The 96,073-nt window shown below is 40.2% G+C and carries 83 protein-coding genes, 1 pseudogene and 1 riboswitch; of the genes and pseudogenes, 44 read left to right on the top strand and 40 right to left on the bottom strand.

What is annotated here, in order from left to right; all coding sequences use genetic code 11:
* On the bottom strand, positions 1–2,507 hold a 2,507-nt coding region (locus B879_RS04915; RefSeq protein ID WP_051012660.1), incomplete at its 3' end, for a SusC/RagA family TonB-linked outer membrane protein.
* 447 nt (positions 2,508–2,954) lie between these two features.
* Here B879_RS04915 and B879_RS04910 point away from each other — a divergent pair.
* Complete coding sequence (locus tag B879_RS04910; protein WP_009184044.1) at positions 2,955–3,677, top strand: response regulator transcription factor; 723 nt, start codon at positions 2,955–2,957, stop codon at positions 3,675–3,677.
* 13 nt (positions 3,678–3,690) lie between these two features.
* Here the strand turns inward: B879_RS04910 and B879_RS04905 are convergent, their stop codons facing one another.
* From B879_RS04905 to B879_RS04880, 6 genes are all read right to left on the bottom strand, one after another.
* On the bottom strand, positions 3,691–3,906 hold the full coding sequence (locus B879_RS04905) for a helix-turn-helix domain-containing protein (RefSeq protein ID WP_009184043.1): 216 nt from the start codon (positions 3,904–3,906) through the stop codon (positions 3,691–3,693).
* A 3-nt stretch (positions 3,907–3,909) separates the two neighbouring features.
* Positions 3,910–4,470, bottom strand: a complete 561-nt coding sequence (locus tag B879_RS04900; protein ID WP_009184042.1) for a DUF2975 domain-containing protein — start codon at positions 4,468–4,470, stop codon at positions 3,910–3,912.
* Positions 4,471–4,552: 82 nt separating this feature from the next.
* Positions 4,553–5,602, bottom strand: a complete 1,050-nt coding sequence (locus B879_RS04895) for a hypothetical protein (RefSeq protein ID WP_009184041.1) — start codon at positions 5,600–5,602, stop codon at positions 4,553–4,555.
* A 278-nt stretch (positions 5,603–5,880) separates the two neighbouring features.
* Complete coding sequence (locus B879_RS04890; RefSeq protein WP_009184040.1) at positions 5,881–6,189, bottom strand: nucleotidyltransferase domain-containing protein; 309 nt, start codon at positions 6,187–6,189, stop codon at positions 5,881–5,883.
* Between the two features lie 12 nt (positions 6,190–6,201).
* Complete coding sequence (locus tag B879_RS04885; protein WP_009184039.1) at positions 6,202–6,660, bottom strand: nucleotidyltransferase substrate binding protein; 459 nt, start codon at positions 6,658–6,660, stop codon at positions 6,202–6,204.
* An 81-nt stretch (positions 6,661–6,741) separates the two neighbouring features.
* Positions 6,742–9,372 (bottom strand): valine--tRNA ligase, encoded by a 2,631-nt coding sequence (locus B879_RS04880; RefSeq protein ID WP_009184038.1) that lies wholly within the window; start codon positions 9,370–9,372, stop codon positions 6,742–6,744.
* Between the two features lie 299 nt (positions 9,373–9,671).
* Between B879_RS04880 and fahA the strand changes: the two genes are divergently transcribed.
* The gene (gene fahA / locus B879_RS04875) at positions 9,672–10,919 is read left to right on the top strand and encodes a fumarylacetoacetase (RefSeq protein WP_009184037.1); all 1,248 of its coding nucleotides are present in this window, start codon (positions 9,672–9,674) and stop codon (positions 10,917–10,919) included.
* Positions 10,920–11,099: 180 nt separating this feature from the next.
* On the top strand, positions 11,100–11,639 hold the full coding sequence (locus tag B879_RS04870) for a hypothetical protein (RefSeq protein WP_009184036.1): 540 nt from the start codon (positions 11,100–11,102) through the stop codon (positions 11,637–11,639).
* Here B879_RS04870 and B879_RS04865 read toward each other — a convergent pair whose 3' ends face one another.
* The 5 genes from B879_RS04865 to B879_RS04840 all read right to left on the bottom strand — a co-directional run bounded on the left by B879_RS04865 (position 11,640) and on the right by B879_RS04840 (position 17,912).
* Positions 11,640–12,770, bottom strand: a complete 1,131-nt coding sequence (locus B879_RS04865) for a nitrilase-related carbon-nitrogen hydrolase (protein ID WP_009184035.1) — start codon at positions 12,768–12,770, stop codon at positions 11,640–11,642.
* Between the two features lie 8 nt (positions 12,771–12,778).
* On the bottom strand, positions 12,779–14,125 hold the full coding sequence (locus B879_RS04860) for a flavin monoamine oxidase family protein (protein ID WP_009184034.1): 1,347 nt from the start codon (positions 14,123–14,125) through the stop codon (positions 12,779–12,781).
* A 5-nt stretch (positions 14,126–14,130) separates the two neighbouring features.
* The gene (locus B879_RS04855; protein ID WP_009184033.1) at positions 14,131–16,467 is read right to left on the bottom strand and encodes a glycoside hydrolase family 95 protein; all 2,337 of its coding nucleotides are present in this window, start codon (positions 16,465–16,467) and stop codon (positions 14,131–14,133) included.
* A 102-nt stretch (positions 16,468–16,569) separates the two neighbouring features.
* Positions 16,570–16,932, bottom strand: a complete 363-nt coding sequence (locus B879_RS23135; protein ID WP_157231529.1) for a BT1926 family outer membrane beta-barrel protein — start codon at positions 16,930–16,932, stop codon at positions 16,570–16,572.
* Positions 16,933–17,333: 401 nt separating this feature from the next.
* Entirely contained in the window at positions 17,334–17,912 is a 579-nt protein-coding gene (locus B879_RS04840; protein ID WP_009184030.1) for a TlpA family protein disulfide reductase, read from the bottom strand.
* A 316-nt stretch (positions 17,913–18,228) separates the two neighbouring features.
* Between B879_RS04840 and B879_RS04835 the strand changes: the two genes are divergently transcribed.
* The 5 genes from B879_RS04835 (at position 18,229) to B879_RS04815 (ending at position 24,692) form a co-directional block, all read left to right on the top strand.
* On the top strand, positions 18,229–18,846 hold the full coding sequence (locus tag B879_RS04835) for an outer membrane beta-barrel protein (protein WP_040400273.1): 618 nt from the start codon (positions 18,229–18,231) through the stop codon (positions 18,844–18,846).
* A 61-nt stretch (positions 18,847–18,907) separates the two neighbouring features.
* Positions 18,908–19,525: a hypothetical protein gene (locus B879_RS04830; RefSeq protein ID WP_009184028.1), complete on the top strand. Its 618-nt coding sequence runs from the start codon at positions 18,908–18,910 to the stop codon at positions 19,523–19,525.
* 116 nt (positions 19,526–19,641) lie between these two features.
* Positions 19,642–19,893 (top strand): hypothetical protein, encoded by a 252-nt coding sequence (locus B879_RS04825; protein ID WP_009184027.1) that lies wholly within the window; start codon positions 19,642–19,644, stop codon positions 19,891–19,893.
* A 158-nt stretch (positions 19,894–20,051) separates the two neighbouring features.
* Complete coding sequence (locus B879_RS04820) at positions 20,052–22,301, top strand: Tex family protein (RefSeq protein WP_009184026.1); 2,250 nt, start codon at positions 20,052–20,054, stop codon at positions 22,299–22,301.
* Positions 22,302–22,604: 303 nt separating this feature from the next.
* Positions 22,605–24,692 carry a S9 family peptidase gene (locus tag B879_RS04815; RefSeq protein WP_157231532.1) on the top strand — a complete coding sequence of 696 codons (2,088 nt, stop codon included), beginning with the start codon at positions 22,605–22,607 and terminating at the stop codon, positions 24,690–24,692.
* A gap of 1 nt (position 24,693) precedes the next feature.
* Here B879_RS04815 and B879_RS21730 read toward each other — a convergent pair whose 3' ends face one another.
* A complete protein-coding gene (locus tag B879_RS21730) occupies positions 24,694–25,686 on the bottom strand; it encodes an SDR family oxidoreductase (RefSeq protein ID WP_009184024.1) in 993 nt (330 codons plus the stop codon).
* A 162-nt stretch (positions 25,687–25,848) separates the two neighbouring features.
* Between B879_RS21730 and B879_RS04805 the strand changes: the two genes are divergently transcribed.
* Together B879_RS04805 and B879_RS04800 are read left to right on the top strand one after the other, a co-directional pair.
* On the top strand, positions 25,849–26,631 hold the full coding sequence (locus B879_RS04805; protein WP_009184023.1) for an SDR family NAD(P)-dependent oxidoreductase: 783 nt from the start codon (positions 25,849–25,851) through the stop codon (positions 26,629–26,631).
* A gap of 102 nt (positions 26,632–26,733) precedes the next feature.
* Complete coding sequence (locus B879_RS04800; RefSeq protein ID WP_009184022.1) at positions 26,734–27,480, top strand: hypothetical protein; 747 nt, start codon at positions 26,734–26,736, stop codon at positions 27,478–27,480.
* Position 27,481: 1 nt separating this feature from the next.
* On the opposite strand, the gene B879_RS04795 is transcribed toward B879_RS04800, so the two are convergent.
* The 15 genes from B879_RS04795 to B879_RS04725 all read right to left on the bottom strand — a co-directional run bounded on the left by B879_RS04795 (position 27,482) and on the right by B879_RS04725 (position 44,463).
* Positions 27,482–28,216 carry an SIS domain-containing protein gene (locus B879_RS04795; protein WP_009184021.1) on the bottom strand — a complete coding sequence of 245 codons (735 nt, stop codon included), beginning with the start codon at positions 28,214–28,216 and terminating at the stop codon, positions 27,482–27,484.
* A gap of 1 nt (position 28,217) precedes the next feature.
* Positions 28,218–30,359, bottom strand: coding sequence for a c-type cytochrome domain-containing protein (locus B879_RS04790; RefSeq protein ID WP_009184020.1), 2,142 nt, complete (start codon positions 30,357–30,359; stop codon positions 28,218–28,220).
* Positions 30,360–30,370: 11 nt separating this feature from the next.
* Entirely contained in the window at positions 30,371–31,822 is a 1,452-nt protein-coding gene (locus B879_RS04785) for a DUF1501 domain-containing protein (protein WP_009184019.1), read from the bottom strand.
* 7 nt (positions 31,823–31,829) lie between these two features.
* Entirely contained in the window at positions 31,830–34,139 is a 2,310-nt protein-coding gene (locus B879_RS04780) for a PSD1 and planctomycete cytochrome C domain-containing protein (protein ID WP_009184018.1), read from the bottom strand.
* 209 nt (positions 34,140–34,348) lie between these two features.
* Positions 34,349–35,695: an acetyl-CoA carboxylase biotin carboxylase subunit gene (accC, locus tag B879_RS04775; RefSeq protein ID WP_009184017.1), complete on the bottom strand. Its 1,347-nt coding sequence runs from the start codon at positions 35,693–35,695 to the stop codon at positions 34,349–34,351.
* A 26-nt stretch (positions 35,696–35,721) separates the two neighbouring features.
* A complete protein-coding gene (gene accB, locus B879_RS04770; protein ID WP_009184016.1) occupies positions 35,722–36,195 on the bottom strand; it encodes an acetyl-CoA carboxylase biotin carboxyl carrier protein in 474 nt (157 codons plus the stop codon).
* Between the two features lie 102 nt (positions 36,196–36,297).
* On the bottom strand, positions 36,298–36,861 hold the full coding sequence (efp, locus tag B879_RS04765; RefSeq protein ID WP_009184015.1) for an elongation factor P: 564 nt from the start codon (positions 36,859–36,861) through the stop codon (positions 36,298–36,300).
* 24 nt (positions 36,862–36,885) lie between these two features.
* Positions 36,886–37,884, bottom strand: a complete 999-nt coding sequence (locus tag B879_RS04760) for a beta-ketoacyl-ACP synthase III (RefSeq protein ID WP_009184014.1) — start codon at positions 37,882–37,884, stop codon at positions 36,886–36,888.
* A gap of 468 nt (positions 37,885–38,352) precedes the next feature.
* The gene (gene rpmF, locus B879_RS04755) at positions 38,353–38,544 is read right to left on the bottom strand and encodes a 50S ribosomal protein L32 (protein WP_009184013.1); all 192 of its coding nucleotides are present in this window, start codon (positions 38,542–38,544) and stop codon (positions 38,353–38,355) included.
* Positions 38,545–38,561: 17 nt separating this feature from the next.
* Positions 38,562–39,128 carry a YceD family protein gene (locus tag B879_RS04750; protein ID WP_009184012.1) on the bottom strand — a complete coding sequence of 189 codons (567 nt, stop codon included), beginning with the start codon at positions 39,126–39,128 and terminating at the stop codon, positions 38,562–38,564.
* 130 nt (positions 39,129–39,258) lie between these two features.
* Entirely contained in the window at positions 39,259–40,065 is an 807-nt protein-coding gene (gene proC / locus B879_RS04745) for a pyrroline-5-carboxylate reductase (protein WP_009184011.1), read from the bottom strand.
* Between the two features lie 59 nt (positions 40,066–40,124).
* Positions 40,125–41,468, bottom strand: coding sequence for a DUF5723 family protein (locus B879_RS04740; RefSeq protein WP_009184010.1), 1,344 nt, complete (start codon positions 41,466–41,468; stop codon positions 40,125–40,127).
* Between the two features lie 153 nt (positions 41,469–41,621).
* The gene (locus tag B879_RS04735; protein WP_009184009.1) at positions 41,622–43,022 is read right to left on the bottom strand and encodes an NAD(P)(+) transhydrogenase (Re/Si-specific) subunit beta; all 1,401 of its coding nucleotides are present in this window, start codon (positions 43,020–43,022) and stop codon (positions 41,622–41,624) included.
* A complete protein-coding gene (locus tag B879_RS04730; RefSeq protein WP_009184008.1) occupies positions 43,019–43,336 on the bottom strand; it encodes an NAD(P) transhydrogenase subunit alpha part 2 in 318 nt (105 codons plus the stop codon). The genes B879_RS04735 and B879_RS04730 overlap by 4 nt, the downstream gene beginning before the upstream one ends.
* 2 nt (positions 43,337–43,338) lie before the next feature.
* A complete protein-coding gene (locus B879_RS04725) occupies positions 43,339–44,463 on the bottom strand; it encodes an NAD(P) transhydrogenase subunit alpha (RefSeq protein WP_009184007.1) in 1,125 nt (374 codons plus the stop codon).
* Between the two features lie 177 nt (positions 44,464–44,640).
* On the opposite strand from B879_RS04725, the gene B879_RS04720 reads away from it, so the two are divergent.
* Positions 44,641–45,426: a polysaccharide deacetylase family protein gene (locus B879_RS04720; protein ID WP_040400258.1), complete on the top strand. Its 786-nt coding sequence runs from the start codon at positions 44,641–44,643 to the stop codon at positions 45,424–45,426.
* 2 nt (positions 45,427–45,428) lie between these two features.
* Here B879_RS04720 and B879_RS04715 read toward each other — a convergent pair whose 3' ends face one another.
* The gene (locus B879_RS04715; protein ID WP_009184005.1) at positions 45,429–45,659 is read right to left on the bottom strand and encodes a hypothetical protein; all 231 of its coding nucleotides are present in this window, start codon (positions 45,657–45,659) and stop codon (positions 45,429–45,431) included.
* 403 nt (positions 45,660–46,062) lie between these two features.
* Between B879_RS04715 and B879_RS04710 the strand changes: the two genes are divergently transcribed.
* The 17 genes from B879_RS04710 (at position 46,063) to B879_RS04630 (ending at position 62,260) form a co-directional block, all read left to right on the top strand.
* A complete protein-coding gene (locus B879_RS04710; protein WP_009184004.1) occupies positions 46,063–47,469 on the top strand; it encodes an anthranilate synthase component I family protein in 1,407 nt (468 codons plus the stop codon).
* A gap of 42 nt (positions 47,470–47,511) precedes the next feature.
* Positions 47,512–48,102, top strand: coding sequence for an anthranilate synthase component II (locus B879_RS04705; RefSeq protein WP_009184003.1), 591 nt, complete (start codon positions 47,512–47,514; stop codon positions 48,100–48,102).
* Positions 48,099–49,112, top strand: a complete 1,014-nt coding sequence (gene trpD / locus B879_RS04700) for an anthranilate phosphoribosyltransferase (protein ID WP_009184002.1) — start codon at positions 48,099–48,101, stop codon at positions 49,110–49,112. Before B879_RS04705 ends, trpD begins: the two co-directional genes overlap by 4 nt.
* A 1-nt stretch (position 49,113) precedes the next feature.
* Positions 49,114–49,935 (top strand): indole-3-glycerol phosphate synthase TrpC, encoded by an 822-nt coding sequence (gene trpC, locus B879_RS04695; RefSeq protein ID WP_009184001.1) that lies wholly within the window; start codon positions 49,114–49,116, stop codon positions 49,933–49,935.
* Complete coding sequence (locus B879_RS04690) at positions 49,932–50,558, top strand: phosphoribosylanthranilate isomerase (RefSeq protein ID WP_040400256.1); 627 nt, start codon at positions 49,932–49,934, stop codon at positions 50,556–50,558. Before trpC ends, B879_RS04690 begins: the two co-directional genes overlap by 4 nt.
* Before the next feature lie 51 nt (positions 50,559–50,609).
* Positions 50,610–51,788, top strand: a complete 1,179-nt coding sequence (gene trpB / locus B879_RS04685) for a tryptophan synthase subunit beta (protein ID WP_040400270.1) — start codon at positions 50,610–50,612, stop codon at positions 51,786–51,788.
* A gap of 87 nt (positions 51,789–51,875) precedes the next feature.
* On the top strand, positions 51,876–52,649 hold the full coding sequence (trpA, locus tag B879_RS04680; protein WP_009183998.1) for a tryptophan synthase subunit alpha: 774 nt from the start codon (positions 51,876–51,878) through the stop codon (positions 52,647–52,649).
* Between the two features lie 3 nt (positions 52,650–52,652).
* A complete protein-coding gene (gene aroF, locus B879_RS04675; protein WP_009183997.1) occupies positions 52,653–53,672 on the top strand; it encodes a 3-deoxy-7-phosphoheptulonate synthase in 1,020 nt (339 codons plus the stop codon).
* A gap of 183 nt (positions 53,673–53,855) precedes the next feature.
* Complete coding sequence (locus B879_RS04670; RefSeq protein ID WP_009183995.1) at positions 53,856–54,638, top strand: phenylalanine 4-monooxygenase; 783 nt, start codon at positions 53,856–53,858, stop codon at positions 54,636–54,638.
* Between the two features lie 152 nt (positions 54,639–54,790).
* Positions 54,791–55,387 (top strand): imidazole glycerol phosphate synthase subunit HisH, encoded by a 597-nt coding sequence (hisH, locus tag B879_RS04665; RefSeq protein WP_009183994.1) that lies wholly within the window; start codon positions 54,791–54,793, stop codon positions 55,385–55,387.
* Between the two features lie 19 nt (positions 55,388–55,406).
* Positions 55,407–56,126 carry a 1-(5-phosphoribosyl)-5-[(5-phosphoribosylamino)methylideneamino]imidazole-4-carboxamide isomerase gene (gene hisA, locus B879_RS04660; protein ID WP_009183993.1) on the top strand — a complete coding sequence of 240 codons (720 nt, stop codon included), beginning with the start codon at positions 55,407–55,409 and terminating at the stop codon, positions 56,124–56,126.
* A 98-nt stretch (positions 56,127–56,224) separates the two neighbouring features.
* Positions 56,225–56,980, top strand: coding sequence for an imidazole glycerol phosphate synthase subunit HisF (hisF, locus tag B879_RS04655; protein WP_009183992.1), 756 nt, complete (start codon positions 56,225–56,227; stop codon positions 56,978–56,980).
* Positions 56,981–57,068: 88 nt separating this feature from the next.
* Positions 57,069–57,677, top strand: coding sequence for a bifunctional phosphoribosyl-AMP cyclohydrolase/phosphoribosyl-ATP diphosphatase HisIE (hisIE, locus tag B879_RS04650; RefSeq protein ID WP_009183991.1), 609 nt, complete (start codon positions 57,069–57,071; stop codon positions 57,675–57,677).
* Between the two features lie 2 nt (positions 57,678–57,679).
* The gene (locus tag B879_RS04645) at positions 57,680–58,093 is read left to right on the top strand and encodes an OsmC family protein (protein WP_009183990.1); all 414 of its coding nucleotides are present in this window, start codon (positions 57,680–57,682) and stop codon (positions 58,091–58,093) included.
* On the top strand, positions 58,093–58,332 hold the full coding sequence (locus B879_RS04640) for a hypothetical protein (protein ID WP_009183989.1): 240 nt from the start codon (positions 58,093–58,095) through the stop codon (positions 58,330–58,332). Before B879_RS04645 ends, B879_RS04640 begins: the two co-directional genes overlap by 1 nt.
* Before the next feature lie 23 nt (positions 58,333–58,355).
* Entirely contained in the window at positions 58,356–59,357 is a 1,002-nt protein-coding gene (locus B879_RS04635) for a PDC sensor domain-containing protein (RefSeq protein ID WP_009183988.1), read from the top strand.
* Positions 59,357–62,260: a PAS domain-containing hybrid sensor histidine kinase/response regulator gene (locus tag B879_RS04630; RefSeq protein WP_009183987.1), complete on the top strand. Its 2,904-nt coding sequence runs from the start codon at positions 59,357–59,359 to the stop codon at positions 62,258–62,260. The genes B879_RS04635 and B879_RS04630 overlap by 1 nt, the downstream gene beginning before the upstream one ends.
* Positions 62,261–62,270: 10 nt before the next feature.
* Here B879_RS04630 and B879_RS04625 read toward each other — a convergent pair whose 3' ends face one another.
* The 6 genes from B879_RS04625 to fmt form a co-directional block, all read right to left on the bottom strand.
* The gene (locus B879_RS04625) at positions 62,271–63,578 is read right to left on the bottom strand and encodes a dihydrolipoamide acetyltransferase family protein (RefSeq protein WP_009183986.1); all 1,308 of its coding nucleotides are present in this window, start codon (positions 63,576–63,578) and stop codon (positions 62,271–62,273) included.
* Positions 63,579–63,661: 83 nt separating this feature from the next.
* On the bottom strand, positions 63,662–64,927 hold the full coding sequence (locus B879_RS04620) for a competence/damage-inducible protein A (protein ID WP_009183985.1): 1,266 nt from the start codon (positions 64,925–64,927) through the stop codon (positions 63,662–63,664).
* 39 nt (positions 64,928–64,966) lie between these two features.
* On the bottom strand, positions 64,967–65,752 hold the full coding sequence (locus B879_RS04615) for an SDR family oxidoreductase (protein WP_009183984.1): 786 nt from the start codon (positions 65,750–65,752) through the stop codon (positions 64,967–64,969).
* A complete protein-coding gene (locus tag B879_RS04610; protein WP_009183983.1) occupies positions 65,749–66,249 on the bottom strand; it encodes a dihydrofolate reductase in 501 nt (166 codons plus the stop codon). The genes B879_RS04615 and B879_RS04610 overlap by 4 nt, the downstream gene beginning before the upstream one ends.
* Before the next feature lie 121 nt (positions 66,250–66,370).
* The gene (locus B879_RS04605) at positions 66,371–67,300 is read right to left on the bottom strand and encodes a DUF4412 domain-containing protein (protein ID WP_009183982.1); all 930 of its coding nucleotides are present in this window, start codon (positions 67,298–67,300) and stop codon (positions 66,371–66,373) included.
* A 101-nt stretch (positions 67,301–67,401) separates the two neighbouring features.
* Positions 67,402–68,325 carry a methionyl-tRNA formyltransferase gene (gene fmt, locus B879_RS04600; RefSeq protein ID WP_009183981.1) on the bottom strand — a complete coding sequence of 308 codons (924 nt, stop codon included), beginning with the start codon at positions 68,323–68,325 and terminating at the stop codon, positions 67,402–67,404.
* 164 nt (positions 68,326–68,489) lie between these two features.
* On the opposite strand from fmt, the gene B879_RS04595 reads away from it, so the two are divergent.
* From B879_RS04595 to B879_RS04570, 6 genes are all read left to right on the top strand, one after another.
* Positions 68,490–68,846, top strand: coding sequence for a hypothetical protein (locus B879_RS04595; RefSeq protein ID WP_009183980.1), 357 nt, complete (start codon positions 68,490–68,492; stop codon positions 68,844–68,846).
* Between the two features lie 225 nt (positions 68,847–69,071).
* Positions 69,072–69,806, top strand: a complete 735-nt coding sequence (locus B879_RS04590; RefSeq protein ID WP_009183979.1) for a hypothetical protein — start codon at positions 69,072–69,074, stop codon at positions 69,804–69,806.
* Positions 69,807–69,948: 142 nt separating this feature from the next.
* On the top strand, positions 69,949–70,311 hold the full coding sequence (locus tag B879_RS04585; protein ID WP_202949586.1) for a hypothetical protein: 363 nt from the start codon (positions 69,949–69,951) through the stop codon (positions 70,309–70,311).
* 143 nt (positions 70,312–70,454) lie between these two features.
* Positions 70,455–71,567 (top strand): efflux RND transporter periplasmic adaptor subunit, encoded by a 1,113-nt coding sequence (locus B879_RS04580; protein ID WP_009183977.1) that lies wholly within the window; start codon positions 70,455–70,457, stop codon positions 71,565–71,567.
* 3 nt (positions 71,568–71,570) lie between these two features.
* Positions 71,571–74,726 (top strand): efflux RND transporter permease subunit, encoded by a 3,156-nt coding sequence (locus tag B879_RS04575; RefSeq protein ID WP_009183976.1) that lies wholly within the window; start codon positions 71,571–71,573, stop codon positions 74,724–74,726.
* Entirely contained in the window at positions 74,723–76,180 is a 1,458-nt protein-coding gene (locus B879_RS04570; RefSeq protein ID WP_009183975.1) for a TolC family protein, read from the top strand. The genes B879_RS04575 and B879_RS04570 overlap by 4 nt, the downstream gene beginning before the upstream one ends.
* Before the next feature lie 338 nt (positions 76,181–76,518).
* Here the strand turns inward: B879_RS04570 and B879_RS04565 are convergent, their stop codons facing one another.
* On the bottom strand, positions 76,519–78,684 hold the full coding sequence (locus tag B879_RS04565; protein WP_009183974.1) for a S9 family peptidase: 2,166 nt from the start codon (positions 78,682–78,684) through the stop codon (positions 76,519–76,521).
* Positions 78,685–78,796: 112 nt separating this feature from the next.
* Between B879_RS04565 and B879_RS04560 the strand changes: the two genes are divergently transcribed.
* Complete coding sequence (locus tag B879_RS04560; protein ID WP_009183973.1) at positions 78,797–83,122, top strand: PAS domain S-box protein; 4,326 nt, start codon at positions 78,797–78,799, stop codon at positions 83,120–83,122.
* 61 nt (positions 83,123–83,183) lie between these two features.
* Entirely contained in the window at positions 83,184–84,491 is a 1,308-nt protein-coding gene (locus tag B879_RS04555; RefSeq protein ID WP_040400267.1) for a hypothetical protein, read from the top strand.
* An 8-nt stretch (positions 84,492–84,499) separates the two neighbouring features.
* On the opposite strand, the gene B879_RS04550 is transcribed toward B879_RS04555, so the two are convergent.
* Positions 84,500–85,054 carry a RidA family protein gene (locus B879_RS04550; RefSeq protein ID WP_009183971.1) on the bottom strand — a complete coding sequence of 185 codons (555 nt, stop codon included), beginning with the start codon at positions 85,052–85,054 and terminating at the stop codon, positions 84,500–84,502.
* A 169-nt stretch (positions 85,055–85,223) separates the two neighbouring features.
* Positions 85,224–85,323, top strand: a riboswitch (SAM riboswitch).
* Between the two features lie 55 nt (positions 85,324–85,378).
* Here B879_RS04550 and B879_RS04545 point away from each other — a divergent pair.
* From B879_RS04545 to B879_RS04525, 6 genes and pseudogenes are all read left to right on the top strand, one after another.
* Positions 85,379–86,425, top strand: coding sequence for a homocysteine S-methyltransferase family protein (locus B879_RS04545; RefSeq protein ID WP_040400266.1), 1,047 nt, complete (start codon positions 85,379–85,381; stop codon positions 86,423–86,425).
* The gene (metH, locus tag B879_RS04540; RefSeq protein WP_009183969.1) at positions 86,418–89,120 is read left to right on the top strand and encodes a methionine synthase; all 2,703 of its coding nucleotides are present in this window, start codon (positions 86,418–86,420) and stop codon (positions 89,118–89,120) included. The genes B879_RS04545 and metH overlap by 8 nt, the downstream gene beginning before the upstream one ends.
* 9 nt (positions 89,121–89,129) lie before the next feature.
* A complete protein-coding gene (metF, locus tag B879_RS04535) occupies positions 89,130–90,083 on the top strand; it encodes a methylenetetrahydrofolate reductase [NAD(P)H] (RefSeq protein ID WP_009183968.1) in 954 nt (317 codons plus the stop codon).
* Between the two features lie 450 nt (positions 90,084–90,533).
* Positions 90,534–90,623 (top strand): annotated as a pseudogene (locus B879_RS23560) (REP-associated tyrosine transposase); the annotation flags it as partial.
* A 6-nt stretch (positions 90,624–90,629) separates the two neighbouring features.
* Positions 90,630–90,950, top strand: coding sequence for a hypothetical protein (locus tag B879_RS04530; protein ID WP_238542081.1), 321 nt, complete (start codon positions 90,630–90,632; stop codon positions 90,948–90,950).
* Positions 90,951–91,369: 419 nt separating this feature from the next.
* Positions 91,370–91,843, top strand: a complete 474-nt coding sequence (locus tag B879_RS04525) for a hypothetical protein (RefSeq protein ID WP_202949585.1) — start codon at positions 91,370–91,372, stop codon at positions 91,841–91,843.
* A 14-nt stretch (positions 91,844–91,857) separates the two neighbouring features.
* Here B879_RS04525 and B879_RS04520 read toward each other — a convergent pair whose 3' ends face one another.
* The 3 genes from B879_RS04520 to B879_RS04515 form a co-directional block, all read right to left on the bottom strand.
* On the bottom strand, positions 91,858–92,847 hold the full coding sequence (locus tag B879_RS04520; RefSeq protein ID WP_009183964.1) for a glycosyltransferase: 990 nt from the start codon (positions 92,845–92,847) through the stop codon (positions 91,858–91,860).
* Positions 92,823–93,143, bottom strand: coding sequence for a hypothetical protein (locus B879_RS23495; RefSeq protein WP_009183963.1), 321 nt, complete (start codon positions 93,141–93,143; stop codon positions 92,823–92,825). The genes B879_RS04520 and B879_RS23495 overlap by 25 nt, the downstream gene beginning before the upstream one ends.
* Before the next feature lie 66 nt (positions 93,144–93,209).
* Positions 93,210–94,196, bottom strand: a complete 987-nt coding sequence (locus B879_RS04515; protein ID WP_009183962.1) for an aldo/keto reductase — start codon at positions 94,194–94,196, stop codon at positions 93,210–93,212.
* Between the two features lie 75 nt (positions 94,197–94,271).
* On the opposite strand from B879_RS04515, the gene B879_RS04510 reads away from it, so the two are divergent.
* Both B879_RS04510 and B879_RS04505 read left to right on the top strand, forming a co-directional pair.
* Positions 94,272–94,661, top strand: a complete 390-nt coding sequence (locus tag B879_RS04510) for a Dabb family protein (RefSeq protein ID WP_009183961.1) — start codon at positions 94,272–94,274, stop codon at positions 94,659–94,661.
* Between the two features lie 50 nt (positions 94,662–94,711).
* A complete protein-coding gene (locus B879_RS04505) occupies positions 94,712–96,049 on the top strand; it encodes a S41 family peptidase (RefSeq protein ID WP_040400265.1) in 1,338 nt (445 codons plus the stop codon).
* Positions 96,050–96,073: the final 24 nt, after the last annotated feature.

The following is a 96,073-nucleotide window of genomic DNA, read 5'->3' as shown; positions in this document are numbered from 1 at the left end:
CCCACCCGAAGGATGCCCCCATTAGCTATGATGGTACCGGATGGATCTTCGATGTCCCTCAATCTTTCTACAAATCCTGAGATATTAGCTGCAATTTCCCATTTTAAATTGCTTTTTAATATAGGAATACCTGTCAAAGCAGCCTCCCAACCATTTTTCACAGTAATAATATCATTGACATTTCTTCGGTCAAAACCGGTGGAAGGTGCCATGTCTCTGGTGAAGATTTGTGGACCATTTACTGTAGAAAAATAGGTAAGGTCTAGTCCCAATCTGTTGTCCATGAAAAACACATCCAAACCAGTTTCATAAGCAGTTACTGTGAATGGCTGAAGTGCACTATTGGCCAAAGTGGAGGTAAAGGATGCACCCGGTCTGTTGTTATAAGGCAATGAAATGGAATAAGTGTTTTGGTTGGCGTAGGTAGGTCCATCATAAGTAGTAAACCAATCATTGTCAAACCACTGTCCACCAAAACCTAAGGCGATATTGGCTGGTCCTACAAATGGACTTACCAAACCTCCTTGTACCTGTGCATAAGAACCCCTCACTTTTAAGAAGGAAATTGCTCTTGGCATGGTGATATAATCAGAGATTACAGTACTTAAGGAGGCAGATGGATAGAAATAGGCCTGGTCTCCCACAGGTAAAGTGGACAATTTATCCCAATGGCCAGTAAGGTTCAAAGTGACAAAGTTCTTGTAGCTGACGTCCACACTCGAGTAAGCAGCCAAAACGACCATGTTGGATCTAAAGGAATACCCAACCAATGGGTTTTCGGAGTTGGAAAAAGAATATATTCCGGGTACAATCAGGTTATTGGTGCTGATAAAACTGGAGTTGTAGCTGAAATTTCTAACATTACCACCTACCAGCACATCAAATTCAAAATCACCGACTTTCTTATCATAAGTGATCAATAAATCCGTCTTATATTCCAATAGTGATCTTCTGTCCTCTGTATAGTTTCCTGCCCTATCAGGAACGGAATAATGCTCAGCAGAATAAGGCAATTTTTCAGTTCTCAAAGCTGACCAGTTGGTCATGTTTGATCTCAATTGGAACCTGAGGTCCTTATTGGCCTGATAAGAAAGGGCTAAGAATCCATAGGTGTCTGTTTTTTGGTGTTCTCTTAACCACTCATAAGCCATGAACCATGGGTTATTGGTCCTTCCGTATTCCCTGTTTACTTGCTGAATACCTTCAATTCCAGGAGGTGCCCAGTAATCCCTAAGGTCATTGATGTCAAAATGGGCGCTACCATATGCCGCGAAGGTGTACATGTAGGAGTTTGGCCCATACATCACTTCAGGGATATTCGGTGCATTTTGAAGATTGACGTTGACATTGCCTTCCAATCTTAATTTATCCGTGAAATTGTAGCCAGCGGACATGTTGAGGTTATTCGTTGTCAACTGCGTATTTGGCCAAATGGAAGTTTGAAAGCCATTGGTATAAGACAACCTGAAATCTGATCTTTCGTCATTGAAACCCAAGGCCACATTATTCGAAGTTAAGATCCCTGCTCTGGTAAATTCTTCAAAGTTGTTGATTCCTTTTGCCAACCATGGGGTTCCCTGTCTGATACCTGTTTCTGGATCCACTGGGCTGTCCCATTGAGGAATGGGTTGACCCTCAAACCTTGGTCCCCAAAGCGGTGCTCTTCTGAAACTTCCATCTCTGTCAAAAGGATCATTTCCGAAAGCATACCTGAAAGAATTACCTAGCCCATATTCTATCTGTGTCCTTGGTCTGGTAAGGAATCCAGATTGTAGTTGAGTGGAAGAGTTCAACGTCAAAGAATATCCCCTCTCTTTCCCACTGCCTCTTTTTGTTGTAATTTGTATCGCTCCATTTTGTCCCCTAAAGCCATAAAGTGCTGCAGCATTAGGACCTTTCAAGACAGTAATGCTTTCAATATCATCTGGATTGATATTCCAAGTATCGGTATTGATGGGTACGCCGTCCACTACAAATAGAATGTCAGAATTACCTCTCAATAAGATGTTTGGTGCAGCCAACATTTCAGTGGAAGGCCCAATCGTCAATCCAGCTACTCTACCAGCTAAAGCATTCATTGGGCTTGGCTCCCTTGCTTTGATCAAGCGGTCGCCTGAAATGGTTTGGGTAGAGTAGCCCAAGCTTGCCTTTTCTTTGCTGACCCCAAAAGCCGTAATGACTACCTCAGAAAGTCCTTGTATGGATTCTTTAAGAGAAACATCAATCGTGGATCGGTTATTGATCGCTATTTCTCTTGTTTCAAACCCAATGTAGGAAACTACCAAGATAGGCTCATTGATAGTGCCTGGAACTGGGATGGAATAATTACCATCGATATCCGTAATGGTTCCAATAGAGGTTCCCTTAATGATAAGACTAACTCCAATAAGGGTTTCTCCTCCTTCATCCGTAATCTTTCCGCGCACGATACTTTCTTGCGCAACTGTTGCAAAGCTGAACAGAAACAGTAGAATGACTGTCAGCAGCAGGTGGTTGATGTGTTTCATTTGGTTTGTGTTTTTTAAACGATGCACAAACCTATTTTCCAATTATTAAGATTAGGTTGGAGAAATGTTAGGATTGATGAATGGTGTGTTACAGTTTCTTTAATCCTTCTTTAATCCAATGTTATTAAAATGAGTTGATTTTAATCTAAAAGTTTTTTGCCTTAAGATTTTGGGTTCACCTATTACCAATTCGAATGCTGACATCTAGAAATACGGAAAAAAACAGCTTTGAAATCAGGCCTTATTAAAATAGTAAGAATTCATATTTTATTTAACCCAAACAATATACCCTGAGTTAGGAATGTTTGGTTTTGTCTAAAATGCTTATCAAACCTTAATCATTTTCTAATCTTACTTACAAATTCAATTAACATAGGCGAAGTACTTTTATAGGGGATTATTGAATGCATCAATTCATAAGTCTAAACAATCTCTCATCAACAACCTATGAAGTATTTTAAAGTAGTCATCATAGATGATCAACAAGAAAACCTGAAACTTTTGAAGTCCAATTTTGAAAAAGAAAAAGCAAAAGTTGAAGTGTTCCAAGCAGGGGAGGAAGCACTAATTCATTTGAAGAAAGAAAAGGCCGACTTGGTTATTTGTGATTGGCTATTGGATGATATGGATGGGCTTGAACTTTGTAGACTCCTGAAAAAAAATGATGATTTGGAAAAAATACCATTTATCATGCTTTCAAATAGGAATCTTGAGATTGATGTAGTCACTGCCTTGGAAGTGGGTGCAGATGATTATATGGTGAAACCTGTTCGGGTAAGGGAGTTGATGGTCCGGGCAAAAAAAATGGTGGCTAAAAACAAGGTTCCTACAGATAATTTTTTTCTTGAAAGGCATGGAAGTAAAACAGAAAAGGCCAATTTGATTTCTTATAAGAATATTTTGTTGGATAGACAGAAATATCAATTGAGAATTGATCAACAAGAAGTACAGATGACCCTTACCGAATTTAAACTGCTGGAATTATTCTTACAGCAAAAAGGAATAGTTTTAAGTAGGGGAAAGATCATGGACCTGATTTATGGTTCAGATTATGGAGTAACCGAAAGGGCGGTGGATGTTTTGGTAGTTAGTTTAAGGAAAAAAATTCCAATCCTAAAGAAGGATTTGGAATCCATAAGGGGAGTGGGGTATAGGTTGAGGGGTGAATAATTTTTTTTAAAGTTTAGGTATCCTCAGAATCAACAAACTCAAGTATATCCCCCGGCTGACAATCGAGGGCCTTACAGATGGCTTCCAAGGTACTGAAGCGGACTGCCTTTGCTTTGCCGGTTTTAAGAATGGAGAGGTTGGAAAGTGTTATGTCCACTTTTTCAGAAAGCTCATTCAGTGACATTTTCCGCTTGGCCATCATTACATCCAAGTTGACAATTATGGGCATGGCTCAAATAGTTAATTCGTTTTCAGACTGTAATTCCACTCCTCTCTTGAAGACCTTGGCAATGGCATAAATCAGGGCTCCCAACAGAAGGTATTCAAAGGCCCCACCGGTATAAGCACCCATGGATGGGATGTCAAATCCCCGCTTGATCAACCACTTCAAAGATGCAGTAGTGATGATGATCAATATTCCAGTTTGGATGGCGACCGAGGCGATTTCTGAAATCAGATCGGACACTTTCTTACTGAATGGATGATTGAGATTAATGGTGAGAAATATCCGGATCATCAGATAAAACATATACGCTTTCAAGCAAGCAATACCTATCAAAAGTGAAACTAAGCCTATATAATACCAGATTTCCTGATTCATCAATCCGTATAAATTCAATCCTTCAAATAGGTCCTGGGCTACCGTAGGTTTGAATAAACTGTATATTGAAGTAAACAGCAAAGCGCCTGCTTTGATACAAAGTCCGATAAAGATGGACCAAATCACCACGGTAATAAGCATTAAACCGGGCTGGGATTCCCATTTTTCTTTCCACTGTTCTGCGAGTTTCATAACATATACATTTATCGTTTTTCAAATATCAGTAAAAAATTATTGAAAAACAATAATTATATATTGATAAAAGAAATTTATTTTAACTGCCTGGCTCAACCAAAACTTCAAAATCATCAAAGCTGGCTGCTCCTTTCGTTCCGGGCATCATCACAGCAAATGGAATCATAAAGATGGTTTTTCGGGTGAAGTTGGTAAGTGTGAGTTCAATCAATTCATTTTCTAATTTTCCGTTGATCGGATTCATTTCAGTACTAAGAAAATGAGACTCTACAATAGTTGCCCCCGTTTGTCCTATCTCGGTTTCATACATACGAAGGGCGATGGCTACACCGGGACCTTCCAGATTTTCAGAATTGATTTTTGTCCTGAGTTTTACAGTAGCCCCTTCAGGGATATTTGGAACCTCAATCTGTATAAAAGCATATCCTGTATTTTGGCCGTTTCCTTCAGAAAAAATTTGGAAAAAAGGATTTCCAGTCTCTTCATTGATACCACCGGTAATTCCAAAATTGCCATTGTCATTTGAAAATCGCCACATAGAATTTAGGAAGCCATATTTTAAAAATACAGGATCTGATTCAAAGTCCTGTACAAAATCGATACATTGTTCATTGGCAGCAAGCCGGTCAAATAGCTCATCCAAGTAATAAGCTCTTTTTTCGGGTTCATTTTCGCTGTAAATATAATAAGGGATAAAAATATTTGTCATTAAAGAAAGGGGCCTGCCATCACATTTCAAAGCATTGTCATGAGGTAGGTTTAAAAATGCATGCCCCATTTCATGAAAAAATAAGTTTTCCCTTTGAATATCTGTTTTATTTACCCAATCACAATTTGTAGATTTTGAAATTAGGACCGTTCTTCTGTCGGTTTGAGGATGCCTGATAAAACCGTATCCACAATAGACCTCATCAGAAATTCGGATTTCATCTACATATTCTATGTCTAAACCTGAGAAGTTAAAATTAAACCCTCTCAGTTTGGCTTCAACTTCAAATCTATCCAAGAAAATCTTTAAATCGGGGAATTCTTCTTGCTGAGACATTGGATTTGGATCTTCATTGGTTTCACAGGCAAGGAACCCTAGAATAAGAAAAGAGGCTAGAATAAACTGAGAATAATATTTCATAGTAAAAAGGTTTTAAATTAGGATATATTGTCTTTACGGTAATAATAATCCATTAGTTTTAAAATAATGAAATATTATGCAAAAAAAAACACCCGTTCCAAAATTAAATTTTGGAACGGGTGTTTAGCCTTTTAAAGTGTTCTTAATTGAAGATTACACCAATTCTGATATTGCTTTTTCTATCTTATGGATTTAAGGATTATAAACTAACCATTTTTTGCAACTGTCAATGTAAGTAAGAATTCCTGATTGGTTTCAATCAAAAGGAGGTATCAAACCTAATTGATAGATCTTTCATAAAAAACTTTTCCTTTCCTAAGGATGTGATCTAAAAAACCAGGATTACTTATCTGATGAAAAATGGAAAGATCGATTTTGTAAGGAAGCAATAGATCGTCCAAATCATCTTCTATTTGATGAAGAATGGTAAGGTCTAAATCTTGCCCCAATAGGGCTAGGTCAATATCAGAACCCGGTCTATAATTGCCAATGGCTCTGGATCCATAAAGTACAGCTTTATTTACTTGGGAGTATGCCTTAAGGACATTTTGAATGGCATGAATTGTATGTTCCGAAAGTCCAAACATTAGCTAATGGTATCAATTATTGCACTTGACTTCCTGCATTTTATCCCTGAACTGAATGAATTCTTGAATATACTGGTTCATAATTTTAAAAAAGATTTCATCAGCAGTTTCCTCATTGTAAGTATGGGAAGTTTTACTCCGGCTTTTGATCATGTCCATCCATATTTCCCCATTCTCAATCAATCCCGCAGAAAAAGCTTCTCTTGAGGCATCTTTTGAGCCAAAAATATTTGTATTTCCAGCATGGATCAAAAAATCTTTCATGACATTCCAAGCCAGCTCATGGGTGTATTCAAACCTTTGGATCAACCCTTCTTTCAAAATGTCATCCAGAAATTGATCATCAGCAATATTCCCTTCTTTATCTATGGGATAATCTTCTTGAATCCTACTGACTGCTTCCTCCAGTTTATCCAAAGCTTTATTGAAATTACTAAAGCGCTGTACCCATCGAATATCTTTTGATTTCATTAATTCAATTTTTAGCTCACCATCAATTTAGCAAATTCAATAAACAACTTTGACATTTCTTGATTTTAACATTTGGGATAATCATCCAAGCTTGGCCAAAGCCTCTTCCAAGGTTTTGATCTTCGCCTCGGCATCTGCCTGCTTTTTCTTCTCGTTTTCTACTACAGCTGCCGGAGCTCCTGCTACGAAACGCTCATTGCTGAGTTTCTTCATTACAGAATTCAGGAAGCCTTTGGCGTATTCCAGTTCTTTGAGCAGGTTTTCTCTTTCTTTTTCTACATCAATCTGCTCGCCCATTGGGATAAAGCACTCATCAGCTTTTACCACAAAGCTTGTCGCATTGTCCACTTTCTCCCCAAAGTTTAATTCAGAAAGGTTGGCCAACTTCTTCAATACTGTCTCGAAGCTGCTGTACAATTCCGGTTTTTTGGTATTTACCGTCAAAGCAAAGGCTTCTTTTGGGGAAATGCCTTTGGAAGAGCGGATATTTCTGATTTGAGACACCACCTCAAAAACTTGACTGGCTTCCGCAATGGGTTTGGCGTCAAAGGCTTTTGCTTTTGGCCATGCTGCCACGATCAATGCTTCATTCGCAGATCTTTCCTTAATCTGATGCCAGAGTTCTTCGGTAAGGAATGGCATAAAAGGATGAAGGATTTTCAGGATATCCTCAAAGAAGACTATGGTTTTTTCATAGGTAGCTTTATCGATTGGATGCTGATAGGCGGGTTTGATCATTTCCAGGTACCAGGAGCAGAAGTCATCCCACACCAGTTTGTAGGTAGTCATCAGGGCATCGGAAATCCTGAATTTCTGGAAGTGCTCTTCGATTTCAGTAAGGGCTTCGTTGAATCTGTTTTCAAACCAGTGAATGGCAGCAGCATTTTCAGCTCCGGAAGCTGTTTCGTCTATTTCCCAACCTTTGACCAATCGGAAAGCGTTCCAGATTTTATTGGAGAAGTTCCTTCCCTGCTCTACCAATTTTTCATCAAAAGGTAGGTCATTGCCGGCAGGGGAGGAGAAGAGCATGCCTGTTCTTACCCCATCAGCGCCATAATTGGTGATTAATTCCAGCGGATCGGGAGAGTTTCCGAGGGATTTGGACATCTTCCTGCCTAGTTTATCCCTAACGATACCCGTCAGGTATACATTTTTGAAGGGCTTGTCGCCCATGTATTCATAACCTGCAATGATCATTCTCGCCACCCAGAAAAAAAGGATTTCCGGGGCAGTTACCAAATCATTGGTAGGATAGTAGTATTTTAGGTCTTCATTGGGTTTACCTGTTGTGAACACATCAGTATCAAAAACAGAGATAGGCCACAACCAGGAAGAGAACCAGGTATCCAGTACATCCTCATCCTGTCTGAGGTCTTCCAAAGTATAGGCAGTCTTGAATTTTTCGTTGGCCAATGCCAAGGCTTCTTCTTTGGTTTTTGCAACTACAAACTCTCCATTTGGAAGGTAGAAGGCCGGAATCTGATGGCCCCACCACAACTGACGGGAGATGCACCAGTCGCGCACATTTTCCATCCAAGAACGGTACATGTTTTTGAACTTCGGTGGATGGAGTTGGATGATGTCCTCCATGACCGAACTCAAAGCTGGCTTGGTGATTTCCTCCATTTTTAGGAACCATTGAAGAGAAAGTTTAGGTTCCACCACAGCATCCGTCCTTTCAGAGTGGCCAACATTGGATTTGTAATCTTCAATTTTCTCCAATTGACCGGATTCCTCTAGGAGTTTGCCGATTTTCTTCCTGGCAATAAATCTATCCTCACCTACGAGAATCTGAGCCTTTTCATTCAGGGTTCCATTGTCATTGAGGATGTCTATGACTTCGAGTTTGTGTTTGATTCCCAATTCATAGTCATTGACATCATGGGCAGGCGTAACTTTCAAACAGCCCGTACCAAATTCCATGTCCACATACTCATCTTCGATGATTGGAATGGCTCTATTGATCAATGGGATAATGGCTTTTTTGCCTTTCAGGTGGGTAAACCTAGGATCATTGGGATTGATACAGATGGCCACGTCCGCCATGATGGTTTCAGGGCGTGTGGTAGCAATGGTCAGGAAATCTTCAGAATCTTCAATTTTATATTTGATGTAATACAGCTTTGACTGTATTTCCTTCATGATCACCTCATCGTCCGAAAGAGCAGTCTTCCCTTGTGGGTCCCAGTTGACCATCCTGATACCACGGTAGATTTTCCCTTTATTATATAGGTCCACAAAAACGGAAATCACCCCATCGCTGAGGTCCTGGTCCATGGTGAATTTGGTTCGGTCCCAATCACAGGAAGCACCCAGTTTTTTCAATTGTTCCAGGATGATGCCCCCGTATTTCTCTTTCCATTCCCAGGCATATTTCAAAAATTCTTCTCTGCTCAGGGATTTTTTGTCAATACCTCTTTCTTTCAGCATGGCCACGACTTTGGCTTCCGTGGCAATGGAGGCATGGTCTGTGCCAGGGACCCAGCAGGCATTTTTGCCTTCCATACGGGCCTTTCTGATCAAAACATCCTGAATGGTATTGTTGAGCATATGCCCCATATGCAGCACCCCGGTTACATTTGGTGGAGGGATGACGATGGTGTAGGGATCCTTGTTATGATCAACTTGAGAGGAGAAAAATTTGTGCTCCGTCCAGTATTGGTACCACTTGGCCTCTGCGGCTTCAGGATTGTATTTGGTAGCTAATGACATCTTTAGAAGAGGTTTTTTTAAAACTCAAGGCGCAAAATTAAGAGAAAAATGCTTTTGAACCACAATACTGACAAAAGCATACTACAGAACTACAAACTATTCCAATTTCCTTTTCGGAAATCACCCTTATAAAATACTGGTATAATGGTGCTTGTTGTCATGCCTGTGTAAAATAAGACGCCATTGGACTCAACTTCAAGTCATGGATAAAATGGCTAGCGGTTTTTACTTAAAATGGTAAACCTTATCTTTGCACATTCATCAAACTTTTAAGTATGAGTAACCCAAATATAACACCCATGGCTTCCTGGGTACCGGTAGCCAAAGATTCTGATTTTACCATTTATAATTTGCCTTTTGGAGTTTTTCAAAACAAGAGGCTTTCTCCTAGGGTAGGAATGGCCATAGGGGATAAAATCGTGGACCTTTCTGTATTACATGAGGAAGGGTTTTTCTCAGAGCTATCCCATTTGCCCCATGACATCTTTTTAAGAGATGCTTTGAATGACTTTATTGGACTAGGTAAGCCGGTTACAAGAAAAGTACGTGAGATTGTTCAGAACTTATTAAAGGAGGAAAATGACCAGCTCCGAGAGCATACCTGTAGAGGCAAGGCTATGGTTAACCGTAACGAGGCGCAGATGATGTTGCCTGTTAAGGTGGGGGATTATACAGATTTTTACAGCAGCATGGAACATGCCACCAATGTGGGAACCATGTTCCGTGATCCTAATAATGCACTATTGCCTAATTGGAAGCATCTCCCCGTAGGTTATCATGGAAGGGCTTCCTCCATAATTCCTTCAGGTGTTCCCATCTACAGGCCAAAGGGACAGTTTAAGGATCCCAATAAGGAGCAACCTGAATTTGGTCCCAGTAGGAGATTGGATTTCGAGTTGGAGATGGCATTTATCACCGGTGGACCGACCAAGATGGGAGACAGTATCTCTACAGAAGATGCTGAGGATTATATTTTTGGTATGGTGCTTTTCAATGATTGGTCAGCAAGGGATATTCAGGCTTGGGAGTATGTGCCATTGGGACCCTTTTTGGGGAAAAGTTTTGCATCCAGCATTTCCCCTTGGGTAGTAACCTTAGAAGCTTTGGAGCCCTTCAGACAGGCTGGTCCAAAACAGGATCCTGAAGTTTTGCCCTATTTGCAATGCAAAAAGGACCATGCTTTTGATATCCAATTGGAAGTATACATTCAGCCTGATGGCCTGAAGGCCAGTAAAGTATGTACTTCCAATTTCAAATACATGTACTGGAACATTGCCCAGCAATTAGCCCATCACACCGTGAATGGATGCAATATCAATGTAGGTGACATGATGGCCTCCGGTACTATTTCAGGACCAACAGAAGACAGTTATGGTTCCATGTTGGAACTGGCCTGGAAAGGTACCAAACCGGTCAAATTAGAGGAAGGTGGGGAAAGGAAGTTTATTGAAGATGGAGATACTGTCATCATGAAAGGATATGCAGAAAAAGAAGGGATAAGGGTTGGTTTTGGTGAGGTTGCAAGCAAGGTGTTGCCCGCTAAATAATTAATAATATTCCAATAATAGTAAAACCTCTGTAGGCAGTTGCTTTCAGAGGTTTTTTGATTTAAAAACCTCATTCTCTATCAATAAAATTATTGTAACTACTTTTATAAAAAATCACAAGATTTTTTTCGGTGATAAATTAAAAAATACTAATTTCGTCTCCGAATTAAACAATATTTCATGAAAAAGCTTCTTATCTTATTTTGTTTTGTCTTTCTCGTACAATTTTCGGTCTTAGCACAAGTTCCTGGTAGCCAATCAGTTTATGTTGAATTGGGAGGTGCAGGATTGGCTTACTCTTTCAATTATGATTTTAGATTTGACAAGAACGATATCAATTCCTGGGGAATGCGGATGGGTGCAGGAGGATGGGCATTTAATAATACTTGGCGGTCAGAAGGCTTATTGACCATGCCCTTCCAGATCAATAGGTTATTTGGTAAGGAGAAACACTTTTTTGAGTTGGGAGGAGGTACCACTTTTATTTACTATAGGGAGCGTTTCAATGACTGGAACACTGGCGAACCTAGGGTATGGAAAGATTTTGATTTTATCCTTAACTCTGGTGATACACCGGCTTTCATGGGAACTTTGAATTTTGGATACAGAAGAATTCCAGTGGATGGGGGATTTACTTTTAAGGCCAATTTGACGCCAATCTTTAATCAAAATGGTTTTTGGCCCCTTTGGGTAGGGGTAGGTTTTGGTTATGCTTTTTAATCAATAATCCATATTCCAAATACCACCTTTATCTGCACTTTGGATAGGGAGTAAATTTTCATTTTGGATAAAAAATGGCTGGCCATCAGTACCTAAATCCCATAATTCTCCTCTCAGGAAAACATTGACTCCATGTTTTGCACCTGAAAGGCCAATTCTTCTAGGGAGGGCATATTTTTGCCATGCTTCCTGTTCAGAGATTTCTCCAATATCGCTCAAATCAACATCAGTGGGAGCTGGAGCTCCATTATAGCCTGCCCAAGGGACTTCCATGGCTCCATCGACTGCACAGTAGGAATTGACCAAGACAAGATCCACTCCTTTTATAGCCTCATAAGCTTCCGGGTACCAGGAATCTGCACAGACCAAAATGCCCACTTTACCCATAGGAAGTTCAAAACTTGGTATAGCCGTGGTAGGAGAAGCAGTAATAAATGGCTTTTCAGAGGAAATAGGGAAGGATTTTTTGATGACCTGAGGAAAAATGCTGCCGTCTGGACCAAAAATGAAGGAACTGTTATACAATGCACCTTCTTTTTTTACAATGATTTGATTGTCAATTACCTGTGGGTCCGGTAAATTGATTGAGCCAGCAGCAGTAAACACTTGGTATTTTTTAGACAGTGTTAAAAAACTTCTTTCGTAGGCTTTTGCCATTTGATCGGCCTTCATTCTAAAGAGTGTGGAGGCTATTCGGTCTTCCTCATTCTTTGACAAAGGGTAATGTTTGAAGAATTCAAATGGATTGGTCAATACCAGTTGGGCCATCGCCCAAGTCAGGGTGGAAGACTTGGCTACTGAAGGTTTTTCATCCAGTATAACCAACCATGTTCCCAGGTATTCGGGCAGCAAGACAATGGTGTTGCTCTTTAAAAACCCTTCCTCTTTGGCTTTTTGATAATATGCTTCCAGTTTTTGAAAAAACCTTTCTTCTGAAAGGTAATCTGATTCCAGCATGTAGGGTTGTATGCCCACTACATTTCCTTGAACGCTGTCAGTGGGGAGTGGCGTTAGGTTTTCGACATGGCTGATATTAGGAGCCACCTCTGGTAAAGCGCTCCAGTTTCCGGTATTGGCCCAGATAGCCCAAATTACGAGGATAGTCAGTATTAGAAGGGCAAATTTCTTCATAGCAGTGATTATTTCAGATCCAATAAGACATTGTCAGCGGCTGTTTCTCCTGCCCTTACAGCCCCTTCAATGTAACCAAACCAAACTTTAGAGGCCTCTGTGCCCGCCCAATAAATGTCATTTTCTGTTTTGGCATAGGCATCCTGAAATCCTGTCCAGGCGCCTGTGGGATAAATTCCGGCATAGCAGCCGCGACTCCAGGCCTCATCGCTCATGCTGAAGTCTTCGTAGAATAAGGGAGTTTCAGCCGAGCTTCCGAAGTATTTTGTTAATTTTTCCAGCATGATGGCTTGACGCTTTTCTTTGTCTTTTTCGAAGAAAGTCTTTGCCCGATTGCCAATGGTAAAGGCCAGGATGATACCGAAGTATGCTTCCTTAGGGGAGGCATCAAACATGGATTGGAAAGGAGAATATTCGTCTGCAAAAGCCTGGCCGCTGAACCCTGCTTCTCTCCAGAAGGGCTTTTGGTATACCATAAAGCATTTGCCCACTTGCCCCATGGCTATTCTGTCCAGCACCTGTCTTTTGGCGGCAGAAAGCAGTGGGTAAAAATTGATTTTACCTGCCAAAACTGGAGGTACAGCCATGATGATTTTTTTTGCTTTATAGGAAAAACCTTCACACTGAACAGTAAAAACACCATCTTCTTTCCTAATGCTACTTACAGGATGATTGAATTTGATTTGCTGCAAAAATGGTTGAGCCATTTTTTCGACCAATGTTTGCATGCCCCCAACGATCCGGTGAAGCTGGGCTCCATTATTGATGTTGATCAGGGTATTGAGGTCTCTGCCTGATTTGAAATAAAAAAGGGCATGTAACAGCGAGACTTCATTCAGTTCTGCAGCAAATACAGTTTCAAGGGCAAGGCTTACTACTTTTTGACAGGATTTTGTCTTGCATTGTGAGGTTACAAAGGCAGCAAGGGATACCCGGTCAAATTCCACCGCTTTAGGGTGCAGCCATGGGCTGTCTTGCGGGATGGTTTTGGCCATTCGCTCCAGTTTTTTGAGTACAAAGTCAAGGTTGATCAAGGAGAAAATATCTAAACTGGGAATCAAACCTTTGAACTTTTTTACCTGTTCCTTGAAATCAAGGATATTATAGCCTTGGTCGTAAGTTTCAAAATAATCAAGTCCAAGTTCTTCACAGAGGGCATACATCCGGTCTTGGCTTGGTCCAATCCACTGACCGCCCAGGTCTAAGTACAAATCCTCGGAAATTTGTTTGGTGTAAACCCTTCCACCTAATCTTTCTCTTGCCTCTAGGACCAAAAAGGGGATATTGGTTTCATGTAGTTTTTTTGCAGCGGCAATTCCCGAAAAGCCACCTCCAATGATGATTACTTGAGTCATGTTTTTTATTGTAGGGAAAACTCAAATGTCTCCCCTTTTTCTAAATCAATTTCCAGAAGGTTCCCTTTGTATTTCAGAAATGCCTTGCCTCCGATGGGCGCTGATATACTTGCGGTCTTCAGTTCACCCTCTTTCCATTCCATATTTACAGTAAAATTCCCCCTAGCTTTCAATCCTGTAATTTTCCCGTTTTTCCAGGCCTTTGGAAGAGCAGGGAGTAAGTGGATAAATCCGTCATGGCTTTGTAAGAGCATCTCAGCAACTCCTGCGGTATAACCGAAATTGCCATCTATTTGAAATGGGGGATGGGCATCAAATAAGTTGGGATATAAGGATTGTTGAATGAGTTTTTGAATATGCTCATGCGCCATTTCTCCATCATGTAACCTGGCAGAAAAGTTGATCAGCCATGCCCTTGACCAACCTGTCCCTGCTCCTCCATGGGCCAATCTGTAATCCAAAGTTTTTTTGACTGCCTCAAATAAATTAGGAGTCTTATTTTTGGTAATGGCATTTCCAGGATGAAAAGCATATAAATGGGACATGTGCCGGTGGCCTTTTTCAGGCTCCTCATATTCCTGGTCCCACTCCAAAAGTCTTCCATCATTTCCAGTTCTTAAACCCGATCTTAAGTTTTGTCTTTTTGATTTCACTTCATCAAGGACAGGGGATTGGTAACCCAAAATTTTACTTGCCTGCATAAAATGATCAAAAACCTCAGCGATAATTTGTTGGTCCATGGCTGCTCCCATGGTAGAAGCGACGGATTCTCCTTTCGCGTTGATAAAACTGTTTTCCGGTGAGGTGGAAGGGGAAGATACCCACGTCCCATCTTCCGGATAAGGAACCAACCAATCCAAATAAAAAGCAGCAATTTCTTCCATGGCTGGCAAGAATCTTTGTCTTAAGAAATTTTTGTCCTGGGTAAAAAGGTATCGCTCCCAGAAATGCTGCATCATCCAACCTCCTGCCCCCAGCCAAGCCCCCCAATAGGCTTGGGCGGCTTGAAGAAAGGTCATGTGCCAAAGGTCTGAGCCATGGGCCAATGCTGATCCCCGCATGCCATAAGTTTCCCGAGCGGTTTTTTTACCACTGAGGATCAGTTGGTCCATGTAATCAAAAAATGGCTCATGCAGTTCGGATAAATTGGTCACCTCTGCCGGCCAGTAATTCATCTGAAGATTGATATTGAGGTGGTAATCTGCGTTCCATGGCGCCTCGATATGCCTGTTCCAAAGCCCCTGCAAGTTGGCCGGAAGTGTACCCGGTCTGGAAGATGAAATCAACAAATACCTGCCAAAATCAAAAAGTAAGGATTCCAGGTAAAGATCGGAGTTTCCTTCTTTGACCCGTTCAATTCTTTGATCAGTAGGGATGTCTAAAGGGTTTGGCTCTTCCAATGAGAATTTCACTCTCTGGAAAAGAGATTGATAATCGGTAATATGCCTTTGTTCGAGTTCTTCAAAAGTTTTGGCTTTGATGTTTTGAAGTTGTTCTTGATTTTTTCTTTGGAAATCCTGATGGTAGTAAGAGGTGTTGGTGACCAATTTGATGTTGAGTGCTTCTACTCCTTCCAATTCAATATGATCTCCTTTTTGAAATGTTTTGCCACTTTCGTTTTCTATAAAGACGATGGTTTGGAATTTGACCCCATGGAGGATTGGGCTGGGTTTGGAATCAATTTGTCCCCTTCTCTGTGTGATTTCTCCCTCCATTTGTAAAGTTTGGTTGGAGGTAGCTTGGACAGTTACAGTGGGATATCCATCATCCTCTGGCCTGCTCAGTCTGATTTTTCCATTGATTCCTTTTGGATGTTTGGACTCCAATCTAATCACAATCGCCTGATCCGGTGCTGAGGAAAATACTTTCTGTAAAAAAACATAACCTTCTACCGTATAGCTTATGGTCACCAAAGCCCGGTCCAGGTCCAGTTCACGCCTGTAATTACTTACTTCCTCATGCCCCAGGTCCAGCCACAAGTCTCCCAAAGTCTGATGGGAGCGTGTGATGCTTTTTCTTGAAAATTTGGCTACCAATAAAGAATCTGCTTTTTTATTTTCTCCATGCAAGAGTAGCTGCCGGATGAACTCCAGGTCCTCCGGTTTCCCTTCTGCCGGTCCCCAGTCATCAGGTCCACCCGGCCAGAGGGAATCTTCGTTGAGTTGGATCCGCTCAGTTGATGTTTGCCCAAAGACCATGGCTCCTAATCTGCCATTTCCTAAGGGAAGGGCTTCTTCCCAAATGCTTGCAGGCTTTTCGTACCAAAGCAAGCTTTGAGCTAGGGTTTGCTGCGCACCAAAAGTGCACGATGCACAAAGCAATAATAAAAGTGTTGACTTCATTTTCGGTTATCAGGCGATGGGTATTGCGCTAATTTACCTATTATACAGTAACACTTTTCCTATTGGGTAGAAAAAATTGGGATTAAAACCTGTTCTTTTGACTTAAAAATGAAAAGCAAATCTGATGGCACTTAAAGGGATGAAAGAGAGTCCAAAACTTTGCGATTTATTTTTTTCTGCTGTAGAAGTTCCTCTTTTTTCAGTATAGATAGTATGGTTGAACCTTGCAGAAGCTCCGGTTTCTGCTGATATAGAAAAATGACGGGAAAAATGGTACTTCATTCCCAAAAAACCTATACCTGCGTAATTAAAAGAATCATTTATTTGAGTTGTAATTATTGTGGGGTCGTCTGCATTTGGCTTGGAACTTGAACCTGAATAAGCAAAGCCAAGATCAATTCCATAGTACCCCATGATCTTTGTTGTGAAGTTTTTTTTGCCATTCTTTTCCAATAGTAAATGCATAAAAATGATTCTGGAAATCTGTTGAATTGATTGGAGTGAAATCTGATTCCACAGTCCTAAAATCGCTTGAAGAAAGACTAAGCCCAAATCTAAGAGCTACGTTTTTATCGTTCTTTGTCTTGTAATGTCTTCTATAAAGTAAAGAGCCTGGATAATTCCCATTGATGATCGGGGCAATATCCAGTGAGAGTTCATGTTTTGTTTCAGAATAATCAAAAACCGGATCTGAAGGTTTTTCCTGTGAGAAAGAACTAAAAGAAATGGCTGTAATCAGGAATGCAATCCCTAGTGTTTTTTTCATAAAAATTGAATTAAGATATGTTATTATTACTCTCAACGTTCATTTTAAAAAATAAGCCATAAAAACTAAAGTTTTTTAAAACTTTTGGTAGCGAGGTGCTCTATTTTTGACTGATCAAAAAATTCCTGAATTCTTCCGTATCAAAATTACTCATACCCTCTTGATAAAAGACGATTTCACCATTTGGGTCGACCACCAATGTAGTAGGGATGGATTGGCTTTGTAAGGCATTATTGAGACCGTAACTGGCATGTACCACAGGGAAAGTAAATCCTTTTTTATCGATAAAATCTTTACTCTTTTCAAATTCCTTGTCTAAGGCAATCATTAGGAACTCCAGGTTTTCCTGCTCATTGACTTTTTTATATAAAGATTCGATATGTGGCATTTCTGCCCTGCAGGGAGGACACCAAGTTGCCCAAAGGTTAATAAATACGGTTTTTCCTCGGTATTCTTCCAACATCACCCGGTTGCCTTCCAAGTCTAGGAATGCACCTTGATAGTCAAATTGGGTGTTGGATTTATCAACGAGCGTGATTTTTGGTTTTTTAATGCCTGTGGCCAATAACAAGGATTGAACCCCACCCATAATTGGGGTGATGAGTCCGGTAAAATATAAAAAAGCAAAAACTGCCAGCATAATGCCCCAGCTTTTGAGTTCTTTTTTCCAATCGATCATGCTTTATTCAGTTTTTGTGCAATTTAGAAAATGACAGGATTTTTTCTTGTGACAAAAGGTACTAGAATTAAAGAAAGGAGCAAGGAAAATGTTAAAGGAGCAGCGATGTCAGTTTCAGAAGCTAAATAACGCTGCTTTCTAATCATAAAATTGCAAACATTCATTGAAATTGGGCTAAACTCAGGAATGATCCATCTTCGATTGATTCGATTTGATTAATTTTCGAGGTTAATTAGTTCATGAATTGAAATTTGTTGTAAAACAATTCTTTAAGATGGGAAAATTAATGAGTACCTTACATAAAAAACATTATTCTATGAAAAAACTCTTTACCCTGACTTTAGTGTTATTCCTTTTGATTTTTGAACTCAAAGCCCAAAGTGTTGAAATAACACCATTTACCGGCTATACTTTTGACCATAGTTTCCCCATTTTCGCAGGTAGGGCAAGATTGGGCGGTGGGCAGACCTTTGGTGGTATGCTTGGGTTTCAGGTGAATGATTTCCTGGAGATAGAAACTTTATACAGCTACCAAAATGGGACCAGTACAGCCCGTTCCACAGCGATACAAAATGATGTGCGGACCAGTACCAATGCCCATTATGCCTTGATAGGAGCCAACAGGTTATTCCCGACCTCTTCTCAGATGGCATTTTTCACAGGAGCAAAAATAGGTGCCGCTATTCTATCTTTTCCGGAAGGGGATTATAGAGATATCAGCAGATTTGCAGTGGGATTAAATGGGGGGGTAAAATATTTTGTCTCGGATAATGTGGGCCTCCGGGTTCAGGCCAATTTAATGATGCCGATATCCAATGTTGGCGCCAGCCTTTGGTGGAGTCCGGGGGGAGGTACACAGGTGGGCCTTAACGGGTGGTCATCTGTCATCCAGTTTGGCTTCACTGGAGCCCTTGTCTTTAGAATAGCGAAATAATTGTATGATTTTTTACATCCCTGTTCTTCCATGAGCAGGGATTTTTTTATTATTTTTATACATGCGTGCACTCTTAGTTTCCATATTTTTCTTTTCAATAATTTTAGGTTCGGCTCCTAGTTGGGGCCAAAAACTAGAACTTACACCATATACAGGTTATACTTTCGGTTCTGGATTTGACATAACAGGAGGGCGGGCTAAATTAGAAGGAAATGCCAATTTGGGGCTATTTTTAGGCTATACCCCAAAGCGCTTTACAGAATTGGAATTGTCTTATAATTTTTTAGGAACAAATGCCACGGCTAATTCAATTTACCTTTTAGAAAATATCGTATCAAGATCACACTTGCATTTTGTGACTTTCGGTTTCAACAGGCTTATTATCATAAACGAACAACTTACTTTTTTCTCAGGTCTTAAATTGGGTTCTGCCACCTTGAATTTCCCTGATGAAGATTTTGAGGGACAATCCAGATTTTCGATAGGGATTCAGGCAGGAATGAAGTATTACATCACCGATCGCATTGGATTAAGATCCCAGGCGCATCTATTGTTACCGGTAATCAGTGAAGGGGGGAGTTTGTGGTGGAATCCTAATACAGGTGTTGGCATCAGCGGTTGGTCGCCAATATTACCTTTTAGCTTGAATTTTGGAATGATTATTAGATTAGGTGTTTAGGAGAATTCTCTAACTTTCATTTTGTTTTATGTGTTTGGCACACGAATAATATTTTTTTATTTACGTTTTTTCGGTAAATTATATTTTTGTTTCATCACTAACCTAAAACGATCACTATGGAAAATTCAACTATTCCCGTAATGAGTATTAAAGATTGGATGATTACCATTTTAATTGCTGCCATTCCAATTGTCGGTTTTATCATGTTATTTATTTGGGGGTTTGGAGGAGGTGCTGTCAATCCCAATAAGCAAAATTGGGCAAAAGCTACACTCTTGTGGTTTGCCATAATCATTGGGCTTTACATTGTGTTTTTTATGGTATTTGGGGCTGCATTTTTGTCCAATTATAAAGATTTTGATTTTTAGCAATTTTGCCTCTGCTTGATGGTTATCGAGCAGAGGCAAAACAAATACCCTAGTAGTCAGGTTTTTATTTGTCTAATGTAGAATTTGAAAAGCCAATTTTTTGAGAGACTCTTTGGACTTCTTACTTTGCGCCATTATTTGAAAAACCAGAGGAATCTATGAATATCCAACATTTTGTTAAAGTTGCCGAGGAGTTAAATATTAAGGTTAAACAGGTTACAGATACCATTGAATTATTGGATGAGGGGGCAACTGTTCCTTTTATTTCCAGGTACCGTAAGGAAGTTACTGGGAGTTTGGATGAGGTACAGGTTGCTGCTATTAGAGACCGAATTCAACAATTACGAGAACTTGACAAAAGGAGGGAGGCCATTTTGAAATCCATAGAAGAGCAGGGAAAACTTACGCCAGCGTTGGAAGAAAAGATCAATGCTGCTGAAACCATGTCGGTTTTAGAGGATTTGTACCTTCCTTACAAACCTAAAAGAAGAACGAAAGCCACCATAGCTAGGGAGAAAGGACTGGAGCCATTGGCTACCAAAATTTTTGAGCAGGGGAGTTTTGACCTGCAAGAAGAAGGAGAGAAGTATATTGATGCGGAGAAGGAAGTCAATACATTGGAAGAAGCGCTTCAGGGAGCGAGAGATATCATTGCTGAATGGATCAATGAAAATGTGGAACTGAGGAAGAAAATGCGTGACCTTTTCATTGAAGAAGGCCAGTTTGTCTCCAAAGTTATCCCTGGCAAAGAGCAGGAAGCGATCAAATTCAAAGACTATTTTGATTGGACAGAGCCCATTAAAACAGCTCCTTCCCACAGGGTTTTGGCGATGAGAAGGGGTGAAAAAGAGCTGTTTTTGATGTTGGATTCCTGCCCTGATGAATTTTCTGCTTTGGCTTTGATGGATTCGATGGTTTTGGAAAATGCTGCAAATGCAGCCGTGGAACAAGTCCGAGTGGCCATCAAGGATTGCTACAAAAGATTGCTCAAGCCATCCATGGAAACAGAAGTCAGACTTTATACCAAAAAGAAAGCGGATGAGGAAGCCATTAAGGTCTTTGCAGAAAATTTGAGGCAATTGTTATTGGCAGCGCCTTTGGGTGAAAAATCCGTGATGGCCATCGACCCGGGTTTCAGAACTGGCTGCAAGACGGTATGCCTTGGGCCTCAGGGTCAATTACTCAGTTATGATGCCATATATCCAAACGAGCCGCAAAGAAAGACCGCTGAATCAGGGGCGATAATCAAGCATTTGGTGGAAAAGCATCAGGTGGAAGCCATTGCTATAGGAAATGGAACAGCCAGTAGAGAAACGGAAGCTTTTGTAAAATCCTTAGGCTTACCCAAGCAGGTGATCGTGACCATGGTTAATGAAAGTGGGGCCTCCATCTACTCCGCATCAGAAGTGGCAAGAGAGGAATTTCCGGACCATGACTTAACCGTAAGGGGTGCAGTGTCCATCGGAAGAAGGTTGATGGATCCATTGGCTGAGTTGGTTAAAATAGATGCCAAGTCGATCGGTGTAGGACAGTACCAGCATGATGTGGACCAGTCTGCTCTTAAAAATTCTTTGGATGACACGGTGATGAGCTGCGTCAATGGTGTTGGGGTGGAAGTGAATACCGCTTCCAAACAACTTTTGACCTATGTGTCTGGTTTGGGTCCGGTCTTGGCGCAAAATATTGTAGCTTATAGAAATGAAAATGGCCCATTCAAAAGCAGAACAGAGATTAAAAAGGTGCCCCGCTTGGGAGATAAGGCTTTTGAACAGGCTGCGGGCTTTTTAAGGATCCGCAATTCAAAGAATCCCTTGGATGCCTCTGCGGTACACCCCGAACGCTATGAATTGGTAGAAAAAATGGCCAAAGACATTGGGGCGAATGTAACCGACCTGATGAGCTCTGAGGAATTGAGGTCTAAGATCATCCTCAAAAATTATGTTTCGGAAACCGTAGGTTTACCGACTTTGCAGGATATCATGGATGAGCTTTCCAAACCAGGAAGAGACCCGAGGGAAACTTTTGAAGTGTTCAATTTCCAAGAGGGGGTCAATGAAATTTCAGATTTGAAAGTAGGCATGAAGTTGCCGGGAATCATTACCAACATCACCAAATTTGGGGCTTTTGTGGATATCGGAGTACATCAGGATGGCTTGGTCCACTTGAGTCATCTGGCGGACCGGTTTGTCAATGACCCTGCAGATGTAGTGACGGTCAACCAAAAAGTGGAAGTAACTGTGATGGAGGTGGATATTCCAAGAAAGCGTATCGGCTTGAGTATGAAATCTGACCCATTTGCGGAAAGAGGAAAACCCAAACCTGCGGGTGAAAAGAAAAGAAGGGAAGAACCGGAGACCCAGGGCGACCTAGCGGCAAAACTGGCCATGCTGAAAAATAGGTTTAGATAAATTTAGAAGCGAGAGACGAGAGACGAGAAGCAAGAGAAAACAAACAAGAAACAAGAGTCAAGAATCAAGAAGGGAAAAATCGGGAGTCAAGATACGAGACTTCTCCTTGTCATTTGAAGATTCTATAAATTGATATATTTACAAAAGGGTGATGATATCAAATCAAACTCCGGATAGGGGGGCTTATTCTAGTCTTGAGTTGCCAAACCTGGAATGTTTTATAAGGTTTATGCGAAAGCTTCTGATGAATAAACAATGAAAAAACTAAATTTAACACTAACTCTTATTTGCACACAGATCATTATGTCTTGTTCGAAAAAAGAATCTCAAGTGATATTGCCCGATGTGCAACCACCTGTCGCCAAGGTAGAGCCCTTTGAAATCCTGTCTAAGCATGGGCACCTTCGGGTGGATAATTATTATTGGTTAAATGATCGAGAAAATCCTGAAGTGATTGCGTATCTGGAAGCTGAAAATGCCTATTTGGATACCATGATGGGGCATACCAAGGTTTTTCAGGATAACCTGTTTCAGGAGATGAAAAGCAGGATTAAGGAAGATGACGCTTCGGTTCCCTATCAATTAGATGGGTATTTCTACTATGTGCGCTACGTGGAAGGAGGGGAATATCCTATTTACTGCAGGAAAAGAGGAAGTTTGGATGCGCCTGAAGAAATCATAGTAGATGGCAATGAATTGGGGAAGGACAAACCTTATCTGAATTTTTACACTTCTGTAAGTCCGGATCATAACCTTGCTGCCATTATCATGGATACCCAGGGCAGAAATTTTTACGGCATCATGGTCAAAGACCTGAGGACAGGTCAACTGCTTGATGATCGAATAGAGGATACGAGGGGAGGAATTGCTTGGACGAATGATAACAAGTCATTTTATTACTCCATTCCGGACAAACAAACCCTAAGGGTATTTCAGGTAAAAAGGCATATTTTAGGTGCAGCAACCCAGCAAGATGAACTTGTTTTTGAGGAAAATGATGCCACCTTGGATTGTTACGTGACCAAGACCAAGTCCAAAAAGTATATCATCATTGGTTCGGGCAGAACAGACGCTTCTTATGCCTTATTTATTGATGCAGATCAACCGGGAAAACCTCAGTTGATTGAAAAAGTACAGGACAATGTTCAATACCATGTGGATCACGCTGGAGGCGATCATTTTTACATACACACCAATTTGGATGCAGTCAACTACCGTTTGGTTCAAGCACCTATTTCCGAGCCCCATGCGGTCAATTGGAAAGATGTGATTCCGCACAGGGAGAACATCTTTTTGGAAGGGGTCGATTATTTCAAAGACTATATGGCCGTCCAGGAAACTTTCGAAGGTTTGGCCAAAATCAGGATCGTCAAATGGCGTGATGGCTCCGAACATGAATTGAGGTTTGAGGAGCCAGCTTACTCAGCCGGGTTAGGGTACAATCCCAATTTTGATACTCAAACGCTCCGTTATTCTTATACTTCCATGACTACTCCCGGTTCAACTTATGATTATAACATGGTTAGCAGGGAGAAAACCTTGATGAAAGAGCAGCCTGTTTTAGGAGATTTTGACAAGAACAATTATCAAACGGAAAGGGTGATGGTGCCTGCGCGGGATGGGAAGCGTATTCCCATGTCCATTGTCTATCGAAAGGATAAATTCAAAAAGGATGGAACCATGCCGGGATGGATTTATGCCTATGGCTCCTATGGATATTCTATGGATCCTACATTCAGTTCTACCAGGTTAAGTCTTTTGGATAGAGGCTTTGTTTATGCCATTGCCCATATCCGTGGAGGTCAGGAAATGGGAGGGGAATGGTATGAGGATGGCAAGATGCTAAACAAGAAGAATACTTTTACGGATTTTATTGATTGCTCCAAATGGTTGCAGGACAATGGATACGTGGCCAAAGATCAGCTGTTTGCTTCTGGAGAAAGTGCCGGGGGATTGTTGATGGGAGCAGTGGTCAACATGGCCCCAGAATTGTACAGAGGTGTGATTGCCGCAGTGCCTTTTGTAGATGTAGTGACCACCATGATGGATGAATCCATTCCCTTGACCACCTTTGAATGGTTGGAATGGGGCAATCCAAACATGCAGGAGCAATACGAATACATGCTGTCCTACTCTCCTTATGACAATGTGGAAGAAAAGGACTATCCCAATTTACTGGTGACCACAGGTCTTCATGATTCCCAGGTACAATATTGGGAGCCGGCGAAATGGGTGGCTTTGCTAAGAACCAAAAAAACTGATGCCAATAGGCTCTATCTTTATACGAATCTGGATGCTGGGCATGGCGGAGCCAGTGGTCGTTTCCAAAGATTGAAAGAAATAGCTTTGGAATATGCTTTTGTTTTTGATATCCTTGGGATGAATGAATAGCCTAATGGGTTTGATGGGCTTTTTCCATCAAAAACTTTTCTGCTGAAATGAGGTCCACCCCGAATTCAGCAGATTTTTTGTCCATGTCAGGAACGATAGCATCAGAAGTGGCCATCACATAATTCATGGCCATGATATTTGAGGCAGCTTTATTAAAAGGAGAAAGGATGCCCGACATCATGCGCATCACAAAGGGAGGAGTGGATTTTACTTTCAATGGTTTTTGGTAAACCTTTTCAAATAATCCTTTTACCTCTATCGGAGAGAGTACATCTGGGCCGCCTAAAGTGATCACTTTGCGATAAGCTTTTGTATTGTCTACGGCATTGATGCAAAAGTCAGCTACATTTTCCAAGGAGATGTAGCTGCATTTAGCATCCCCTTTTCCAATGATATTTATGGTGTTTTTTTCTTCCATGGATTTCCGGATGCCATTATAGAAGTCATTGGCGAATTTAAATGGACGCTGAATGGTATTGACTTCGGAGTGGTTCATGGTAAGTTCGGTGCCCATATAAGGGAAATACACTTCCATAAATGCAGTGGGCTGTAAAATTGTATAATTCAATCCTGAATTTATCAAGTGTTTTTCTACAGCTCTTTTTGCTTTGGTAAGAGGGATCTTATCATCCCATTTGTTAAAAGGCAAAGCTGAAACAAAAATGAACTGTTGAATTTGTTGCTTTTTGGCTTCATCGATTAAAGCAATTACCCCTTTTTCATCAATGGTTTTAAAATTATCGGATTTTTGGGTCGGTACCGCGGTATTAGCTGTAGAGATTACAATATTGATGTCTTTTAGACCTTGTTTGATGGTTTCAGGCTGGCTAAGATCAATTTCCCTTAGTCCAACACCTTCCAATTTTTTTAAGGGAGCTGTTTGAGAAGTTTTTCTATGACTGGCAAATATTCCAAAACCTCCCTTTTTTGCGGCCAATTTTTTGGTAATGGTGTACCCGAGCTGCCCGGTTGCACCGACGATTAAAATGTTCATCTGTTAAAAGTTTAAGTTTAAGGGTTTAATAACTTACTGAATATAAGTATTTTAAATATTTTTTTTGACGTATTATCATTAAAAGTATTTTTCTGGTCTCAACATCTTTATTGGTGGGGACAAAATATTTTCTCTCACTCGGATAATTGTGTAATTTGTGACATGTTCAAAGATAAAGTGGTATGGATTACAGGAGCTTCTTCAGGGTTGGGGAAGTATATGGCCTATGAATTTGCCAGGCAGGGAGCCCATCTGGCATTGTCCGCAAGGAGAAGGGGCCAATTGGAGAAAATCAGTGATGAAATTGCAGGTCTTGGATCAAGATGTCTGGTAGTAGCTTGCGATGTGTTGGAGGAAAGCCAACTTGAAGCAGCTGTCCAAGCCATAGTCAAAGAATTTGGAAGGATAGACGTAGCAGTGGCCAATGCTGGGTATGGTGTAGTAGGAAAAATAAAAAACCTCAACGCCAAAGAATGGCGAAGGCAGATGGATGTTAATGTCACAGGTTTGGCTTTGACTTTTAAATATGCCTTTCCTTATCTGAAGGAAACCCAAGGAAGGATAGCTTTGGTCGGCAGCGTAGCGGCTTATGTCCCCAATCCCGGTGTAGGTGCCTATGGGGCCTCAAAAGCAGCAGTACGATCCATAGGACAAACCTTACAGGTGGAGTTAAAAGGAACGGGAGTTTCCTGCACGGTACTTCACCCGGGCTTTGTGGAATCAGATATCGCGAAAGTAGACAATGAAGGGGTGTTTCATCCTGATAACCCAGATCCGAGACCTGCCAAATTGATGTGGCCAACAGACAAAGCGGCCGAGGTAATGGTTAGGGCTATTGCCAAAAGAAAAAAATCCTATGTTTTTACGGGTCATGGTAAGTTCATTGCCTTTATAGGGCAGCACTTTCCCAATTTGGCAAGGTGGATGTTTGGCAAAATGGGTTAATGATCCATTTGGTTTGATTGCATACCGTATTGAATTAGAGCCAAAAGAAGATGAGATGAGATGAATTTCTAAACAAAATGGTAATGCTGTTGTTTTACTGATATGCGTATCTTGATTACAAAATTTAACTTCATATTTACGGTATTAGCTTTTTCCTCTTTTCCACTCTTCGCGCAATTTAGTTTAGACCTTGAATCTGGCTTGGTATTCCCAGGATATAATGAGGTAAGAATTCCCAACCAACAGGGCACCACTTTTGATTTCAATCAGGATTTTGAAATTCAAGGGGCTTTGATTCCATTGAGGATCAGACCAGGGTATACTTTTGGGAAGAATCATATTTTTGCTCTTTATGCACCTTTGAGTGCCTCCTATGTAGGTAGTCCTGGATTTCCTATTAATTTTCAAAACAGTCAATTTGAAGCCAATAGGGAAATAGAAGGATTTTATAAATTCAACAGTTACCGCTTGACTTATAGACGCGATTTAATTCAGGATGAAAAGTGGATACTGGGTGTAGGTTTTACAGCAAAAATCAGGGATGCCCAAGTAAGGTTATCCAATGATTCTCAAATAGATTTTAAAGACGATATTGGTTTTGTTCCACTTTTGCATCTTTTTGTAAGCTATGATGCGGGTCCTTTTCGGGGAGTTATTGAAGGAGATGGACTTGCTGGAGGTCCAGGCAGGGCATTTGATTTTTTTGGAGGTCTATATATTCCCCTATCCAATTATTTCGATTTAAAAGCAGGCTACAGGATTTTGGAAGGAGGTGCTGATGTTTCCGAAGTTTATAACTTTGCTTTATTCAACTTCGCCTCAGTTGGGATAATTTGGGGATTAAAATAGATTATAAACCCTTGATCACCCCTTTATATTTATTGATCAGTGACTCATTATGTTCCTCCCCCTCATCAGAGTTTGAACTGCTGAAAACCTCCGGTTGGATACCGCTTTGTACCAGATTTTCTGTGGCCTGAACCATGATGGATTGAAGGATAGTTACTCCGATTACTGTGGAGGTAGCACCTACCTTGAATTCAAGTCCATCTATTTCAACCGATGCATCCCCAATTTCCCCACCATTATCAAAATAAAGATCTGCTATTTCATACAGTTTTTTTCCGGAAGGATGTCTGGAATCTACTGATTGGGTATGATTAAGGTTGGTAATCACAATGACTTTTGCCCCATGTTCTTTTGCAATCATCGCCATTTCTATACTCACGGTATTTCTTCCGGAATTAGAAGAAATCATAAAAATATCCTGCTCAGTGATCTTATAGTCTTTCAATAATTGGGCAGCATACCCTTCCATTCTTTCCAATTCAGTGCTGTAGGAAGCATCTTTATGAAGCATCAGCCCATCATCCAGAATAGGGACTACCCGGGCGAAACCTCCTGCCCGATAAAAGATTTCTTCGGCAAACATGTGGGAATGTCCTGTTCCACTGGTAAAGATAAAACCTCCATTGGCCATACTCTGTGAAATCCAATGGGCAGCTGTCTCAATTTTTGAAGATTGACCCTGTACCAGTTGTAATTTATTTAGGATCTTTTGAAAATAGATTTGATAGGCTTTCATTTCAGTTGATAAAAACTTCATCGATAAACATCCATCCCCTTTGTCCTGCACCTTGGTGCCATTTGGGCAATGGGTTAATGGGTTTTATAATCGCTTTAAGTTGATGGTATGGTGTCCCATCCAAGGCATAATCTAATAAAAGCTGTTTCCTTTCCCTGATTTGATTGGGCTGTTCAGGTTTTTCAGCATGTAGCAGTATCCAGTTGGATTCTTGAGTTTTTCCCCAGATTTCAACTGAAGCGGGAGGGAAAATATAGGAGGCCTCTGCACTTAAAAAACTCAATGAGATGGACTCCAATGGGGCTGCTTCATTAAATTCCATGATGATTTCACAGTCATTATCTTTAAATCCAAGCCATTTTCCGGAAGCAAAATCTTCATCGCCTTTTTGGAGGTCAAAGAGGGTTTCTGCACCTTTTCCTTTATAAGCATTGTCAGGGGGAAAGGTAAGATGATATGCGCTTGGTTTAACACCAGCTTTAAAAAAAACCGATCTGTTTTCTTCACTGCCCAACCAACCGGCAGCAAAGGCCCTGACCCTCAGGGTTGCATTTTTATCAATGGTGATAGGCTTTTCGTAAAGGACATAATTCCCACTGTCTGGAAGGGTATTGTCAAGGGTATAGAAAATACTGACGCTTCCTATGGGATGCTTGATGCTGACATCGATTTTATCATGAAAAATCCCTGATTTAGCTTGAATGATAGGAGGGTTAAGTTGATAAAGTTGTCCTTTATCTTCAAAACCAGTTTCAATTATGGTTTCTGGTAACATGGTCTTTAATGTGGAGATAGATTCCGGATCTAATCTTGTTTCCCAAATAAAGAGCTGTTCCAATTGGGTCAATTGTCCTAATTTTTCAAGGTTTTTGGCATCAATGGGATTGCCGGTCAAAGAAAGTGATTTTAGCTGTTTCAGAGACTTTAACTCATCCAGGTAAGTACCTGAGATACCTGTTCCGTTCAAATTAATTTTCTCAAGTTGGGAAAATTGGGAAAGCTTTCTGACATCCTCATCATTTAATGGCATATTGGCCAGATTAAGGTCAACCAACTGTCCTTTGATATCTGACAATTCATCTATTTGTTTCGGATTGAAATTCCCTCTTCCAAAAAATGCAACCCTAAGCGCTGGGCTACTAGGGTAAATTGCCTGAATCAATCTGTAATCGTTGTTCAACTTTCCTATGGTAGATGCAGCGGCAGCAGGAAACTGGTAATTCGACATTCGGTCTTCCACAAAAATATTTTTTGCCAAGTGGAAAAATTCACTGTCCTCCGGATAATTCACCAATTTCTTGTCAAAATGAGCAGATTCATTGATCCAAGCGATGATCAATTCATTTTCTTCAGAAGTGAGTTGAGTTTTCCCTTTGGGAGGCATATGTTCTTCATCATCGATGGGAAGAAGGATTCTTTGGATGATAGTCGACAATTCCGGATTAGTAAAATCTATGGAAGGCCCATTTTTCCCTCCAGTCAATATAAAAGATTCCCCATCCAATCTCAGATCCCCTTTTTGCTTAGAGGCTTTGTGACAGGAGATACATTTTTGTTCTAAAATTGGTTTTATGACATGATCGAAAGAAACAGCCTCTTCCAGATCCACCTTTTTCAACCGGCTTTCTTTTTTAAAGGGGGCCAATAAGAAATCATCTCCATGGGTCATAGATGCGCCCAAATGACCTGTTATTATGATCAGAATAACTGTAAGAGTTGAAAAAAACCTGGCAATAGAGAACTTTTGCTTTTTCCAAAAAACAAACCAAAGGGTAGCCAACCAAAACAGACCTACACCTGTCCATTGGTGGAGAAAAAACTCTTCCTTTACGTAACCTTCCTCAGCGGCAAGTAACAAGCCTGCCAAAACAGTCATTCCTGTCAACACCAATGTTACCAAGAAGAGGCTTTTAGAAAACTGAGGGTTGTCCAGAAGAGAAAGTTTGGGATTCCAAAATATAAGCGTAAGTAAAAGGAGTAAAACTATTGGAAAATGAAGGATTAGCGGGTGGGTCCTGCCAATAAACTCCAAGAGTGCTGGTATTTCAAGTCTCTCATGCCCCAAAACCAATACCAAACAAAGGCCATGGAGGATGATCAATAAATTTTGTAAAATTGAAGTGAACTTAAAACTTTTAGTCATATATAGAAACTTTAAACCAAGATATCCTTTACTACATGACCATGGACATCTGTAAGTCTGAATCTTCTTCCCAAGTGTTTGTAAGTCAATCTTTCATGGTCAATTCCCATTAGATGTAAGATAGTGGCATGAAAATCATGAACATGAACTGGATTTTCCACGATATTGTACCCGAACTCATCCGTTTCACCATAAACTATTCCCGGTTTGACACCCCCACCGGCCATCCAAATGGAAAATGATCTTGGGTGATGGTCTCTACCATAATTATCCACTTGGATCTTACCCTGGCAATAATTGGTTCTCCCAAACTCACCTCCCCAGATTACTAAAGTTTCATCCAGAAGCCCCCTTTGTTTTAGGTCCTGGATCAAAGCAGCAGAGGCTTGATCAACATCTTTGGCCTGTTTGGCCATTTCTGTGGGGAGGTTGTCATGTTGGTCCCAACCTTGATGGTACAACTGAACAAAGCGGACGCCACTTTCGGAAAGTTTCCTAGCCAAAAGACAATTGGCAGCATAGGTGCCGGGAATTAGACAGTCAGGCCCATACATTTTGATAATACTATCCGGTTCCTTGGAAATATCAGTCACCTCCGGAACGGCTGTCTGCATTCGGAATGCCATTTCATATTGTTGTATTTTGGCGGTGATTTCCGGGTCTCCGAAAGCTTGATAATTGAGGTGGTTTAATTCGGATATTTTATCCAGCATTCTTCTTCTATCCTCCCTTCTCATCCCTTTGGGGTCTTTCAGATAGAGTACAGGATCCTCACTTGCCGAAAATTGAACCCCCTGATGCACTGAATCCAAAAATCCATTGGTCCAAAGCTTCGAATAAACCCCTTGTCCATTCCCTCTTCCCCTGCTTAACAATACACAGAAGGCCGGAAGATTATTATTTTCACTTCCCAGGCCATAACTCAACCAAGCACCCATGCTGGGCCTGTTTCCTACTTGGGCTCCTGATTGAAAAAAGGTCAAGGCCGGATCATGATTAATGGCTTCCGTATACATGGATTTGACGATGCAGATATCATCCACTATACGGGCAGTATGGGGGAACAAATCAGATATCCATGCTCTTGCTTCCCCATATTGCTGGAAACCAAAGTAAGAGCCCACTAATGGAAATGAGCTCTGACCTGCTGTCATCCCGGTAAGCCTTTGACCCATGCGAATGGACTCAGGAAGCTCTTTGCCGATGTGCTGATTCAGCATGGGCTTATAATCAAAAGATTCAAATTGGGAAGGTGCGCCATTTTGAAACAGGTATATGACCCTTTTTGCTTTTGGGGCAAAATGGGGGAGCGCTGCCATGATTGCATCTTCTCCACCGCCCCTTTTGAAGAGGTCAGGAATAAGAAGGCTACCCAATGCCAAACTTCCAATACCGAGACTGACCTTACTCAGAAATTTCCTCCTGTTGTGCCCTAAGCTATGTTCAAGTTGTTCTTTTTCCATAATCCTTTTAAATCTTTGTGATTGCTTCTTCCAAATTGTAAATCGCTGTGATAACCTGGCTAAGCGCCACTAAGGAAGGGCTGATATTTTCTTTATCCAGTGGTTTTTCCCCTTGGTTGATCAAGGTAATACCAGTCTCCATATCTTTTTTAAATAGATCATGTTCCTCTTGGTAATAACTTTTAAGAATCTGGATTTCTTTTTGATTGGGTTTTCTCCCCATAATCTTTACGAATGCTGCTTCTATGGCGTTATTAGGGTTGGCATGGGTATTCAGCAAGTTGCTGGCCAAATACCTGGAAGCCTCCAAAACCAAAGGGTCATTCAGCATCACCAATGCCTGTAGTGGGGTGTTGGTTCTTCCTCTATTTACCTCACATAGGTCCCGGTTACTTCCATCAAAAATGATCGGCATGGGTGGCGGAACAGTCAATTTGATAAAGGTATACAAGCCCCTCCTGTACAATTGGTCTCCCGTATCTTGAATGTAGGTTTTTAATTCGCCCCGGCCCGAGGTGGCAGCTTCCCAAAGCCCTTCCGGTTGGTAAGGTTTTACGCTAGGACCACCCATTTCAGGATTCAAAAGGCCTGAGCTTGCCAGAACCAAGTCTCTGATGTTTTCTGCGGGCAGTCTGAGTCTTGGAGCTCTGGAGAGGTAGGTGTTGTCAGGGTCCTTTTCAATTTTTTTAGAGTCCAATACAGATGATTGTCTGTAAGTAGCAGACATGAAAATCTGTTTCAAAAGCCTTTTGATATCCCATCCACTTTCCATGAAATCAACGGCCAACCAATCCAATAATTCAGGGTGGGAGGGAAGATCTCCTTGCATGCCGAAGTCTCCTGTAGACTTAACAATCCCCGCACCAAAAATCTCCTGCCAAACGAGGTTAACAAAAACCCGGGCTGTCAAAGGGTTTTTGGTATCTGTGGTCCATTGGGCCAAACCCATTCTGTTTTGAGGGAATTTGGAATCAAAAGTGAAGACGGATTCCGGGGTATTAGGGCCAACTTTAACGGTCGGAGCATCATATAATCCTCTGTCTAAGATAAAGGTTGACCTAGGCTCTTTTAATTCTTCCATCACAGAGACCATAATCTTGGAGCTGTCTTGATGGTTGATAAAAGTCAATAATTGGTCAATATCATCTCTTTCAATCCACAAAATGGGCGTTTTGGCAGGCTTGGATTGGGACACATCGCCCTCGTACCCTTTTTCTGGTGTATTATTGAAAAAGGCATACATTTCAAAATAATTTTTCTGGGAGATGGGATCATATTTGTGGTCATGGCATTGTGCACACTCCATGGTCAGTCCCAGAATTCCTTTGCTGAATGTATTGGTCTTGTCAAGGACATATTCTACCCGGTATTCTTCATCTATTACCCCACCTTCTTCGGTGTATTTATGGTTTCTGTTGAAAGCAGTAGCCAAAATCTGCTCTTTATTGGCATTTGGCAGCATATCTCCAGCTAATTGCCAAGTGATGAACTGGTCATAGGGCATGTTATTATTGAAAGCATGAATTACCCAATCTCTGTAGGGCCACTGGGTTCTGATGTTGTCATCTTGGTAGCCATAGGAATCGGCATACCTGGAGATATCCATCCAAAGCACAGCCATTTTTTCACCGTAGGTTTTTTCGGATAATAAATGATCCACCATTTCTTCGTAAGCATTGGACCGCTTATCATTCTCAAATTTATTTTGCAATTCAAGGCTTGGCGGAAGCCCTGTGATGTCCAATGAAAGTCTTTTCAGTAAAGTGCTTTTATCCGCCTCTGGATTAGGGCTCAGACTTTTACTTTCCATTTTTGCCAAAACAAAATGATCGATTTCATTATTGGCCCATTTTTGGTTTTTTACCTTAGGGAGATTTGATTTTTTTGGAGGTTCAAATGCCCAGTGGGGCTCATATTTAGCGCCTTGCTCTATCCATTTTTTGATCAAGTAGATTTCTTCCTCTGTTAATTTAAGATTGGAACTCGGGGGAGGCATCAATTCATTGGGGTCAGAGGAAGTTATCCTATGGAAAACTTCTGATTCGGTAAAATTATTGGGTACGATTCCAAACTTATCTGGGTAATCCTTTAAAGCCGCATAGGCATTTTCAGCTACATCCAACCTTAAACCGGCTTCCTGTTTATTGGCATCAGGTCCATGACAGGCAAAACAATTGTCTGAGAGGATAGGACGTATGTGGTAATTGTAACTTACCAGTTCCCCATCTTCTTGCAAATTAATACCCTGTTCAGCCCTTTTTCCGCAAGCGAATAATACTAATACAATGAATGCGAGAAGGATAGGGTTTGGTTTCATTTTTTATCAAAAGGGGTTCTTCGTATGTAATTACGTAAAAAATAGGGTATTGATCAATACTTATTTAAAAAAATTAAAAACTACAAAGATCAATTCGCCTAACATTTGCTAGATGGCGAATCTTTAACCCTAATGCATATTTCAGGTTTAAAAAGTTGTCATTAATTGCGTAAGGATAAAAAAATCCGGCTTTTCACCGGATTTTTAATCTATTTGATGATGCTGAAGTCAAAAGATTCAAGAAACTTCGTCGTGAAGTTTCCGGCCTTGAAATCTTCATTGTCTAACAAGGCGATGTGGAAAGGGATGGTAGTCTTGATACCATCAATCACAAATTCTTCCAGCGCTCTTTTCATTCTTACAATGACTTCCTCTCTTGACTGACCGCTTACAATTAATTTGGCGATCATAGAGTCATAGTTTGGTGGAATGACATAACCTGCGTATACATGGCTATCCACCCTGACACCTCTACCTCCTGGCATGTGCAGGTTATGGATTTTACCTGGACTTGGTCTGAAGTTATTGGTGGGATCTTCAGCATTGATCCGGCATTCCATGGCAAAGAGCTTGGGATAATAATTTTTACCAGTAATTTTTTCTCCTGCTGCTACTTTGATCTGCTCTTTGATCAGGTCAAAATCCGTCACTTCTTCCGTGATGGGGTGTTCCACCTGAATTCTGGTATTCATCTCCATGAAGTAGAAATTCCTGTCTTTATCGACCAAAAACTCTATTGTACCTGCTCCCTCATAGCCGATTGCCTCAGCGCCTTTGATAGCAGCTTTGCCCATAGCTTCCCTCAATTCATCGGTCATAAACGGAGAAGGGGTTTCTTCAACCAATTTTTGGTGCCTTCTTTGAATGGAACAGTCTCTTTCTGAAAGGTGGCAAGCCCTACCGCTGCTATCTCCTACAATCTGAATTTCTATATGTCTTGGTTCTTCGACAAACTTTTCCAGATACAGGCCGTCATTACCAAAGGCTGCACTGGATTCTTGTCTGGCATCATTCCATGCCTTTTTGAATTCGCTTTCTTCCCTAACGATACGCATACCCCTGCCACCACCACCGGCAGTAGCTTTAAGGATTACTGGATAACCCATTTCATTGGCCAATTCGATGCCTTCCTCCATGCTGTCCAATAAACCTTCTGATCCCGGAATAGTGGGTACACCTGCTTGTTTCATGGTGGCTTTGGCAGTGGCTTTATCACCCATTTTATTGATCATTTCCGGGCTCGCACCGATGAATTTGATGCCATATTCCTCACAAATTCTGGAAAACTCTGCATTCTCCGATAAAAAGCCATAGCCTGGATGTATGGCATCTGCATTGGTAATTTCAGCAGCAGCAATAATCCTTGGGATATTTAAGTAAGATTCACGACTTGGTGCAGCCCCGATACAGACTGCTTCGTCAGCAAAGCGTACATGCAAACTATCCTTGTCCGCAGTAGAATACACCGCAACCGTACTGATCCCCATTTCCTTACAGGTCCGGATCACACGAAGGGCTATTTCTCCACGGTTGGCAATAAGTATTTTTTTAAACACGGTTACTTAGGTTTGTTAAACAAAAATTATCCTGCAGGGTCCACCAAGAATAATGGTTGATCATATTCTACAGGGGTAGCATTATCAACCAGGACTTTGACAATTTTCCCAGAAACTTCAGACTCAATTTCATTGAAAAGCTTCATGGCTTCAATGATACAAACCGTCTGACCCGCAGATACCTTGTCTCCTACGCTCACAAAAGGATCTGAGTCAGGGTTTGGTGTTCTGTAGAATGTACCAATCATAGGTGATTTGATTTCCACATATTTTGAAGTGTCTTCTGTTACTGGTGCGGAAGCTGGTGCTGCACTTGGACTTGGAGCAGGGGCAGAAGCAACTTGAGCAGGTACGGGAGCTGTTACAGTTTCAACTTTTACTGCAGGAGCTTCAGAATATTTTTTGATTGAAAGTTTAAATTCCTCTGTTTCGATCTTTACTTCAGCCAGACCAGAATTGGAAATGAAATCTATAAGTTCCTGAATTTCTTTTGCTTTCATGTATAGTGTAGTTTGTAAATATCCAAGCTGAATATTTGGGTTTATTTGGGCAATTATGATGTTGAATTATGTAATTTACATAAATCACACAGTAATTTAAAATTATTTTACCCTTTCAGAGTAAGAGCCATCTCTGGTATCTACTTTGATCATGGTATCTTGCTCTACAAAGAGCGGTACCATTATTGTTGCACCGGTTTCAACAGTCGCAGGTTTTAGGGCGTTGGTTGCGGTATCACCTTTAATACCTGGTTCTGTGTAAGTAATCATAAGTTCTACAAATGGAGGAAGCTCCACGGATAAGGGTGTTTCAGTTTCGGCATGCACTAAAATATCCACCATTTGTCCTTCTTTCATCAAGTTTGACCTTTCAATCAATTTTTCCTGTATGGGCATTTGCTCGAAGGTTTCGGTATCCATGAAGTGATATCCAAGATCATCGGTATAGAGAAACTGATGAGGTCGCTTTTCCACCCTTGCAGTTGTTACTTTTTCACCAGCATTGAAGGTTTTATCCAATACTTTCCCTGAAGTAAGGCTTTTTAGCTTTGTTCTGACAAAAGCAGCGCCTTTACCCGGTTTGACGTGCTGGAAGTCCACTATGGAGAAAATGTCATTGTTCATTTCAAGACACAATCCATTTTTGAAATCTGCAGTTGTTGCCATATTAATCTGAATTATTGTTGTCCATTATTTTGGGTCATATCCCCATTTGAGGTAGATAGCACCCCAGGTAAATCCTCCGCCAAAGGCTGCCAGGATGATATTGTCCCCTTTCTTTAACTGGGACTCATAGTCCCACAAGCAAAGTGGAAGCGTGCCTGCAGTAGTATTGCCATACCTTTCAATATTGAGCATTACTTTCTCTGGCCCTATCCCCATACGATTGGCAGTGGCATCTATGATACGTTTATTGGCTTGATGGGGAACCAACCAAGCAATATCTTCTGCTTTTAGGTGGTTCTTATCCATGATTTTTGCACTCACCTCAGCCATATTGGTTACCGCAAATTTAAACACGGTAGAACCCTCTTGGAAAGCAAAATGTTCTCTGGCTGTAACGGTTTCAATAGTAGCAGGCTTTCTACTTCCACCAGCTTTCATGTGTAGGTAAGGAGCACCCGAACCATCAGCATGAAGCAGGGAGTCCATAATACCAATCTCCTCTTCCGTTGGCTCCAAGAGGACGGCTCCGCCACCATCTCCAAAAATAATGCATGTGGCTCTATCTTGATAATCTATGATAGAAGACATTTTATCTGCCCCTACCACGATTACTTTCTTATGCATACCAGTTTCGATAAATTGACTCCCCATGGTCAAAGCATAAAGGAACCCAGAGCAAGCCGCAGAAATGTCAAAGCTAAAACTATTCTTAGCACCAACACCATCAGCAATGATATTGGCTGTGGCAGGAAATGGCATGTCAGGAGTTACAGTGGCACAGATTATCAGGTCAATTTCTTCTGGTGCAGTATTGGTTTTTTCCAATAAACCCTTTACTGCATTGATTCCAATGACGGAGGTGCCCTGGTTCTCGCCCTTAAGGATTCTTCTTTCTTTGATACCAGTTCTGGTGATTATCCATTCGTCGTTGGTGTCAACCATGGTTTCAAGTTCACGGTTGGTCAATACGTAATCAGGTACCCACCCATGAACCCCAGAAATGACTGCTCTAGTTTTTTTCATTCAATGTTAATTTTTATCACCAACCTGATGTTTTATTACAAGTGAGTGACAGATAGTGCTTTAAGGTTGTATGGTTTTAATGCTTTATTTCGTTTTCCAAACCAAAGAGCCAAAATTATTTAAAAAGGGCGTTTCCGCAAAGCTTTTTAAACCCGAATTATGCATTAGGATTCTTAGTAGCCTGTCCCGATGACTATCGGGAAGAGGTCAAAACACAAAAGAATCAAGCATTTAGCGAATGAAGCATCCCGTACGTACGGGATGGTGATTGAGCTAAATGCAGCGAAGCGATTGATTATGTCCGCCGCGGCGGATGAGCTCGTAATAACTTGTGCGCCGTGGCGTAGAAATTCTAATGCATATTTCGGCTTAAATTAAGGTTAATATTAACCTTGGTTCATGGTGGATCAGAAAACGAAAAAACCTTCCGATACATATCGGAAGGTTCTATAAGATTGTTTGAGGAAATTAGGCAAGAACCTCTTTTTCCATGATCACCTGACCTTTGTAGTATAATTTACCATCAAGCCAAAATGCCCTGTGAGGCAAATGGAATTCACCAGTGGTAGGGCATTGTGCCAAACCTGGAGCTGATAATTTATAGTGAGTTCTTCTTTTGTCTCTTCTGGTTTTCGAAATTTTGCGTTTAGGATGTGCCATCTCTTAACTATTTTAGATTAATCTTTTTGCTTTAACTTATTTAATATTTCCCATCTGGGATCTGCCGGTTGATCGGAATCATCTTCCTTCACTTCCTGTTCTTTATTTAAATCTTCATCTGAAAGGTAAACCAGGCTCCCTTCCTCCTCAAAATCTTCATCATCCATTTCATCTATATAATCTGGATGTATTTTTTTTGCTGGAATGGATAGCAATATAAATTCATAAACCAGTTGGGCAACGTTAATTTGTGCCGTATCCCTTGTGATCATGAATATATCATCGCTGATTTCCTGTTCAATCGGCCCATACTTATATATTACCTTTTCAATAAAATCTATGGACTGATCAAATTCCTCTAGGCTCCTATCACATGTCAACCTTATTGTTCCACTAAATTTAAACTCAGTCTCAATCACTGAAACCGTTTTATTCAGTGTGACGGTTATATGTATATCGGATCCGTTGACCCAATCTTCCGCTTCGAAATACTTAAAAAACTCATCCTTTACTTCAAAACCAAAAACATGCTTTCCGTCTTTGAGTTTAATGATGTCTATATCGTAGTTTCTCAAGAATTTCACCGCTCCTCCTTCTAATTCAAGACCGCAAATTTAGACAAATGGTCTGGAAAAATAAAATTTGGTATCAAATTATTTTGACACTTTCTCTTGTTTCTGATAATTCATTGAAAATGAACGAATTTTATCAAGATCATTCCTCTTTTTCGATTTTTTGATAAGAAGCCAACACGCCACGGACCATAGCAGCTGAAAAACCCTGGTGTTCCATTTCATTCAGTCCGACTATGGTACAGCCTTTAGGTGTTGTAACTTTATCAATAGCCTCTTCGGGGTGCATGTTTTTTTGGATCATCAGCTCGGCAGCTCCTTTGACTGTTTGGTTTACGATTCTACTGGCAGTCTGAGCATCGAACCCAATTTGTATGCCTCCCTGAATCATGGCTCGCATGAAGCGAAGGACATAAGCTATGCCACAGGCACCCAAAACAGTTGCAGCTTCCATCAAATTTTCATCTATGCTGATTGAAAAACCAATGCTGTCAAATAAGGCCTTAACTTTTTCTTCTGCCTCTATGTGGTTATTTCGGGCTGTAATACAAGTGACTGATTCCCTAATGTCTGCGGCAATATTTGGCATAGCCCTAAATGCGGTGGTTTTTGGGTCCAGTACCTCAAACATGTTGTCCAGTGTTATGCCCGTTGCTAAAGAAATTACCACCTGCTTTTCTGAGTTAAGCACAGTTTTGATTTCTTTTAATATGGCATTCACATTAAAAGGCTTTACTCCTAAGATAATCAGGTCGGATTCTTTTGCAGCTATGATGTTGTCGGTGTGGACCCTAACTCCCTTATCCTGCAAATGCATGATATTAGCTGGATTTCTTTTTGTGACATGTAAGTTTTTGGCTTCAAAACCAGGCAATTCCAAAAGGCCGCTCACAATAGCGTAACCTAAATTTCCACAACCTATGATTGCTATCTTGGTATCTTTTAACATGCTTTCTAGATAAATAATTGATAAGTATAATTCAAAGTGCTTCAAGGGCAGCTAAAATATTACCGGCCAAACCCCCAGCTAAATCCAGCATGGATGTCTGCCTGTTTGGTATCTGAAATCAAACCCGTAAGAACCGAATGGCTGCCTATGAATAAGCCTCCAAACCTTAACCCTAATCCACCGGTAATTCCTGCAACTTCATAACTGATCCAAGGAGAGTAAATTTCAAAATTCCCCAACATTAATCTTGGAGTTATTGCCAATAGGTTTTGGGCAATTAACTGTTCATCACGATTTGTACTGCCAAATTTCTGTTGTCCATATAGACTCAGGTAAAATAATTTACTTAAACGTATTTCTCCATAGGCAGCTATTAAGGTCGGAAGTGCTGCCCTCAAACCTTCTTCCTGTCTTTCTAAAGCAAAATAACCACTTTCGACAATTTGTCTTTCTATATCATCTAAATTACCCCCCAGGTTGTCTAATCTAAACCTTTCATTGCCTGGGATATTGACGTTGTAAGTTGTGTTGGTCTGATTAGCACCCAATGTCATACCTCCTATATTTCTGATCGTCAAACCTGCATTGATTTTTGTTACATTCTGATCTTGCCATTTATAATTTGCCCCAAGGTCTAAGCCTAAACCATTGAGGTTACTGAAATTAAAGGGACTGGCTGAGAAAGTTAAGTTGTTGTTGTCCACCAAATCATTGGAATATGAAAAATAGGCACTTCCAATAGTGTTTGTAAGATAAAATTCATCATTTTCTTGAATCAGTGTGCCATTGATTCTATCTAAACCAACATTGGTATAAAAATAAGGGAATAGAAGTTTGAATGTGCTACCTACCGAAATACTGTGTGCGGCAAGCTGAAATATTTCCAATCCTGCAGTGAATCCAAGTTCAGTCCATCCTGACAAATTGATTCTCTGATTATAAGGACTATTAATACCAAATGTATTAAATGAATTTTCCAGACGTTCAGAGCTGATGGATTCACCTAATTTTGGGTCTAAATCTATGATATGGCCGCTGGCAAAGGATTGGCTTGTAATACCAAATCCCCAACGCTTCCATTTGAAGCCTACTGATGGACCTACTATTTCGACATTGGTTCTTAAGTTAACGGGCCCATTAGCCCTTTGAAAGGTAAAATCAAGGATGTCATCCGGATTATTTATTACATCTTGGAACGAAAGGATATTGTTTGAAACACTGCCTTGAACTGAGAAAAAGTTAACCTCCACTTTTTTCCCTAAGTTGCCGATTTCAGCCGGATTCATCAATATGCTATGCATACTTTTTCGATGGCTATTTTGAATTCCGATAAAGGAGTTTTGGGCAAATAAAAAATTTGATGATAGGAGTGAAAATACAATGATGATAAATTTCTGATGCATGGGGTCTTGATTTACTTCCTAATCAGTCCTTTGAAGGATTCTAGGTAAATTTAAAAATAAAAAGGGCCATAATCGGGCCCTTTTTTATTTCTTTTTTAATTCAGGTTTAAAACCAAGGAATTTTGTCAGAAATCACCTATTGGATTTGCTGGTTTACACATTTTTTACCTCAGCAGTCAATTTTTGTAAGGAATCCTTAGCATCTCCGAACAACATCCTTGTTTTGGGAAAGAAAAACAATTCATTTTCAATACCAGCATACCCTGCACTCATTCCTCTTTTGAGTATGATGATGTTTTTTGCTTGATCTACCTCTAGAATTGGCATACCGTAAATAGGAGAGGAGGGGTCATTTTTTGCAGCCGGGTTTACCACATCATTGGCACCTATGACTACTACCACATCTGCATTGGCTAATTTGGGGTTGATTTCTTCCATCTCCTGTAATCTTTCATACGGCACATCTGCCTCAGCCAAAAGAACATTCATATGGCCTGGCATTCTTCCTGCCACGGGATGAATGGCATAATTCACTTCCACCCCTTTTTCTTCCAAAAGTTTTTCTAACTCATGGCAAGTGTGTTGGGCTTGAGCTACAGCAAGACCATAACCTGGTACTATGACAACATTTTGTGAATAGGATAACAATACTGCGGTATCAGAAATGGAAATTTCCCTTACCGTCTGATCTCCGGATTGACTTTTTGCACCTCCTGTCGAAGCCGCTCCAAATGCCCCTAAGAGCACATTGGTAAGTGAACGATTCATGGCATTACACATCAATATGGTCAAAATGGTGCCTGCTGAACCCACTAATATACCACCGGTTAACATAGCTTTGTTGTCATAAAGGAACCCTCCGAATGCAGCAGCCATCCCTGTAAAAGAGTTCAATAAAGAGATTACTACCGGCATGTCTGCACCTCCAATGGGCATGACAAACAAAACCCCATAGACCAAAGCAAGTCCTAAGAGAATGTAAAATTCCAATGGGGTACTTTCAGCAAATAGTTGATAGATGATCAAAACGATGATGGCACCAAGAAGGATCATATTGATTGCTTGGTTCATGGGCAATATCTTATCTTTGATTTTACCCTCCAGTTTGCCATAAGCAATCATGGATCCTGAGAAGGAAACTGAACCTATCAAAAGTCCCAAAAGCATTACCAGTAACTCTCCATCAAATCCGGTCACTGTACTATGTTGGTGGTGCTGATATTCGATAATCGCAATTAAGGCCGCACAGGCCCCTCCCATACCGTTGAAGAAGGAAACCATCTGGGGCATGGCGGTCATTTGGACTTTTTTGGCCATCACTGTTCCAATGACTGTCCCGACAATCAGCCCGCTAAAGATCAGTCCATAATTTAAAATTTTATCCTCATCAAAATCCTGAAATATGGTCAGGGTTGCCACAATGGCAATGAGCATGCCAACAGCAGCTATGAGGTTTCCCTTTCTGGCTGAATCAGGGTGGCTTAGCATTTTTAACCCTATAATGAAAGTGAGGGATGCTATCAGATAACTTATTTCCAAAAGATTCAGACTCATGATTTCTTAGGCTTTTTCTTAAACATTTCTAACATTCTATCAGTGACCACAAATCCTCCGATCACATTGAGGGTTCCTACAATGACTGCAAGAAATCCCACAGAAAGTGCCAGGTAGTTATCAGGAGCCGCCTGCAACATCACGATAATAGCTCCGACCACGACCACACCGTGTATGGCATTGGCTCCCGACATTAGAGGAGTATGAAGGATGGCCGGTACATTTGAAATGACTTCAACACCAAGTAAGATGGCTAAAACAAGGAAGTAAATCATTTCCATGTTGTCTCCTAAATAGCTTAATATATCTTCCATGATTAATTTGTTTTGATTTGAATGATACGGGGGCTCACTGGTTTTCCTTTATGGCAGACACAAGTTCCCGTAACAATATCATCTTCAAAATTGAGGTTAAGCTCTCCCTCTTTGATGATTAATTTAAGGAAATTCAGATAATTTTTCCCATACATTTTACTGGCGTCTTGTGGCATTTGGGCTGCTAGGTTACCAACGCCTACAATTCGGACCCCGTTAATGTCTATGGTTTTATCCGGTTCAGAGAGGGCACAATTTCCTCCAGAAGAAGCTGCCAGATCAATGATCACAGCCCCAGGCTTCATATTCCTGACGGTTCTTTCCTCTACTAGCAAAGGGGCTTTTCTTCCGGGAATTTGGGCAGTTGTGATGATCACATCTGCTTTAATTGCATGCTCATGTATGGTGTCTTTTTGTTTTTGGAGGTATTCTTCCGTTTGTTCCACGGCATATCCTCCTGCACCTTTATCTTCTTTGGCACCCTCTACATCCACAAATTTTGCACCCAAGGATAAGACTTCCTCTTTTGCTGCCTGACGTACATCAAAAGCGAATACTGTAGCCCCTAACCTTTTAGCAGTTGCGATGGCCTGTAAGCCTGCCACGCCTGCACCTAATATCAAGACTCTGGCTGGTGTAATACTTCCTGCAGCAGTCATGAACATTGGAAAGAATCTAGGCAGTAAATCAGCAGCCATCAGTACTGCTTTATATCCTGTGACAGTTGCCATAGAAGAAAGTACATCCATCGCCTGGGCCCTCGTGGTTCTGGGAACCAATTCCATACTGAATGCGCTGCGGTTATTGTCTATTAAATAGTTGGTGAGCTTTGGGTTAAACAAAGCATTCAATTGCCCCATTAAAACAGCATCAGGTTTCATAGAAGAAATCTCCTCTTCACTGATGGGTTGGATGCCTATAATTAAATCAGCCTTAGATAGGAGCTCTTTTCTACTGACTATCTCTGCGCCTGATGATTGATAAATCTCATCAGCTGCATAGGCTTTAGTCCCTGCACCTTTTTCTACCCATACTGTTACATTCCAAGTTTGGAGGGTTTTTACAGCTTCAGGTAAAAAAGCTACTCTGGATTCATCCTGAGGTTCTTTGAGAATTCCTAATATCATGGAATAAAGTGATTAAGAGAGAAATAATGTATTCATTGATTGCTTCAAGACATTAAACTATCAAAAAGGTTTGAAAAAGAAAGTAATTTTGCCTATCAAATGTTTTTTTTGATAAAAATTTTTTTGGAAGTATATTAATTTCGAATTCAAATAACCTTTGTTTTGGTTTTCTTAAAAATGGTGAAATTTTATTCTATGCCTGTCTTTGCCATGATTTTTCTCAGTTTATCTTTGAACTGTTACAGCCAATTTGAACTGAGCCATGGCGCAATAATACGAGGAGATATCTCTTTAAAAAAAATTGCTTTGGTATTTACGGGACATGACCATGCAGAGGGTGGGGAAGAAATACTGAAGGTCTTGGAAGAAAAAGAAGTACCGGGGGCGTTTTTTCTGACCGGCGATTTTCTTAGAAACCCTGATTTTAAATCGATTATTCACAAAATGATCACTGATGGTCATTATGTTGGTCCTCATTCTGATAAACACCTGCTTTATTGTACTTGGGAAGATAGGGAAATGCTATTGATCGATAAAGAGAAGTTTTTTCTTGATTTAGATAATAATTATCAGGAACTGGAAAGATTTGGGCTTACACTGGAGCAGGCTGCTTATTTTTTACCTCCATATGAATGGTATAATATAACCATAAGCGAATGGGCTTCCGAATTTGGTGCCCAATTGATCAATTTCACCCCCGGGACACGGTCACATGCAGATTATACCGATCCATCAATGCCCAATTACATAAACTCTCAGGATATTATGCGAAGTATTTATGACTATGAAAAAGAGGCTGATAATGGGTTGAATGGGTTTATTTTATTGAGCCATATAGGTGTGGGTCAAAATAGAACTGATAAATTCTACAAGCACCTTCCCCATCTCATTGATGGACTTCAGGTCAAAGGCTATAAAATTGTTGCTCTTGAGGAATTGCTGAAGGAGAATGACGATCAATGAGTTTAATCGCCGGCTTTAGCAAGGTGTAAATTGAATTCTAAAGGGCTGCAATTCAAGAATTCATCCACTTCCAAATCCTCAAAAATTTCCTCATCGAATTCCATTTCTGTTTTTTCAACCTTACCATCTGGATGGATTATCAATTCTGTTCCTGAGAAATCATCAGGGTTCACCTTTACCAAAACCTGGTAGTCATCAAAAACTCTCTTAAAATACTGTGGTAAGCTTTTCATAAGTTCCATTTTTGCTCATCAAAGTTAGTTTATTTTATTTTTGATGCGCATACTTGATTGGGTTTATCCAGAGAAATTTTTTTTCAACATGATAATGTTGTTTAATGCGGTATTTTGATCAATGAAAGGGCACATGATGTATATGAGATTTTAATGATATGTTAAAGCTACTCTCCATTCATTAAGCACTTTTCAAAAAACGATTAATTTTGTTTTGATACTAAAAATGAGTTTCTAAATTTGCGGAAGATTAAGATGAATACAATTCAGGCAAAATATTGGTGGTGGCATTTGACTTCTCAATCCAGGGAGGAACAATAAGCTATTGCCTGATATATAAAGAAAATTCTTAAAAGGCTTGCTGGTTTTTCCCGCAAGCCTTTTTGTTTTATAACCCCAAATCATGAAAAAGTATTATATCAAAACATCTTTTAAAAAGTTATTGGCTGACACCATAACTCCAGTTAGTGTTTATCTACAGGTAAGGGATCGTTTTGCCAATCCCATTCTGTTGGAGAGTTCGGATTATCATGGCCAGGAAAACAGTTACTCATACATTTGTTTTAATCCAATGGCTTCTTTTTCCTTTCAAGAAGGTAAGGTCAAAGAGTTGCTCCCCGATGGGCAGATACTTCGGTATGAAGTGGGGAAAGAGAATAAATTAATCGATGCATTACGTGATTTCGCCAATAAATTTCAAGATAATAACGGCAAACATAAATTCATCAGCAATGGTTTGTTTGGTTACACCCAGTATGATGCCGTAGCTAATTTTGAAGACATTTCTTTAACGAAGTCAAGCTCTGATGATATCCCTACAATGCATTATGCGGTCTACAGGCATGTAATTGTGGTAGATCATTTTAAAAATGAAATGTACCTTTTTGAACATCAAGTAGAAGGCAATGAGCAGGCAGGGATGTTGACAGAGATAGAAACCATATTAAATAGTAAAAATATTCCTAATTATTCATTCAGACTGGTAGCGGAAGAATATTCTAACTATACCGATGAAGAATTTTTGGATATTTTGAAAAAGGGTCAGGAACACTGTTTCCGTGGTGATGTTTTTCAGATCGTCCTTTCTAGAAGATTTACCACGAAATTTAAAGGAGATGAATTCAATGTCTACAGATCTTTACGTTCTGTCAACCCTTCTCCTTATCTTTTCTATTTTGACTATGGTTCCTATAAAGTATTTGGCAGCTCCCCTGAAGCCCAAATTGTGGTAAAAAACAATAAAGCCACCATTTATCCCATTGCAGGTACATTCAAAAGAACCGGAAATGACCAAGCCGATGCGGCTTTAGCTATGAAGTTATATGATGATCCCAAAGAAAATTCAGAGCATGTCATGTTAGTGGATTTGGCTAGAAATGATTTGAGTAGAACCTCTGAAAAAGTAGAAGTGGAGGTTTTTAAAGAAATCCAATACTATTCACATGTGATTCATCTGGTGTCCAAAGTGACCGGAACATTACCCGAAAGCTCGAACCCTCTTCAATTGGTCGCAGATACCTTTCCGGCAGGTACGCTATCTGGGGCTCCCAAATACAGGGCTATGCAGTTGATTGATGAGTTGGAAAATGTAGCTAGGAAGTTTTATGGAGGCGCCATCGGCTTTTTAGGTTTCAACGGTGATTTTAATCATGCCATCTTAATCAGGTCCTTTGTGTCAGAAGGTAATGAATTGCGTTATCAGGCAGGAGCAGGTGTAGTAGCAAAGTCCGCTATCGCTTCAGAGCTTCAAGAGGTTTCCAATAAACTGGAGGCATTAAGAGTAGCCCTAAAAGCAGCAGAAACCATATAAAAAGCTTCAAAGTCCAAGAAAGTGTAATTAGAATTCAGAACAATGAAAATACTGGTTTTAGATAATTATGATTCCTTCACCTATAACCTGGTGTATATTATCCGGCAGCTTGGTTTTGGTGCTCAGATGGACATTTTTCGGAATGATAAGATCAATTTGGCAGCGGTGGAAAAGTATGATAAAATCTTACTTTCTCCCGGTCCGGGAATTCCCTCAGAAGCAGGCATTATGCCGAAGTTAATCCAAGCATATGGTTCTTCTAAGGATATTCTGGGGGTCTGTCTGGGACATCAGGCTATAGGGGAAGCTTTTGGTGCCAGTCTTATGAACTTATCTGAGGTAGTGCATGGTGTCGCCTCAGAAGTAAAAATCGAAAAAGATTTGCTTTTTGAAGGCTTACAGGAGTGGTTTACCGTTGGCCGCTACCATTCTTGGGTAATTGATGAGCAGACCCTTCCGGGTGAATTGGAAGTAATAGCAAGAACACCTGATCAACAGATCATGGGTGTCAGGCATAGGGATTATGCGATCAGGGGATTACAGTTTCATCCGGAATCGATTTTGACAGAACATGGTGTACGGATGATCCGAAATTGGTTGGTCCCTGTGCATGTAAGCATTGAGAAATTATGAAAGAGATATTAAATCATTTGATAGAGCATAGAACCCTTTCCAAAGAACAGGCCAGAGAGGTGTTGAAAAATATTGCCACAGGTGGGTATAACCCAAGTCAGATTGCGGCCTTTCTTACAGTGTACCTGATGCGTAGTATTACAGTAGAAGAACTTTCAGGTTTCCGGCAGGCTATGTTGGAATTGTGTATTCCGGTCGATATTCCAGAATATGATGCCATAGACCTTTGTGGTACTGGAGGGGATGGGAAGGATACGTTTAACATCTCAACATTGGCATCTTTTATTGTGGCAGGAGCAAGTCAGGCAGTAGCCAAACATGGGAATACAGGGGTATCATCTATATGTGGGTCTTCCAATCTTCTGGCATATTTCGGCTATGAATTCACGAATGATATCGGTAAGATCAGGAAGAGTCTGGATGAGGCTGGCATTTGTTTTCTGCATGCACCTTTATTTCACCCTGCTATGAAAAATGTGGCCCCCATTCGTAAGGAACTGGGCGTAAAAACTTTTTTCAATATGTTGGGCCCTATGGTCAATCCTAGTTTCCCAAAGAAGCAATTGGTAGGTGTGTTCAGCTTGGAGTTGGCAAGACTCTATGCTTACCTGTATCAGGATCAGGAGGGGAGATTCAGTATCCTTCATGCCCTAGATGGTTATGATGAGATTTCCCTTACAGGCGATTTTAAGATGATTTCCAATGATGGAGAGAAATTATACAGTCCTGAATCTATAGGATTACCGCTAATACAGGCAAAAAGTATCGCAGGAGGGAAGACTGTTGATGCTTCCGCAAAGATTTTTGAACAGATATTAACAGGACAAGGTTCTAAGGAGCAAAATGCCGTTGTGATTGCGAATGCAGCGGCAGCTTTGACTACAGCTGATAAACAATTGTCTTTTGCAGAAGCTATTGAAAAAGCAGAAATTTCTCTTCATTCCGGTAAAGCATTAGCTGTATTCAAAGCCTTAATCAATCCAAGTACAAAAATTTCTATTTCAAATTAATATGAATATCCTAGATAAAATTATTGCATATAAAAAAGTTGAGGTGGCTGAAAGAAAAAGTTTGATTCCTATTAAACTCCTTGAGAAAAGCACTTATTTCAATACACAGGCGGTTTCTATGAAAAAGTATATTCAGAGAGCTGATAAAACAGGTATTATTGCTGAATTTAAAAGAAAGTCACCGTCTAAGGGCAATATTAATGTCACATCTTCAGTGGAGACCGTGACAATAGGATACATGCAGGCTGGCGCTTCTGCATTATCCATATTGACTGATAGCGAATTTTTTGGGGGTAGAAATGAGGATTTGACCCTCGCAAGGAATTTCAATTTCTGTCCCATCCTTCGCAAAGATTTCATCATAGATGAATACCAGATTATTGAAGCCAAATCCATTGGAGCAGATTGTATTCTATTGATTGCCGCAGCACTTGAACCTAAGAGGTTAAAAGAGCTGGCTGCCTTTGCTAAAAACATGGGGTTGGAAGTACTGATGGAGGTGCATGATGGACTGGAACTTGAAAATAGCCTCAATGAATACCTGGATTTAGTAGGGGTGAATAATAGGAGTTTGAAAACTTTTAAAGTTTCTCTAGATACTTCATACAGTTTGGTAGATAAGATTCCCACCGAATTTGTTAAAATTTCAGAAAGTGGTATTTCGGAGCCTGAAACGCTTTTTGAATTAAAAAAAGCAGGGTTCGATGGGTTTTTGATTGGGGAAAATTTCATGAAATCCAGTAGACCACATCAGGCGGCCCTTAATTTCATGAATGCGTACAGAAGAATTCTTAAGGAAAAAGGTACAATTCTAGTCAAATGAAACTAAAAGTTTGTGGTATGGTGCATCCCCAAAATATCCAGGAATTGGTCAATGAGGTCAACCCGGATTGGATGGGTATGATATTTTATCCGCCCTCACCCCGTTATGTTGGTACATCGGGTGAGATAGCTTCGGCAGCCAGAAGTCTCGACAAAGTTGGGGTCTTTGTGAATGAACCTCTTTCTTCAGTTCTTGAAAAAGTAGCTCTTTTTGGGCTTAAGGTGCTTCAGCTACATGGAAATGAAAGTGTGGAGGAAGTGAGGTTGCTTAAGGAAAAGTCAGGATTGGAAATCTTTAAAGTCTTTAAAATTGGTAATAAAATAGATTGGGAGCTACTTCGGCCGTATCTTCCTTGGGTGGATTATTTTCTCTTTGACACTTATACTGAGTATCACGGAGGAAGTGGAAAAACATTTGATTGGTCGTTGTTGAAAAATTATCCTTACGAGAAACCTTTTATCTTGAGTGGCGGGATTGGTATTGAAGAAGTTCAGGCCATTCTCGACTTAAAAAAGCAGATGCCTCAATTAGCAGGTTTAGACATCAATTCAAGGTTTGAGATCGCCCCGGGATTAAAGGATATCCCAAAAATCAAAGCATTTAAAAAGCAATTAATGGTATAAACCGAATCGAGCATAAGTATAAATTATTTGAAACATTAGTCCATGAATGATATGATTAGAGTTGATGAAAAAGGCTTTTATGGCAAATTTGGAGGAGCATATATTCCAGAAATGCTGCATCCCAATATTGAAGAATTGAGGGATAATTATGAGCAGATTATGGCTTCAGAAGCCTTTCAAAAAGAGTTCAGAAGCCTGTTAAAGGACTATGTGGGAAGACCTACCCCATTATATCTTGCCTCAAGACTTTCCGAGAAATATGGAGCAAAGATTTATTTAAAACGCGAGGATCTTTGCCATACTGGTGCCCATAAAGTCAATAATACCGTTGGCCAGATCATTATGGCCAAAATGTTGGGCAAAAAAAGGATTATAGCGGAGACCGGTGCCGGACAGCACGGTGTGGCCACAGCGACTGTCTGTGCTTTGATGGGGATGGATTGCACGGTTTACATGGGAGCTTTGGATATACAAAGACAAAGACCAAACGTAGAAAGGATGAAAATATTAGGTGCGAAGGTAGTACCAGCGACTTCTGGTTCTCAAACCCTAAAAGACGCCACGAATGAGGCCATGAGACAATGGATCAACAACCCTGTTGACACGCATTATATTATAGGTTCTGTGGTAGGTCCCCATCCTTATCCGGAAATGGTAGCAAGGTTTCAGTCTGTGATTTCAGAAGAGATGAAATGGCAATTACTTGAAAAAGAAGGAAGGGAAAATCCAGATTTGGTCATTGCCTGTGTTGGTGGAGGAAGCAATGCCGCCGGAGCATTTTACCATTATTATAATAGTCCTGAAGTAAGGTTGATTGCGGCTGAAGCGGCTGGTCTTGGTGTGAGTTCCGGAAAATCAGCTGCAACAACAGCTCTAGGAACACCAGGAATTCTGCATGGAAGCAAAACCCTTCTGATGCAGACAGAAGATGGTCAGGTTGTAGAACCCCATTCGATTTCTGCTGGGCTGGATTATCCTGGTATTGGTCCGGTTCATGCGCATTTATTTGACATTGGAAGGGGTGAGTTTGTGGCTGTCGAAGACGAGGACGCCATGAAAGCGGGAATTGAACTCAGTAGGTTAGAGGGTATTATCCCTGCCATTGAAACTGCCCATGCACTGCACGCTCTCAACATGATCGAATATCAAAAAGATGCTGTAATAGTAATCAATCTTTCAGGAAGGGGAGATAAGGATTTGGATACCTATATCAAGTGGGGAGGGTATTAAGAGATTAGAGGCGAGAGACGAGAGGTTAGAATCTCGGAAGTAGGAAGGCGGATTTCGGAAGAATTAGAATTTGGTGAATATAATTATATGAACAGAATAGATCAATTGTTCCAAAAGAAAAAGGAACGTGTATTATCCATTTATTTTACAGCAGGTTTTCCCAAATTGGAGGATACGCTACCAATAATGGAGTCCATAGAGGCTGCAGGAGCTGATATTATTGAAATAGGCGTTCCTTACAGTGACCCCATCGCTGATGGTCCCACGATTCAGGACAGTAACATGATTGCGCTGAATAATGGTATGAGTTTGAAAAAGCTTTTCGAACAACTTCAGGATATGCGGAAGACTGTTTCCATACCAGTGGTATTGATGGGGTATCTAAATCCAATCATACAGTACGGCATGGAGAATTTCTGCAAAAAATGCCAGGAACTGGGCATTGATGGTCTGATTTTGCCAGATCTGCCTATGCAGCAATATTTGGATGAATACAAAGAACTATTTAACCAGTATGGACTGCGGAATACTTTTCTGATATCACCTCAGACCAGTGAAAAGCGCATACGTGAGATTGATGAACATTCTAACGGCTTCATTTACATGGTTTCAGCACATTCCATTACCGGAGCCCGTACAGGTATTTCCGAGGAGCAAATCGCGTATTTCCAAAGGGTACAATCCATGGGACTCAAAAACCCGAGACTGATAGGTTTTGGTATTTCAGACGCGGGAACATTTTATAAAGCTTCCCTTTACGGTAATGGGGCTATTATAGGCAGTGCTTTTATTAAAAAAATCAAAGAAAGTAAAGATTTGAAAGCCGATATATTGGCATATATCAGATCAGTAATCTCATAATTTATGATCATTCAGTTAAAAGAAGATATCAGTGAAAAACAAAAAAATTCGCTGATACAGGAAGTCAACGAAATCGGATACAAAGTGACCGAGGTAAAAACCCAATTGGGTAATTACCTGATAGGTATAGGTAAGAAAAATTTCGATATTCGGAAAATTGGACAAAAGGATGGCATTAAGGATATTCATATTGTTTCTGATGAATATAAATTGGTGTCTAAAAAATGGAAAGCCAAACCCACCTCAATAGACCTTGGTGATGGTGTTTTTATCAAGGATGGGGATATGGCCATTATTGCAGGCCCCTGTTCTATTGAATCAGAGGATCAAATCAGGAAAGTGGTAGGGCATTTGAAAGCCAATGGCATCAGGATGATGCGGGGTGGTGTGTTCAAACCCAGAACCAGTCCTTATGCTTTTAGGGGGATGGGAATTGATGGCTTGAAATTATGGTACAACATAGCCAAGGAAGAGGGTATCAAGATTGTTACCGAAGTCATGCAGGTATCCCAAATAGAGGAAATGTATCCCTACACGGATATTTACCAAGTTGGGGCCAGGAATACGCAGAACTTCAATCTTTTGGATGAGTTAGGTAAGGTGGACAAGGCTGTAATGATCAAAAGAGGTATTTCAGGGACAATAGAAGAATTACTGCAGTCAGCTGAATATGTCTTTTCAGGTGGTAATGAAAAGTTGATTCTTTGTGAAAGGGGTATCAGGACTTATGAAAGGGCCAGTAGAAACACTTTGGATCTGAATGCAGTACCCATCTTAAAATCAAAATCCCATTTGCCCGTAATTGTAGATCCTTCTCACGGAATTGGAATTCGGGAATTTGTACCACAGATGGCTTTGGCCGGAGTAATGGCGGGTGCAGATGGCATTATCTATGAAACCCATGAGGTGCCAGAGAAGGCTTATTCAGATGGTCAGCAAACACTTGACTTCTCCCAAAGTGCACTACTATCAGATTGGATAAGAAAAACTTTTGCCATGCGAAAAACTTTCGATTTACTTTAAGTCAGAGTACATTCCACCATTCGGATAATAAAATTTATCATAAAGCATAAATTGATTATTTTTGAATGTGTGATGGTAATGGTTTTTCAAATCGAGAACATTTGTCAGACAATAAGAGTACAATCAAGAGGGCCATACATTTTGAAAATGGAGGCTCATTTAAAAAAGAAACCCAAATATAATATGACGAATAAACCCAAAGACTGGGTCTTTTCTGACCCCAGATTGAAAGAAATGAAGCAGGATTATAATGCTTACACGAAAGAAGACTTTAATGTTTGGAAAATCCTCTTTGAAAGGCAGATAGTTAATCTTCCAAATGCAGCATCCAAGGCTTATTTGGATGGAATTGAGGAAATCAATTTCACAGCAGATAAAATTGCGGATTTTGCAGATGTAAACAGGAAATTGGCTAAGAGTACAGGTTGGGCAATTCAGGTTGTTCCAGGTTTAATTGATGATGATCTGTTTTTTGGCTTGATGAATAACAAGCGTTTCTGTTCCTCAACATGGTTAAGAAAAATGGAGCAGTTGGATTACTTGGAAGAACCAGATATGTTTCATGATGCCTTTGCGCACATGCCCATGCTGACCAATCAGCCTTACGTTGATTTTCTTGAAAAGTTGAGCGGTATTGCCTTAAAGCATATTGAAAACAAATGGGCCATAGAGCTGCTTTCCAGGATATATTGGTTTACAATCGAATTTGGATTGATCAGAGAAAATGGAGAATTGAGGATTTATGGTGCAGGAATTTTGAGTTCTGCCGGAGAAACAAAATATAGCTTATCCGATGAACCGGCACATTACGATTATGATGTGAAAAGGATCATGAATACCCCTTATTGGAAGGATAAATTTCAGGACAAATACTTCGTTATTGAAAGTTATGAGCAACTGTATGAATCTCTTCCTGAGATAGAAGCTGTCCTGGAAGAAATGCTGGCTGAGGCAGCTCAAAACTAATGTATTAACAATGAATGGGAAGTTATTTTAAAACTTTCATAAAGCGTTTGTGATCTTTGATTCACGAACGTTTTTTTATTGAAAAGATGTGGATGGTTTAGACAAAAAAGCAAAAATGAAAGATACCTTTGTCTGACCTTTTAATTTACAAAATGAAGGTAGCAGTTATTAAATACAATGCAGGCAATGTACAATCTGTACTTTATGCCTTGGAGCGATTAGGGACAGAGGCTGTTTTGACTGATGATCTAGAAACCATTGCAAAAGCAGATAAGGTTATATTCCCTGGTCAAGGTGAAGCGAGTACAGCTATGAAATACCTTAAAGAAAGGAATTTGGATAAGCTGATCCCGGATTTGAAACAGCCCTTCTTCGGCGTATGTCTAGGACAGCAATTGCTGTGTGAATATTCTGAAGAAAATGATACTCCTTGTTTGGGGGTGTTTCCCGTTAAAGTAAAGCGCTTTATTCCTGAAAATACCTTCGAGTACAAAGTCCCTCATGTAGGTTGGAACGATATTTTTGATATAAAAGGCCCACTTTTGGAAGGTTTGGAAGCCCAGTCTTTTGTTTACTATGTACATAGCTATTATTGTGAGTTGAGTGATTTTACTATTGCAAAGACCCATTATATCCATGATTTTGCTGCTTTGATGAACAAAGACAATTTTTATTCCATGCAGGCACATCCAGAGAAAAGCGGTTTGGTGGGAGAACGTATACTTTCCAATTTCCTTCAACTCAAATAGATAATTTAAACAAAGGCAGATGTATATTATTCCGGCAATAGATATCATTGGAGGTAAATGTGTCCGATTGACACAGGGTGATTACAACCAGAAAAAAGAGTACCATGATAATCCATTAGAAATGGCCAAGAGATTTGAAGATGCAGGGATCAGCAGACTGCACTTGGTGGATTTGGATGGTGCTAAGGAGAAGAGAATCATAAATGCAGAATCATTGAGGGCGATTGCTTCAGGGACCTCATTGAAAATTGATTTTGGCGGTGGGGTACAATCTGATGAAAGCATTGAAGAAGCTTTAAATTTGGGGGCTCACCAAGTTACAGGAGGGAGTATTGCGGTGAAAAATCCGGTAATGTTTGAAGGGTGGCTTGAAAAATTCGGTGGCGAGAAAATCATTTTGGGTGCAGATGCCAAAGACCGCAAAATTGCCATTTCTGGTTGGCAGGAAACAACCGAGTTGGACCTGATTGATTTTATCAAAGGATACCATGCCAAAGGTGTTACTTATGTGATTTGCACCGATGTGGCTAAAGATGGGTTACTGCAAGGTCCATCCATTGAGCTTTATAAAGAGATTTTAGCTGAAATTCCTGGCATTAAACTTATTGCTAGTGGTGGGGTATCCCAGATTAAAGATTTGGAGCAACTATCAAAAATAGGCGTCTTTGGGGCCATTGTCGGAAAAGCCTATTATGAAGGAAGGATTACGCTGGAGCAGTTAGCCGGCTTTGCTTCTTAGTATGTTGGGATATTGATATTTGAAAATTAATTTAAAAGCCTGAATTGTACCTTTGAGATGTATTTATTCATTGCTCTAGGTATTTGGTACTTTATAAAATGCTTACAAAAAGAATTATTCCCTGTCTTGATATAAAAGATGGAAGAACTGTAAAAGGTGTAAATTTCGTGCAACTTCGCGATGCAGGAGACCCTGTAGAGTTGGCCAAGATATATTCTGATGAAGGAGCAGATGAATTGGTATTTTTGGATATTACGGCTACTGTTGATAAAAGAAAGACCTTAGCAGAATTGGTGACTAAGGTAGCTAAGTCCATCAATATTCCGTTTACTGTTGGAGGGGGTATTTCTACGGTGGAAGATGTGAAAGTGCTCTTGAATGCGGGTGCAGATAAAATATCTATCAATTCGGCTGCTGTGAAAAATCCAGAAGTGATCAATGAGATGGCTTTGGAGTTTGGCTCTCAATGCATTGTGGTAGCCATTGATACGAGAAATGTGGATGGAATTGATTTTGTTCATACACATGGCGGTAGGAAACCTACCTTGTTGAAAACCCAGGAATGGGCTAGCGAAGTTTGTCATAGGGGAGCAGGAGAGATACTTTTGACATCAATGGACCATGATGGTACCAAATCAGGATTTGCAAATGAGATTACTGCCGAAATATCAGCTATGCTGAGTATTCCGGTAATTGCTTCAGGAGGTGCCGGTAATATGTTACATTTCAAAGATGTATTTACGTTTGGAAAAGCTGATGCCGCTTTGGCTGCCAGTATTTTCCATTTTAAGGAGATCCCTATTCCAAGTTTAAAGGGCTATCTTAACAAAGAAGGGGTTGCTGTGAGAATTTAAAAGAATTAAGTTAATGACTTCATATCTCTAAATTTAGATTTATCCGGACATTTGAGAGAATTGCCAATAGTTAAATGTTTTGAATCCTATGAACAATTTGAATATAGATTTTGAAAAAGTGGGAGGGTTGGTACCTGTGATTGTACAGGATGCCGATAGTAACCTCGTTTTGATGTTAGGTTATATGAACCAAGAGGCTTTAGATATTACGCTGGAGTCTAAGAAGGTGACTTTTTTTAGCCGTACAAAAGGACGTATATGGACCAAGGGGGAGACTTCCGGTAATTTTCTCCATGTCAAATCCATTACTATGGATTGTGACAATGACACCCTTCTTGTAAAGGTGAGGCCTCAGGGACCGGTTTGTCATACTGGAGCGGATACTTGTTTTGATGAGCCAAATAATAGCAAGACATTATTTATTGATCAGTTGAGGTATATTATCAAAGAAAGGAAAAATAAACCTTCAGAGCAGTCTTATACCACTTCCTTATTTGCTAAAGGGATCAATAAAGTAGCACAAAAAGTTGGCGAGGAAGCAGTAGAGCTTGTCATTGAGGCAAAGGATAATAATAAATCCTTGTTTTTAGGAGAGGCAGCAGATCTACTTTTCCACTATTTAATTCTATTGGAAGCCAAAGAAATTGAACTCGATGAGGTCATGGAGGTGTTAATTGACCGTCATAACAAAAAATAAATATGAGCAAGAGGAATGTTACCGTCCGGATGCAGGCGGATTACGAATATGAGGCTGCTAATCTTCAAGGCAACAAGGTAGCGATCGATATGTATGACGCGCCTAATAAAAAAGCACAATCACCTATGGATTTGTTGCTTTCAGCATTAGGAGGCTGTTCTGCGGTAGATGCTGTCCTGATGATGAAAAAGAAGAGAAAGCAGGTTGAAGATTTTTTCATTGAAGTAGAAGGTACAAGAAATGATGGCATCCCATCTTATTATACCCACATCCATATGCATTTTGTATTGGTATCCCCTGATGCCAAGGAAGAGGAGTTTGCTAAAGTAGTGGCTCTATCCGTTGATAAATATTGTTCCGTAGCTTCTTCGTTAAAATCAGAAATCACTTATACTTCAGAAATCAGAAAACCCTAATGCGTGTTGTTAGAGAATTTACAGTAGATGATATAAGAGTTTCCATTTTCAACTGGAATAACAAATACCTCATCAAATTTGAAACAGGTCCATTGGAGCAAACCTTTAAGGTCCCTGAAATGGATATTTTGGATGAAATGGATTTAGAAGGATTTTGTACTGGACCATTCTTTGAGGGCGTTAAGGGTCGTTTCAAAGAAATGGCGCAAAGCCTTTACAATCAAATGCAAAATCTTTAGCTTTAAAAAAAAGCAGTTTGCTTATGAAAACCAGAACCTTATTCATTTTCTTTTTAATGCTGGTTTTGGTTCAGTGTGGCCCATCTGAAAATAAAAACAACAGTGAAGCTGCTTTTCAAATGAAAGCGTTTATTACCTTACTGGAATACGATTTAAAGTTATTGGAGCTGGAGATCGAAAGTCTGGGGAGAGAGGTGCAAAGAAAATTTAGGGAGAATAAGGGATCAGCACCGCAACAATACCTACATGGGAAGCCCATAAAAAGAGGTGTCCATAACAATGCAGGAATGGATGATCCCGATGCATGTACCGTTTATATTTCAGAATTGGCCGAGGAAGGAACGGAATTGAAAGAATTGCTAAGCGCTACGGGTTCCTTAGATGAGCTTTTTAGGGGAATAATTGGTCAGCACGAAATGGTTTCCCAGGTATATTTCAATAGTAAGCAACAGGTAAATAAGCTTTACCCACCTTATGATGCCCTTGCAATGGTGGAGACGAATTTAGATGTGACATCCTTTAATTTTTATTATTTAGGGGATGAAAAAAACAACCCTGAAAGGGAAACTTTATGGGTGGACGAAATTTACATTGATCCAGTGGGTAGGGGATGGATGATTTCTTTAATTCATCCGGTATACATTGATGATGCATTGAAAATGGTGCTGGGTTTTGATATTACACTGAATACCATTATTGATAATTACCTTAGCAAGTTTGATAATAATTTTGTGATCGTAGATGCTACAGGTACCTTAGTTGCAGGGAAAACAAAAGCGATAGAGTCTTTGTCTCTTCCTCCCCTAAAGAATCATACCTACACCCAAACAATTACTTCGGATACCTTTAGAAAGGAAGAATTTAACCTTTTTAGGAGCAAGAGTAGGGAAGTACGGAAAATGGCTTCCAAAGTGATTTTAGGAAATGAAAGCGAGTACACGCTGACAGATTACGGATTGCAAGTTCGGATAACTGCCGAAAGAATGAATATTTTAGATTGGGTTCTTTTAGATTTGGCATTCTGATGGATACGTTGGGTAAGAAAATCCAGTTTGGTTTAAAAAAAGGGTATTACCGATGGTTTGTATTACTCGGAATAGTAGTGGCCTTCATCATTTCATTTCTTGCCATCAATTTTTTCAAGGCACTTAAAGAAAGTCAAATTGCCTCGATTCAATTGACCCTCAATAAACAGGCAGAAATTGCGGGCAATGACCTACAGAATAGGTTTGAAGCCATGTATGAGGATATGTTGTTTTTTGTCAACAACCTGGAGCCTTGGACGTATGAAAGAACTTCCAATGAATCTTTGGCCTTTGAGAAAAGGGCTAGGAGGATTTTTAATAACCACAGATACCTCTTGGATACAGTCATTGTAAGCTTTCCTCAACACACTGTTGCTTTTCATTTTGATGCCCGTGATAATTTTATCCAGACCTTTCATAAAGGAATGGAAAAGGTTGTTCCTGGGAAGCTTGGAGAAATTCATTTGGAAAATCCACAAAAAGAGGTTGCAATCATTGTGAAAACCGGCCTCAAGAAATTTTTTGAGGATCAAATAGCCAATTACTACATTGGTATTGACACCGAAAAATCCATTTGGATTGATGGGAATAATTGGAGGATTGGGGAGGAAATGCAAGGACCGGGAAATAAATTGTCCGAGGCTTTGATTGTTCATCTGCACGAGAATCTAGACGCAGGATTAAAGGGGCAGGTTATTGGGGATTTCTATTGGGTTAATGAGGATCGTTCCAGGAGCGTATCGGTACATTATTATCCCTTTAAGTTGACACCTTTAAAGCAACAATTTGGTATTGTCTTCACCCAGGATATTAGTAGGATTGGCTTTGATGTCTATAAAAATTATTTCTATTTACTTTTTGGCCTCCTCGCCCTCTTGGTGATCGTGCTTTTGTTATTGTTCAAGTTTATTAAGAATATTCAGTCCTCGACACAAGCGATCAAAGAGAGTGCTGTTGAAATAGAGGAGCTTTTTAGAAGACAGACCTTATTGCTTCAAGAATCTAAGGGTTTCATATATTTTCAAAATGAAAACAGGAAAATGTATGCTGTAAGCGAAGAGGTTACCAAGGTGTTGGGCTATACGCAAGAGGAATTTATTTCCAACTTTCGAAACTTAATACATGAAGGCCATAATCAAGAACTGGATGCAGTCATTGAGGAATCAAAATCCAAAAAAAGGGACTCTTTTTCCTGTGAATTCGATATGTTGCATAAAGAAGGTTATTGGGTAAGGGTTAAGATTTTCGAAAAACTTTTCTATGATGAAAGCTCCAATTTCCAAGGAAATGTAGGAATATGCACAGATATTCAGGAAAAATTCGAATCCGAACTTCAATTACAAAAAAGTGAAAACAGGTTGCGGGCAGTACTCAATAGTCTCCCAGATCTGATTTTTATTTTTGACAATGAAGGGGTTTTCTTGGATTATTATGTAAAGGATGAGCGTTTATTGATGCTGCCTGCAGCGGATACAATGGGCAAGAATTTCAAGGATATCATGCCAGAACCTTTGAAGTCTGATTTGGTCAAATGCTTTAATAAAACAGTTGAAACAGGTCTAATTCAGCAAATAGAGTTTGAATTGCTTCTACCCATAGGAAAGAGGATTTTTGAGGCAAGGTTTTTTAAATTGGACGATCAGCGGGTAGTTTCTATGGCCAGGGATATAACAGCTCAAAAGCTTTGGGAAAAGGGGCTTCAGGAAGCCAAGGAAGCTGCAGAACAGGCAAATAGGGCAAAATCGGAATTCTTGGCCAATATGAGCCACGAAATCAGAACTCCCATGAATGGGTTACTTGGGATAGTTGAATTATTGGAAAACACGTCGTTGGATGACAAACAACAGCAATATGTAAAGGTGATTAAAGATTCCGGGAAATCCCTGACCCACATCATCAATGACATATTGGATTATTCCAAAATCGAATCAGGAATGATGGATTTGAGTTTGTCTGTGTTCAACTTCAGAAATGAAATGCAACGGGTTTTCAGGATTTTCTCTGGTTTGATTGGTAAGAAACAGATCGATTTTTCTTATGATTTTGGGAATTTGGTGCCGGAATATATCCGTTTGGATAAGGAGAAGTTTGGTCAGGTTTTATTGAATATCCTGGGTAATGCACTGAAATTTACGCCTAAAGGGGGGAAAGTGCATGTTGTTTTTTCTGCAGAATCCGTATTCGAAGACAATATCATTCTATATTGTTCAGTACAAGACAATGGTGCAGGTATTCCGCCGGATAAAATCAAGCAACTTACAGAGCCCTTTGTACAAATAGACGGCAGTAATACCCGTGAATTCCAGGGTACCGGTCTTGGCTTGGCGATTTCTAACAAGCTCATTGAACTAATGGGAGGAGAAATGGAAATTGAAAGTGAGTTAGGAGCAGGCTCTCTTTTCAAATTCAGTGTCTTTGGTGCAGCAGTAAGTGAATTGGATGATATCCAAGAAGCAAGGTTGTTTGAGCTGGATGAAGAAGAATTGGAATTGTTGGGCATGGCCAAACGCTGTCCTATGGAGATTCTTTTGGTAGAAGACAATACTACCAACTTGATTTTTATGAAAATGCTTATGGATCAATTGGGCTATACGGTAAAGGTGGCCAGAAATGGTCTTGAAGCGGTTGAAATGATCCAAGAAGGCCATATTTTTGATTTAATTCTGATGGATATTCAAATGCCCAAAATGAATGGTTTGGATGCGACAAGAGCCATAAGAAAAATAAAAGGGCAGGAGTCCACAATGATTGTTGGACTATCAGCCAATGCTTTTAGAGAAGACGTGGAAAGTGCTTTGGCCTCTGGTATGGACCATTACCTGACCAAGCCTGTCAGTATACATGATGTTGCGAGAGTTATTGCTGAGCGGTTCAAGGAAAAGGAAACAAAAAAAGAGGCCTAAGCCTCTTTTTTTATAATTCTGTATTCAGATCAAATGCCTCCAAGTAATCGGCAACACGTCTGACAAACATGCCTCCCAGAGATCCGTCTACAACACGATGGTCATAGGAATGGGATAAAAACATCTTATGTCGGATGGCAATTACATCTCCCGTAGGCAATTCCACTACTGCAGGCTTTTTCTGAATGGCGCCTACCGCTAGGATTGCTACTTGTGGTTGCATAATGATTGGGGTCCCCATCACGTTACCAAAACTACCCACGTTAGAAACGGTGTATGTTCCTCCGCTTAGTTCATCAGGTGAAAGTTTATTTGTACGTGCCCTATTGGCCAAATCATTGATTTTTTTAGACAGACCTGTTAGATTATATTGATCTGCATTTTTAATTACCGGCACGATCAGGTTACCTGTTGGTAGTGCAACCGCCACACCTACGTTGATATCCTTTTTCTTGATGATTTTCTCTCCGTCTACGGAGATATTGATCATAGGAAAATCTTTTATTGCTTTTGTAATTGCCTGAATAAAGAATGGTGTAAAAGTAAGGGCTTCACCCTCCTGTTTCTTGTAGGTATCTTTCACTTTATTTCTCCAAAGTACAATATTAGTGACATCTGCTTCCACAAAGGAAGTTACATGAGGAGAAATGCGTTTGGAATCCACCATGCGTTGAGCAATCATTTTTCTCATGCGGTCCATTTCCATGATTTCGTCCTGCGCAGAGATGCTGACTTCCACTTTGGCTGGGGAAGGCATTGATGCAGTAGATGATGGTGCAGACTGAACCTCCGCAGATGATTGGGTGGATTTGTTTTTCACATATTTGAGCATATCCTGTTTGGTTACCCTTCCCTCTTTTCCTGTTCCCGGAATGGTAGACAATTCGGATTTGCTTATATTTTCTTCTTTGGCGATGCTTAATACCAAAGGGGAATAGAACCTGTCATCCCCCTGTGAAGTGGTAGCCACTGGTGCGCTTGCCAGTATAGTTTGCGTCTGAGCAGGAGCTGCAGCAACGAGCGTTTCCTTTTCATCTGAAGCAGTTGCTGCTGTAGTAGTTGAAGCACTTTCTTCGCCTTCTATCTCAATAATAGCTATGGGTGCACCTACGGCAATTACATCTCCCTCTTTTGCAAGAATTTTTTTCAGCACACCACCGTGGGTGGCAGGCACTTCAGTATCCACCTTATCTGTCGCTACCTCCAATACAGACTCATCCTGTTCGATGGTATCTCCTTCCTTCTTTAGCCAAGTGAGAATTGTTCCTTCTATGATACTTTCACCCATTTTGGGCATTAGCATTTCTACAGTCGCCATACTCGTATTATTTAATTGGGTTTATTTCTGAGATTTAAAATTAAATTTTATTTTTACCAAACCAAAATTGATTTGGAAAATTTTTATTCTGTTTTTCCTTCTATGCATTGTCGAAGTAAGTTCAGGACTGCTACTCCCGTAAGTTGTATATTTAACATTCTGTCTTGTGTCAACTGAAGTTTTTTGGTGTGTGTTTTTCCATTTAATGCACAAGCTATCCAAACGGTTCCTACCGGTTTTTCAGCCCATCCCCCCCCTGGACCTGCTATCCCACTACTGGCCAGTCCAAAATCTGCATGAAACATTTTCCTCACATTTTCAGCCATTTGTATAACGGTTTCTTCACTGACAGCTCCTTTATCTTTCAGAATATTTTCATCAACACCCAAGATTCTATTTTTGAAGGAGTTGTGATACGGGATAAGGCCACCTTGGAAATAATCACTTGAGCCGGGAATGGTTGTGACCAAATGAGAAATGTAGCCTCCCGTACAACTTTCGGCAAATGCTACTTTTTTGGCCTGTATTTTCAATAATCTCCCTATAGCTTCTTGTAGGGTTTCCTGGTTATAACCATAAATGTATTTATCAATCAATAGTCTTACTTTTTGGATTTCCTTCTCAACATCGTCTTCAAGTTGTTCCATATCTTCTCCAAATCCTGTCAATCTCAATTTGACTTGACCTAAGGAGGGTAAGTATGCCAATTTGATATGTTGGGGAAGGCCGCTTTCCCAGTCTTTGATCAACTCAGAAAGCCAGCTTTCTCCTATACCTACGGTTTTGATTACCTTGTGATAGATGTGGGGAAGAGGAAATATTTCCTTTATTTTGGGAATCACATGATCGGACATCAACTTCTTCATTTCATGGGGAACCCCGGGCATGGACATCCATACTTTTCCATTTTCCTGAAACCACATGCCGGGAGCAGTGCCCAGTTCATTGGGCACATAGGTACATTTAGTAGGCAAGTGTGCCTGAAGTCGATTGATTTGGGTCAGTTCTCTTCCTCTTTTTTCAAAAAATGTTCTTACAGCTTCAAGGGCTTCCGGAACTAACTCTATACCGCACTGAAAGTATTCTGCCAAAAGCGGTTTTGTGAGGTCATCATTGGTAGGGCCTAATCCTCCTGTCATAAGGATGATATCCGCTCTTTCTTCTGCACTAGAAAAAGCCTCCAAGATTGAGGCTCTACTATCCCCAATAGTAGTTCTTCTCACTACCCTGACACCAATTTTATCCAACTCTTGGCTGATCCAATGGCTGTTGGTGTCAATTATTTGTCCATAAAGTAACTCATCGCCAATGGACAAAATTTCTGCCTTGACTTCTTTATATTGTACCATTCTATTTGCTTGATGAATTTTTGAATATTGATTTCCCAATTACCTTACTTTAGCTTTCCTCAGAATTTTAGAAAATAAGCTTGGGAAGAAACGCTTGAGGTAAACAGCATATTTTTCTTTTCCTCCAATTAGTACTTCTTCCTTGTTTTTTTCCAAGGCCGAAAAAATCTCTAAGGCGCATTTTTCGGGAGACATGCCTTTTTCCTGGGCCTCATCCATTTGGTTGAGTACAGAACCATCTCCTGTTAAGGCATTTATTGAAACTTTAGTCCTTATGAATCCAGGGCAAATCAAAGTCACTTTAATATTATCTTTATAGTGCTCGGCCCTCAGTGAATCAAAAAAACCATGTAGGGCATGTTTGGAAGCAGCATAGGCCGTTCTGTAGGGAGATCCAAATTTGCCCACTAAGCTGCTGACTACCGCATAATGACCTTTCTTATTCTTTATAAAATGTGGCAAGAGGGCTTTGGAAAGTCCTATCGTTCCAAAAAAATTCACTTCCATTATTTTTCTATCAACCTCCAAGCGGGTTTCTTGGGCTAAAGAACGCTGGCTGATACCTCCATTGTTAATCAGTAAATCAACCTGACCAAAGGCTTCAATGGCTTCTTTACACTTTGATTGAAAACTTTCCGTATCATTTAAATCAAGGGGCAACACATAGGTATGCGTTGGATTGAAGGCACTGTTCTTTAATTTCTCTAAGGCCTTTACATTTCTGGCAGAAATAATAAGCTTATATCCCTTTTTTTCATAGAGTTTGTATAGGGCTTCACCTATTCCAGAAGATGCTCCTGTGATCCAGATTGTTTTTTGGTTCATTTTGGATTTCTTTTATAAATCACAAAGTCAAAACTGTACTGATTGTTTTTATCTTTTTCATAGTGTTCGTTAGAAACGACTTGCCATGACTCAGGATCGATGGATGGGAAATAGGCATCTCCTTCAGGAGCAACATCTACATGGGAAACCATGAGTTCATCTGCAATGGGTAAAGCCTCTTTGTAAATTTCAGCTCCTCCAATGATAAAAACTTGGTTGAGCTGTTTGCCGATGCATATCTGAATGGCTTCTGGTAATGAATGAACAACTATATGTCCTTCGGGTAAGGAGAAGTTTTTGTTTCTTGTGATCACCACAGAAGTTCTGTTAGGCAGAGGTCTACCTACTGATTCATAGGTTTTTCGGCCCATGATGATATGGTGGCCTGTTGTAAATTTTTTAAATAATTTCAGATCGGAGGATAGTTTCCATATCAACTCATTGTCCTTACCGATGACGTCATTTTTTGCTTTCGCTACTATAATTGAAATTTTCAAGGTGATGGAAGTTTATGCGACAAGATACCAAGGAATAACTGAGGATGAAAATCTATAAGGTATAAAAAATAAACCCTAAGGAAAGGTTTCCTTAGGGCCTTAAATTGATTTAACTTCAAAGTTATTTTTCTTGCATTCCGGCAAAAGCACTGGGGTATTCAGCCATTACAAAGGTTTGCTTTGCAGAATCATTGATTTCAGTGACCGTCATTTGCACTACACTTTTGTCCGTTTTACTTTCAAAAATCATTTCAAGGAGGTTCCCTTGAGGCATATTTTTGAAATAATCCATATTTTCCTGCTTCATTTTAGCACTTAAAAAGGGGTTGCCCTCTCCCCAAAAGCTAGAAGTTCCCTGAATAGGTTTTTCTGTGACCCAATAAGTGGCTTTTCCCTCTTCATCCTCTGAGACATACTCCTCACAGGTGTAGCCCAATATATTTTTTGTTCTCCCGGTTTTTTGCCAGGTAAAATCGGAATCAGACTCTTCTTTTATGTCTGTATCCTCAATTTCAATCCCTTCTGCAATTTTTTCAAAATCCAAGCCATAGGCAATTCTGGCTTTTTCTCCTTCATTTTCAAAAAGTATGATCGAAGCATTTCTTTCAAGGTCATAGATGAGGATAGATGAGCCTTCTTTTTGCTGTTGCTCTTTAAGTTCGATTTCCATACCGATGATCATCTGATTATCAGACAGGAAAGACTTGATTTGGCTGGGTTCTATGTCTTTTCCTTTCTCATCTTTTCCCGTAAGCTCCATGACAGAATATCCTGTAAAGTGATATGCATCGGCTACAGGAACATCAGCAGTTATCCCACTAAGGACTTTTTCCCAGTTTACCCCAGGCATGCCTTCAGGTCCATAAATTTCTCCAAAAACCTTTTCCAATTGGCGCTGGGCCACTTTTTCCATTTCCGATTCCACTCTTTTTTCTACAGCCCTACTTACCCCCCTCTCTGCGGCATCTTTTAGTTTTCTCAGTATTTGCGCGTCCGCTTGTGATCCAATAAGAACAAAAAAGATAAGTAAAAAAGCAATTGACGTTTTCATAGTTTTGTGTTTAGTGAATAATTTAAAATTATTAAAAAAAATAGGCTTTTCCACGAGATTTCCGGACTATCTCTCTCTAGGTCAGCTAAATATTTAAACCATTATAATTTGAACCCTTTAAGAAACTCCTCTACTGGCAGACGTTTTTTACCTTCCAATTGGAGTTCAAGAATACTGATATGTCCATTTCCCGTTTGAAAAACCAGTTTTGATTTTCCTTCTGATTTGTATTCTCCTGCTTTTAGGCCTGAAATGTTTTTGTCTGAATATTGGGATCTGAATATTTTACAAAGCTTACCTTGGATGATCGTCCAAGCAGCTGGATAAGGTGAAAGCCCTCTGATCAGATTATGGATCTCATAGGCTGGTTTTTTCCAGTCAATTTCACAGGTTTCTTTATAGATCTTTGGGGCATGATGCTTGGCTTTAGTTTCATCTTGTGGAAGAGGAGTTATGCTTTCTGAAGCAATGGCTTCAACGCTTTTTACAACAAGCTTTGCACCTTTCAACATTAGCCTTTCATATAGACTTCCTACATTGTCTTCTGCATGGATGGGTTCCTTTTCCTGAAATATAATACTTCCTGTATCTATTTCATGCTTGAGAAAAAATGTAGTAATTCCTGTTTCTTTTTCCCCATTTATAATTGCCCAATTAATCGGAGCGGCACCTCTGTAGTCGGGAAGGAGAGAAGCATGCAGGTTAAATGTACCCATGGGAGGCATATTCCATACCTTTTCCGGAAGCATACGGAAGGCTACCACGATCTGGAGGTCAGCTTGATAACTTTTTAATTCTTCTAAAAAATCCAAAGATTTGAGATTAGTAGGCTGTAAGACAGGGATATCGTGCTTTATAGCTGTTTCTTTGACAGGAGAAGGAATCAATTTTTGTCCTCTTCCTTTGGGTTTGTCTGGCGCTGTAATCACTGCGACAACATTCCATCCTGTTTCAACCAACCTTTCCAGTGCAGGTACCGCAAATTCCGGAGTACCCATATAAATGATGCGTAAGTCTTTTTTCATCTAAATTGCTCATACACGATTGAACAGTAAAATTTGTAAAAAAAATATGAAAAGGAGCTAAAATCTTTCTTTTTGTGTAACCTCAGTCAAAAATTTGCGTCTTAAAAGTTTGTATTTCTTTAGGTTGGATCATATAAAGAAACATTGCAGCCATAAGTTTAACCATGATACAAAGCAAAAAAACATTATTTAAAACCCTACTGGTTTTAAATGCTTTATTTTTCTCTGCATTGGCTGTTTGGGATCATTATGAAGATGTTGAGGATGTAATTTTTGAAAATTTTGAGGTCATTGCGGAGCATGACTATGATGATTATGATTTTCCGACAAAAATATCACGCTCTCTTGAATCTTCCTTGGTGGAATTTGAAAGGATTGAGCAAATAAAGGTAGTAGACTTTCTCCTCTCGATCATTGTACCTTATATTATTAATCAGGAAGATCATTTAATAGAATTTCCATATTTATCATCAGATTACGAATTTTTTAATTCAAGAAGTATTTGCATTAACGCCCCTTAGTTTTTCCAGTTTTCAGTCAATCAGTGCTTCGTCGATTTTAAGCGGACTTTTGTCCTTGGAGCAGGCTTTTCAATTATAACTTCATTGTAAGCCCTGAACTATCTGTATTTGGCGTACGACCTTGTATTACATAGGTTGGCTTCAAATTGTTGATCCTCATCGTTCAAAGCAGTTGATTGTTTGCTTCTTTAATTTCCTTTTTTTAAAAAAATAACAATCATTTGTATGCGACTCATCATCGTCATTTTCTTGCTATTGGTAACTGTTAAGGGTTATTCACAGCAAAATCTATTCAATATTCCATCTGGAGACATTACCGAAAAAAATAAAGTATTTTATCAACATCAATTCAATATATTTCAGCCTATGTTTGAATCAAAAGGGCATTTCGTCTATGGTTTGGGCAAGGGCTGGGATATAGGTATAAATTTGGTGGGTAAAGGGATTGGCTTTAATCCTTACCTAGAATTTATTACCAACGATAATCCCTCCCTAGGAGCATTGTCCCCTCATTTGATGCCTTCGATCCAGAAACAGTTTCAATTATCAGAAAGCTTTGATGTCAATTTTGGTACGCAATCGGGCATCAATTTGGCTGATCAATGGGATGAAAAGGAGTTTGCTTTTTTTAACTATAGGATAGGTATCTATCATTTTATGAATAAGAAAAGCCGTCTCATAGGAGGGGTATACCATACCAACCGGAATTTTGTGGGAGAAGGTACTCACGTTGGTTTCCTTGTTGGGTATGAGTTAAAAATCGCCCCCAGAACCTACCTTATGGGAGACTGGATCAGTGGTAACAATGAATCTTCTGCAGCAGTAATTGGTGCTATGTATAATGTCACTAAACGCTTTCAGTTTTGTGCAGGTGTCTTATTGCCCAATCAAGGAAATATTAAACCCTCAGGCTTAGTCATCGAACTCAACTTCTTTGGCTGGGATTTGAGCATGAAATAATAAAGAGGAATGATAGATTCAACTAGTAATTCAATTGATTAATTAGTTGAGTCTATCGCCTTTGAAAAAAAAATCGAAATAATATTTTCTGGAGAATGTTGAAAAAAGATTTTTTGGTTCGAAATTTGACTACTTTTACATCGTGAAACAATCAATACATACTGTCAGTCCACTTCTTCGTGTCATCGCGCTTGCCATGGCATTGTTTTTTGTGGTTTTGGCCGTATTTGATGGGTTTGAAGAAGAGCAGGATATAGAGTATGTAGGTGAATTTTTAAATGAGGCTGATTTCGATTACGTGGATTTTCCTACTTCGATCTCCAGGTCTACCAGCACCCAATCACTCAAAATTCAACGAATCATTGTATTAAGCGTTTTTGAATTTGTTTCTGAAGCATTGAGGTTATCAAAACCATCCTTGCCATCGCTTGCATATATTCCTCTTGGCATATTTTCTAGTCTTGATTTTTTGATTGGCAAATCCATTGCCGCCAATGCTCCCTGATCAAGGATTATTCTTCTTTCTCTTATTAGCGATAAACCCTCCAAATAACTTTCTCTGAAAGATTATTCACATTCAATTTATTTATGAAAATCAATTCCAATTGGACTTCTTTTCGTGTTTTTCAATACGTTAAAGTAAGTCAAATGAGCTTACTGTTGCTCATGCTCATTTCCTTTGCCTGTAATCCTGGCAGTGGGAAAAATCAAAACCAAGTACTCATACAAGTTCCTATTGTGGAACTTCAACCGATGAGTATTACTCTTCCAAAAACCTATGTCAGCGATATTCAGGCCGTGCAGTTTGTAGAGGTTCGAGCCAAGGTGGAAGGTTTTGTAGACCGAATCTATGTGGATGAAGGTCAATTTGTCAAAAAAGGACAAAACCTATTTCAATTGACTTCCAATGAATACAATGAAATGGTCAATTCTGCCAATGCGCGTTTGTTTCAAGCCCGTGCAGAAGCACAAGCAGCCCAACTGGAAGTCGATCGTCTCAAAGTTTTGGTGGATAAAAATATCATTGCCAGGTCCGAATATCAATTGGCCTTATCCAAAAAAGCAGTGGCAGAATCTGCTATTTCTGAGGCCGAGTCTATGCTCAAAAATGCCAAAACAGGATTATCCTATACCACTATTAAGGCACCTTTTGACGGCATTGTAGATCGCATTCCATACAAAACAGGGAGCTTGGTAACCGCTGGAGATTTATTGACAAACATTACGGATATCTCTGAGATTTTTGCCTACTACAAAGTGACAGAAAATGAGTACCTGCAATACATGAGGGCCAAAATCGAAAACGAAACATTGGATGACCAGGAAGTTTCTTTGATTTTATCCGATGGGGTTTACTATGAAAATAAAGGAAGATTGGAGACCATGGAGGCTGACTTTGAACGTGGTACGGGTTCCATTGCCTTTCGGGTACGTTTCCCAAATCCTGATCAATTGATCAAGCATGGTTCTACGGGTAAGGTAGAGATGAGTGAAACTTTGGAGGATATCTTTTTGATTCCGCAAAAATCCACCTTTGAAATCCAGGATTACAATTATGTGTATATCGTGGATAAAAACAACAAGGTAAGGGTACGAAGCTTTAAACCTTTGCAGCGCTTTGGGGTATTCTACATTGCTGATGGTTTTGAGCCTGGCGATAGGATCATCTTTGAAGGTATTCAGCAGGTAAAAGACGGTATGGAAATCATGCCCGAATTGACTCCTGAAAAAGATGTGTATGATACCTTGGTAAAATCCTAAGCCATGTTAGAGCTATTTATCAAACGACCGATCTTATCTACAGTAATATCGGTTTTCATCACGCTATTAGGCTTGTTGGCTTTGACTTCTTTGCCTATCACACAGTTCCCCGAGATAGTTCCTCCTTCAGTCGTGGTTACAGCTAAATACACAGGTGCCAATGCGGAAGTACTGGCCAAGGCAGTGGCTACACCACTTGAACGGGCGATCAACGGTGTGCCAGGTATGAGCTACATGACTTCTGTGAATACGAATGATGGGGTAACCTTGATCAATATTGTTTTTAAAGTAGGAACAGATCCGGATCAAGCCGCTGTGAACGTGCAAAATAGGGTTTCCACAGTATTGGATGAATTACCTGAGGAGGTTATACGTGCTGGGGTGCAAACAGAAAAGGAAGTAAACTCCATGCTTTTGTATTTGAACTTGGTAACGTCTGATTCTACCCAAGATGAGAAGTTCGTGTACAATTTTGCAGACATTAATATCCTCCCTGAACTAAAAAGGATCGATGGGGTAGGTTTTGCTCAAATCATGGGCTTTAAGGATTACGCCATGCGGGTTTGGTTGAAGCCGGACAGATTGGTCGCTTATAACCTTTCTCCACAAGATGTGACAGAAGCCATCCGTCAGCAAAATGTGGAGGCGGCGCCTGGTAAATCCGGTATTGCTTCTGACAGAGATCCTCAGGCCTTGCAATATGTATTGAAGTACACGGGCAAGTTTAATCAAGAGGAGCAGTTTGAAAATATCACCTTGAAAGCATTGCCAGATGGTTCCTTGCTCAAATTAAGAGATGTGGCCGACGTGGTGTTTGATTCTCAAGAATACAGCATGGTTTCGATGACAGATGGCAAGCCATCCGCTTCTATTATGATCAAGCAAAGGCCAGGTTCCAATGCTCGTGAGGTTATTCAAAACATCAAAGATAAAATGGATGAATTGCAAGAAGATTCATTTCCTCCTGGTATGGAATACAATGTATCCTATGATGTTTCCCGATTCTTGGATGCTTCTATTTTTGAAGTAATTAAAACTTTGATCGAGGCATTCCTTTTGGTTTCCTTGGTGGTGTTCATTTTCCTTCAGGATTTTAGGTCTACACTGATTCCAGCGATTGCGGTTCCCGTATCCTTGATCGGCACCTTCTTTTTCATGCAGCTATTTGGTTTCTCCATTAACTTGTTGACACTGTTTGCCTTGGTTCTTGCCATTGGTATTGTGGTGGATAATGCGATTGTGGTAGTGGAAGCTGTGCACGTGAAAATGCATGATTTGAAAATGAATGCCTTGGATGCCACCTTGGCTGCGATGAAGGAAATTGGAGGTGCGATTGTGGCGATTACCTTGGTAATGTCAGCGGTATTCGTTCCGGTGAGTTTCCTTTCAGGTCCAGTTGGGATTTTCTATCGACAGTTTTCCTTGACGCTGGCCATTGCTATTGTGATTTCAGGGATTAATGCCTTGACCCTATCACCTGCACTTTGTGCCATGTTATTGAAAACAGTTGATGTGGACCATAGCCCTAAAAATGGAAGGTTACAGCAGTTTTTTTATGGTTTCAATAAGCGATATGATGCCTTAGCAGCCAAGTACAGTGGTGTAGTGAATGCCATTGCTGGTAGGAGAGTAGTGACTTTTGGAGCGCTGATTTTATTCTTTGGATTGACCTATGGGGGTTTAGCTGTATTGCCGACAGGATTTATTCCCAATGAAGACCAGGGAATGGTGTATGTCAATGTGACCACGCCTCCCGGAGCTACTGTGGAGCGTACATCAGAAGTGATGGATATGGTTCAGGCGAGCTTACTTCCTTTGGATGAAGTAGAAACCATTTCAACTCTTGCTGGCTACAGTTTGATGACAGAGACAGCTGGGGCATCCTATGGGATGGGAATGGTCAACTTGGTCGGATGGGGAGACCGTGATAAAAATGTCAATCAATTGATTGAAGATTATCAAGAGCGCGTGTCCCATATCAAAGGAGCAGAAATCCAATTCTTCTCCCCACCACCGGTTCCGGGTTTTGGTAATGCATCGGGATTTGAACTGAGAATGCAGGACAAAACGGGAGGATCCTTAGCTGTTATGGCGCAAGTCACGGAAGATTTTCTGGATGAGTTGAATGCAAGACCAGAACTCAAAGAGGTAACTACCAACTTTGAGCCAAACTTCCCACAATATGTATTAAATGTGGATCATGATAAAGCTGCCAAACTAGGGGTATCGGTCAATGATGCCATGGAGACCTTGCAGTCTTACATCGGAAGTTTTTATTCTTCCAACTTTATTCGATACGGACAGATGTATAAGGTGATGATTCAAGCTTCTCCTGAGTACAGAACATCTCCCGAATCTTTGTTGGCTATGTATGCCAAAAATGATCGAGGACAAATGGTACCCTATTCTAATTTTCTAACCTTGGAAAAAGTCTATGGCCCAGAGCAGCTTACCCGATATAATATGTTTAACTCAGCCTTGATTACGGGAGATGCAGCACCAGGATATTCTTCAGGCGATGCCATCAAAGCAGTGGAAGAAGTGTCTTTGAAGGTTTTGCCAAGAGGTTTTGATATCGATTGGTCGGGTATTACACGGGAGCAAATCGAATCTGGAAATCAGGCAATCTACATCTTTGCTGTTTGTTTGATTTTCGTCTACTTGTTATTGGCAGCACAATATGAAAGTTACTTCTTGCCTTTGCCGGTAATTCTATCACTTCCTGCTGGGATTTTCGGTTCTTTCTTGTTTTTGAAGTTGACGGGTCTGGAAAACAACATCTATGCGCAGGTATCACTTGTCATGTTGATTGGTCTTTTGGGTAAAAATGCCATTTTGATCGTAGAGATTGCTATCCAAAATAGGGATAGGGGACTATCTATTTTACAAAGTGCGATCAATGGTGGAGTTGAGCGATTGAGACCTATTTTGATGACTTCCTTTGCCTTTATCGCTGGTTTGATTCCCTTGACTATTGCCTCAGGTGCAGGTGCTATCGGTAACCGAACTATCGGTACTGCTGCAGCAGGAGGGATGCTTATCGGTACCTTGGTTGGGGTTTTTTTGATTCCAGGTCTGTATGTGGTGTTTGAAACACTCGACACCAAATTCAAGAAAAAGAAAACCATTGAAATCAAACAAGAACAAGTAGTTTCATGAAAGCATTTGTGAATATATATACACTCGCTGGGCTGCTTCTGATAGGTCTATTCTTGGTTTCTTGTAAAACTGCGGAATTGACCTTGGAAGATACTCAGACGGCACTGCCAAGTAATTTCGAGGCAGAAATTATATCTGAAGAGCAATCATCAGTCGCCTTAATTCAGTGGCAGTACTTCTTTGAAGATGAAAATTTGAAAGAGTTGATTCAAGTGGCCTTGGAGAATAACCAAGATCATTTGAAAACGCTGGAGAGAATCCGTATAGCCCGAGCTAATTTCAGAATAGCAAAAGGTGGATTACTTCCAGAGGTTAATGCACTTGCGGGTGCTTCCGTAAGGAGGTTTGGTGAGTATACCATGGATGGAGTCGGAAATGCTGACTCCAACCTTTCTCCAACGGTACCCGAAGATAAACTTATACCGGATCCATATCGGGACTTTATTATCGGAGCGCAATTTAACTGGGAAATTGATGTTTGGTCCAAACTTCGTAATCGCAAAAAAGCTGCTTTTGCAAGGTTTATGGCATCCGAAGAAATGGTCAACGCCATCAAAACCTGGCTGGTTGGAGAAGTTTCTCAACAATATTATGAGTTGGTTGCCTTAGATGAAGAAATTCGGATTTTGGAAGCCAATATCCAATTGCAGGAATTTGCTGTCAATCTTTCCAAGGATTTAAAGGAATCTGGAAAAGAGAATCAATTGGCAGTAGATCAATTTGAAGCTTTGATGCTGAATTCAAAAGCGCAGTTGGTGGACAGAAAGCGTGAACTTCGGACAGCTGAATTGCAGATGGCACAATTACTTGGTGTATATGATTTTCAGCACAATCGGAATGCCATGGATGAGGTTTTTGGGATTCCTGATTTGGTGGATATAGGATTGCCAGCCGAATTGTTAGCATATAGACCGGATATCCGAATGGCCGAGCGGGAGTTATTGGCATCAAAAGCAGAGGTACAGGCTGCACGAGCGGCCTTTTTCCCAAGTATTAAATTGGGAGGAATGGCTGGTTTCAATGCTTTTGATTTCTCTCGTTTGTTTTTCAGTCCTGCTTCTACTGTTTACCAGCTTGGTGCTGGTTTAGTGGCCCCAGTATTTAACAGAAATCAGATCCGTATGGATTTTGAAGCCGCGAAAGCTGGTCAAAAGATAGCCTATTTGGATTATGAACAAACAATCTTCAAAAGTTACTTGGAGGTATTGAATTTGGTCAATGAGTTCAGTGCTTTTGATGAGCAATTGCAACTAAAGACTTATGAAGTTGAAGTTCAAAAGCGTTCGGTAGAAAATTCCAACATTATGTTTCGGGTAGGCTATGCTGGATACCTTGAAGTTTTGAATGCCCAGGTTAATGCCTTGCAAGCAGAAATAGAGTTGATTGAATTGAAAAAACAGCAGCTTCAGGCGAATGTAAGATTGTACCGTGCGCTGGGAGGAGGCTGGAATTAAGCAAAGAAAATACTTTCTTAAACAAACAAAAAGCCCCGGTACTTACCGAGGCTTTTTAGTATTAGGATAACCCTTATTTGAACTTAAACACTTATTTAGAGAAACTCTAAAAATGTAATCAATTTTAGACAAATTTATCTTTGATAAAAATACCTAACGTTAGGTATTTTTCAAGCTATAAAATATGAAAAATTAAATAATAAATTACTTTAGTTATAATTTATAAAATTAAGGCTTTAATATTTTGATAAATGATTCAATAAATTAAAATTAGTTTAGCTCTTAAAAGAAAAAAGGGGTGATTTGAATGAACCACTCCTTTTTCATCAATAAGCTTATTATTTTTTATGTTCGGCATATCTTTCAAAGAATTCTATAATCCGTGCGATCCGGTCTATTCTCCTATGTACTGCCCCAGACCTGGAAAGCTCGTGCCCCTCTCCGGGATAACGGACATATTCCACTGGTTTGCCTAGAATTTTCAAACTTTTATAAAGGAGTTCAGACTGTCTTACACCGGTTCTTAAATCCAGATCTCCATGTTTTATCAACAATGGGGTCTGAATATTCTGCACATACGTTTGAGGACTATTATAATCCAGTATTTCTTTGATACCCTCTTCCCATGGGTACCCAAAATGGTTAGGCACCAACCTCCAGGCATTACCTTCACCCATAAAAAAAGTGAGTTCATATACCCCTCTTTGGGCAAAAGCAGCTTTAAATCGGTGGTCATGACCAACAATCCAAGCGGTAAGGTAACCTGCATATGAACCTCCTGTGAGGAACAGTTGCTCTTTATCTATCCAATCAACTTGATTTTGGGCTTCATCAAGAGCACCCAAAACATCTGCAGCAGGCCCATCTCCCCAGTTTTGGAAATTCTCTTTCTGGAAAGCTTTTCCATAGCCCCCACTGCCTCTAGGGTTGGCATAGACAAGGCCATAACCTTTGGCTGCCATCGCTTGGAACTCATGCCACATGGAAAACTCACCTGGACCCCACATGGCAGATGGTCCACCGTGCATATTCAAAATAGTCGGATATTTCACACCTGGCTTTTTATTTACAGGCTCCATCACCCAATAATCTATCGTAAGACCATCTTCAGTGAGTAATTGATGGGCAGTAGGTTTGGAAATTATTTTATCTTTTAACCAGGGCTCATTGAATCTTGATATTTGTTTTGGATTTCTGTTATTTATATCACCTACATAAATTTCAGAAGGGTTTTCAATTTTAGTCAGTGCATACACCAGATTTTTTTGGTCAAGGTCAAAACTGGTCACTCCCACCGGGCCGGAGATGATAGGATCTATTTTTGAATTGTTGATCTGAGCCCTCCATAAGGTAAATCCGCCTTGGTTAGCCCCAGTAAAATAGATGCTTTGGCCATCTTGGGACCATTTTGGATTTCCCACACTTCTGTCCAAACTTTCCGTAAGCCATTTAAATCCAGAACCATCAGGACGGATTATTCCAATCATGGACATGTTGTAAGAAGGTTCTTCCATATTTTGTCCACCTATGGCAATCCATTTGCCATCTGGAGAAAAGGCAGGGTTGCCAACGCGATGATTTTCAAGCGAAAAGAAAATCTCAGCCGATAAGTTGCTCAGATTGATTTTCCAAATTTCAGTATGGTTGGTAAGATCAGGGTGTTCGGTATTTTTCAGTGATGAAGCCAAGATGTAAGTACCATCGGGAGACCAGTTTGCACCAAAAAAACTTTGGAAACCTGAGGTGATTTTTTGTGCTTCCCTTGTATCTAAATCGATTATGTTCAAGTGAGAGAAATACAAATCTGGACTGAGGTCTGTTTCTCCTAAAAAATTCAATCTATCAATTACTTTGGGATCGTTTTTACCAGCATTTTTTGCCAAAAAAGCCCTCAATTCCTCCAGGTTTCCATCAGGGTTTGGTTTGATTTCTTCTTTTGCAAATCCTTCCTTGATGGCCTTATAGTTTGGCTCATCTCCATAAGCCCTTCCAGGTCTTTGGATTTCCCATTCAGGATTCCCCTCAATGGACCAAATGGGATGGGTAGTATTGTATAGGATTTTCTTACCGTCAGGGGACCATATAGGGCTGGAAACATTGAGTTTTTCAGAAGTTAAAACCTGGCTTTCACCACCTTCCAAAGGCAAGATCCAGACTTGGTTTTTTCCATCTTTTGACCTTATAAAAGCAACATGTTTTCCATCAGGGGATAATTCAAAAGATGAAATATTGTATTCAGAAGAAGTTAGTGGTTTCCCAGATTGGCTATCATTTAAGTCAGAAACCCAAAGTTGGGACTTATAGGTATATTGGTCATCTGAGGCCATCTCAATAAACCGTTTAAGATATAAGACGCTTTTTCCGTCTTTTGTCAACGTATGATTGTCCGTGCTCACGATTTTTGTCAAATCCCCGATATTGACAAGCTCTGAGTTTTGAGCCAAGACTGGATATAAGCTCCAGAAAAGGCTGAGGATAAGTATTAAACTGATTCTGATTTTCATTACTATTGGTTTTTTATATGGAACTTAAACTCTATATATTTAGATTGGAAACTTGTTCAGACTGTGAAAATAAAAGATTAAAATTGTAAAGGCATTAATTTTACATGACCGTATGGCATATTTTGAAAAATTGGATATTTCTGTTTTTAGTTTTTTTGATGAGTCAACCGATCCAATGCTTGTATTCAGTGAAGACCAGATTGTCTTTGTCAATAAGTTTTGGTTAGAGAATTTCCAGTTTGATTTTAACAAGTGGCAAGAGTTTGTGAACAGCAGCCATAGTCAGAATGAACTTTACCGGTTTTTTTTGGGTGGAGAAATCCCCAAAACCGATTTTATGAGGGCATTAAGAGGTAAAAATGGTTATTTGAGCAGGTTTCATTGGACTTTTGTGAACCTATCTTCCAATACTTCTAAACGGTATTGCCTTGCCAAAGGGAGGAGGCACTTTTCTCTTGGTGAAATTATGTATTCTCAAAAATATGGCGAACAGTCAATCGAAAACCATAAAGACCTGAGTTTCCTAGAAACTATTCTTCGGAACAGCCATGACATGTTAGCCATTATGGATGGCAATAAGGTTTATAAATTTATAAGTTCTTCTATTATCGATAAATTGGGCGTAAACCCTGAAGCAGTTATCGGTAGATCTGTAGATTATTTTATTGAAAAGGGGTTGATTGAATTGGTAGAGGGGGATGTCAGCAAGCTTTGGACAGGGAAAGAAGAGGTTAAAATTAATTTTTGGGTTAAGCGTCCTGATGGAAGGAAAGTGTTCTTAGAGAGTTATGCCAAAAACCTGATGGATGATCCAGCTATTGAAGGGGTGCTTTTCAGTGCAAGAGACATTACGGATTATTATGAAGCGAAAAAGTCTTTGGAGAAGCGATTTGAACTCCAAATTCTGATCAATAAAATTTCCACAAAGTTTGTGAATGCTGATTTTCAGCAATTGGATTCGGTCTTCAAGGAATCTTTGCAAATGCTTGGGGTGTTTGAAAAGGCAGATAGGGCCTATATATTTCTTATCCATAACGAACTCCAAGCGATGGAGTATATATATGAGTGGTCTAATGAAGGCATTGAGCCTCAGATTCATCAAATGAAATTCATTGATATTGATGAATCTGCTTATACCATGCAAACACTTCGGAGGGGGGAGATTATGGTAATTCCCGATGTAGAAACCATGCCTTTGAGCTTGGCAAAGGAACAGGAAGTTTACAGAAGGCAAGGAATTAAATCTGTTATTTTAATTCCGATATTCTCTGAAAACAGACTGATTGGGTTTTTTGGATTAGATGCAGTAAAGGAAAAAAGGGAATGGGTAGAGAAAGACGAGTATGTGCTCCGGCAATTAGGCGATATCTATGCAGGAAGCTTTATCAATAGAGCCATCCGAAAAAGCTTAGATAGAAACGAGAAGCTTTTGGCGTCTACTGAAATTTTGGCTAAATCTGGATCCTGGAGGTATAGTGATTCGAGAAACAGATTGGTGTTTTCTAAAGGGCTAAATCGTATTTTTGAACTGGACGATCATATAAATTCTGCTGAAATATCAGATTTATTGAAGATAATAGGTGATCAAAGTAGGCGTGAACTCCTAAAAAAACTCAGGCTTGCATTTTTTGAAAAGCAGGGCTCTGAAGGTGAGTTTTTGTTGAAATTTTCAGATGGAAGAGAAAAAATAATCAGCTACAATATAGAAGTCAGGGACTTGTCGGGAAGCAGTAAATCTGAAATTTTCGGTTATTGTACAGATATTACCCATAAGCGGGATGCTGAAAATTACTTGAAATTACAATCACAGATTCTGGCACAGGTTGATGATCCTATTTTTGTTACGGATATTAATTGGAATGTCATATACCTTAATAAAGCGGCGAAACAGGAATGTAATTTAGGACACAAAGATAAATTTCATGGTTTGCTTTTTGCACTTTTTGATTTTCTATCTGAGGATATTCAAGTCATACAATCTGAAATTTTGAGGCTGCACGGCACAGATGTTTATAAAAGAGAGCTAAACCTAAAGCCCTTGAATGGCATCGTTCAACCTTATGATATTACCGTACAGGCATTCTTGAATGACGAAGGGAAAAGGCTTGGTTACTCTTTCCTGATAAGGAACCTTTCGGTGTTGCAAAAACAAGAGGCACTTGCAAAAAGGGCCAAAATGGTGGTAGAAAACAGTCCTGCCGTATTATTTACTGTAGATCCAAACGACAATTTTAAAATACTTTATATATCTGAAAACATCAAGCAATTTGGATATCAGGCCCAAGAGTTGATTGGTAAAAAGAACATACTGGAATTTGTCCACCCTCATGACGTAGAAGAATTGCTGGATTTTCACCTTAAGGAGCAGGACGATAAAGGTATTCCTGCCTACTCTGGTGAATATCGATTGCGTAAAATTACAGGTGAGTACCGTTGGGTAGAAGACAAATCCAGGGAAATTTTGGATCAAGAAGGCAGGGTTGTTTTGCATGAGGGTATACTTCAGGATATTACCGATAGGAAAAAGACCAGAGAAGAAATAATCAGAAGCCAGGAAAGATACAGGGTTTTAGCAGCCAATATTCCTTTTATAAGTGTTTTCCTGATCGATAAAGACCTGCGATACATCGTTGCCCAAGGTTCTACATTAAAGGATTGGGGGATGAAGCCTTCAGATTTTGAAGGTAAAACTCTATCAGAAGTTCACAGGGGCAATTTAAGTGAAATAGAGCCAGCTGTCATTGAAGCACTGCATGATAATAAAGGGGTCAATAAAGTACTTGTATTCAGGAGGAGGTATTATGAGATGACTATCAAGCCCATCATGCATGGGGAAGAAGTAGAATATGCATTGGGTATATTGAGAGACATCAATGAAGAATACAAGGCGAAAGAAAACCTTCAAAAAAGTGAAGAGAAGTACCGTAGGCTTGTAGAGGAATCCACAGAAATCATTTTCTCATTGAATCCTGATTTTTCGATAACTTATATTTCGCCTAACGTCAAACAGTTTCTTGGGTATGAACTTACAGAGGTACTTGACCGAAAATTGACCGATTTTCTGCACGAAAGTGACAATTCAGAACTTGAAGAAATGGCCAGAAATCCACTTCAGTTTTTGGAGCAAAATCAGTATTTGGAATTTAAGTTGCGTAGAAAAGACGGACAGTATAGAATTTTCAGTTCTAACGGAAAAATAGTTTATGGGGAAGATGGGCAAATTTCATATAACGGCATCGCAAGGGATATAACCCTCCTCAAAGAAGCCCAAAAAGAACTTTATTTGGCAAAAGAAAAGGCTGAACAGGCTTCTAAAGTCAAATCTCAGTTTTTATCTATTATGAGTCATGAAATCAGAACCCCTATGAATGCAGTGATAGGGATGGCCCATTTACTGATAGAGGATAACCCACGGCCAGATCAGTTGGAAAATTTAAAAACTTTACAGTTTTCTGCGGAGAACTTATTGGGGCTGATCAATGATATTTTGGATTTCACCAAAATTGATTCTGGGAAAGTTGAATTGGAACATGTGGATTTCGAACTGAAGAATGTGATCAATAGAATCATACATTCCTACACCTACCAGGCAAGGGAGAAAGCTTTGGACATTCTTTTCGAATATGATGAGGAAATTCCGAGTAAATTATTGGGCGATCCAGTCCGATTGGGGCAGATTGTCAATAACTTGGTGTCCAATGCAGTCAAATTTACACCCCAAGGGTTTATCCGGATAGCGCTGACAAGAATTGATGAGAACTCTGAAGAAATTGCCATAAAATTTGATTTTGAGGATACAGGTATTGGTATTCCTGAGGAAAAATTAGACTCTGTTTTTGAGGCTTTCACACAGGCCAGTGCTGAAACGACAAGGAAATTTGGCGGGACCGGATTGGGTTTAGCGATTGTTAAAAAACTGGTAGCCCTTTTTGGTGGGGATATACAAGTTATACCGAGAGAAGGTGGAGGTACCCTTTTTACTTTTGTGGTAAGATTCCAGAAAGTCAAGGTGTTTACAGATGTTCACCTCAAGCAAATCGCGGCCACAGAAAAAGACCTCCATCAGGCCAAAATATTGGTTGCTGAGGACAACTTGGTCAATCAGGTGATGATTAATAAATTTTTGATGAAATGGGGGGTAAATGAAGTTGTTATTGCTGAAAATGGAAAAGAGGCCATTAAAGAATTTGATGATAGTGACTTTCATCTGGTTTTATTGGATCTTCAAATGCCTGAAATGGATGGATTTGAAGTAGCCTCATATATCAGGGCTCATTTGGATCCACATAAAAAGAAAACACCCATCATTGCTCTGACAGCTTCTTCCTTGATAGATGTCAAGCAACAATTAGATGAAGTAGGGATGGATGACTTTATTCCAAAACCGTTCAATCCGGATAACCTTTACGCCAAGATCATCAAATATTTGAATATATAATTTTCTCATTTGAGGGTATCGTATGCGATTAAGCTTTATTTTTGAGGGGAAACACCAGCGTATGAAGTTTGTCTATTGCAGTATAGTTTTAGTTTTTTTTCAGCTTGGGGTCTTTGCACAAGAGATCAATACCAACAGGTCCACCATGTATATGACCTTTGGAAACACAGGCTCTAATCTTCGGGAGTTCAATAATATGCTGGATAACAAAGGGTTGACTCCAATGAGGAAAGGGTACAATAATTTCAATTTTGGCTATCAGGCCAGAATAAATGACTTTGTTGTCGGGATGGAACTTTCCCAAAATCCTGGATTTGGATCAAGGTTTAACGGTTATGATATTGATTTTAGAACTACTCGGTTTATGGTCAACCTTGGGTTTTCTTTTACTGAAGAGGGCAGGTTTCAGCTGATACATTACATGGCTGTGGGTTCAGGGTTTCTCAATTTCCAGATGATAAGGGAATCGGATGCACAAAATATCGATGGATTCCTTACTAACCCTGAACATGGTTTTATTCTAAGGGATGGAAACATCCATAGAAGCTCTTTGAATTTCAGGGGTTTTTTGACAGAGTTTGGATTCCACATGAGTTATGATGTTCCGATTCCCGGTCGTGATGAAGCCATGGCACTAATCGGGCAATTTGGATATTCCTTTAGCCCATTTGAAGATTCATGGAGCCAAAATGGTATTAGTTTCAGCAATATTCAGTCAGGAGCATTTCTTAGATTAGGAGTTGGTTTAACGTTACCTGATTACAGTTATTTTTATAAAGATGCGACCATTGGCGCACATTTATTGTACGGTCTTCACTTTACGAGTCCGGATGCACTCAACAGACATTTGGAAGATAATGGCTTGAGGCCATTTTCTGGGAGGCCTAATAATTGGGGATTAAAAATACTAGGATACAGCAAACAGCTACTTTATGGGGTGGATGTTTTTAATTTAGGCTATGGGGGACAAGCCTCAGCTACACAAAGCCATACCCTTAATTCAGTGAGGGTCTATGCCAATGGTGGGCTAAAGTTTTTGGATCTAAGAAATATTGAAATAGGTGCCTTGGCGGGTTTGGGATTTGGTAATCTTCGGTATACGCTGACAAGTAATGCTAAACCTGATTTTCCAAGATTGTTCGAGGAACCCGACTTTGATGGACAGCTTAGAAGCTATGGCGCAATGGGTAAACCCGAACTCTTTGTAACGTATGGATTTCCTTTATCAAAAAGGAGATTTTTTGATCTGGTTCTGGGAATGCATGCGGGCTATGAGTTGCCGCTTACCCCTTATAATTTTTTAGGGCTTCCCATGTTTAAATACATGGCAAACCCTTACCTACAGTTCAGTGTCGGTATTAGACCTTAAATGCCGAATTACTCTTCTATTTCAACAATTAGCTCAATTTCCACGGCTATATCCATGGGGAGCGCATTCATCCCTACGGCTGATCGGGCATGTTTCCCTTTTTCCCCAAAAACTTCTACCATCAAGTCTGAAAATCCATTGATTACCTGAGGTTGTTGGGTAAATTCAGGCCCACAGTTTACCATACCGAGTACTTTGACTATTCTTTTTACTTTATTCAGATCCCCCAATTCGGCTTTAAGCACAGCCAACTGGGCGATGCCGACCAATCTGGCGGCCTCGTTACCCTGATCTATAGAAAGATCTTGTCCTACTTTTCCTGTAATGTAGCTTCCATCAGGTAGACTTGGTCCCTTTCCAGCTAAGAACAATAGATTTCCCGTCCTAACCACATTGACATAGTTAGCAACGGGTTCACTGGCCTCCGGTATGATTATTCCCATTTCCTGGAGTTTTAATTCTGGATCCCAGGTGTCTTTCTGTTCAGTGATTTCATCGGAGGATGCAGGAGAGTTGCAGGCCATGACAAGCAAGCAAATAATGGTGGATAGTATAATTCTCATGTTGAAAGTTTTTAATGCACAAATTAACCCTTGAATTCTGTAAATCAAATTTTTCTTCACCGCATAAAATAGGCAAAAAGACAAGATCTGCGTTGAATTTTTGGGAATAAATTCTGAATAATTTTAGAAAAAATCAATAAAATTCAAGATTAGGCCTTACCTTTGAACTTGCTTATCGAGAAAGACCGAGGGATGGGCCCTACGACGTCTTAGCAACCTGAATACAAGGTGCTAATTCCCCTTCCGGAAATGCCGGAAAAAGATGAGCGGTTGATTCAACTTTTATCTTCCGGTTCTGCTCGTATAAGCTTTTTGATTGAAAATATGAACAAAAGAACAGAACAATTACTAGCCTTAGCTAAGCAAAAAGTGTTGATTTTAGATGGTGCCATGGGTACCATGATTCAGCGCTATAAATTATCTGAAGAGGATTTTAGAACAGCCGATTTGGCGTCACATCCCAAACCTTTGAAAGGGAATAATGACTTGCTTTCTCTTTCAAGACCGGAAATTATTAAAGAAATCCATGCAGCCTATTTTGAAGCTGGAGCTGATATTATCGAAACCAATACATTCTCCGGTACCTCAATTGCTCAGGAAGATTATGGCTTGCAGCATTTGGCTTATGATATCAACTTTTACTCGGCTAAAATTGCGAGAGAAGTTGCAGATGAGTTTACGACAAAGAATCCGGCAAGACCTCGATTTGTAGCAGGTGCTTTGGGTCCGACCAATCGTACAGCGTCCATTTCACCAGATGTCAATGACCCCGGATACAGAGCGATTACCTTTGATCAATTGGTGGCCGCTTATGAGGAGCAAGTAAGAGGCTTATTGGATGGGGGAGCTGATATCTTATTGGTAGAAACGATCTTTGATACCTTGAATGCAAAAGCTGCTCTTTTTGCTATCCAAGAGGTTTTTGAAGAAAGGAATATTCCTTTGAATCCAGAAGAAGGAGGAGTGCCTGTAATGATTTCAGGTACAATCACAGATGCTTCCGGTAGGACTCTTTCAGGTCAGACTACAGAAGCATTTTTGATTTCAGTCTCTCATGTTCCTTTGTTCTCAGTTGGTTTAAATTGTGCCTTGGGAGCCAAAGAGTTGAGGCCATATTTGAAAGTGTTAGCTGAAAATGCACCTTTTTTGGTATCAGCCTATCCAAATGCAGGTTTGCCCAATGAATTTGGTCAATACGATCAGGGAGCTTCAGAAATGGCAGATCAAATTGAAGTGTTTTTGAAAGAGGGTTATGTAAATATCCTAGGTGGTTGCTGTGGGACTACGCCTGACCATATCCGTGCAATAGCAGAAATTGCAGGAAGATACACTCCAAGAGTTAGAGAATTTGAAGTAAGTAGCGATGAGTAAGATACGTCATAGTGAAGTGTTAAAATTATCGGGTTTAGAGCCCTTGGTCTTCACACCTGAGATCAATTTTGTCAACGTGGGGGAGCGGACCAATGTGACAGGTTCCAAGAAGTTTGCCCGATTGATCTTGAATGGTCAATTTGATGAAGCATTGGATGTAGCTTTGGATCAGGTAAGGGGAGGAGCGCAAGTATTGGATGTGTGTATGGATGAGGGGATGTTGGATGGAGTGGCAGCCATGACCCGATTTTTGAACTTGATAGCGTCTGAACCGGAAATCAGCCGTACTCCAATCATGATAGACTCTTCCCGATGGGAAATTATTGTCGCAGGCTTGAAATGTGTCCAAGGTAAAAGCATTGTCAACTCCATCAGTTTGAAGAATGGAGAGGAAGAGTTTATTCATCAGGCTAAAACCATCAAAAAGTTTGGCGCCGCTGTAGTGGTGATGGCTTTTGATGAACATGGACAAGCAGATACTTATGAGCGAAGAATAGAGATTTGCAAGCGCAGTTATGATATCTTGGTGGATGTGGTGAAATTCAATCCTCACGACATCATTTTTGATCCAAATATTTTCCCGGTAGCTACAGGGATGGAAGAGCATAGAAGAAATGCTTTGGATTTTTTCTTGGCTACGCAATGGATTAAACAAAACCTTCCCGGAGCAAAAGTGAGTGGGGGTGTGAGTAATGTAAGTTTCTCTTTCCGTGGCAATGACCGCGTTAGGGAAGCCATGCATGCGGCATTCTTATATCATGCGATCAAGCATGGAATGGATATGGGTATCGTCAACCCTACCATGTTGGAAGTCTACGATGATATTCCCAAAGATCTCTTGGAAAAAGTAGAGGATGTATTGTTCGACAGGCACGAGGGGGCAACAGAGGCCTTATTGGAATTTGCTGAGACCGTGAAATCTGCGGGCAAAAAAGAGGTGGTCAATGAAGCCTGGCGTTCGGATGCGGTTGAAAAACGGATTGAGCATGCTTTAGTAAAAGGCATCATTGACTTTGTGATAGAGGATACGGAAGAAGCCCGATTGAAATACCAAAATCCATTGAAAGTCATTGAAGGTCCTTTGATGGATGGCATGAACGTGGTAGGAGACTTGTTTGGGGAAGGAAAAATGTTTTTGCCACAAGTGGTGAAATCTGCCCGGGTTATGAAAAAAGCGGTGGCTTACTTGGAACCCTTTATGCCACAAGTGGGTGATGCCGATTTCAATGCTGAACAGAGTAGTGTCAAGAAAATTTTGCTAGCCACGGTTAAAGGGGATGTGCATGATATCGGTAAAAATATTGTAGGGGTGGTTTTGGCATGTAATAGCTATCATATCATTGATTTAGGAGTCATGGTCGAGGCCCAAAAAATCATTGATGAAGCCATCAAAAATAAGGTAGATATCATTGGGCTTTCCGGTTTGATTACACCTTCACTAGATGAAATGGTCAATGTGGCTTCTGAAATGGAACGGCAAGGGTTGAAAATCCCTTTGTTGATCGGTGGGGCGACGACATCCAGAATTCATACTGCGGTTAAAATAGATCCAGTTTACTCAGGAACAGTAATCCATGTGACAGATGCATCCAAGTCCGTACCAATTGCGGGGGAATCTATTGCTGAAGAAACTCGAGAAGCATATCATTTGCAAATAAAAGAAACCTATAGGCAATTACGGATAGAACACGAAGCCAAGCAGCAGGTCAAGCAGTTGGTAAGTTATGAGGAAGCTAAAGCCAACCCTGTGTTTATTGATTGGGATCATTATGTACCTGTCAAACCTATCCAAACTGGAGTTACGGTATTGGAAGATTTGGATTTGAACATTTTGAGAAATTACATTGATTGGACGCCGTTTTTCAGTACTTGGATGTTGTCTGGTAAGTATCCGAAAATTTTGGAAGATCCCGTAGTGGGGGCAGAAGCGACACGATTATATCAGGAAGCTAATAGCATGTTGGAACAGATTATTGCTGAAAATTGGCTAAGTGCTAAAGCAGTAGTTGGATTATTTCCAGTAAAGCGGGCAGGTGATGATGTAACGATTATTTCCCCTGAAAAAGAGCTTAGCTTTCATTTCCTGCGACAGCAAGGCAAAAAAGGAAAAGGAGTGCCCAATCGATCTTTGGCGGACTACTTGCATCCGGAAAAAGAAGATTTCATGGGAGGTTTTGCGGTTACTGCTGGCTGGGGAATCGAACAAAAACTGGAAGAGTTTCAAGCTGCACATGATGATTATCACGATATCATGCTCAAGGCCTTGGCAGATAGATTAGCAGAGGCTGGTGCGGAATATTTGCATGAGTTGGTCCGAAAAGAGCTGTGGGGATATGCGCAGACAGAAAACTTGGACAATGAATCGCTTATCAAAGAGGCTTATACAGGTATAAGACCTGCACCTGGTTATCCTGCCTGTCCGGAGCATTCTGAAAAGCGTACCTTATTTGAACTCTTGGATGTAGAAAAACACACGGGAATCACCTTGACGGATTCCTTTGCCATGTATCCAACCTCTTCCGTTTCTGGATTTTATTTTGGACATCCGGAGAGTAAGTACTTTGGGTTAGGAAAAATCGGAGAAGATCAAGTAGCAGACTATGCCAAAAGAAAGGGTGTATCTCTCGCTCAAGCAGAAAAATGGTTATCCCCAAATCTGGCTTATAATCCATCTCAACAACCTATTGAAAGTTAATCAAGACCTATGAAAATTACTGAATATATTGCTCAGGCTGAAAAGACCCTTTTTTCATTTGAAATTTTGCCTCCACTGAAAGGGCAGAGTATGCAAGATTTGTGTGATGGTATTGCACCATTAATGGAATTTAAGCCACCTTTTGTGGATGTAACCTATCATAGAGAGGAATTTATCTATAAAAAGCATCCTAATGGGTTGCTAGAGCGTGTGGCCACCAAAAAAAGACCGGGTACTGTTGGAATTTGTGCGGCGATTATGAACCGCTTTCATGTAGATGCGGTGCCTCATTTGCTATGTGGAGGTTTTACCAAAGAGGAAACGGAGAATGCCTTGATTGATCTGAATTTTATTGGCGTTCAAAATATATTGGCCTTACGTGGAGATGCCCCTAAAAGTGAAAACAAGTTTATTCCTGAGCCAGGAGGACATACATATACCAAGGATTTGGTGAAGCAAATTGTAGGTATGAATCATGGAAAGTACCTTCATGAAGAGACGGAAACTAGTTTCCATACTGATTTTTGTGTGGGTGTAGGAGGGTATCCAGAAAAACACTTTGAAGCGCCAAGTTTGCGTACTGATCTTAAATACCTAAAAGAAAAAATCGATGCTGGAGCAGAATATATCGTCACGCAAATGTTTTTCGATAATGAAAAGTTTTATGAGTTTGTCAGAAAAGTGCGTGAGATGGGGATCGATGTACCAATCATTCCAGGATTGAAACCCATAACAACTTTGGGACAAATCAGTATGTTGCCGCGTACCTTCTTTATTGACATGCCAGATGCATTGATGGATGAATTGGAAAAATGTAAAACCAATGCGGATGTGAAGCAAGTGGGAATTGAATGGGCTATCCATCAAAGTAAAGATCTGATCAATAATGGGATTCAAGTTTTGCATTACTATACCATGAGTAAGGCGGAGGCCACCTATAGGATTGCAAAAGAGGTGTTTTGATTTGGAATTGACGTCCCCGTCGTCCGGAGTTTTTAACTCCGGACTGCTGAATTTTGTGCTTATAGCTCATCTTTTTTTGAGGAGATGGGAGTATTTGAGTTTGAAAACTCACTGTTTAGCGGTCCCGCGTTCGGAAACGCGGGACAACGTTTACGTTTCTTCTTGAATTTTCGGAATAATTGGAATGGGCGTCTCCGTTGTCCAGAGTTTTTAACTCTGGACTGCTGAATTTTGAGCTTTCAGCTCAACTTTTTAAATACTAGCTTGAGTTTTTAAAGTTTAGTTTTTAAATTCGGGAGTATTTTTAAACTTGATTTTTATGACGAAACCCTATCAAATAAGTGATCAAAATGGTGTACAGTTTCTGACCATTACAGTGGTTGATTGGTTAGATGCTTTTCAAGAAAGGAATTTAAGGAAATAATAGTAAGCAGCCTTAATTTTTGTATAATGAACAAAGGACTTGAAATTTTTGCTTGGTGTTTAATGTCAAATCATTTGCACATATTATGTAGGGCCAAAGAGCCGTTCAAGCTGAGTGATATCATGAGGGATTTTAAAAGATATAATGCTCAACTGATTTTAAAGGCTATTGAAAAAGAGTCAGGAGAATCCAGAAGCAAATGGATGTTGAATCGTTTTCGCTTTCGCGGCAACTTGTTGAAAAGGAATGAAAAGTATAAATTTTGGGAAGATGGTGTCCATGCGATTAATATAGTAAGCGGTTATTTTTTTGAGCAAAAACTTTATTATATCCATCAAAATCCTGTAAGAGCACAAATTGTAGAAGAAGACTGGCATTATCTACACAGTTCTGCAAGGGATTATTGCGGGATCAAGGGTTTGGTAGAGGTGTCTGTATATTGATTGTTGAGTTGAAAACTCACTGCTCAGGCGTCCCGCATTCGGAAATGCGGGACAACGTATACGTTTATTATTCAATTTTCGGAATTATTGGAATGGGCGTCTCCGTTGTCTGGAGTTTTTCAACTCTGGACTTTGGGTATTGAGCTTTCAGCTCTTTTTTTGAGGAGATGGGAGTGTTTGAGCTTGAAAACTCACTGTTTAGCGGTGCCGCGTTCGGAAACGCGTGACAACGATAATTGCAGTAATGTTTGTTTTGTGTTATATTGGAATCAAAGTAAAGTAGTTATGAAGCCTTCAAAGCTCTTTTTTTATTTTTGGTGATTTTGATGGGGCTTATTCCCTTGTCTTGCGATCTGTTTTGTTATGATTCATGTGGATGTGGAAAGCTTCCTCCTACAAAGAATTTTGTGATCGATGCGATGAGGGTTGATATAGTTGCCAATAATCAACTTGCCGATCCTGCCCAGGAATATTTGGTGGAAGAATTGTTCCTTAGGGTTTGGCCTGATGAGGTGACCTATGCCAGTGTCAACACCCATACGAAGACTTTTTCCTTCATTTCTTCCGGATTTGCCTGTGATCCGATTCCTCCAGGCTCAGCACATCCGTTAAAAGCTATTAAAATCTCCACCAATCAAGGTTTCGAATGGAAAGGACGAACGATTGAACCCGCAGAAGAAATTACTGACCTTTTCCGGGTTGCCGGTTTTGCTTCGGATCCATCTTTAGACTATTTACTCCAATACCGGTTTAATTTTTTAGGTCAGGAACCCTTGCAGATTCGATTAATAGATCAACCTGACATAGCAACTGCCATGGATATCAATTTGGAACTTACTTTAAGCGACGATCGGGCGTTTTTATTTGAAGGGTTGAAATTTAAGGTTCGATAGTCATTAAGCATTCGCTAAGGTTCCAGCTTATCAAGTATTTCAGCAAGTTGTTTGGAAAGGTTTTTTCTGGAATAATTCTCGATTAAGTTTTGGTTTCTCGGTTTTTCAGCGGGTTTAAAATTATGTAAAAATGTAATGATTTTATCCTGTTGGTCTTGGGAGAAGACTTTCCCTGCCTGTATTTGATTGATAATGGTGGCCGCATCTCCCTCAGGATCTCCCAATCCAAGGATCATTTTCCCACTAGCCATATATTCAAACAATTTCCCAGGTATATTTCCTTGAGCATTTTTGGTAGTAGTCAATATCAACAATAGGATGTCAGCAGCTTGGTAATACTCAAATACCTCCTTATGGGAGACATAGCCAACAAACTCCACATGGTCTACAAGCCAAGCATCCTCTTTTACGTATTCTTCAACATTGATAGAGACTTTGCCAACAAACCTTAGGCGAACTGTTTTCGAAGAATTTTCGAAGGCTTTTTTGAAAGCCTCCAAAAAGGGGAGAGGATTACGAATTGCATCAATTACTCCAGAATACACAATTTCAATATCCTTTTCCTTTAATCCTCTATCCGATAACTCTTTAGGGAAATCATCTGCATCAAAACCATTGGTCAATAAGTTGATTTCTCGCTTGGCCAAAGTCTGCAATTCCAGCTGAAATGTTGGACTGATCGTAGTGATGGCATTGGCTTGTTTTAAAACTCTTTTTTCCAAAGTCTGATGGCGCTTGCGAACCCAGGAAAGCATAGGAAGGGTATCCAAAAATTCCCAAGTAGACCAAGGATCTCTGAAATCAGCCAGCCAAGGTATGCCGGTTTTTTCATGTAATTGTAGTCCGATCAGGTGCATGCTATGGGGAGGACCTGTAGTGATAACGGCTTGATAGTTTCCTTTTCCAATGGCTTCTTCCAAAAAGGCAACCGAAGGTTTGACCCAAAACACCCTGGGATCAGGGATAAGTAGATTGGCCCTTAACCAAATGCTAAGCCGGTCCAAAAATGATTTTTCTTTTTTTCTAAAATCTTGGCTGGATCTCCTGAAGGGGCTCCTTTGAGTTTACGGAAAACCCCATAAGGTTCCCAGATAGGGAATTTGATCACCTCCAATTGAGGAGAAATATCTTTTTCCAAGGAGAGATCTTGCAACTCAAAATCGGGATTTTCAGGAGTAAAAATCACTGGTTCCCAGCCAAAATCGGGCAGATACTTGGCAAACTTGAGCCATCGTTGAACCCCAGACCCTGCGGAAGGAGGCCAATAATAGGTGATGATTAGAACAGGTCGAAGGCTCAAACTTTTATCTTTTTTGTAAATGCTTCAGGATTAAGATATGGAAACAGGCAAATTTCTAAAGTAGACTTACCAAAGGTGGTGGATGTCAGCTTTGAAGTATTTTTCATAGACTGTCCGGACGGCTTCCATTTGTTCAGCACCTATGGTTGGTAACTCCATGGCATGTAGGTTCGCACTCACCTGTTCAACTTTCGAAGCACCTGGGATTACCGTACTGACCTGAGGAAACATCAATATCCATCGAATGGCCCAAGCAGACAAGGGTTCATTGCCTTTGAAGATTTCCTTGAGTTCTTCTACTGCTTGCAAACCTTTTTGGTAATCAATGCCGGAAAAGGTTTCTCCTTTATCAAATGCTTCTCCGTTTCTGTTGAAAGTTCTATGGTCTTGAGGGTCAAAAACAGAAGAAGTAGAGAGTTTCCCTGTCAGCAAACCACTTGCCAATGGCACTCTTGCAATGATGCCATAATTTTCTATGTTGGGATGCGTGAAGAGTTGCTCGGCCGGTTTATGTCGAAACATGTTGAAAATGATCTGAATGCTGGAAACAATGTCATATTTCATGGCAGCAATGGCTTCATCCACCAATTCCACGCTTACCCCCATGGCTTGAATTTTGCCTTCTGCTTTCAATTTCTCAAACTCCTCAAATATTTCATTTCTTTGGTAAACTGGGGTTGGGGGACAGTGAAGTTGTATCAGATCGATGGTTTCCAGGCCCATATTTTTCAAGGAACTTTCTACATATCTCCTTAAAACCTCCGGGCTGTATCCTTCATTGATGTGAGGCTGTATTTGTCTACCGCATTTGGTAGCTACATAGATTTTTTCCTTTCTTTCCCGGACAACTTTTCCCACAGCTTTTTCACTTAAGCCACCATCATAGACATCGGCCGTATCTATGAAGTTGATTCCATTGTCTATGGCGGAATGTATGATTTTGTGAGCCGTATTTTCATCGAAAGATCCTCCCCATCCACCGCCTACCTGCCAAGTTCCTAAAGCAACTTCCGAAATATTCCAGCCTGTTTTACCGAATTTTCTAAATTTCATACCTATGCTTTTATGATTGTGCTATTTCAAGAGGCAATTTAAATGTTTATATTTAATGCCTTTAACAAAACTTACATGAAATCCCGAAGAAAATTTCTACAAACCTTAACCGTAGCGGGAGCTGCGGCTACTTTACCAATTCAACTTATGGCAGAGCAAGCGAAGAACCAAAAAATGATTCACCAGGTGTTTTTCTGGTTAAATGACGGCGTGGATGTTCAAGATTTCATCAAGGAGGCTTCGACCTTGGGCAAATGTAAATCCGTGGACAAATTTTATATAGGAACTCCAGCTCCTACAGAGGCTAGAGATGTAGTGGATCACAGTTATCAAGTGGCATGTACTTTGTTCTTTAAAAGTATTGAAGATCAAAATGCCTATCAGGTAGATCCACTGCATTTGAAATTTATAGAAAGAAATTCAAACAAATGGTCTGCTGTGAAAGTATATGATTTTGTAGTATGAATCTTTTAAGTAATGACCTTGTTTATAAGGTTAAAGTTAGCGTACAGTATATGCAGAAATTAAGATTAAACCTCTTGGGAGTATTATTGGTCTTGGTCATCTTCTTCCCATCCTGTAATCCGGAAACGGATGATGTGGAACCAATGCAGGTAGAGGAAGTGGTAAAAAGAGCCATTTTCCAGAGCATGCGGGAGTGGTATTATTGGACCAATGAGTTGCCGGCAACACTGAACGTTTCCCAATTTTCCAGTAATGAGGATTTGTTGGATAATCTCAGGTTCAGGCCTTTAGATAGGTGGTCTTACCTGACCACAAGAGCCCAATTTAATGCCGCTTTTACAGGTCAGGCGAGCGGTGTGCATGGGTTTAGTTTTGCATTTGATGAAAATGAGCGGCTTTTTGTAGCCTTCGTTTTTGATGCTGGCCCTGCAGGGCAAGATGGATGGCAAAGAGGTTGGGAGTTTTTAGAAATTAACGGTCGTTCGATATCATCATATAAAAATTCAAATGGAAGTTATTCCTTTGATTTAGGGCCTAATACCATAGGGGTTCAAAATACGTTTAAGTTTAGGCTGCCGGATGGCTCAGAGAAGACAAGCACCATTGGAAAAGCTGCTTTTCAAACCAATTCTGTTTTGCATAAAGATGTTTATGAAATGGAAGGGAAGCGTATAGGACACCTTGTTTATCAAAGTTTCAGGGCTACTGACGGATTGACACCAACAAGGAGTCAAGAAGTAGAAGATGCTTTTGCCTTTTTTGAATCCGAGGGTATTGATGACCTGATCATCGATTTAAGGTATAACGGCGGAGGTTCGGTTGCCGTAACAGAGCAAATATTAAATTACTTGGCACCTTCCGCGGCTTCTGGCAGACCAATGTATACGAATCGACATAATCCAAATAAATTCTCCAATAACAGGACGGTCAATTTCAATAAAAGAGGGACATTAGAATTAAATGAACTTGTTTTTATTACTTCTAGGAGTTCCGCTTCCGCTTCAGAGCTTTTGATTAACTGCCTTGAGCCTTATATGGACCTTGTTTTGATTGGGGATGATACCTTTGGAAAGCCAGTGGGCTCGTTTCCGCTTTCCAGTTTTAACAGGGTGTTGGCAGATAATAATGTAGAATTAGTGCCAATCACTTTTGCCATTGCCAATGCTGAGGGAAGGGCAGATTATTTTGATGGATTTCCAGCTGACGTTAGAGTTGGAGATGATCCAGCTAGAAATTGGCCTGATTTCAATGAAAGGAGATTGGCCGCAGCGCTGAATTACCTTACTGGAGGTTCACTTTCAGCGAGAATGACTGACAGCTATTATAAGCCGGTTTGGGAAATGATCGATGCTTTCGAAGGCTTGCAAAAAGAATTTCCTATGTATTGATTATTGATAGTAAAAAAATGGGGG

The organism is Cecembia lonarensis LW9, assembly GCF_000298295.1.
Classification (GTDB): Bacteria; Bacteroidota; Bacteroidia; order Cytophagales; family Cyclobacteriaceae; genus Cecembia; species Cecembia lonarensis.
Note: the sequence above shows the minus strand (reverse complement) of the source record. Positions and strands in the feature narration are given on the sequence as shown.

Bases quoted from the DNA above. Each gene is read 5' to 3' on its own strand.
- B879_RS04645 (WP_009183990.1), top strand. From the start codon at position 57,680: ATGAGCAAGAGGAATGTTACCGTCCGGATGCAGGCGGATTACGAATAT.
- B879_RS04865 (WP_009184035.1), bottom strand. From the start codon at position 12,770: ATGAAGAAATTTGCCCTTCTAATACTGACTATCCTCGTAATTTGGGCT.
- B879_RS04830 (WP_009184028.1), top strand. From the start codon at position 18,908: ATGCGTGCACTCTTAGTTTCCATATTTTTCTTTTCAATAATTTTAGGT.
- B879_RS04575 (WP_009183976.1), top strand. From the start codon at position 71,571: ATGTTAGAGCTATTTATCAAACGACCGATCTTATCTACAGTAATATCG.
- B879_RS04530 (WP_238542081.1), top strand. From the start codon at position 90,630: ATGAGGGATTTTAAAAGATATAATGCTCAACTGATTTTAAAGGCTATT.
- B879_RS04705 (WP_009184003.1), top strand. From the start codon at position 47,512: ATGAAAATACTGGTTTTAGATAATTATGATTCCTTCACCTATAACCTG.
- B879_RS04835 (WP_040400273.1), top strand. From the start codon at position 18,229: ATGAAAAAACTCTTTACCCTGACTTTAGTGTTATTCCTTTTGATTTTT.
- B879_RS04730 (WP_009184008.1), bottom strand. From the start codon at position 43,336: ATGGAAGATATATTAAGCTATTTAGGAGACAACATGGAAATGATTTAC.
- hisH (WP_009183994.1), top strand. From the start codon at position 54,791: ATGAAGGTAGCAGTTATTAAATACAATGCAGGCAATGTACAATCTGTA.
- B879_RS04800 (WP_009184022.1), top strand. From the start codon at position 26,734: ATGCGTATCTTGATTACAAAATTTAACTTCATATTTACGGTATTAGCT.
- hisA (WP_009183993.1), top strand. From the start codon at position 55,407: ATGTATATTATTCCGGCAATAGATATCATTGGAGGTAAATGTGTCCGA.
- B879_RS04505 (WP_040400265.1), top strand. From the start codon at position 94,712: ATGCAGAAATTAAGATTAAACCTCTTGGGAGTATTATTGGTCTTGGTC.
- fahA (WP_009184037.1), top strand. From the start codon at position 9,672: ATGGCTTCCTGGGTACCGGTAGCCAAAGATTCTGATTTTACCATTTAT.
- B879_RS04905 (WP_009184043.1), bottom strand. From the start codon at position 3,906: ATGCCCATAATTGTCAACTTGGATGTAATGATGGCCAAGCGGAAAATG.
- B879_RS04525 (WP_202949585.1), top strand. From the start codon at position 91,370: ATGAGGGTTGATATAGTTGCCAATAATCAACTTGCCGATCCTGCCCAG.
- B879_RS04890 (WP_009184040.1), bottom strand. From the start codon at position 6,189: ATGTTTGGACTTTCGGAACATACAATTCATGCCATTCAAAATGTCCTT.
- accB (WP_009184016.1), bottom strand. From the start codon at position 36,195: ATGAAAGCAAAAGAAATTCAGGAACTTATAGATTTCATTTCCAATTCT.
- B879_RS04595 (WP_009183980.1), top strand. From the start codon at position 68,490: ATGATACAAAGCAAAAAAACATTATTTAAAACCCTACTGGTTTTAAAT.
- metF (WP_009183968.1), top strand. From the start codon at position 89,130: ATGAAAATTACTGAATATATTGCTCAGGCTGAAAAGACCCTTTTTTCA.
- B879_RS04815 (WP_157231532.1), top strand. From the start codon at position 22,605: ATGTCTTGTTCGAAAAAAGAATCTCAAGTGATATTGCCCGATGTGCAA.
- efp (WP_009184015.1), bottom strand. From the start codon at position 36,861: ATGGCAACAACTGCAGATTTCAAAAATGGATTGTGTCTTGAAATGAAC.
- B879_RS04590 (WP_009183979.1), top strand. From the start codon at position 69,072: ATGCGACTCATCATCGTCATTTTCTTGCTATTGGTAACTGTTAAGGGT.
- B879_RS04855 (WP_009184033.1), bottom strand. From the start codon at position 16,467: ATGAAGTCAACACTTTTATTATTGCTTTGTGCATCGTGCACTTTTGGT.
- hisF (WP_009183992.1), top strand. From the start codon at position 56,225: ATGCTTACAAAAAGAATTATTCCCTGTCTTGATATAAAAGATGGAAGA.
- B879_RS04805 (WP_009184023.1), top strand. From the start codon at position 25,849: ATGTTCAAAGATAAAGTGGTATGGATTACAGGAGCTTCTTCAGGGTTG.
- B879_RS04670 (WP_009183995.1), top strand. From the start codon at position 53,856: ATGACGAATAAACCCAAAGACTGGGTCTTTTCTGACCCCAGATTGAAA.
- fmt (WP_009183981.1), bottom strand. From the start codon at position 68,325: ATGAAAAAAGACTTACGCATCATTTATATGGGTACTCCGGAATTTGCG.
- B879_RS21730 (WP_009184024.1), bottom strand. From the start codon at position 25,686: ATGAACATTTTAATCGTCGGTGCAACCGGGCAGCTCGGGTACACCATT.
- B879_RS04635 (WP_009183988.1), top strand. From the start codon at position 58,356: ATGAAAACCAGAACCTTATTCATTTTCTTTTTAATGCTGGTTTTGGTT.
- B879_RS04615 (WP_009183984.1), bottom strand. From the start codon at position 65,752: ATGAACCAAAAAACAATCTGGATCACAGGAGCATCTTCTGGAATAGGT.
- trpC (WP_009184001.1), top strand. From the start codon at position 49,114: ATGAATATCCTAGATAAAATTATTGCATATAAAAAAGTTGAGGTGGCT.
- trpA (WP_009183998.1), top strand. From the start codon at position 51,876: ATGAACAGAATAGATCAATTGTTCCAAAAGAAAAAGGAACGTGTATTA.
- trpD (WP_009184002.1), top strand. From the start codon at position 48,099: ATGAAAGAGATATTAAATCATTTGATAGAGCATAGAACCCTTTCCAAA.
- B879_RS04870 (WP_009184036.1), top strand. From the start codon at position 11,100: ATGAAAAAGCTTCTTATCTTATTTTGTTTTGTCTTTCTCGTACAATTT.
- B879_RS04895 (WP_009184041.1), bottom strand. From the start codon at position 5,602: ATGAAATATTATTCTCAGTTTATTCTAGCCTCTTTTCTTATTCTAGGG.
- B879_RS04760 (WP_009184014.1), bottom strand. From the start codon at position 37,884: ATGAAAAAAACTAGAGCAGTCATTTCTGGGGTTCATGGGTGGGTACCT.
- B879_RS04825 (WP_009184027.1), top strand. From the start codon at position 19,642: ATGGAAAATTCAACTATTCCCGTAATGAGTATTAAAGATTGGATGATT.
- rpmF (WP_009184013.1), bottom strand. From the start codon at position 38,544: ATGGCACATCCTAAACGCAAAATTTCGAAAACCAGAAGAGACAAAAGA.
- B879_RS04565 (WP_009183974.1), bottom strand. From the start codon at position 78,684: ATGAAAATCAGAATCAGTTTAATACTTATCCTCAGCCTTTTCTGGAGC.
- B879_RS04780 (WP_009184018.1), bottom strand. From the start codon at position 34,139: ATGAAACCAAACCCTATCCTTCTCGCATTCATTGTATTAGTATTATTC.
- B879_RS04555 (WP_040400267.1), top strand. From the start codon at position 83,184: ATGAAGTTTGTCTATTGCAGTATAGTTTTAGTTTTTTTTCAGCTTGGG.
- B879_RS04820 (WP_009184026.1), top strand. From the start codon at position 20,052: ATGAATATCCAACATTTTGTTAAAGTTGCCGAGGAGTTAAATATTAAG.
- aroF (WP_009183997.1), top strand. From the start codon at position 52,653: ATGATCATTCAGTTAAAAGAAGATATCAGTGAAAAACAAAAAAATTCG.
- B879_RS04900 (WP_009184042.1), bottom strand. From the start codon at position 4,470: ATGAAACTCGCAGAACAGTGGAAAGAAAAATGGGAATCCCAGCCCGGT.
- B879_RS04715 (WP_009184005.1), bottom strand. From the start codon at position 45,659: ATGAAAAGCTTACCACAGTATTTTAAGAGAGTTTTTGATGACTACCAG.
- metH (WP_009183969.1), top strand. From the start codon at position 86,418: ATGAGTAAGATACGTCATAGTGAAGTGTTAAAATTATCGGGTTTAGAG.
- B879_RS04710 (WP_009184004.1), top strand. From the start codon at position 46,063: ATGAAAAAGTATTATATCAAAACATCTTTTAAAAAGTTATTGGCTGAC.
- B879_RS04625 (WP_009183986.1), bottom strand. From the start codon at position 63,578: ATGGCGACTGTAGAAATGCTAATGCCCAAAATGGGTGAAAGTATCATA.
- B879_RS04630 (WP_009183987.1), top strand. From the start codon at position 59,357: ATGGATACGTTGGGTAAGAAAATCCAGTTTGGTTTAAAAAAAGGGTAT.
- B879_RS04515 (WP_009183962.1), bottom strand. From the start codon at position 94,196: ATGAAATTTAGAAAATTCGGTAAAACAGGCTGGAATATTTCGGAAGTT.
- B879_RS04510 (WP_009183961.1), top strand. From the start codon at position 94,272: ATGAAATCCCGAAGAAAATTTCTACAAACCTTAACCGTAGCGGGAGCT.
- B879_RS04560 (WP_009183973.1), top strand. From the start codon at position 78,797: ATGGCATATTTTGAAAAATTGGATATTTCTGTTTTTAGTTTTTTTGAT.
- B879_RS04740 (WP_009184010.1), bottom strand. From the start codon at position 41,468: ATGCATCAGAAATTTATCATCATTGTATTTTCACTCCTATCATCAAAT.
- B879_RS04880 (WP_009184038.1), bottom strand. From the start codon at position 9,372: ATGTCATTAGCTACCAAATACAATCCTGAAGCCGCAGAGGCCAAGTGG.
- B879_RS04580 (WP_009183977.1), top strand. From the start codon at position 70,455: ATGAGCTTACTGTTGCTCATGCTCATTTCCTTTGCCTGTAATCCTGGC.
- B879_RS04550 (WP_009183971.1), bottom strand. From the start codon at position 85,054: ATGAGAATTATACTATCCACCATTATTTGCTTGCTTGTCATGGCCTGC.
- B879_RS04785 (WP_009184019.1), bottom strand. From the start codon at position 31,822: ATGGAAAAAGAACAACTTGAACATAGCTTAGGGCACAACAGGAGGAAA.
- B879_RS04840 (WP_009184030.1), bottom strand. From the start codon at position 17,912: ATGATCGATTGGAAAAAAGAACTCAAAAGCTGGGGCATTATGCTGGCA.
- B879_RS04570 (WP_009183975.1), top strand. From the start codon at position 74,723: ATGAAAGCATTTGTGAATATATATACACTCGCTGGGCTGCTTCTGATA.
- trpB (WP_040400270.1), top strand. From the start codon at position 50,610: ATGATTAGAGTTGATGAAAAAGGCTTTTATGGCAAATTTGGAGGAGCA.
- B879_RS04720 (WP_040400258.1), top strand. From the start codon at position 44,641: ATGGTGAAATTTTATTCTATGCCTGTCTTTGCCATGATTTTTCTCAGT.
- B879_RS04860 (WP_009184034.1), bottom strand. From the start codon at position 14,125: ATGACTCAAGTAATCATCATTGGAGGTGGCTTTTCGGGAATTGCCGCT.
- hisIE (WP_009183991.1), top strand. From the start codon at position 57,069: ATGAACAATTTGAATATAGATTTTGAAAAAGTGGGAGGGTTGGTACCT.
- B879_RS23135 (WP_157231529.1), bottom strand. From the start codon at position 16,932: ATGCATTTACTATTGGAAAAGAATGGCAAAAAAAACTTCACAACAAAG.
- B879_RS04910 (WP_009184044.1), top strand. From the start codon at position 2,955: ATGAAGTATTTTAAAGTAGTCATCATAGATGATCAACAAGAAAACCTG.
- B879_RS04735 (WP_009184009.1), bottom strand. From the start codon at position 43,022: ATGAGTCTGAATCTTTTGGAAATAAGTTATCTGATAGCATCCCTCACT.
- proC (WP_009184011.1), bottom strand. From the start codon at position 40,065: ATGTTAAAAGATACCAAGATAGCAATCATAGGTTGTGGAAATTTAGGT.
- B879_RS04620 (WP_009183985.1), bottom strand. From the start codon at position 64,927: ATGGTACAATATAAAGAAGTCAAGGCAGAAATTTTGTCCATTGGCGAT.
- B879_RS04790 (WP_009184020.1), bottom strand. From the start codon at position 30,359: ATGACTAAAAGTTTTAAGTTCACTTCAATTTTACAAAATTTATTGATC.
- B879_RS04795 (WP_009184021.1), bottom strand. From the start codon at position 28,216: ATGAAAGCCTATCAAATCTATTTTCAAAAGATCCTAAATAAATTACAA.
- B879_RS04885 (WP_009184039.1), bottom strand. From the start codon at position 6,660: ATGAAATCAAAAGATATTCGATGGGTACAGCGCTTTAGTAATTTCAAT.
- B879_RS04605 (WP_009183982.1), bottom strand. From the start codon at position 67,300: ATGAAAACGTCAATTGCTTTTTTACTTATCTTTTTTGTTCTTATTGGA.
- B879_RS04640 (WP_009183989.1), top strand. From the start codon at position 58,093: ATGCGTGTTGTTAGAGAATTTACAGTAGATGATATAAGAGTTTCCATT.
- B879_RS04725 (WP_009184007.1), bottom strand. From the start codon at position 44,463: ATGATATTAGGAATTCTCAAAGAACCTCAGGATGAATCCAGAGTAGCT.
- B879_RS04690 (WP_040400256.1), top strand. From the start codon at position 49,932: ATGAAACTAAAAGTTTGTGGTATGGTGCATCCCCAAAATATCCAGGAA.
- B879_RS04545 (WP_040400266.1), top strand. From the start codon at position 85,379: ATGAACAAAAGAACAGAACAATTACTAGCCTTAGCTAAGCAAAAAGTG.